Source organism: Lacrimispora sphenoides, from assembly GCF_900105215.1.
GTDB classification, from domain to species: Bacteria; Bacillota; Clostridia; order Lachnospirales; family Lachnospiraceae; genus Lacrimispora; species Lacrimispora sphenoides_A.
In genome coordinates, this window is record NZ_FOIP01000001.1 from 288,357 (window position 1) to 403,699 (window position 115,343).

The window sequence follows — 115,343 nt, forward strand, 5'->3', positions numbered from 1 at the left end:
CTACAAACTGCCAGTAGCTGCTTATCTTAAGCAGGTTCATACCGTTATTAAGAACACCGATGATCAGCACACCGATCACGGTTCCGCCCATTGTACCGATACCGCCGTTAAAGCTTGTACCACCAAGTACGGAAGCTGCGATTGCATCTCGCTCAAAGCCTTCTCCTACGGATGGCTGACCGGAATACAGCCTTGCTGCCAGAACCACGCCGGCTAAGGCTGCCATCACACCACTGATGATGAATACCCTTACCTGGATCCATTTGGTATCAACACCTGCGTATTTGGCTGCTTCCTTGTTTCCGCCGGTGGCATAGACATGACGTCCAAAGGAGGTACGGTTCATGATGAAATAAAGAATTACAAATGCAACGATTACAAATACAACCGGAATGGGAATTCCAAGGAAGCTTCCTACACCCATGTTGTTGAATGTTTCGTTATTGGACTGTGCGGGCTGACCGCCTGTTAATATGTAGCTGACACCTCGTACGATGATCTGCATGGATAAGGTTACGATAAATGGTGGCAGAGTTGTGTGCGAAATAACATATCCATTGAAAAGACCGATGACCGCACCAAATAACAGTGGAATCAGAAAGCAAAGGATAACCGGCAGTCCCGCATTTCCACAGCGTACGGCAATAACACCGGCAGCCGCTACAACGGAGCCTACGGATAAGTCAATACCGCCGCAAATCAGAACGCATGTGATACCGAATGCAATAAAACCATTGACGCAGACCTGGCGCAATACGCTGAGCAGGTTATTTTTAACAAGAAAGGTATCGGTTGTAATCGATAAAATAATACACAGGAATACCAACGCGATCATGGATGCCATATTGCGCTTCAGCCAGATCATCAAAGGATTGGTGTTCCAGAGGCTTGGTGCTTGTATCTCAGATGTCTCTGATTGATTCTTCTTGCTTAACATGTTGTATGTTCTCCTCCCACTGCAAATGACATGATCGTTTCCTGTGTAGTTTCCGTCTCCTGCTGGTCTAAGATTCCGGCCAGATGTCCTTCCCTCATGATGGCAACCCGGCTGGAGTTATTGATGATCTCAGGAAGCTCCGAAGAGATCATGATAATAGAAACTCCTTCACTGGCCAGGCTGTGCATCAGCTTATATATCTCCGCCTTTGCGCCTACGTCGATCCCTCGGGTCGGTTCGTCCAGTATGAGTACCTTCGGCTTAGCTGCCAGCCATTTGGATATGACGATCTTCTGCTGGTTGCCGCCGGAAAGCTCTCCTGCCGTCTGTTCAACGGAGGCCATCTTAATAGAAAGCTTCTGTTTGAACTCATCTACAATATTCGATTCCTTTTTCTTGTCCACTCGTAACTGATGTATAAAATCAGAAAGCACCTGGAATGTCAGATTGGTTGCAATGCTATGGCTAAGGAAAAGCCCCTGCTCCTTACGCTCTTCCGGCACCAGTGCGATGCCTGCGTTCATTGCATCCTTGGGTTTACTGATGGTAAGTTTTTTCCCTTCCAGCCAGATCTCTCCTGACTGAATGCTGTCAATGCCGAATAACGCCAGTGCCAGTTCGGTACGCCCCGCCCCTACTAATCCTGAAAATCCAAGTATTTCCCCTTTTCTCAATGTAAAACTGATATCAAATACCTTATGGGTTGTTAAATGTTTCACTTCCATGATGACGTCCCCGCCGATGACACGTTTGTTTCCATACATGTTGTTAAATTCACGGCCTACCATCATACTTATCAATTCATTTTCTGTTGTTTCTTTTGTATCTCTGGTTCCTATAAACTTACCGTCACGGAGTACCGTTACCGAATCGCAGACCTTAAAGGTCTCTTCCATACGATGGGAGATGTAGATCATCGCAACTCCGGCTTTTCTTAAACGGTCGATCTGTGCAAACAGATTGTCTGTCTCGCTTTTTGACAAAGATGCTGTGGGTTCGTCCAGAATCAGGATTTTTGCCCCCTCATTCACCGCTCTTGCAATTTCTATCATCTGCTGCTGTGCTACGGATAACCCCCGAATCAGCATACCAGCATCCAGATCCAGTCCCAGCGCATCAAGAGCTTTCTGCGCCTCATGCTTCATTTTCCGGTAATCCACCAACTTCAAATGGTTTTTGGGTTCCCGGCCAAGAAAAATATTTTCTGCAATCGTCATCTCAGGAATGTTGGTGATTTCCTGATGAATAAAACTGACACCATACTTGCGGGCATCGTCTACGGTCTTTATGGAAGCTTCCTTCCCGTCCATGTAGATGGTGCCCGAATCAGCACTGAAAATTCCGCCAAGGATCTTCATTAAGGTGGATTTTCCTGCTCCATTCTCTCCCATAAGAGCCCGGACTTCTCCGGGCTTTATGGAAATACTGACTCCGTCAAGTACAACATTGCGACCAAACGCTTTGGTTATATCTTTCATTTCAAAAACATATTCATTTGACATGTTTTTAACACTCCTGTTCTGCATTCTTCGCTACGGGTCAACACTTTACGGATTACTGATCTACGTTCTCCTTTGTAATGATAGACATCGGTACAACTACCTTCTCTTCAATGGTCTGTCCGGACAGAAGACGATAAGCGGTTTCGATACAGGTTGTACCGATTCCTGCTGGATCCTGTGCTGCAGATGCTACCATTTCACCGGTACGGATAAAGCCTTTTCCTTCATCTGAACCGTCCACGGAAACAACCTTGGTAGCGTCTAAGCGGCCTGCTTCCTTAAGGGCTGCGATGGCACCGCGTGCTGTCGGGTCATTGATGGTGAATACTCCGTCGATTACTGGGTTTGCGTTGATAAAGTCTACCATGATCGGCTGAGAATAATCGGACTTTGGTTTCTCAACGTCTTTGGTCTGGATGATTTCAATGTCTGGATACTTCTTTAATTCTTCTTCAAAACCGAACTGACGATCATAGCAAACTTCTGTGGTACTATATGTAATTTCTACTACTTTTCCTTTACCGCCTAAAGATTCTGCCAGAGCCTGTGCACACAGTTTTCCAGCTTCTTTATTATCAGATACAACCGTACACTGAACCAGTTCCGGATTCTTTACTGAGGTATTGAATGCAATGACAGGTATGTCAGCTTCCTTGCATGCTTCCAGAGTAGCACGTACTCCTTCTGAGTTGATCGCGGAAATACAGATGACGTCACAGCCCTGGTTGATCATATCCATTACGTCATTCATCTGCTTATTCTGATCACCGCCGGCATCCTGGATGATCAATTCATCCTTCGTTCCGCTAAGAGCTGCCTGCATGGCATCTTTAATCTGGATAAAGAACACATTGGTTAAATCCGGTGCAGAAACTCCGATCTTAATCGGCTCTCTGGTATCCTCTGTTTTTGCTGCGGTTGTTTCAGTACCGGAGCTGGCTACTGTGGTTTCCTTTACATCGGTTTCCTTTGCAGTGGAACCGCAAGCGCTTAATGACAAGGCCATCATGGCTGATAATACAATTGCAGTAACTTTTCTCATAATAATCCACCTCTCAACATTTTTTCCTTCTTTTGTAGCATACTTTGATTTGTTTTTGTTTTTATACCCTAGTTTTTGTTACAAATGTTTAAACCATTGTATGATATCATTCTCTATTGCGTTCCCGGGTTTGCATTTTTGTCTGCTGTCATACAATATTGCTACTAAATAATACATTTTTTATCGAAATTTGTCAATAGTATTTTTAAAATTATGCAAAACTAACAAAGGTCTGTCATACACTTTCCCACTCAGATTGTATTACACCTCTTCCATTTTCTGGTATTTCTGCCCTGCTGACAGGATTCGGTTTAAATTTTCCTTCCCGTATCTTCTGGATTATTTCGCTCTGGTTCTAATCAATTTCAGAAGTTCAAATTAAAAAAGATCTGCATTTTACCCAGCTGATAAAATGCAGATCCGTTCTAATTGCCGTATTGGTTTTGCTCAAAATGTTTGCCGTTATTCCTGCGGCAGCTATATAAATTAATACTCTGGTATGCTCCCACTTTTATGGTTGTCTTGTTTCCGAACGCTGCCTAAGCAGGATACCCGCAGCAAGCAATGCTGCCCCCAGCACCACTAGAACCCCAGAAACCGGTGTACTGCTATCCCCGGTTTTAGGCAGGGAAGAAGCATCTACAGGCTCTGGTACCAGATCGGACACGGGTACCGGCTTTACTTCCAAGATGGTAGTGGAATCGGGGGAAGAATCTGTTGTTTTGGCGGGTACTTCCGTACTGCCTCCGTTGCTGCTTCCACCGCTGTTTCCTCCGCCGCTGCTGCCTCCGCCGCTGTTTCCTCCGCCGCTTTCCCCACTACCGTTGTTCCCTCCGCCGTCAGAATATGTATTTTGGAATGAGATTTCATCAACCTGGATCCCTACTTTTTGGTACGTCACTGCCGCCGTTAAGGCATCGTTCCCTTTGACTGTAACCTCTGCAGTCACTGAGTAAACCGTGTTGTCATAGCTTATTCCGCTTATTCCTCCATTGACCTCTGATACTATATAGGTATAGGTGCCTGCAGCACTATAAGTAATGGCAGGAAACGCAAAATTGCCATCGGCATCATTAGTAACCGTCTGAGCATACGTTCCGCCGTCCGTTGTTTCATTCAGTGTAAAGCTGAATTCCCCGGCCTCAAGCGCCCGGCCCGTTAATCTCTTTGTACCTGTGACATCCGCGCTGGCATATTCCGGCACCGGTCCGTGAGTTTCCTCCCATTGTGCATACAGATCTTTCTTTTCAGCCGTTATCTCAAAGAGATCACCGGGCTGATACCACAGGGAGCTTTCCGTCACATCTGCCGTATCAGTCCATTCCAGAAATGTCTTTCCCTCAGGCACCGTCCAATCTTCTACGGCAGTTAAAGCTTTTACGGGAACTGACTCACCCAGCGTATACCCGCCATACTCTTTTGTTGCTCCGCTGCTGTCATTCTTATGGTAAGTCAATCCATATGTAACCACTCCAGCCTCGCCCCAGACTGCATATACCGTCTGCTCCATGGAATCAACGATATCTCCCGCTTCATAGACCACGTCATCTGCTGACGGATCGGTATCCCAGCCAAGCAGAATCATACCTGCCGACGGAGGAGTCATATTGGCATCAGAAAGTGCAAGCACATTTCCCCCTACATCACTGATAAGCCAGTAATTTTTTGTTTCTGAACCTATGTAGTAACTTTCTCCCAGTACAAAACCTTCTTCTGTAAGGCCTTCCCAATTACCTTCACCTGAATCAAATTTCACCCAGGCTATTTCAACCGCACCGGCATCTTTGCTTCCCGCTTCCCGAAGCTTCCCACGCTCATCGAACGTAATCGGGGATGCAGCAGCTTCCCCATCCGCATTGGTTCCGCTTCCTGCCACGTGCCTGGGCACGATCATCAGCGTATTGATACAGGTCTCATATTCTGAGCCTTCCACCCCCGCATTCCGCTCATTTCCATATTCGTTAAGCTGCGGATCGTTTGCGCCGAATATATCCTTCACCTTTAAGTTTACATTCTGTTTAACGCTGTAATCCGCCCCCACATTGCCGCCGTTATCGGTGACTCTGTTTGCGGTAATCTGGGTGTTTTTCTTCGTCGAAGCAGCGGAATCATTAACAAATAAATTATTTCTCAGTGTCCAGAGGGGCCGAAGAGTTGACAAGGATCCCAAATGAAAAGAAGAATGTTCGCCTAGGTCGTTTCCTCCTGACCCGCGTTCATGGATGTTTCCATAAAAAGTATTGCTTTCCAGTTCCACGTTTACTGAACTGCAGGCCTGGATCGCACCTCCGTAATAGACGCCATCCACATGTTGGCCCGCGTTCTTATAAAAAGTGCAGTTCCTTACGGTCAGAGAACAGTTTCCATCTGGTACAGTTTTTTCAAAGTGAATCGCTCCCGCATCATCCCTTGCTATATTTTCCTCAAATGTCGAATCTTCAATGATCCATGTATTTGAATAGGAGGTTCCTGTATAATAGGAAAGCGCACCGCCATCTGCGGTACTCACCACAGTTGTAGCTTTGTTTCCTTTAAAATAGCATTGACTGATTGTTAAATAGCTTTGGTTCGTATTGTAATACGATATGGCACCGCCGCGGCCTCCTGTTGTAGCAGAAATATTGCCATTTTCCGCTGCATTTTCCTCAAAATAACTGTTGCTGATATTCATCACAATGTTTATCCGTCCATCAGCGCCGATCGCTCCGCCATTATAGCCGGGCCAAGTCCCCCGATTGCCCACAAAGCTGCAATTGGTGATGTTGTAAGTCGTGTTGGAGGCGCCAAGGATTGCTCCGCCGAACGCTGCGACATTATCCTTAAAAAGAGAGCCTTCGATGGCCACGCTATTTCCTTCGCCTGATATTGCATTTGACGTACCATTTAAAAACTGTGAATCCTTTATAACAACCCTCTGGCTTCCTAACGATACGGCACTGCTTGAAAGCCCATCAAATGTTACTTGTTCAATCGTTACCTGTCCGGAACCTGCATTCACTTTTATCCCACCGGTGCCTGTCCCCAAAGTCATATTCTTAAGTGTATATTCTCCTGCATTGCCTGAAGCAAAGGTAAAGTGCGTATATCCTCCTGGCAATTCGATGCCCCCGCCGTCAATTACAATGCTCCTCCCGTTGGCAAGAGCCGGCAGGGTTACCGTTCCTGTCATGGAAAAATCAGCAGACAGCTCTATCGTCATGTCATCCGACGTACCGTTAATCACTCCAGGAAGTTGTGCTCCTCCAGTGACCGTGACCGAGCTGCTAAACGCCGTCAGACTGGGGAAGAATGTCCAGTAGACCGCCCCGGAGGCTTCATCAGTAAGGAAATCGCATCGCCAGCCGGCAGGCATGAGCGAGCGATCCACCTCATATTCCCAACGGGGCTTTTGTATTTCCAAAGCAGCTGAATATCCGCTGCTCTTTAACGCTGCCTGATACTCTTCCTCATAAGCATCGATTAACGCCTGTACCTCCTCCAAAGTCTCCGGTTGCGGATCAAATACAAAATACAGATCTTCTTCCATTCCGTTGGAGGTCTCGTCCGTAAAATCTTCAATTCCGCTATCCTTTCCGGAAGGTGAAGCAATGCTGCTTGTGGCCAAAGCCGGTACGTCCTCCAGTGAATCCTCAGACACAATGTCCGGATCCCCAGGTACTGCGTCATGTTCCTCTACCATATCCTCAGGTACGGGACTTTCGGCAAAAGTTTTTACAGGCATTAAGCTGAATGTCATGCACAGTAATAACAGCAGGCTCAGTTTTCTTAAAATCTTTCGTTTTCTAATCAAATTCCTTCCTCCTCTCCCAATTCTTTTTTTTGTACCTGTTTTCTCAAATCAGTTTCTTACCAATGCCCCCTGTTTCAGTAAAGCAACTGCAACTATGAATAATTTCAATATTAAATTAAACTATACTTTATAAGTTTAATTATAAATTCTCCTAATGTAGCCAGACCTTTAAATGTAGTAAATGCCCCTGTAGATGTATGGAATGGTTTTGATGCGATACCAGATCTACATAAAAAGAGCAGCAGAACGATCTTATTCCATTCGTTCTGCTGCTCTTTTTCTACCTCTTACCGCTTAATGATAACATTCAAATCCGTATTGATCAGGGAGATATGTCTCTTTGCATAAAGCTCTGACACCTCTTCGTCCCGCGCTTTTAAGGCTTCCACTATATTATGATGGGCTCTTATGGCATTCTGTGCATTTTGCGGTACCTGGAAAGTCTTTAACCGGAAATCCCGGATGCACTCATCAATCTTTCTGCTCATAAAAATCAGCATCTTATTTTTGCTGGCTTCCACGATCTGCCGGTGCAGCTTCTCATCATATTTTGCCATTCCGGCAATGTCCTCTTCCTCTACTGCGCGGATAAACCGGAAATGGATCCGTTCAATCTGCTCAAGCTCCGCATCAGAGGCCCGCTTCGCTACGATCCTTGCACATAAGGGCTCCACGGCACTTCGGACCTCAATATAATCCTTTAATTCCACTTCATTTTTAAGGAACCATTCTGCCAGTTCTTCCTGCCCCAGCTCTTTTTTACTGACCAGAAATGCTCCTCGTCCAGGTTTGATCTCCACCAGGCCACGGGCCTCTAGAATACGGAAAGCTTCTCTGACTGTACCACGACCCACCGTCAGCTTCTCACACCATTCTTTTTCCGTAGGCAATTTTTGCCCGACTTCTATTCCGTCTGCTGCAGCAAATTCCTTCATACTGTTCACCACCTGCTGCACGATCGGAATTCTAGAAACCTCTTCCATTTATTCACACTCCCTCTTCTTCATATTCATCTTTCGTCTAAATATTCCATGATGTCATACAATCATTGTAACACATTTGAAGAAAACTGCAAACATAAACATGATTTTTCTACTTTTTTCATACCCATCAGACAATCCAGTTGTTTTTCCGCTGCATAAAAAAAGGCCAAAGCAGTGACTTTAAAAGTCTGCTGCTTCGGCCTGAAAAAAGGATTACCGGAACGTAACCTTCCACGTTTTGATCTCATAAGGATGAATTGCAAAAGAAGCCGTTCTGTCCTTAAAGGTTACTTCTGCCTCCTCTTCTTCCAGCATGTTGCATTCCATGATCCTCTGAATGTCCATGCCAAAGGTCATATTCCCGACGGTTCGTCTGTTGTTTGTCTCGTAAAAGCGAAGGATGAGTTCATTCCCCTTTTGTGACTGCTTCACAACCTCAATGACAACGTTATCGGCATCCGCTTTTACCAGAGAAAATGCTCCGGGCAGCTGTCCTCCATCTTTCTCTTTTACAAGAGCTGTCATTGGATTGTTCATGGTATAAGCCTTTTGTATTGTTTTTGCCGTTTTCCAGCCGCCCTTGTGGGGATAGATGGAAAATACAAAGCTATGGTGTTCCTTATCTGCATCCGGGTTTGGATAGGTTGCCGATTTTAACATGGAGATTCCGATCTCACCATCATGGACGTGACAGCCGTACTTGCAGTCATTGATCATGCTGACTCCATAATCATCCTCTGAAACATCGATCCACTTATGCATGCATACCTCGAATTTTGCATAATCCCACATGGTATTATAATGGGTTTTTCTTTTTACATTTCCGTACTGAATCTCAAAAGTAGCTTCGTCCGTATGGATATCGACCGGGAGAATTGACTTTAAGAAGATATGGTTTTCCTTCCAGTCGATCTCATTGCGAATGATGATTTCCGGGCTGTTGTATAATAAGGAGATGTACTGTTCAATGACGGAGTCCAGATATCTTCTCTTTACACAAATTGTAGCGCGGACCGGGCCGTTTTCCACAAGTTCCATGCTGCTTACGTCAGTAATTTCCCAGGACTTTTCTACATAATAGTTGTTTACATCCCAGGCATCATAGTTGTGAGGTCTGTCTTCATAGGTCATGAGCACGTTGGCATGCCTGTTTTCTTTTAACACTTCCCGTTCATTCTGCTTATCATAAATCGAAGAAATCTGTCCGTTTTCATGGAAGGTCACGCAGATAAACTCATTCTCCAGATGCCTCTCATCTGCTCTTAAGCCGGTATCACAGCTTCCTTCCCGCAGTTCAAAGGTCTTATAGCCCTTAGAAGGAACCTGGGAAGCACAAAACAGCCATGAACCATCTCCTGCTTTCTGTGCAGGAAACAGGATCTCTCCATCCATTACCGCTAAGCTTTCCATGTACTCAGGAGCTTGGAAGGATACGGCTCCCTCCCCCTCAAAGCTGTTAGGATTAAATACAACCAGATTATCCTTATGGGCAGACACACCCTCTAAAACATTGGAAAGAGCATGATCCACCAGGTCTCTTCCAGCTTTCCCTATTGTTTCGTATTCCTTTTTGGAATCCTCATATACCTCTTTAATGGAAGATCCCGGAAGGATATCATGGAACTGGTTTCTTAAAATCACTTCCCATGCATCCTCTATGGTCTCCCTGGGATAAGGATTCTGATTTAATACTCCATCTAACATGGAGTAAAATTCTGCATTCTCAAATAAAAATTCTGATTTCCGGTTGAACTTTTTATTTCTTGCCATAGAGGTATAGGTTCCCCTATGGTATTCCAAGTATAATTCTCCGACCCAGGAAGGCAGATATTTCTTTCCTCTTACTTCTTTATCCAGCTTTTCAAAAAATGCCTTAGACGTACTCATCACAGTCCTTGGACAGCCCGGTATGCCCGTTTCAAGTCTCCGCTGGTTTTCCAGCATATCTTTGGTAGGGCCGCCGCCGCCATCTCCGTAGCCAAAGGACATTAAGACCTCATCATTTAGATATTTCTGGCTGTATCTGGCCCAGGCTCCTTTTACCTGTGAAGGATTTATGTATGCGTTATAGGTGGTGAAATGCTCGGTTTCTGTCCCGCCTTCTTCAGCTGCCTTATTATAGTCACGGCTTGGGCTGAAGTGGGTTAAAATTCTTGTTCCGTCAATTCCTTCCCATTCAAAGGTGTCATAGGGCATTTTATTGAATTCATTCCAGCTGATTTTTGTAGTCATAAAATATTTGATGCCGCATTTTTTCATGATCTGAGGCAGGGCGGCAGAATATCCGAACACATCGGGAAGCCATAGAATCTCATTGTCCTTCCCGAATTCTTCCCTGAAAAATTCTTTGCCATGAAGGAACTGGCGCACAAGGGATTCCCCGGAGGAAAGATTGCAGTCTGCTTCCACAAACATGCCGCCTTCTGTCTCCCATCTACCTTCTGCAACACGTTTTTGTATCTCTTCATAAACCTCAGGAGCATGCTTCTTAACATATTTATATAGCTGGGGCTGGCTTGACATGAAGATGTATTCCGGATACTGTTTCATCAGCTCCAGCACCGTGGAGAAGCTTCTTACCGCCTTATCCTCCGTGACCGCAAGGGTCCATAACCAGGCTACGTCAATGTGGGTATGGCCCACGCAGTAAACCGTTTCTTTGCTGTTTCCGCTATATTTATCATAGAATTCTTCCTTCATGTATTGCCGGGCTTTTTTAAGGCTTTCATAATATTCTTCCGAATATTCCTTTCTTAAGTCCAGAAGATTTAAGGATTCATTCACTGCATGAATGATGGAGAGATAGGCACTGTCACTGTCAGGAAGAAGCCTGGCGACCTGATAGGGAACGGAAATATCATAATAATACTGCTCTGTTTCCCTGTCTAACACCTTTATCCTGGAATCCATGACAAGCTTAAAATTCTGATCCCCGGTAAATGCGGATAAAACGATTCGAAACGTCTCACCTGGCTCTGCCTTTTCCGTCAGCAGTACCTCCCTGTGATTGACGTCAAGCCCCTGCCGCCTGTCACCATTGACGTAAATGGAAAACTGGGGATTGGTGGCATCCCACAGCCCTTCTCTTCCGGTTTTTAACTCATACACCACCCATTGATCCTTAAAATTCTCAGGAATGGTAATGACTGTTTCAAACCAGAAATATTCCCTGTGGCCACCCCACAGTTCTGCACTAGTAAGTTCCTCCCAGTCATCGGTACGAAGGTCCTGGACATTTAAAAAGCGTTCTCCGGATTTTAACATCCGGTAACTGGTGACAGGAACTTCTTTCACATAGATAAGTTCCTTAAGATCTTCCACCAATTTTCCAATCCGTTCTTTGATCAGTATCATTGTAATCTCCTCCTTATGCATCAGCCTTTGGCTGCGCCGGCCATATTAAAGCCCTTTGACATATAATTTTGTGACAAAATATAAAGTAATATAGAAGGAATGGCATAGATGGCCGAGTAAGCTGCCAACTGTCCATATATTATCATACCATGCTGTCCGAAAAATTGATATAGAGTTACAGATGCCGGTAATTTATTTAGGGTCTGCAACAGGATATATGGTATAAAAAAATTGCCCCAGCTCCCTGAAAAAGTAAAGATGAAAACCACGCAAATTCCCGGAAACATTAAGGGAGCGATGATTTTTTGAATGCTAGCCAATGTGGACGCACCATCTACCCAGGCCGCCTCCTCCAGTTCTATTGGGACATTGTCCATAAAATTTTTCATGAGCCAGATCCCATAAGGCATAGAGGTTGCCGTTAAAAATAAAATGAGACCCAAAGTCTTGTCATAGAGTCCAATGGTCAGGAACATCTTATACACCGGGACCATGACTGCCGTTATGGGAAGGGAGGTCATAAATAAAATCGTATATAAGAATAAACTTTTATAACGAAGTTCATATCTTGACAAGGGATAAGCTGCCAAGCCTGCAAATAACACCACCAGGACCGACTGTCCAAAGGAAATGAGCAGTCCGTTGGCAAATGCCCTCTGATTGGTCTGACTGGACAGGATCACCTTGTAATTATCAAGAGTCCACTGGGTGGGTACCTTCACCGCCTGAGAAGCGTTGCCGTCAAAGGAAGCCAGCACGATCCAAAGCAGTGGAAGGACAAATATAACCGCTAATAGGGTCAGCACCCCATAGGGCACCGTTTTTCTTAATTTCCAATACATGAAGCACCTCCTCTAGTCCTTTCTCATGACTCTCGTATAAAAAACACTGAGCACAATCCCGATCACAAGCAGAATCATGGAAATAGCCGTGCCGTATCCCAGCTGCTGGGAAATAAACGCCTGCCGGTACATAAAGATGGGAAGGGTCAGGGTTTTGGTTCCAGGTCCCCCGCCTGTCATCATGTAGATCAGCCCGAATACACCCAGGGTCGATAAAGTATTCAGCATGGTATTTGTGGCTATGGTGTTCTTGATGCAGGGAAGGATGATCCTGATCATGGTTTGAAAAGGGCCTGCCCCATCTACCTTTGCCGCTTCCTCAATATCCACCGGTACCCCATCTAACGCTGACTGAAAGTTCATCATGGAAAATGCAGTCCCATGCCATATGTTTGCTAAAATGACCGTTGCCATGGGTATGGCGAACAGGAATTCCACAGTGGGAAGATGGAAAAAAGAAAAGATCTGGTTTAAGGTACCTTCATCTCCGAAAAAGGTGCTGCAGCATAAAGCCACAACCACCTCCGGCATGATCCAGCCTGCCAGGAAAACAGGACCTACGATCCCCCGGAATATCCTGTTTCTGTTTCTCATGTTAAGGGCAATGAGAAAACCCAGTACCTGCTGCCCGATCAGGCTTCCAAGGAGAAAAACAAGGGTGTTGACGATGCTGATGCGTACGGTGCGGTCCTTAAACATGCTGACATAATTGGACAGGCCGATAAATTTGAGCTGTTTTGCATTCTCCCCTGATAAAGCCAGGTTTGTAAAGGAATAATAAACGGTCAATAAAATCGGCATCACAAAAAATACAAGTAAAAGGACCATAGAGGGCAGAATTAATACTGATTTTCTTGCTTCCGCAAACAGCCGGCTGCTTTTTTTATTCATGGTTTCCTCTTTTCTGCCCTGTTTCTTAGGGCATATAGGTATCCCTGTAAGGGGTTTCCTCTTTTCTGCCCTGTTTCTTAGGGCATATAGGTATCCCTGTAAGGGGTTTCCTCCGTTTGGATAAAAACAGGGAGAGCCAGGTGCTTTGCTATTGCACGTTAGCCCTCCCCTTCAAATCCTGAACGTTTATTTTGTCACGGTATTATCTGCGCCAACGCTGTTCGTCACGTCTGATTGATACTGCGCCATTGCATCCTCCGGACTCGTACCTGAAACAACCGATTCTACCATGGTCTGTATATGGGTGGTAACCGTTGAATACTGGCTGTTTCTTGGCCTGTAGAAAGCTCCGGATAAAAAGCCGGTGCACTTTTCCATAAAGGGCTGGGAAGCGTATGTAGGATCTGCTGCAATATCAGTTCTGGTTGCAATATTTCCCTGGGCAATGATGGTATCCAGATAAATATCATAGCTCATGCAGTGCTTGATAAAATCTATTGCCGCGTCCTTTTGATCGGAAAGCTGTGGTATGGATAATGCCCAGCCGCCTGACATGGTGATGCTACCCGGTTTCTGCCCCTCAGAGGTGGGCATGGCTGCGATGCCAAGCTTATCCTTATATTCCGGCCATGGAGCTGATCCTGTTTCCTTATAATTTCCTGTCATCCAGTATCCGTCTAAGGAAATGGCAAGCTTGCCACCAGGTAAATATTCTCTGGAAGCAATGTTTCCTGCTTCTCCGTTTAATACCTTGGAAAGGGATGGCCCGTATCCTTCCTTATATATGGTGTTGATAAAACTCAGGGATTTTAAAATATTTTCGCTGGATGCGATCCATTTATCATTTTCATCTAAAAGCTGCTCACCTGTCCCGTAAAGAAGCATCTCATAGGTCTGCATGGAGGTTGCTTCTCCGCTCGCTACTCCTGAATTGCACCAGAAGGGCACCACATCCGGGCATTTCTCCTTGATGACCTTGCAGGTATCCAGGATATCCTGCCAGGTTTTTGGCTGCCACTCCGTATCTAAGCCGGCTGCCTTAAATATGTCTTTGTTATACCACAATCCGCGGGTATCGGTACAGTAAGGGATTCCGTACACGCTTCCGTCACTGTATGTAACTCCCTCCACCAGCGGCCCGTAGAAGGTCCCGTCATTCCATTCCTTATAATCCTTTAAGTAGGCAGAAAGATCGGTGAGATAACCGGCTGCCACGTCCGAGGGAAGCTGGAACGTATCTTCGCAGACTATGTCCGGAGCCGTATCCGCTGATTGAAGTGCCAGCGCCACCTTTGCAAAATAATCTCCTTCTGAAGCAGTAATGGGGGCAATGTCAAGTTCAATGGAATCCTTTTTATCATATGTCTCATACGCATGCTCAAACCAGTTCTTCAGGGCATCGCTTCCACCATCCCGGAAGGTGATGGAAATTTTCGTCTTTCCGCCTGTGCTCTGGGTTTCTGCTGTTTTTCCGGTTTCCCCGGAAGCTGCTTCTGTCTTTCCTCCGGCTGTTGTCTCCGTCTTTGCCCCGGAGCCCTGGCATGCTGCCAGGGAAAGAATCATGGTTGATGCAAGCACCGCTGCTGCAACTTTCTTCATTTTCTTCATAAAACCCTCCCATCTCTTATTCGTCTCCCAGACTTCCTGGGAAGAAACATATATTTGTATGGTACCTTTATCTACGCGGGCAGCGAACCGGATAAATCTGCCTGCATGCTAATTCGGCGACTGCCGCGTTAACTATAAGTAACCCGTGAAGCGTGTTTCTTATAGTGGTTAAGAGAATGATAGCATAAGAAAGTTTTACAGAGTATTCCAAAATTTTAGAAAAGGGGTATAATTTTAACCTCATCAAGTAAGACCCCACCACTTATGCCTTTCCGGCATTGAAGTGGTGGGGTCTTATTGTGTCAGAAGGGGTTCAAGCCCCTTCTGACAAGCTGCTATAGCATCTATGAGGTTATGAGCAAGCAGCGAAACGATCCGACTGACTCTTACCGCCTACCTTTCTAAAATGGCACTCCTGATGTCACCCTGAAGCCTTTTGGAAACCTCCTCCGGTGTCATGGTCTTGTCTCCGAGAAAAGCCGTTAGATTCCCCGCAATTCCATCTGAAATGATAAACCATGTGGTGTAGGCATTTTTTAAGATGCTCTGGTTTCTCTCCCGTTCTACGAATTCATCCGGAAGACCTCTTACCAGTCCGGGATTTACCGTTACATCCGTTCTAACGGAAAGGCAGTAGGTGTTTTCATAATAGCTCTTAACCACCTCCCTGGATGTAAGGTAATCCAGCAGTTTTATGGATTCTTCCATATCCGCCGTTACCGTGATCCCGATGTTGTCTCCCTGCAGCAGATACGTCTGCTTCTGGATATAAGGGATTTCCGCGATTTTATACTCGCACTTCTTATCCGAATTCTCCAATATGGACATGGAGCTTAGCTCTGCAATGGCGATCTTTACATATCCCTTGGAAAACGCCTTCATTAGCTCCTTCTGATTCCAGTTGATCACATCCTGATCTATGATCCCCTCATCCCTCATATTGCCAAGCATTTCATACAGTTTCATGCAGTTTTCCGTATCCAGGCTTCTTAAGGTTCCTCCGGCAGAATAGATCATCTGCAGAAAACTGGAGGCGATATCCTCTTTATTCTTCATGGCAAAACCGAAATTATAGGTGCCAAGGGTACTGGTTTCCCTGCACAGCTTAAGAAGCTCTTCCATCGTATCCGGTATGGTGGCATTATGCTTCCTCAAATGATCCTCATTATAAAATACCACATAGGGGTTGCTGGTAAAGGGAATGGAATAGCAGATGCCGTTTACCACCGTGCTGCTGTATGCATTCTTTAAATACAGGGAGGCTCTCTCCACTGTCATGTAATCGGACAAATCCCTAAGAATTCCCATGGACTCAAGGGCAGGCGTCATAACGTTCTCACAGATGATCAGATCAGGGAGGTTATTCTGATCCTTATCAATGCACAGCTGCTTTTGAAAGCCGGACTGAGAGACATACTGAATCCTGACCTCCGGATTCCCCGGCAGTTTAGAATATTCATCTACAAGCCTTTTTAAATAATCACCGCTTTCATCCTCCTCGCTGACAGCCATGACCACAAGCTGGTCCCTTTTCTCCTCCACAGCTGCCACCTCATTGGATTCTCTGTAATATTTTAAAATTACGCTGATCAATAAAAAGGAAACCAGCAGCCATAAACAGATTAAAAGTTTTTGTACGGTCCTGTTCATATCCTAGAATACCTTTCTATAGTCTGAGGGAGACACTCCCATAATGGAACGAAATACCTTATTAAAATACTTCGTATCCTTATACCCCACCATTTCAGCTACCTCATGGATCTTATAATTGCCTGTTGCAAGCAGTTTTTTTGCAATGCTGACACGGAATTCTCCTAAAAAAGTACAAAAGTTGATCCCCATTTCCCTGGTGAACAGCTTGCTTAAATATTCCGGTGTGATCCCCACCAGATCAGCCGCATCCGAAAGTGAAACATCCTTATCATAATTCTGCCTTATGAATTCGATCACATTTAAGATCATGCCATTGCCGGTTAAAGCATCCTTTTCCCTGTCATCTGCAAGCATGTCAATCACTTTCCAGTAATTGTTCAAAAAGATTTCCCTGATTCCGGTTTTCATCATATCGTTTAACAGGTATTGGTAGAGGGCCTCAATGTCTTTGTTTTTCATCAGGTCCCTTGCGGTATTTAAGGCAGCCATAACAAAACGGACGGTATGATTTTTGATCACCTTAGGCTCTTCCCTGCTTTGAATGACCATCTCCTCAAATTTCCTGGCGTTTCTTCTGATTCCCTCCTTGTTTCCATTTCTTATGTCTCTTTTCACTCCGCGCTCCAAATATTCCGGATATTCCACCCTTTCAAAGGGCAGATTTTTAACCAGCTCCCTGTCAATGATGCACTGGTCCTGAAATACAAAGGTATAGGAAAGATATTCCTGCATCTGCTTTAAAGTATCTTTAAGACTGGAAAGACTTCCAAGTTCCCCATAGCTGATGAGAAATTCCCCCTTCTCCTTCAGCTCCTTCAGTATCTGGGTTTTAAATATAGTCTTTAAATACTTAACGTTCTGGCCGTCTGATATCATGACAAGGATCTGTTTTTCATAGGGAAGCTTAAAGATGAAAAAGCCGGTCAGACAGATTGCGTCAAGGCTGTCTTTAAGGACTTCCGACATCTGGTTCGTTGTATCTTCCAGAATGCTTTCCGACTGGATCAGAAACATGGAAATGACCTGGTCCTTTTGCTTTCGTATCTTTTCAGCAAATTGCTTTTGAACCATTTCCTCATCGCTTCCGTCTCCAGTCAATAAAGAAAACAACAGCTGCTCCGCGGAAACCTGCTCCACCTTGTTCTTTGATAACTTTTTCTCCACGGTCCCAAGGACCTCAATGATGTCCTCCACATCAAGAGGTTTCAGCAAATATTCGGCTACGGATAACTGTATGGCGCGCTGGGCATATTCAAACTCTGAATACCCGGTCAGAAGGACTGCCGCCGTCATAATCCCCGCTTCCCTGATCTTGTGAATCATGGCCAGTCCATCCATTTTTGGCATGTTGATATCCGTTATAACCACATCCGGATGCAAAGATAATACTTTTTCAAGCCCTGCCTCTCCATCGCTCTCCCCTGCGACCACTTCATGTGACGTATACTTTTCAATGATTTTTATGATCCCGTTCCTGGTGTTTGGTTCGTCTTCCACAATTACCACTCTCATGCAAGTATCGTTCCCCCTGTCTATTCTTCAAACAAAATCTCAGCCGTTATTTGGGTTCCTCTGTCATTTGATTCAATAAAGAAATGCCCTTCTTCTCCATAATAGTATTTGATCCTCATAATCACATTCCGTACCCCGATGCTTCCCTCTATGGTGCCGCTTGAATAATCATAGTGATTCAGTTCCCTGACCAGATCCCCATCCATGCCTTTTCCATTGTCCTCCACTTTTACCACCAGATGCTTATCTCCCTTTTTTCTGATGGATACTGTAAGCATATCCTGTCCGGTATCGCCTGGAAATCCATGGATAATGGCATTCTCAATGAGAGGCTGGAACAGCAGCTTGTGCATCTTTAAATCCAGGACCTCCTCATCCACATCCATAATACAGTGAAAGGAAAAGGAAAACCTTTGCTGCTGGAGAAAGATATACTGCTTTAAATACTCAAGCTCACTTCTCACACTTACCACACCATTGCTTTTATGTACGCTGTAACGCAGGATTGATCCAAGATTTTTCAGCATTTTACTGATTAGAAACTGTTCATTTTCTATGGCCATCCAGTTGATGGCATCCAGGGTATTGTAAAGAAAATGAGGGTTGATCTGGGCCTCCAAAGCTTTTAATTCCGCATTTTTCTCACGGAGAAGGGCTTCCTTTTCTATCTTTCCGGACTGGTCAATCTTCTGTACCATGTGATTGAAGTGCCTTGCAATCTTTCCAAACTCATCCCGCCAGGTGTGCTCGATCTGTACCGTATAATCCCCCTTATAGGCTCTGTCCATGGCAGAGGTAATCTTTTCAACACAGACCTGTAAGGAACCTGCAAACTGGATCATAATAAGAATGCTGGTAATGATAATCAATATCGTAAGCAGAATGATCACCTCAAAGATATATTTAAAATCCTTTAAAGGCACTCTGTAATCCCGGAGGCTGACCAGGACAAACTGGTTTTTTAACACAGGCTTTGTGTAAATGCTGTAATATCCATTGTTCATGATCTGATGGGTTTCCGCCGCCTGCCTGATCTTAAGTTCCGGCTGGGAAAACAGCTCCTCTCTGGAGTCTTCCCATTCTTCGAAGATGCCTGTCCCTATTAAATCCGCCCTGGTACTGGAAAGGATGCTTCCATTGGCATCACAAAGAAAGGATACATTGTATTCGCTTTCGTTTTCCTGGGAATAGGTTTCCCGGATATTGGTTTCGTCAAGGCAGATGAGAATGCTTCCAACCGTTCCTTGTCTGTAATTATTAATATCCGCAATCCGGTGTCCCAGATAGATGATATTTCTTTTTGTCCCGTTAGCCTCCTCCCGGTTTATGACATTGGAATAAACGGTCTGGGTGTTATGAAAGGTCTCATCGGTCACAGCCAGCCAGCTTTTATCCTTTTCCGGAAAGCAATAGCTGTCCATGGTGCTGTTGGTAATGGAATCATACAGGATGCATTCCTTTTTCTGTGTCACCACCGCAATCCCCAATATTTCCGGATGAAGATAGGAGATATTTTCCAGATCTTCTTCCAGCTGCTTCTTTAACAGATAGTAATTCCTGGAATCCCATACATTCAGCTTTTCCAGCTTTAGGGCATATTCATTTTCCGTATAAATAGACATGATGATGCTGTCATATTCGGAAAAGAAATCTTCCAGCCCTTTCTGGGATAATTTCATATTGCTTTCCACCAGAATATCCATCTGTTTTTTTATGGTGTTGGCAGCAATGATACAGGTTATGATTTCAATTACCATGACAGGGACGATTGAGACAAAAAGCAGGATGATCAATGTCTTTTTGGCAATCCCCCATCCTCTGTATCTGTTTACCAAATATTTGATCAAGTCATGTTCCCCCTTTGTTAAAATCTTCCAAATCTCTTCTTTTTTGTATTATAACATAATTTATAAATAAGGATAATATTTTCAATCAGTCCGGCAAAAAAAGAAGGCCTCAGCAAAAATGCCGAAGCCTTCTATCTTTTTAGTCTTTAAAGCATGTCAGGTTAATGCCAGGGCAGTTACGGATTTAAACCGATGCCCTTCTTCTTCAATTTCATTGATCAGAACCTTAACCCCAAATGCCTCTTCCATATGTTCTTTCGATACCACTTCATCCACTTTGCCAAATATACTTTTTCCGCTGCGGTTCAAAATCAATGCCTTATCGGATATCTTTAGCGCATGTGCCGGGTAGTGGGTATTAAAAATACAGGATATGTTCTTTTCATCCGCAAGGCGGCGGATTGTATCCAGAATAATCAGCTGGTTTCTAAAATCCAGATTGCTCTCCGGCTCGTCCAGCACCAGTATCCGGGGTTTTGCAGTCAGGGCACGGGCTATTAAAACCATCTGAAGCTCTCCGCCGCTGATCCGGCTCACCAGCTTCCCTCTTAAATAATCAATTCCAACACTCCGGATCGCCTCATCGGCAATTTCCACATCCGCCTTTTTCGGACGGCTGAAATTTCCGATATGGGCACTGCGTCCCAGTAAGACCATCTCCTCTACCGTATAGGAAAAAAGGGACGCTTTCGCCTGGGGAACATAGGCAATTGTCTGCCAGACATCTTTTACAGACATTTCTGCCAGACATGTTCCATCCAGATAGCTTCCGCCTGATTTCCATTTCAGCAGTCCCATCATATTGCGAAGCAGCGTGGTTTTGCCTACACCGTTTGGTCCCAGGATTGCCAGTACTTCTCCATCCTGAAGCCGGAATGTGATTTCTTTTAAAATTTCTTCCCCTGCCTTATATCCAAAGCAGCCTTTCTTTACTTCAAAAATCACAGCCATCCTCCTCCTGTCTTTCTCAGCAATAGAATAAATACCGGGGCTCCGATCACTGCCGTCAGAATCGACAGGGGAATTTCAGCCGTCGTTGCAGCCCTGGCAGTCGTATCCATAACCAGCATAAATACTGCGCCCAGACTGATGCTGGCTGGAATGACCCGTTCGTTATTGCTTCCAAATAACATCCGGACCCCATGGGGAATTAAAAGCCCCACCCACTCGATCCGTCCGCACATGGAGGCGCAGGAGGCCGTAATCAATGCTGCTGCCAGAATAATGATAATGCGAAGCTTTCTTAAGTCAATTCCCATGGACCTTGCTTCATCCTCAGACATTGACAGGATATTCAACCGCCAGCGAAGCAGATAAATTGTCAGAATCCCCCCGCAGATCAAGGGACCTCCGATAGCCAGACTCTTGTAGGTAATTCCGGCCATACTTCCTAACAGCCAGTAGGTGATGGTTGGCAGCTGAGATTCCGGATCAGCCACATATTTAACCAGGGATACCAGGGAAGTAAAAAGAGAGGAAACCGCGATTCCTGCCAGAATGATCATAAACGTGGAAGACTGACCTTTAACCTTGCTGATGGAATAAGTAAGCATAATCGCAATCAGGCCAAATACCAGGGCCACCAGCTGAACCCATAAAAGACTGTCAGAAAATAAAAGGGCCAGTGCCGCACCAAAACATGCTCCCTGTGCCACCCCCAGAGTATCCGGAGTCGCCAGCGCATTGGAAAATAAGGGCTGAAAAGCCGCTCCCGAGACAGCCAGCCCTGCTCCGCAAAGAACTGCCAGTATGATTCTTGGCAGCCGGATATTGAATACGACACTGTATGCCTGGGGTTCGATGGCATCTTTTCCGGAAACCGCATAGGTATATAACAGTTTACAGATGTCAGCCAGATTAAAAGAATAGCGTCCGATGCCCAGACAGATCAGGGCCGTTAATACCGGAGCCAGGATCAGTAAGATCCTGGTTCCGGTTCCGTATCGTTTCATCAACATGTTTATACTCCGTCTGCTGCTTCACGGGGAGGATTAAACATGCCTTCCATCTCTTCATCCGTAAGCTCTACATGATAATATTTCAGATAAAAGTCTTTAATTGTCTGGTTCAAATCAAGATCAGCAAAAACTTCCGGGTGATTTTTCTGGGCCATCCAATAAAGGCAAAGAGAAGAATCGGAAGACGGCGGGAACCAGCGGTACATCCCCAGAGGGAATTTATAAACTTTATGTTCCCGTACGGCCTTAACCGGACTCCAGTCAAATCCTTCAATACTGCTGTCATAAAAATCCTGAGGCAGGTATGGACTGAAGTTTGTTACATAGATAATATCCGGATCCCACTCATAGATCTGTTCCATGGTCAGATCCACACCTGATCCGGGAATATCTTTTGATACGCTGATGGCTCCGGTTGCATCGCACCAGTACTGACCGAAGAACTGGTTGCCGGAGGTCTGGAATACCCCGTCTTTATAATGATAAATAATCATTACTTTCGGTTTATCTTCCTCTTTTACATCCTTTAAACGTTTTTCAATATCAGCGGCCACTTCACGTCCGTAATCAGTAATACCGGCTACCTTATCCGGCTCATCAAATATTTCTCCCAACAGTTCGACCCATTGATTCACTGTTTCCACCGTATCAAACCCGGCAATGGAAGTGCTGAAGCCAACCACCGGTATACCTGTCTTTAACAGCACTTCCCTTTCTTTTGCATTGTTGGCGTTGCAAAAGATCACATCAGGCTTCAATTTAATGAGTTCTTCCACATTAACCTCACCGCCCTGTATAAAGGAAGTATCCACATCCTTTAATTCAGGAGCCACTTTCATCAACAAAGAATGTTCTGCCGCACTTTTAGAAGCTGGATGCATGCCCACCAGTTTTGCGCCTGAACCCTGATACAATACATAAACCGACGGCAGCGGCCATAAGGACGCAATCGCCACACGCTCAATATTAACCGGAATGACCACCTCATTACCGCCCTGGTCAATGATCGTCTTGGTCTCGCCGGCTGCCGGTGCGGGTTCTTCCTCTTTCCCGGCCTCGGGTTTGTCTTCCGCTGATGCCGCTTCTCCGGCTGCTGAGGCCGGAGTCTCCGTGGAAGCTGACTTAGCCGTACAGCCGGATAATACAGCCAGGCACAGAGCCATGCTCAATACACGCGTTACTGTTTTTTTCATCTTTTCATTTCTCCCTTCTTCGTATCATTGAAAGCTAAATAAGCTTCCACTCAATCGTTTTCCCATGAGCTGAGGTGCATGGTCCCAGCATACTTTGCTGGAAACCGCTACATGAGGCAGCTCAATGAATCGCACACTTTCTTTTTCCCGGATCAGCTGCCGGATCAGCGGATCAGCTATAATGGTATGATATCTTCCACTGTTCACCAGTTTTCTGATATCACTCTCACTATTTAAGGAAAGGCTGGCCTGCCGGTACACTCCTTGTGTTCCTCCGAATAAAACCGCCGGCTGAATATCCCTTATTCCCATCTCTTCCTGAAGATGAAACGCCATCGACCGGATCAGAACCTCTTCACCGATCATCAGAATCTGACTCGTTTCATTTGCTGCCGTTTCCAATACCCTCTCCTGCTTATCTTTCATTGTTTCTTTCAGCATTACCGCCAAACGGTCCGCCGCCGGCTCCCCGGCCGGAACCCCTGTCACGTAAGGAATTTGATATCGTTTTTTCATGTATTCTGCCAGGCCAAGACCGCTCTTTGACACCACCAGGTTTACACCGGCAGACGGTGCCTGGCAAACCTTATGGAAATCAGATATCATAGAGAAATCCGCCTGAATGGTAAAGCCCCGTTTCTCCAGTTCGCCAATCAAGTCAACTGCATTGCTGTTGTTGGAGAAATCAAGGGGTGTCAGTCCCAGAATATTGATACTGTCCCCTGACGGGCTGACCTCCTGCGGTGACGGAAAGAACTTTTTTGCAAAAGCTATGTAAGCGTCTGAGATCCCTTTATCGTAGTAATGTAAACCGGTTGTTGCCAGTCCGATAGAAGGAATTCCAGTACGCTCTTCCAGTTCTGCCGCTATTCCCTCCAGATCCGTTCCAATAACCATGGGAACCGGACTTCCAAGAAAGCAAAGAAAGTTTGGCTTCAGATCATTTGCGGCGTTTTCTATCTTTTGTATAAATTTTTCATCATTGCCTAGGATCGCATCCATTTCCCTGAGTCCTGAACAGTACACCAGGCTGCGGGAATCATACCATCTGGGTTCATCATAACCGGTATAATTCCCCGTGCAGCCGGAAGCATCATGAATTACCAGCAGTCCGCCCAGCGCAAACAGGGCAGAGCATACACCGGAATAATCAGGAGCAAAGGGAGGCAGTTGTATCGAAAGTTTATGCATCATATCACCAACCCATAATTTTTTATCAGCGTTTCTAAATCTTCTTCCACCTGGACCGCATGGACGATTCCCTGCATCAGCTTGATGATACCGTCAAATCCAAAGTTCCCTTCATTGTTTACCAGACCATACACATGGCGGGAACGGGTAACATATGCGGCTTCAAAGCCAATGGCAATGCCATCCTCCGGAAATACTCCGATCTTTGAAGGAATATCATAGCCGACCGGATTTATAATCTGAATTTCCGGCATATGTTCATGGATCCAATCCGCATGTTTCTTTTCTGCTCCCCCAACGGTCCGGGCAAAAATTCCAGCCACATGGAATCCTGCCTCAATGAATGCCCTGGCTGCCGCAAAAGGAAAAATCACAGCCGTATCATCGATAAAGACCGGTTTGTTCCGGGCTGCCTCTCTTGCCTCCATGACTGCCTGCCTTGCCTTCCTCTGGTATGGCTCCAGATCAAACCGGACATTCTCTTTGTCCGCCAGCTTTTCCATCAGCCGTTCGTAAGTATTTAATATATCTTCCTCCCGGTAGTTAGTATAAGCTAACTCAAAGTCAATATTCAGCCGTTCTTTCATATCCATGGCCGCCTTCACTCCCGGCGGGGCTGTCACCAGATTCCATTGGGCAGCCGCCATCTGCTGGTATGCTTCAAAGGTTTCAAACTGTGCAATATGATTGACCTGATGGATTCCCATCGCCTGCAAAAATGCAAACAATTCAGATTCCGGCCGGATCTGCACCGGATTCCCAATGAGATTGACCTGCCGCATCTTTCCTTCTGATGGTTCCAAGAGACCGTACATCTTCCGGCGGATATTGACCGGAGGAGGATTGTCCGTATCCAGGGTGATCGGGTTCATATGGCAGAAAGTAAACCGAACATCTTCATGCTGTTCCCGCAAAACAGCCAGTATGGACTCATGGTCTGTTCCCAGCAGGTCATCCAGGCAGCTGACAAAAATCATCAGAACCTTCGGTTTTTTCTCCAGTGTCTCCAGAAGTTCTGCCACAGCTTCTGGAATTAAATCCTCATATCCTCCCGATACAATATCGCTTTCATCAATGTATAAATAGGAGAGCCGGTCTTTTAAGCCATGACCGATAGCTCCAAGCGCCCCATGCCTCCCACAGGCAAAGGGACAAACAAACAGCTGGTAACTTTCCGGAACCAGCATGGCCAGACGGACCACCCCCCACCCGCCGTGGGCAGGCGATGTATAATGAAGCGTACTGCAATCAGTTTTCATGACCGCACACCTCCAGAATCGATTTGGCTAATGTACGGTATTCTCCTGCCATGTCACTGTCCGGAAATGCTTCCACAACAGTTTTCTTCTGATGCTCTGCCTCCTGTACAATTCCGTCACGAGGCAGAATCCGCACGATCTTCCCGCCGCTTTCCTCTGCAAATTCAAATACCAGTTCCTGTTCTTTTTCAATATTTCTTGAGTTTAAAATGATACCGGAATACCGGGCATATCCCCGCTTTGAAAATTGTCCAACAGCACTGACTATATTAGCGGCAGCATAAAGGGACATCTTCTCACCCGAAGTAACAACAAATACATGTTCCGCATAACCGCCCCGAATGGGCATGGCAAAGCCTCCGCATACCACGTCACCAAGAACATCATAAAGTATGATATCCGGCTTGTAGATCTCATAAGCATTTAATGCTTCCAACCGTTCAAAAGCGGTAATAATGCCGCGCCCCGCGCAGCCAATTCCAGGAGTCGGTCCTCCGGCTTCTACGCATAATACCCCGTTGTAACCAGGAAATACAATATCTGAAAGCTCCACATGATCCGACTTTTCTTTAATTGCATCCAAAACTGTCTTTACCGGTTTTCCCAATGTCAGATTCTGAGTGGAATCTGCTTTTGGATCACAGCCGATCTGCATCACCCGATATCCCATGTCAGACAAGGCTGCTGTCAGGTTTGAGGTAGTTGTACTTTTGCCAATTCCTCCCTTCCCATATACTGCAATCTTTAACATATTTGACTCTCCTTAATTCGCTTTTAGTTAGTTATAGCTAACTCCTGCATACTAACATGAAGCCGCCTTGGAGTCAAGATGACACTGGGAAAACTGTCTCAAATGAGATACATCCCTGATTACAATCTTCTGTTCCGTATACTCGATTGCCTGGGAAAGGCGGAAGTTGTCCAGTTCCCGGTACAAGGTTGCACGGCTGATCCCCAGACTGGAGCATAATCCGGTCTTTCCCGTGCGCAGGGAAACCACCCCATTGCTGTTGGCATGACTCACTAAATAATCAGCCAGCCGGGCTTTGGCAGAGGTTGTATTAAGCATTTCGACTTTCTTCTGCAGAAATAGTATCTTTTTATTAAATATTGTCATGATATGAAGCATCAGCTCCGGATCCCTCTTTAACACCTTTAAAAGTTCACTTTTCTTTATGTACAATACGGTAGTGGGACACATGCACTGCAGTGTGTTGGGCATCTCGGCATGAGTAAAAACCGTGCAGATCCCAAAACAATCTTTCGGGTAAATCTGTCTCAAGGTTAATTCTTTTCCATCCGGGGTGACCGAAGAGACGGTAATCTCGCCGGTTACTACAATACCGATGGATTTTTCTCCCTGATAACGGTTGCTGACCAGGCTGCCTTTTTTTAAATTGCACGTTCCATACTCCATCCCCCCCACATTCATTCCCTGGAATAATTCTGTGGTTTTTAAAAATTCCAGGTCTTTTTTCCGTTGTGTCACGTAAGAATCCTCCTTCTTCCTATATCTGCTATACGATGGAAATATAATAATTATACAAGGAGACAGGAAAAATGAAAAGTGAAATAATTCTCATTAGCAGAGGAGCGCCGCCCAATACAAAAAGAAGGCTTCGGTAATAACGCCGAAGCCTTCTTTGTCTGCAAAGCCATTGATTCTTGTCTTTTCAGTTTCCGGGGTCATTTCATTTTCCGCTTGGAATCTAATTCAAGCCCATGTTCCGTCTTTTTTTCATGATATGATCTTCAATATCATTGGCTACCTGTACCGGGTCATCACCTAACGCCACTTTTCCGCCGGTCAGGCTCTCTACATCTTCTGTGAGCAGCTTTACAAGCTTTGGTGCGCCAGTGATAAAGGGAGTGGGAGAAAGATGGGTATAGGCTCCGTATGCTATGGCAAATAAGCCATCTATGGTTGCCTTCTGTTCCATCCACTCCGGTGCTGTCACTGCAATAGGAAGGTCAGAAATGTCGGCATCCAGATGGTCGGCCAGGGCCGTTACAAGCATGGAAATCCTTCCTGTATCCGTGCAGGTTCCAAAGCTTAACACAGGAGGAATTCCCAATGCCCTGCACACTCCCTGCAGTTCTTCTCCTGCCTGATCGATGGCGTCTAAATTGCACATTCCTGCAACCTCTAATCCATGGTTTCCGCAGCCTCCTGCAACTACAAGGATGTCTTTTTTAATCAGTTCTTTTGTTAAATTTACCGTATTCCAATCCTGAGGCCCGTTTCTCAATGTGGAACAGTTTGCCAGGGCAACAATTCCTTTTAGCTGGCCTTTTGCGATGACATCCACCAGATTATTTAAATCATTCCCGATTGCATTTAACACTGCTTCCGTGGAAAATCCGGCAATGGCTTTTTGCTTGTATTTTGGTACCATGGGCTTGATCTTTTCATGCCTTTTCTTAAAGTTCTCAATGGCAACGTTAATGCACGTCTCCGCCATTTCCTCCGCCTTGCCCGGATAATATGGCATCTTATGCTCTGTGCCGGGAACACCGATAATTGTGCTGACACTTACCAGCGCTACCTGATACTTTTCCGCATATTGATCGATGGCAGGAGGAGAACAGTTTTCTTCCATTACAAATGCATCCACCGTTCCTGTCGCTAAAAACGGTTCAATGGATAACCAGTTACCCATAAGGCCCACGAACACATCATCCATTTCAAACCGTTGCAGCAATTCCTGTCCGGTCTCAATGGAGCCTACGATGTGAATTCCCTTTGCTCCGGCCTGCTTTGCCATATCCTGATACTTCTGCATCCTTGCCATCTGTAAAGCGGCAACCCCAATCCAGGGCTGATGTCCATTAAATGCAATATTTACGTAGTCAGGGTCCATAATTCCCAAATCCACATCCACTTCATGAGGCATCGGAGTTCCAAATAATATATCCTGGGTCATTTCAAGACCAATCTGCGCAGTGTAAATCGTGGAAAGACCCAAGCGCAGAGCTTTTGTTGCCAGGGAAACGTAATCGCCATCTACGTTGGTAAGGCAGCTTGCAATGCTGTTCTGTACTTCGTGTTCAACGCCTGATGGGTAAATGTGTAAGTCTTCCCAGATCTTTTTTCGTTTTTTCGGTGAAAAGACTTCCACCATAACACTTTTCTCGTCAGGGCTTATTTTCATCTCCTTGTCAAGAAATTCTGCCAGGCAGACAGCCATCTGGTTCACATCCTGGTTTGTATTGATCCCGGTTTTTTCACACATCCATTTTAATTTGTTAACGTCCGCAATCTGAAAAACGGTATTGCCTTTTCCTGTTTCTTTTAAAGTCCGAAAGGCCTCGTAAGCATGATGGGCATAGGTGGCAGCTCCCATAATGTTTCGCATAAGAAGATTTCTCATGGCCATGGCATCAGCCCCAATTCCGCAAACACCTTTTTCCGGTCCTTTTTCTTCATTGATTCTGCAAGGTCCATTGGTACATAATTGACAGCTTAGTCCCTGCAGGCAAAATTTGCATCGTATCTTTTCCTGCTCGTCCCATCTGGAAAATACGCTTGATAATCCATCATCCCTTATTCTGACCAGCATCTCTTCCACGGAGTCATGATAGCTTACCCGACCTTCTGTTTTTTCTAAAACCGTCTCTGGCATAATTACCTCCATTAAAATATTATTCAGTCAGTAGTATGTCAAATTTTAGTAACCATATTCTTTTGCTATAGAATAAAACATTCCGATCTGTGTATCTTCACCCTCCCAGAGTCACATCCTGCCTGGAATACCATTCAATCGCATCGTATACGTGTTGAGGCGTAAAATCCGGCCAGTAATCATCAATTACATACATATCTGAGTAAACAGACTGTACCGGCAAGAAACCGGACAGCCTTCTGCGGCCTCCCCACCGGATTACCAGATCGATCCTGGAAACATCGGCGGTTTTTAATTTAGGGCCTATGGCTCCGTCATGAAGTCCCAGATCCCACTCCCAGCTGTAGTTGACCAGAAAGTTGATCTTCATTCCTCCATTGCCGAACTGGTGCCTGTTTGTATATGGCTTCAGCTCCTCCGGAAACATGGCTGACGTTGTTTTTCCCAGAACCAAAAGCTCGGCATCTTCCTTTGACAATTCCTCCACAGCTTTTACGCATGCCTTTGAAAAGGCTTCCCTCTGGATTGAGGGACGCTTTGTGTTGTCCACGGTAAAGCCGTAAAAGGTCATTTCGTTAATCCCTAGTTTTCTGCAAAGATGGTAAAGGACCATTCCAGGGGATATCCCATTGTCATACCCTGCCTCTTTTCCCATTCCTTTTCCAAGGGCCCAGCGGCGGTTGCCGTCTGGTATGATCCCGATGTGCTTTGGAATTCTCATATACGTTCCTCCATTTTTCCTGCTATATTTGAATTATATAGAAAGTATAGCCAATTTTTTCTCTTCCATAATTCTCCTTAAGTAAATCTTCACAGACAGGAAACCAATACTATCTTCACTTAAGGAGGCGGACAAGGCTTGCAGTTAACTTAACAAGCGGTGAGCAACTGATCACGACCAATAAAAACAGACGGTATGCCCCTATTTCCTGGGCATACCGTCCATCTTCATATTTGACTTCTATAGAAAATTATATTCCGTTAGTATCTTCTCCCGTCCCGTAGTCATATCCATAAAGTATTCATAATAACTGATTCCCAGGAAGGAACCGGAAATATTAATGATATTGTCAAAACCACGGCCCTTTAACGCCATGGATGCATTATAGCTTCTCTGGCTGGTTCTGCAGTGTAAGTATACCGGCCTGTCATGAGGAATTTCCGATACACGCTGCCTGAGTTCACCTAAGGGGATATTCACGGCTCCAATGAGATGTCCCATCTCAAACTCATCACGGCCTCTCACATCGATGATGCATGCTTTGTTCCCCACCAGTTCCCGCACTTCACTTACATGAACCTGTTTAGAGACACCGTGCAGGACATTGAGTGCCACCAGCGCAGCCAGATTAACCACATCCCTCGCTGTGCCGAACACTGGCGAGTAGCAGAGTTCCAGCTCTTTTAAGTCCTCAAGTGTTCCGTTCATTGCAATAAGGGTTGCGATAACGTCGATCCGTTTGTCTACATTTCCCTTGCCGATGGCCTGGGCTCCCAGGACCCTTCCTGTGGGTACCTCGAATACAAGCTTAAAGTGCATGGGAAAACTGCCGGGCATCAGGCCTACCTTATCCATGGCCATGGTGTAGACAGAATCACATGGTATATTATTTGCTTTTGCGGTTCTCTCATTTAAACCTGTGGCAGCAGCATTCAACTCGAACAGTCTGACAGCACAGGAACCAATGACTCCGTTATTCCTGGTGGACATGCCATACATGGCATCAGCGGCTGCCCTTGCCTGGCGCAGAGCCGGACCAGCCAGAGGGAGCCTGGTTGGTTTGTGGGTCAGACGCTGGTAGACCTCGATGGCATCACCCACTGCATAGATATGCGGGTCACTGGTGCGGTAATCCGGTGTGACCTTGATTGCACCGGTCTCACCGATTTCCAGGCCTGCCTGCTTTGCAAGCTCTGTCTCCGGCAGTACACCAATGGAGAGCACCACTGCATCGCAAGGCAGCTCCCTGCCTGAGTTTAAGATTACCGTATCCTCTGTGATAGCCTTAACACCGTCACCCACAGCCAGTTCCACGCCCTGATCATAGAGCTCTTTTTGCAGAATCTGGCTCATATCGTAATCAAAAGGTGCCATGATCTGGCTGGCTGCCTCTGCCACAGCTACCTGCTTTCCTGCAGATTTCAGATTTTCTGCCACCTCAAGGCCGATAAAGCCGCCTCCGATTACAACCACACTGCGTATTTCTTCTCTGGCAACATATTGATCCAGATCTGCAATATCATTCACATTGCGCACTGTGAATACATGAGGGAGAGACACTCCCACGATTGACTTAGGCCGGATAGGATATGATCCTGGCGAAAGCACCAGCTCATCATATGATTCTTCATATTCCCGGCCGGATACACTGTCTTTAATACGTATTTTCCTGAGGGTGCGGTCAATGCCGCACACCTCACTGTTAACACGCACCTCGATATCATAGGAACTCTCAAAACCCTCCGGAGTCATCAGCACCAGATAATCCTTATCTTCTACGGTCCTGCTTAAATAATAGGGAAGTGAGCAGTTGGAAAAGGATACATGCTCTCCCCGTTCAAATATGGTTATGGACGCATCTGCATCCAGACGCCTGATTCTGGCTGCGGCGGAAGCACCGCCGGCAACACCCCCCACAATAAGAACACGTTTACCCATGATCACACATCCTTTGTTTTATTTTCTTATGAATTTCCCTTTGCTGAAGCCGGCTTCTTTTCCAGGTTCAGCGACTTGTCATTATATACTGTCATATCTATATTATTGGTTAGTTTTGCAGCTACTAAACCGGTCACCATACCATCGCTGACATTCAGGGCAGTCCTGGCCATGTCGATGACAGGCTCAATTCCTACCAGCAGACCTGCGAGACCAACCGGGAGTCCAAGTGCGGATAACACGGTGATACCTGCAAAGGTTGCGCCACCGCCTACACCGGCGATACCAATGGAAGCAAACGTGATGACGACTACCATCAGAATAAAGAAAGATGGGGTAATTTGCTGGCCCACAGCAGGAGCCACCATGACTACCAGCATGGCAGGATAAATAGCCGCGCAGCCGTTCTGTCCGATGGAAGTACTGAGGGAACCTGCCAAGTTGGAAACTCCGTTATCCACACCCATCTCATCTGTTAAGGTCCTGATGGTCAGCGGCAGGGTTCCTGCACTGGTACGGGAGGTAAATGCAAATACAAGGGTTGTCATGGCCTTCTTAAAATATGTAAGAGGGCTGACTCCCACGGCAGCCAGTATCAGTCCGTGAATGATGAACATGATAAATATAGCTGTATAGGAAGCAAGAACAAAGGTTACAAGCCGCAGGATACTGGTATAGTCACTTCCTGCAATGGTCTTGGTCATCAATGAAAAGATGCCGAATGGCGTCAGCATAATAATCATCATGACCACTTCCACCACCAAGGTATTCAGCGAATTCATTAGTTTCCCGAAAAACTCTGCCTGTTCCGGGGCATAGGTCCGTACCCCGATCACTCCGATTCCCAGGAATGCTGCAAAGAGCACAACGGAAAGAGTTGCATTGCTACCCTGTCCGGTCAGGGCATAGATCGGGTTGGATGGAATGATATCGATAATGGTATCTTCTATGGAAAGGCCCTCCTTAGCCTTCTCTTCCAGCTGGGAAGTCTTCTTACTCTCAGCCTCGCCAATCTCCAGTCCCTCTGCGCTGACGCCAAATGCCTTAGCTGTAACACCGCCTACCACTGCTGAAATTGCTGCCGTTGACAGGAGAATTACCAGTACAAGAGCTGTAATCTTGCCAAGGTTCTTGCCTGACTTCTGGTTTATGATAGCACACACGATGGATACAAAAATCAACGGGATGACCATCATCTTTAAAAGCTTGGTATATGCAGTACCCACCAGGCTGATCCAGCGCAGACTCTCAGAAACCGCTGCATCATCTGCCACTGTCTTTAAGATCGCACCAAATATAATACCACCGAACAGACCGGCTACTACACGTACATTAAAAGATTTGCCTTTTTTCTGTAATACAAACAGAACACCCAGATAGATTAAAAAACAGATTACACTTATATAAACAGCCATTTATTCCCCCACCTTTTCTTTAATGTTTTTAATAATGCTCTCAACAGCAGTAACAACATTCTTTGTATCAGTAGCCAGGTTAATCCGGATAAATCCGTGTGCCATGAGGCTGAACCATTCCCCAACGTCGCAGGCAAGACGGCACTTGTTTTGGATAAAGCCGGCAGTCTCTTCCCCTGTGAGATAGCCTCTTAAATCAATCCAGGACAGATATGTTCCTTCAAGAGGCGTAACCACGATCTCTGGAAGCTCTCTTAAAAACTCTTGTTTCATATAATTGTAATTGTGAATAATCAGTGCCTTCACATTCTCCAGCCATTCTTCCCCTCCCCGGAAAGCGGCCTCCACTCCTGCCACACCCATGAGGTTGACTTCCGGTGAACCAATGCTTTTGATGTATGCATCATAGGTTTCCATCAACGGTTTGTCAAATATGATTACATGGGAGTGAATCAATCCGGCTAAGTTAAATGTCTTGGAACCTGCATTTAAGGTAATCAGAATATCCTTATATTTACCGTCTCCGACCAGGGCGGAGGATACGAACTTCTTCCCCTCATAGGTAAAATCCTGATGAATCTCATCAGAAACCACCAGCACCCCATGTCTGCGGCAAATATCGAACATGGTATCCAGCTCCTCCTCTGACCATACCCGGCTTACAGGGTTATGGGGGGAACACAGGATGAACATCTCTACCTTGTTGTCCATGATTTCCTTCTCAAACTTTTCAAAATCCAGGGTATAATAACCGTTGTTGTTATCAAGCTCACAGGTTACAAGCTTTCTTCCAGTGTTCAGTATGGCATCATAAAATGGGTAATATACAGGAGGGCAGATAATAACGGACGCTTCCTCTTTGGTATATGCCCTTACAGCCGCATATAAGGATCCCACCACCCCGGTAGCAAACCTTATATTTTCCCTGGCAAGTTCTACATTATGATGCTTCTTCTGCCATGCAAAGAAAGAATTAAAAAACGCTTCCTCCACTGTGCCATAGCCAAACACGCCGTGCTCCACGCGCTTCACCAGAGCCTCCCTTACTGCTGCAGGCGACTGGATCTCCATATCAGCAACCCAGAGGGGAAGCAGGTCCGCATCACCAAAAATTTCTTGAAGTGAGTCCCACTTTAATGTACCTGTTCCCCGTCGTTCCACACAATTTTCCCTACAGAACTTCTCAATGTCCATGAAAATACCATCCTTTTCGTAGTATAAGCAAGTTTTTGCAAAATATAGTTCACTAACTGAACTATATTATAAAATACTTAGTATATATTGTCAATATATTTTTAATACATTTTTAATAATTAGGGCAGTTTTCACATAAATTATTCACTTTTTATTTTTATGGTTTATTCACTTAACAATATTTCCTGCTTTGTTTGAAATAATATATTGAAGCCCTATACTATATATGGTACTATAACATGTACAAACATCATCAATTGGAACAGGAGCATTTATATGAGTCATATTTCAGATATAAACAGCGCATATCAAAAGTTGAATGCACGGGCAGATACCTTGTATGAATTTATCATCTTATATCACAATTACATCTATGCCCATCATACATATGAGAATGAAAACTTTAACATGATGGAGATACACACCCTTACCTACATTGACGACTCCCCCGGGATTACCGCCACTGAGCTGTCAAAGATATGGCACAAAAGCAAAAGTGCCATTTCCCAGGTCATCAAGAAGCTGGTTGACTCCGGATATATAGAAAAACGCTACAAAGAGAATAATGAAAAATCCGTATGCTTATACGTGACAGAAAAGGGGCAGAGACTTTCCTCGGTTCACAAAGCTTACGATGTAGCAGACATCACACAGACCACCTCCTATCTGATCGAACAGTGCGGTGAGTCAGACTTAGACGCCTTTTACCGGATTATTGAGAAGTATAATGAACTTCTGAAATCTGATTTGGAATCATAGGCATATCAACTGTCAATTATATAAGAACATCAAAAAAGCTGCAAGATCTATACCGAATGGTCAGATTAAGCAGCTTTTCTAATATGTTGCACTCTTTTTAGTATTTTAAACATCAAAAGGGGCCGTGTACGAAACTGCCGGTACCACGACCCCCTTTGACTATCCTATATAGTTGTTTTCCTTAATTGTTAAGTGCTGCCTGTGCTGCTGCCAGTTTAGCAATCGGCACACGGAATGGAGAACAGGATACATAATCCAGACCAATCTTATGGCAGAACTCTACGGAAGAAGGATCTCCGCCGTGCTCGCCGCAGATACCAATATGCATCTCCGGACGAACGCCCTTGCCTAACTTGATTGCTGTTTCCATAAGCTTGCCTACACCGGTCTGATCCAGTTTTGCAAATGGGTCATTCTCGAAGATCTTGGTGTCATAGTAAGCATTTAAGAACTTGCCTGCATCGTCACGGGAGAAGCCATAGGTCATCTGAGTTAAGTCATTGGTTCCGAAGCAGAAGAATTCAGCATCTTTGGCAATGTCATCAGCGGTCAGGCATGCTCTTGGGATCTCGATCATGGTACCTACTTCATATTTTAAGCTGCTACCTGCTGCAGCGATCTCTGCGTCAGCAGTTTCAACTACGATCTTCTTAACAAACTTTAATTCCTTCTCATCACAGATTAGCGGAATCATGATTTCCGGGCAAACGTTCCAGTCAGAATGTGCCTTCTGAACGTTGATGGCTGCACGGATCACTGCCTTTGTCTGCATCTTTGCGATCTCAGGATAGGTAACTGTCAGACGGCATCCACGATGTCCCATCATTGGGTTGAACTCGTGTAAGGAATCAATGATGCTCTTGATCTGAGCAACAGTCTTGCCCTGTGTATCAGCCAGTTTCTTAATGTCGTCTTCCTCTGTTGGAACGAACTCATGCAGAGGCGGATCTAAGAAACGGATGGTAACAGGATTACCTTCCAATGCTTCGTAAAGCTTTTCAAAGTCATCCTGCTGTACAGGAAGGATCTTTTCAAGAGCTGCTTCTCTTTCCCCAACGGTATCGGAGCAGATCATCTCGCGGAATGCGTCGATTCTGTCTCCTTCAAAGAACATATGCTCGGTACGGCAAAGGCCGATTCCTTCTGCGCCCAGTTCTCTTGCTTTTCTTGCATCAGCTGGTGTATCAGCATTGGTTCTTACTTTCAGCCTTCTGTACTTGTCTGCCCATGCCATGATTCTTCCGAATTCACCGATAATGGCTGCATCTACTGTCGGAATGATTCCGTCATAGATCTTTCCGGTAGATCCATCAAGGGATAAGAAGTCTCCTTCATGATATTCCTTGCCTGACAGGACGAATTTCTTGTTCTCTTCATCCATAATGATTTCGGAACAGCCGGATACACAGCATGTACCCATTCCACGTGCAACAACTGCTGCATGAGAAGTCATACCACCGCGTACGGTTAAGATACCCTGAGCGGCCTTCATTCCTTCAATATCCTCCGGAGAGGTCTCAAGACGAACCAGAACAACCTTCTCGCCTCTTTCATGCCATGCTTTTGCTTCGTCAGCTGTAAATACGATCTTACCGCATGCAGCTCCTGGAGATGCTGCCAGAGCCTTTCCAATCGGTTCTGTCTTCTTTAATGCATCTGTATCAAACTGAGGATGGAGTAAGGTATCCAAGTTTCTTGGATCGATCATCTTAACTGCCTTTTCCTCTGTAATCATGCCTTCATCAACCAGATCGCAAGCAATCTTTAAAGCAGCCTTAGCTGTTCTCTTGCCGTTACGGGTCTGAAGCATGTAAAGGGTTCTATCTTCAATGGTAAATTCCATATCCTGCATATCTCTGTAGTGATCTTCCAGCTTATTGCAGATTCCTACGAACTGCTCATAGGCTTCCGGCATAACTTCCTTTAACTGGTCAATCTTCTGCGGTGTACGGATACCGGCAACTACGTCCTCACCCTGTGCGTTCATTAAGAACTCACCCATAAGGTGCCGTTCACCGGTTGCTGGGTCACGGGTAAATGCAACACCGGTACCGGAGGTCTCGCCCATGTTTCCGAACGCCATCATCTGAACGTTAACAGCAGTACCCCAGGAATATGGGATATCGTTGTCGCGGCGGTAAACGTTTGCTCTCGGGTTGTTCCATGAACGGAAAACAGCCTTGATCGCTTCCATCAGCTGTACCTTTGGATCTGCCGGGAAATCAGCACCGATTTTTTCCTTATACTCAGCCTTGAACTGTCTTGCAAGTTCCTTTAAATCCTCAGCTGTTAAATCTACGTCCTCTGTGATTCCTTTTTCTTCCTTCATCTTATCGATGAGCTCTTCAAAGAACTTTTTGCCCACTTCCATAACGACGTCGGAGAACATCTGGATAAATCTGCGGTAACAGTCCCATGCCCAACGGGGATTACCGGATTTTGCTGCCAGAACTTCCACTACTTCATCATTCAAACCAAGGTTTAAGATGGTGTCCATCATACCTGGCATGGATGCTCTTGCACCGGAACGAACAGAAACCAGAAGAGGATTTTCCTTATCGCCGAACTTCTTTCCGGTGATCTCTTCCATCTTAGTGATGTGTTCCATGATCTGGTCCATGATCTCATCGTTAATCTTCTCGCCGTCATCATAATACTGAGTACAAGCCTCTGTTGTTATGGTAAATCCCTGGGGAACCGGAAGGCCTAAGTTTGTCATCTCTGCCAAGTTGGCGCCTTTTCCTCCTAACAGGTTTTTCATGCTTGTATTACCTTCGGTAAACATATAAACCCATTTTCTTGCCATAAGTAAATTTCCTCCTCAAATTGTGTTGGTTGTCCAGCTTTTCTGCCGGATACATTTGCAAAAAAGCCCTGCAAATATTATAGCATAATTCAAACGCTAGTAAAGGGGGTTTCTTTAATTATTCCCAAAAATTAGCTCTTTTTTCGATACAATTACCATGAAAGTACTTCCATATTCAGTCATTTTCCGATATGCGATTTTAGTTCGCATATGCGAATTTTATACCTGGAAATCCATGTTTTACCCCCAAAATTTCACAAAACAATTTCAAGAATTTTCAGTCAAAACAGGCTTTTTTTCTTTCAGCAATACCAGGCAGATCCCCAGCGTCAAAAATTCTGCCGCCGGCATGACGGACCAGATCCCGTTCACCCCAAATGCTATTGGAAGAAGAAATACAAGAACGCTGCTCAAGACAAGTCCCCGCATCAGGCAGATGAACAATGCCTTTCCCGGCCTTAATACCGACTGGAACCAGGTGCTGAACAAAATATTAAATCCCATGGGAAGAAATGACAGGAAGTATATCCTGACAGCAGAAACCGACATGGCTAAAATCTCATCTGCAGGCTTTACAAAGGCCTCTGTTACCATAACCGGGAAAAGCACACCCACTCCCACAAACAGCGCACCGGCAACGCATACGGCCAGTTCTCCCATGCGGCGTGTTTCCTTTAACCTCTCCATTTTTCCTGCCCCGTAATTCATGGCTAGAATGGGTTGGGATGCCTGTGAGATACCATTATTAATAGAAGCAACGATTAAAGCACTGTTGGATATGATGCCGTACACCACCACTCCAAGATCGCCAACGTAAGCCAAAAGCTGGCGGTTAAATAAAAACATGACGATTCCGCTGCACGTTTCTAATAAGAAGCTGGAAAGGCCGTTTACCACGATTTCCCCTGCTTTTCTCCATTTGAAGCCAAGGACAATTCTTAAGGAACTTCCCTTGGAAAATAAATGGGTAAGCAGGATGCCAAGGGTCAGGCAGGAGCCGATCACAGTGGCCGCCGCCGCTCCTGCCATTCCCATCTTCATAGGAAAGATGAAAACATAATCCAGGATCACATTGGTGACACCGCCGGAGATCACGGCAATCATGGCCATTTTAGGAGCTCTGTCATTTCTGACAAAGGCCTGCAGGAAAGAAGAAAGCAGGAATACGGGCGCCCCCCATACCAGTATCCTTCCGTATTCCCTGACATAAAGGTCCATGGTTTCGTTTCTCCCCAGAAACTTTGTCACAGGATCAAACAACAGTTGCCCAGCCGCCACATAGAACACACCGGCAGCTGCCGCCATGCAGAATGCAGCCGTAAAATATTCCCTGGCCCCATGCTCATCTCCTTTTCCCTTGGAAATAGACAAAAGCACGCCTCCGCCTACGCCAAACAGCATGCCGGTTCCGAAAAACAGACTGTATAAGGGCAGAAGAAGGTTTAAGGCAGCAATGCCGATGGCTCCTACTCCCCGTCCGATCATCAGAGTGTCCGCCAATATATATATAGAAGTAACCAGAGTGGCACTGATGGATGGCATCAGATACCTTAAAAATAACTTCTTCACCGGTTCTTCCAGTAAATTTGTCTTTTTCATAAAAATCCTCCTTTTCAATTCTTTAAACATTCTATCATTTTTCTTTTAAATAACAAGTAAAATCAGAGAATATCCGTCCATAGTAAAAGGTTTAGGAATATATTCCATAAAATGCTCGATTGTTTTTTGATTTTTTCTGTAAAATAACACCAAATGAGATTGTTTCCAGAACGAAAATGTGATACATTAGTGGTATCTCTGAAAATTAATCAATAACAGGAGGAAAAACAAGATTATGAAAAAGAGAGCATTAGCATTAGCAATGGCAGTCATGATGACTGCAGCATTAAGTGGATGTGGATCTTCCAATCAAGGCGGCGCTACCACAGCTGCACCGGAAACCACAACAGCTGCTGAAAAAGCGGCAGAGACAACAGCCGCAGCTTCAGAAAAATCTGACAACGGGTATGAGCTTGCATTGGTTACAGACCTAGGAACCATTGATGATAAGTCCTTTAACCAGGGCGCTTGGGAAGGCATGAAGAAGTATGCGGAGGAAAACAATATTTCCTACAAGTACTACCAGCCCCAGGAAGGTACCACTGATTCCTATCTTGAGACCATCGGCCTTGCCATCGAAGGCGGCGCCAAGTTAGTTGTTTGCCCCGGATTCTTATTTGAAGAGCCTGTATTCCTTGCCCAGGATCAGCACAAAGATGTTCATTTCATCCTTCTGGATGGCGAACCTCACAATGGTGATTATTCAGAATTCAGAACAGAGGCTAATGTAATGCCGATCCTCTTCCAGGAAGACGAGCCTGGATTCTTAGCAGGCTATGCAGCAGTGAAAGACGGCTATACAAAGCTTGGCTTCTTAGGCGGTATGGCAGTTCCTGCAGTTATCCGTTACGGCTACGGATTTGCAGAAGGTGCTGACGTTGCAGCTAAGGAAATGGGAATCGACAACATAGAAATCATGTACAACTACACAGGAGCATTTGCCGCTACACCGGAAGCTCAGTCCATGGCTGCTTCCTGGTACCAGAACGGAACCGAAGTGATCTTTGGATGCGGAGGCGCAGTTGGTAACTCCGTTATGGCTGCTGCTGAAGAAAAAGGCACAAAGGTTATCGGCGTTGACGTTGACCAGAGCTATGAATCCAATACTGTTATTACCTCAGCAATGAAAGAACTGTCCGTTTCCGTTTACGATGGAGTAAAGGCATTCTATGACAATTCTTTCCCAGGCGGAAAAACCAGCATCTTCTCAGCAAAGAACAATGGAATCGGACTTCCAATGGAAACTTCCAAATTCACCAAGTTCACACAGAAGGATTATGATGCAATCTTTACTCAGTTAAAAGAAGGTAAGATCGAACTTGTACAGCCTTCCCAGGATAACAACAATCCTACGGTTGACTTAAAGCTTGAAAAGACAAAAATTAACTTTGTAGAATAACCTGCAAAGGAAGCGCCCTTCGGGCATATCTTTAAGCCCAGATAGCGCGGGCTAGAAAGAGGAATACCTTCCAGGCATACCTATATGCCCAGAAAGCATGGGCGGGAAAGAGGAAAGGAGATGCCGTTTGATTCACCAGTCAGAACAGACCTGGTCTCTTACGGCATCTCTTTTTTATTTCTCATAAAACAGAAAAATACCAAGGTGTATTTTATTAACCAGGTCCCATAGATAGGTACCGAATTAAGGGGGATTTTATGGACTACATTATTGAGATGCTTCACATCACGAAAGAATTTCCTGGTATCATCGCCAATGATGACATCACTCTGCAATTAAAGAAAGGCGAGATACTTGCTCTGCTTGGTGAGAACGGCGCGGGAAAATCCACGCTCATGAGTGTCCTATTCGGCCTGTACCAGCCGGAAAAAGGCGTCATTAAGGTCAGAGGCAATGAAGAAAAGATAACAGGGCCGCTGGATGCCAATGTTCTGGGTATTGGCATGGTTCATCAGCATTTTAAGCTGGTAGAGAATTTTACCGTACTTCAGAATATTGTTCTGGGCATTGAAACGACGAAACGCGGGTTTTTAAAGATGGATGATGCCCGCAAAAAGGTTATGGATTTAAGCGAGAAATACAAATTATTCGTGGACCCGGATGCGATCATATCGGACATTACCGTTGGCATGCAGCAAAGGGTCGAGATTTTAAAAATGCTTTATCGTGACAATGAAATCATGATTTTTGACGAACCCACCGCGGTTCTTACTCCTCAGGAAATTGAGGAACTGATGCAGATCATGAAAGATCTGGTAAAGGAAGGAAAGTCCATCCTATTTATCACCCACAAGCTCAATGAAATCAAGGCGGTTGCGGACCGCTGTTCTGTCCTGCGCCGCGGTAAATATATTGGAACGGTAGAGGTAGCAGAAACAACACCTGAAGAAATGTCAGAGATGATGGTTGGCCGAAAGGTAAATCTGACCGTTGACAAAAATCCTTCCAAGCCCGGAGATGTTGTGCTGGAAGTAAAGGATCTTTCGGTGGAGGCCAAAAGAGAGGGCCAGACAAAAAAGATGGTCCATGATGTCTCTTTCAAGGTAAAAAGAGGTGAGATCGTCTGTATCGCCGGCATTGACGGCAACGGCCAGACAGAGCTTATCCATGCCATTACCGGCATTTCCGATATGAGCACCGGTACCGTTACCATCAATGGGGAAGACGTGACGAAAAAGAGCATCCGTTACAAAAATACCCATGGTTTGTCCCACATACCGGAGGACCGGCACAAACACGGCCTTGTCCTGGATTATAACCTGGCCTACAACCTGGTTCTTCAGCAGTATTTTGAGAAGGACTTCCAAAGCAATACTTTCTTAAAAAATGACAAGATCTATGAATATGCGGAAAAGCTGATCCAGGATTATGATATAAGAAGCAGTGAAGGCTCCTTTACCACAGCCCGCAGCATGTCCGGCGGAAACCAGCAAAAGGCTATTGTAGCAAGAGAGATCTCTAAGGCTCCCGATATCCTTCTGGCTGTTCAGCCCACCCGTGGCTTAGACGTAGGAGCCATTGAATACATTCACCGCCAGTTGATAAAGCAAAGAGATGCGGGTGCCGCCATTCTCTTAGTATCCCTGGAATTAGACGAAGTCATGAATTTAAGCGACCGGATTCTGGTCATGTTTGAAGGCGGAATCGTAGCCGACCTAAACCCTAAGAACGTTACGGTTCAGGAATTGGGTCTTTATATGGCAGGCGCAAAGAAAGAAGGTGGCAAATCATGAAACCGAAACAAATAAAGGATCATACAGGAATTCTTTCTTCCATTTTTGCCATTGTGCTTGGATTGATCGTAGGCCTGATCATTCTGTTCCTCTGCAATCCGAAGCAGGCTCTTCCCGGATTTGCAACGATTTTATCAGGAGCATTTACCCATGGAGCAAAGGGTGTTGGACAGGTATTTTATTATGCAACTCCCATTATCCTCACCGGTCTTTCTGTGGGGTTTGCCTTTAAGACAGGGCTTTTCAACATCGGAACTCCCGGCCAGTTTATCATGGGAGGGTTTGGTGCTGTCTATGTGGGAATCCTTTGGACATCCTTAGGGCCGGCTCACTGGATCGTCGCCCTTCTTGCCAGCGTCATCTTAGGCGCTGTGTGGGGCCTTGTACCAGGACTTCTAAAGGCCTATTTTAACGTTAACGAAGTAATTGCTTCTATTATGATGAACTACATCGGCATGTATCTGGTTAACTGGATCGTGAAAAGTTATAAGCCCTTATTTAATAACCTGAGAAATGAATCCCGGAATGTGGCAGCAACAGCCAACATTCCAAAGATGGGACTTGATAAGATATTCCCAGGTTCCAGTGTTAACGGCGGTATCCTCATTGCAATCCTTACGGTGATTGTGATCTGGCTCCTTCTTAACAAGACAACCTTCGGCTATGAATTAAAGGCTGTGGGCTTTAACCGGGATGCCAGCAAATACGCGGGTATCAATGAAAAAAAGAGCATTATTTTATCTATGGTAATCGCAGGAGCCATTGCAGGACTTGCAGGCGGGCTCTTGTATCTGGCAGGTACCGGAAAGCACATTGAAATCAAAGATGTGCTGGCATCGGAAGGCTTTACCGGCATTTCCGTTGCATTGCTGGGCTTAAGCAACCCCATCGGAGTACTCTTCTCCGGCATCTTTATCGCATACTTAACGGCCGGGGGATTTTACTTGCAGCTGTTTGAATTTTCAACGGAAATCATTGATATTATCGTTGCAGTTATTATTTATTTCAGCGCCTTTGCTCTTATGGTAAAGATCATTCTTTCTAAAATTCACAGGCAGAAAGGCGAAAAAGCAGAAGCAGCTAAGGAAGGAGGAACGAAATCATGAGCGTAATTTATTTTATTTTTCAGCAGACCATGTATTTCATGATTCCTCTCATGATCGTAGCTTTGGGAGCCATGTTCTCTGAGCGAAGCGGAATCATCAACATTGCTTTGGAAGGAATCATGACCATGGGAGCCTTTACAGGAATCCTGTTTATTCATTTTACAGGCGGCTCCATGAACGGGCAGCTTCAGCTCATTATTGCGGTGTTAATCTCCATGGCAACGGGTATGGTATTTTCCCTGTTCCACGCCTACGCTTCCATTAACATGAAGTCCAATCAGGTAATCAGCGGTACGGCATTAAACATGTTCGCCCCCGCATTTGCCATCTTCGTGGCCCGTGTTATTCAGGGAGTACAGCAGGTTCAGTTTAGCAACACCTTCCGAATTTCATCCGTTCCGTTATTGGGTAAGATTCCGTTTTTCGGTCCTCTCCTGTTCCAGAACGCTTATATCACCACTTATATAGGCATTGCAATCTTTTTGCTTTCAACCATTGTTCTTTATAAAACCCGGTTTGGTTTAAGGCTCCGGTCCTGCGGAGAGCATCCCCAGGCAGCCGATTCCGCCGGTATTAATGTATACCGGATGCAGTATGCAGGCGTAATGATCTCCGGCGCCCTTGGCGGACTTGGAGGACTGGTCTTTGTAGTTCCCACCTCCACCAACTTTAACGCAGACGTAGCCGGTTACGGTTTCCTGGCTCTGGCTGTATTGATCTTCGGCCAGTGGAAGCCGGTCAATATCATGTTTGCCTCCCTTTTCTTCGGACTCATGAAGGCTATCGCATCAGCCTATTCCGGAATTCCATTCCTAAGTGCAATGGGCATTCCAAGTTACTTCTATAAGATGGTGCCTTATATTATTACCTTGATTGTGCTGATCTTCACTTCCAGAAACTCTCAAGCTCCTAAGGCAGAGGGTATTCCTTATGATAAGGGGCAGAGGTAGAGATTAAAGATAGAGGTAAGAGACAGAGATAAAAGATAGAAATAAGAGACAGATAAAAAAAGAAGGAGAAAGAGGCATTTGCCTCTTTCTCCTTCTTTTTTATTTTATGAACTGATGCCTGCTAAATAAACAGGACCATGTTTAGAAACGGAACTTATCCTCAAAGTAGCTCTTCAGCTCTGCAATAGGAACTCTTACCTGCTCCATGGTATCACGGTCACGGACGGTTACGGCGAAATCTTCTTCTGAATCAAAATCATAAGTAACGCAGAATGGAGTACCGATCTCATCCTGTCTTCTATAACGCTTTCCGATGTTGCCTCTGTCGTCGAATTCACAGTTATAATATTTGCAAAGCTCTTCATATACCTTTTCTGCGCCTTCATTCAGCTTCTTGGAAAGAGGCAGAACGCCGATCTTAACAGGTGCAATGGCAGGGTGGAAATGAAGCACTGTACGTACATCTCCTTCTGCGATCTCCTCTTCATCGTATGCAGCACAAAGGAATGCAAGGGTCACACGGTCAGCTCCTAAAGACGGCTCTACTACATAGGGAATATACCGCTCTTTCTTTTCGTCGTCAAAATATGTCATATCCTGTCCGGACGTATTCTGGTGCTGGTTTAAGTCGTAATCGGTTCTGTCTGCAATTCCCCACAACTCGCCCCATCCGAATGGGAACAGGAATTCAATATCAGAGGTTGCCTTACTGTAGAAAGAAAGTTCTTCTTTCTCATGATCCCTGACACGCATCTCGTCTTCTTTGATTCCCAGGGTCTGCAGCCAGTTGATGCAGAATTCTTTCCAGTATGCAAACCATTCAAGATCTGTATCCGGCTCACAGAAAAACTCCAGCTCCATTTGCTCAAATTCTCTGGTACGGAAAGTGAAGTTTCCTGGAGTGATCTCGTTACGGAAGGATTTACCTACCTGTCCGATACCGAATGGTATCTTCTTACGGGAGGTTCTCTGTACGTTTTTGAAGTTTACGAAAATACCCTGTGCTGTCTCTGGTCTTAAGTATACGGTATTTTTGGCATCTTCTGTTACTCCCTGGAAGGTTTTGAACATCAGGTTAAACTGACGGATATCTGTGAAATCATGCTTGCCGCAGCTTGGGCAGCAGATGTTTTTCTCATCAATATAGCTTTTCATCTCTTCCTGGGACCAGGCATCAACAGAGCTTTCGATGGTGATATTATTCTCAGCCATGTAATCTTCTATCAGTTTATCTGCACGGAAACGCTCCTTACATGCCTTGCAGTCCATCAGCGGGTCGGAAAAGCCGCCTAAATGTCCGGAAGCAACCCAGGTCTGGGAGTTCATCAGGATGGCACAGTCTACGCCTACGTTGTATGGGCTTTCCTGAATAAATTTCTGCCACCATGCTTTTTTTACATTGTTCTTCAGTTCTACGCCTAAGTTGCCGTAATCCCAGGTATTTGCAAGGCCGCCGTAAATTTCGGAGCCAGGATATACAAATCCTCTTGATTTTGCAAGTCCCACAATCTTTTCCATTGTCTTTTCCATGATCTTAACCTCTCTTATTTAAAAATGATGTAATTTTTCCCTTTTGCTGTCTGTACGGTATAGCGATCTTTTATAACTGCATTCTTAGAAACAAATAAAAGCCTTCCCTGGGTTTGTATTGTCACCGGGCTGGGTGTCTCCACAACGATGGCAAAGCTATCCCCTTTGTTGGACAAAGCTTTTTTTTCTGCTGGTTTTCCATCAGAGGCTTTTACAAATGCCACTCCTTCTGACTCGCTCTGTCGCAGTACTTCGGACAAACGGGTCACAGTGATGGAATCCACCTGGTTTTCTTTGTCCTCATACTGTGAGGCAAAGCCTGCTAAGTCACTTCCTGATGCATAGTGGAAAACCATCTTGGCATTTCCGTTTTCCATTGTGCAGGAATCCAGGGTTACCGCTCCCTGACCATGGGTCTCGTTATATCCGGAAACAGCTTCTTCCAGATAGGCTTTCAATTCTTCTGCATGATAATATTCCTGTTCCGCATAGGTTTCCACTGTGGCGGTCTGAAGGGTTCCTTCTTCCGTTACATAAATTCTGCTGCTCTCCGCATTCAAGGTGCCGCCGCCGCTCCTGCCTAAGCAGCCTGTCAGCATTCCGGCGGCTAGAATGGCAGCCAGAAAGGCTTTCTTTTTTTTCATCCATTTCCCTCCTGCATTGAATTCGTTGTTACGCGGATTCGGGTGCTTATTAAACTGAAGTGTTGGTGTGAATTGGTGTGTGTTGATAGAGCAAGACCGTGAACGCAGTGCAGCCTGTGGAGCTGCGGTGCAGCCCGTGGAGCTGCGGTGCAGCCTGTGAAGCTGCGGTGCAGCCTGTGGAGCTGCGGTGCAGCCTGTGGAGCTGCGGTGCAGCCTGTGGAGCTGCGGTGCAGCCTGTGGAGCTGCGGTGCAGCCTGTGGAGCTGCGGTGCAGCCTGTGGAGCTGCGGTGCAGCCTGTGGAGCTGCGGTGCAGCCTGTGGAGCTGCGGTGCAGCCCGTAAGTCCGCAGTGCAGCCCGTGAAGCCGCAGGCTTCACGGGCTCACGGGCGTTCGCCCTATGAATCAGGGCACAAGAAAATTTTCTTATGTGCAAGCACAACGAAAATTTTCTCGTGCCCTGATTCGCACTGCTCATAGCATTCCTGAACATTATACCAAACCCCACCTGTCATTTCAATACTTTCCAGCCAGTCATGGTGTGTAAAATCTCCAGGGAATGAAATTCCCTGTCCACATAGCGCTTTTTATTGATCTCCACACAGCGGACAAATTCCTCCAGTACCGGATCTGTCAAAGTAAAGGTGTATAGGTGCTCTGCCGGTGAGGCGATCACATATTCCCATGCATAGCTTGCCGAATCACTGACAGGGCAGGGAGGGGCCTCTGTATATTCTCCGTTTAACACCATTGCTTTCAGTTCAAAAATCCTTTGTACCAGCTCATTTTTCAGAGCTGGTTTTAAAAGCGCCCGTATGGACTGGTATAGTAGCTTTAAAAGACCTGTTCCGTCCATATTCTCCCTGGCGTAATAATCAGCCAGTTCCAGAAAATAGGATCCATAGCAGGTTCCTTCTACATCCAGGGACAATGCTTCAAAATAATTGGTGATCTCCGTAGACCGAAGAGTATAGGAATCCCTGCCCTCATATAGGGAAAACTGCCCGAAGGCAAAGGGGCGGCTAACCCCCATGAATGGACTCCCCGGTCTTCTGGCCCCTCTGGCAAATGCGGTGATCTTTCCTCTTTCCCTGGTGAGTATCACAAGGCGCTTATCCATTTCTCCAACCGGGGACACTTTTATTACCATCCCCGTCATGGTTTCAACTTCCCTCAATTCCTACCACCACTTTTAAATGTCTTTTTCATTATATCCATAATTCTTCATATACAGCTCGCTGTCACGCCATTCTTTCCGGACCTTGACCCATAGCTGTAAATTTACTTTTGTATCCATCAGAGCTTCTATTTCCCTGCGGGCAGAGCTTCCGATCTTTTTCAGCATGGAACCGCCTTTTCCAATGACGATCCCCTTGTGGGATTCCCGTTCGCAGATAATTTCGGCTTCAATATCCATGATGCCGTTATCCCGCTCCTTCATCTTCTCAATTGTAACCGCGATCCCGTGGGGAATCTCATCATTTAAAAGACGAAGGGCTTTTTCCCTGATAAGCTCTGCTGAAATCTGACGCATGGGCTGGTCTGTTACCGTATCCTCATCGTAATACTGAGGCCCCTTTGGAAGATATTTATAGATGAGTTCTAGCATCAGGTCTGTATTTTTGTCCTTTAGAGCGGAAACTGGCACGATCTCGGCAAACTGGCAGACATCTTTATAAGCGCTTATGAAGGTTAAGATATCCTCCTGGTTTTTCACTGTGTCAATTTTATTAATGACAAGGATCACAGGAGTTTTTACCTGGCTTAACTGCTCTGCAATATGCTGCTCCCCGGCCCCGATGTAGGTAGTCGGTTCTACCAGCCAGAGCACCACATCCACTTCCTTTAAGGTGCGCTCCGCTACGCTTACCATATATTCACCCAGCTTGTTTTTTGCCTTATGAATTCCGGGGGTATCAAGGAAGATGATCTGTCCTCTCTCATCCGTATACACGGTCTGGATCCGGTTTCTGGTTGTCTGGGGCTTATCGGAAGTTATAGCGATCTTCTGGCCGATGAGATGGTTCATCAGGGTGGACTTTCCAACATTGGGACGTCCGATCAGGGTAACAAAGCCTGATTTATAGTTGTTTTCCATATAGGGGTTTCCTTTCCTCTTTCGTGTCCACGTTTTTTGGACATTAAGGTATGCCTGTAAGGCTTTGTATTATGAGTGGAACAGGTTCTTGGTTTCTCCAAACAGATCCTTATCCGCTTCTATTTTTTCTTCATTTCCAATGACGCAGAGACTTCCTGTATTTAAAACGGCGTTTACAAGAGATGCCAGATTGCGGATATCTTCCTGAGTGGCGTTTAATACTTCTTCCCGTTCTTTTTCCATCATTTCCCGGTCAACTCCGGATAAATAGGCGGAAAGGCCGCGGTTTCCTCTGGTAGACGGAGGGTACGGCACATCCATGTCACTGATGGTACCGATGACATACTTTGTCATATCACGGTCCGTTGCCTGAAAGCTCTCTAAATAATCCACGACTCCGTCATAGATCTGATTTGTTTCTCTTACGTTTGGATCCCGGTAGGAGGTAAAGTACCCTTCTCCTGAACGGCCAAATCCGCTCATGCAGCCATAGGCTCCTCCTTTGACTCTTAAATTGATCCACAGGTAATCATAGCTTAAAATGACTTTCAATATTTTAAGAGCACCGGTATATTCCTGGCCGCTGCCCGCAAAGGTTCCGCATCTGGCCACATAATTGACCTGGGAAGCCGTGCTGAAGCCTTCGTTTCTGTTTCCAGGTGAAAAAGTAAAGGGATAGCGGGTTCCTTCTCCTTCAGGCAGTAAGTCTGTGAGCTTTTTAAGAGCCTCGGGAAGTAACTTATATCCTTCTTCATCTGCCGTATAGCTGACCAGCATGTTTTGGGAAGTGAAGAGCTTTTCCATGACCGCTTTTAAGCGGGCAATGATCTCCTTCTTGCGGGTAGGATATTCCTTTTCCAGATTCTCTAAAAATTCATAGTATCCGATTCCGCCGGTTAAATCATTAAATGAAGAGGTGGCGGAATAGTAAGAAGTAGCCCTGGCCACAGCTGCCGAATGGCAGGAACCTTCCAGCTTCATTCTGGCTCTTGACCTGGTTTCACTGATGACTTCGCCTACCCGCTTTTCATCATCTAAAATAGAACGGGTCAGGATCTCGCCAAGAATAGAGAAGCCAAAGTCCAGCTTCTCATAAAGCACTCTGCCACTTGCCATAAAAAAGCCTTTAAATTCTCCGTTATTTTTTAAGTCTGGATAAGAGGATACGCTAAAGCTTACACCGCCGCTGTTTAAATGGATCTCACTGGTTAAGTCCCCATAGGTGAAGTTTTCTGTATTTACATAGCCAAGCAGGGATTTTAAAAATCCAACGTATGGCAGATCCTCGACAGGAACTGCGGAAGTATCGAACAGAACCTTTAAATACCCGATTCCGGAGGTAAGCATCTCATGATGGATCACCTTAACGCCATGAGCTGATTTTTCTTCCCAAATGATTTCCTCTGCTTCCTTGCTTATATCTTCTCTCGTAAGCATGGGAATCATCTCCAGCATCTCCTGGGGAGATGGGGTTTCCTGGTATTCTTTTAAAGCACGGGTCTGTTCTGCCAGTTCCCGAAGCTCTTCTTCTGAAAGGGAGGCTTTGTATGCGGCCAGCTTCTTCGCTTCCTTCTCATCCTCCATTGCCGTTAAGTTCTTTTTGGGGCTTACGGTTAAGATGGCCTCAAAAGGATTGTCCAGAAGGTATTCTCTGATGAGCAGTTCAAAATATCCGTCATCTACCACCTTTTTCAGATAATCAAAGGTATCCTGGTATTCTAAGTGCATCATCGGATCTCCGTCATAGAGCCAGCTGTCCATGCATTGAAGCCCATACATCAGGCCCTTTGGCGCTGAACCGTAATCCGCTTCCCGGTAACGGAATTCGTAATAGTTCATTCCTGCTTTCAGACTCTTCCTGTTGATGCCTTCATCTGCAAGCTTTCTTAAAGTACCTTTTACAACGGCGAGAAATTCTCCTCTCTGCTCCTTGTTTGCATTTTTTGCAATGATGGTAAAATAGGGCTGTAAAATGCCGCTGTCGTACCCGCCTAAAATGTCCTGGCCGATCCCGGCATCAATTAAAGCCTGCTTTAAGGGTGCACCCGGCGCATCCAAAAGGGTGTATTCCAGAATCTGGAATGCAATATAAAGCCTGGGATCTAAGTCTGTTCCCACGGCTGTACTGATGGAAAGATAAGTGGCATTTTCTTCAGACTCTCCTTCGGTAATGGAATAGAACGTCTCTCCCTCTACCGGATTTAAGAATGGTTTTTGTCTAGGAATACTGGAATCGATTGATATTTCGTCGTATTGGCTTAGGTATTCTTTATCAAGCCATACGAGTTTTTCTTCCATGTTCATATCTCCATACAGGTAAATATAACTGTTGGAGGGATGATAATATCTCTTATGAAAGGCTAGAAAATCTTCATAGGTCAGATCCGGAATAAAGGCAGGATCTCCGCCTGATTCCTGACCGTAGCAGTTATCCGGGAAAAGAGTTTTTCTGGTATAGCGGTCCAGAACTTCTTCCGGAGAAGAAAATGCTCCCTTCATTTCGTTATATACTACTCCATTGTAAATCAGAGCAGATTCCGGGCTTTCCAGTTCATAATGCCAGCCTTCTTGCATGAAGATCTTTGGTTCCCTGTAAATATTGGGATGTAGTACGGCATCCAGGTACACGTTCATCAAATTCTGGAAATCCTTTTCATTGCAGCTGGCTACCGGGTATACCGTTTTATCTGGGTAGGTCATTGCATTTAGGAAGGTGTTAAGGGAACCCTTTACCAGTTCGACAAACGGATCTTTCACCGGAAATTTGTCTGATCCGCAGAGCACGCTGTGCTCCAGAATGTGGGCAACACCGGTGCTGTCTGACGGAGGGGTACGGAATCCGATGGAAAATACTTTGTTCTCATCATCACAGGATACGAGGAACAGCCTGGCTCCGCTTTTTTTATGGCGGAGTACACATCCGGATGCATTGATCTCTTTTAATTCCTTTTCTTCTACAACCTCATAGGCTGCAAGGTTTTTAAACTGATTCATTCTGTGTTTTTTTCCTCCTGCATGTTCTTATTATACGTGAGTCCGCAGTGCAGCAAGCGAATCTGGAAGATTCGCTTGCCCACGGGCATTCGCTCTATGAAATAGGCCATGAGAAGATTTATTTATGTGCAAGCACATAAGTTAATCTTCTCATGGCCTATTTCGCACTGCTCATTGCATTCGTGTAATTACATATTGCCCACTAATTTGTCTTTTAATATGGCTGCGCACTCTCTAACGCAAAAGTGTACGAAAAGAATGGGGTCAGATCCGCAGGATATGCCATAGATATCCGGTATTCCCCATTTTTTCCCAATCTGCAGCGCCCGAAATACATGGAAATCACTGGTGAGTACTCCAATTTTAATGGGCTTATCCGGCACCTCTTCAAAGGTTCCTGGCTCCATGAAAATCGGTTGATCCAGACGGCGGGCTTTCCTCTCCACCTGGTCTGCTTCAATGGCCACACGGCTGTATGCAATATTCTCAACCGTGCTGGTGGAGCGTGTCTCTAAGATCAGCTGTTCCTCTCTTACTCCGTTAAAGACCAGATAATCCCGCATGGCAGCAGCTTCACTGACAGGTTCGTCATCACCTTGGCCGCCGGACAGCACCAGAATCGTAGATGGATTTTCATCTAAGTACTCCATGGCTTTATCCAGCCGTTTTTTTAGGGAATTACTGATTCCTGTTTCTTTTACCCTGGCTCCTAATACTATGACATAGTCCAGGTTGGAAGTATCCCGGGCAGCAACTCCCGTAAATACCAGGATTTCCACCACCAGAAATATCAGAATTCCGGTACAGCACATGGTAATCACCGAAACCGGAATCCATAAGGGAACCTTATCCTTATGTTTTACATAGGCTTCCCATCCTATCGGCAGCAATATGCATATGGCAGCAAATACAAGCCATATAAAAGAAAGAGATGTTGTCAGACCTGAATAAAGAATGATCACAACATAATAAATAATGCAGGAAACGGCCATCAGCCAAAAAATTAACGCCATATGCCAGCCTCCATTCTAAACTTTTTAAAACCAGGTAAATTCTGGGCATAATTCCTTTATAGCATACCACAATATGGGGATTTCTACAACTGTCACTGAAATTATAGCGAAATCAGATATGGATGTACCATATGAATTTATGAGAATCCTGTAAAAGGCGGCCGGCGAAAGAAAAACAGTACCTGTCTTCTTCTGCCAGCCGCCTTTATCTCTCACAAACGGTGTTTTATTCCATATTACCCGGGAATCTTGGAATTCCGTCAAATCCAACCTTTAAATCATCATCCGTTGGAATATAGTCTGTCATCACTCCGTCATGGAATTTTTCATATGCCATCATATCAAAATATCCTGTACCTGTAAGGCCAAAGAGGATCGTCTTTTCTTCACCTGTCTCTTTGCATTTCAAAGCCTCATCGATTGCCGCTTTAATCGCATGACTGCTTTCCGGCGCCGGAAGGATTCCTTCTACTCTTGCAAACTGTTCTGCCGCCTCAAACACTGCTGTCTGCTCTACAGAACGCGCTTCCATGTATCCGTCATGATAAAGCTGTGACAAGGTGGAACTCATCCCATGATACCGCAGGCCTCCTGCATGGTTTGCTGATGGAATAAACCCACTTCCCAGAGTATACATTTTTGCCAGCGGACAAACCATTCCGGTATCACAAAAATCATAAGCAAAAACACCTCGTGTCAGGCTTGGGCAGGATGCGGGTTCTACTGCAATAAACCGGTAATCTGCTTCGCCCCTGAGTTTTTCACCCATAAACGGAGAGATCAGTCCTCCCAGATTGGAGCCGCCGCCTGCACATCCGATAATGATATCAGGCTTGATTCCGTATTTATCCATTGCAATCTTGGCTTCCATTCCGATCACCGACTGATGCAGCAGCACCTGATTCAAGACGCTTCCCAGCACATATCGATACCCCTCTGTGTGCGTTGCCACTTCCACTGCCTCAGAAATGGCACAACCCAGACTTCCTGTGGTTCCGGGATGCTCAGCCAGGATCTTCCTCCCTACCTCTGTTTCTTCAGACGGAGATGGGGTCACGCTTGCTCCATACGTGCGCATTACTTCTCTGCGGAAGGGCTTTTGTTCGTAGGAACACTTAACCATATAGACCTTGCAGTCCAAATCCAGGTAAGAGCATGCCATGGAAAGAGCCGTCCCCCACTGCCCTGCCCCGGTCTCAGTGGTCACTCCCTTTAACCCCTGCTCTTTTGCGTAATAAGCCTGAGCAATAGCAGAATTCAGCTTATGGCTTCCGCTTGTATTATTGCCTTCAAATTTGTAATAAATTTTAGCCGGAGTCTTTAGCTTCTCTTCCAGGCAGTATGCTCTTACCAATGGGGCCGGACGGTACATTTTATAAAAGTCAAGTATTTTTTGCGGAATTTCTATAAAACGATTATCATTATCCAGCTCTTGTTTTACCAGCTCCTTGCAAAATACAGTTCCAAGTTCCTCTTCTGACATTGGCTGTAAGGTTCCAGGATTTAAAAGGGGAGCCGGCTTATTCTTCATGTCGGCACGCACGTTGTACCACTCTTTGGGCATCTCGCTTTCTTCCAGATAAATTTTGTAGGGAATCTTGTTTTCACTCATATAAAAATCTCCTTTCCTCTTTCCTGCCCATGGTCTTTGGGCATAAAGGTATACCCGTAGGGTGTTTCCTCTTTCCTGCCCATGGTCTTTGGGCATACTTCCTTCCGGGATAAGTAGATTTTTAAAATAAAAAATACTCTTATCCCTCACAATAAATTATTGCAGGGACAAGAGTATGAATCGTCATAACTCCTGCGGTGCCACCCGGCTTGATGCATCTGGTGCATCCTCTCACGCATACTGACATATGCTGACTTTCTTAACGGAGTTTACTCTCCGGCTCACCTACTTACCATTCAGTTCGCCCTCAGAAGCCCATTCCCAACTGCCTTTCCCTGCCGCAATCCCACCGCCTGCAGCTCTCTGTGTGGTAAGTACAATGGTACTTGCTCTTCCTCATAGGTTTAAAAAAACTCTAACACGGGAAGTGTTAATTGTCAATAATTTTTACTTTAGTTTTACCCGGATTAAGACACTTTATTACCAGCCTCCAGTTCATAAGCCGCTTTTTCATCTCTCCCCTATAGAAAGGACTGAAATGTTTCAAAGAAATCATCGGTCCATGGAATATTCACGTAATCTTCATTGATGTTTCTCTTAAACAGGCTGGGGTACTTTTTAATTAACTCTTTTTTGTCCCTGTCCAATTTAAAAAGGTGCTTTTGCAGCACGTACAGCAATTCTTTGGTATCCCTTGTCTGCAGAGCGAGTATGATCTCCTCATGCTGGGCAACTATCTCTTTTACGTTTTGCGTTTCCCGGCAGCTAAGCAGCCGTATCCTCCTGAAATGGCCTCCAACATTATTGATAGTCTGAAAACTGAAAAGTCGGTCTGTTACCCGGTAAAATATTTTATGGAACTCATCATCCATATGCAAAAACTTCCTTACATCCCCATTGCCCATCTCGGCAAAGGCTTTCTGTTCCATCAGGTTGTTCTGTAATTCTACTAAGTCCGTAGGAGTATGGCATGCCATAAACAGCTTCATAACCTCCTCTTCTACGGCAAGCCTTAGAAAACGTTCCTGTTCCACTCTATCTAAATCTATCTTGGACACCCTTGTTCCTCTCTGAGGGAGAAGGGTCACCAGATCTTCCTGTTCAAGCCTGATGAGCGCATCTCTGACCGGAGTTCGCCCAATGTTTAACAAATCACAAATATCCCTGATACTTAAGTTAATTCCCGGCCTTAAATGAAGATCCAGGATTTTCTCACGGAGAAGCTGATACGCATTGTTATCTGTGCTTTCTCCCTGACGGGAAGCCTCCTCCTGGCCACTGGCGGAAGCTATGGTTCCTTTATATAATTCCAACATTGAACCTCCTTTTATTATTGACCATATTTTTTCTATAATCGCCATTTTCCAACAATAAAATAATCATATTTCATTTTATAGGATAGAGGAGAAAAAATCAATAGAACAAACACCCGTCTTAATTAATAAACACATTTCAAACAGGCAGGGAGAATAGGGTAACCCACTCATTATTTTAGAAAAATGAATGGCTCCCACCTCTCCTGCCCCGTCAAGGCCTCTGGACCTGGGTAACAGATTCCATACCGGTCTTTTTAACATTTTACTGCGGGTATAAATCCCCGGCGTGTTTTCTTCGATCCAGTGGAAAATTTCATGGAACAGGACTACCTCTTCCAGTACTTCAGCCCGTATTATCTCCGATATATCATTTTCTCTTATAAAATCTTTTATTGCATTTAAGGTACTATCATTTAACATGACAGTACCTTCTTCCGGCTCAAATATTCCCATATATAAAAATGGTCTTCTCAGTTCTTCTGTTGTCCGTTTTATGGATAATCCCATTGCACCGGCAAGAGAGACACCGGAAATATTTCCATAGAGTTCCTTAAACTCTGATGCACATTTTTCTGCCGCTGCCATGGAATAAAACAGAATTTCCTTTTCTTCCTCTTCTGACAGTTCACAGGAAGCCGGGTGATTTTTCAGCACCCGGCTATACCATGTTCCATCTTCAGCAGCAGCAATTTTTTCTATCAGTTCCTGCATATGCTCCATCTCTTACAGCTCGTTGCGGGCCAGGACCAGGATGATTTCTGCATCTTCCTTTATATCAATAAGCTCAACCCCGGCCAAACCGGATACCTGTTCCAGGGCCGGAATTCCGGAATAATCGATCACCCTGGATTCTGCCGCAATATAGCAATCCGGATTGATCCTGACTTCACTTGAAAAGTTACTGGCCTTATCCCAAGCCAGTTTTAAATCCTCACGGAGCCTGGATTTCGTTGTTACCAGTACCGTACCATTGGATCTTTGCACTTTCACAAAGCCTTTTTTATCTATCATTCTCACGGGAGTCTTCCCGTCTTTTTCTGCAGTTACTACAAAGATAGAACCATTGCTTCCAGCCATCTTCATCTTTGACTGTTCCAGGCCAATGGATTCTGCTGCGATTTGAAGTGCTTCTTCCTCATCACAATTCTTCATTAAGTCTGTGGTCTTAACTTCCGTAGAACCCATGGCAATTGCCGTAACCTTCTGGGCCTGCTCATCAATTTCCACATAGACTTCAATGCTGTCTTCCACTGCACCGCTGTTCATGGCCAAAGCTTTTGCTTCTTTCTTTAGGGCTGCTATATCTTCCGCAGTGGGATTGGGAATGGTCCGCTCTACCATTTCTCTTACCATGGCCAGTGCCACACCGATAGAAGAAATAACCTCGGCATTTACCGGTATCTGGTATTTAAAATTCATTTCATTGGCCGTAAAGGTCAACAGTGTTCCGGCACCGCCTCCGGCACCAACTAACACGATCTGTTCTCTTTCAATTTTATATTTATCGATCAGGTCCTCAATGACTGGTTTGATTTTATCACAAGCCTTCTGAAGAACTGCTCTTGCCGTATCTTCAATGGACAAGCCTACTTCATCAGCCAGAAGCTGCATGGCTTTGCAGCTGGATTCGTAATTGCCCATTGCGTAATCCCCATCTTCCAGAATTCCAAGTACATTGGCGGCGCAGGTGTTTGTGATGGTTACGCTTTCGCCGTTCTTTAAGCGGATCGCCACATAGTCACTGGGGTCATTTTCACGAGGCTTGATGTAATATAATTCTGCCCCTTCAAACAGCTCCGGCTCTGTGAAACACGCATATCCCATATTGGCAATATGGGCGGAACGGGGACCCACATCAACGATGGCACCCTTTTTTGCACGGATCATACTTCCGCCGGCAACACCCAGCACCCGGACATCCAAGCTGTTTACATAGGTTCTGTGTCCTCCGATAATGGAATAATCCACTGCCGGACGGCCGTTTTTGATCACCCCGATGTTGGTAGAGGTTCCGCCAACCTCAAAATAAATACCGTTGGAAGCCCGCAGATACATAAGTGCCCCGATCACGCTGGCTGCAGGTCCTGAGAGCATGGTAAGGATAGGACGCTTTTTCATTTCATTGATTTCCATGACTCCGCCGTCACCGCGCATGATCATAAGGGGAACCGTTACCTTTGCGGCACGTACACTTCGCTCTGTGGAATTGGCAGTGTCCAGCATTTTCGGCAGAATCGATGCATTGAGGCAGGCGGTGCGGGTACGGGTTGTCAGTCCATAGAGCTTTGTAATATCAGAAGCCACGGTACAGGGGATTCCCTGGCCTTCCGCAATCTCTGCAACCATGCGCTCTTCTTTCATATTATCCACGCCAAATGCCTTGCTGGCTACGATCACCTTATCTCCCTGATCTGCCATCTTATTGATCACAGAAGATACGTTATCCGGTGTCATATCCTTGGTTTTCATAAAACTATGGTCAATATTGATCCACTTTCCGGTGCCTAAATCAATATCCTTGATTTTTGTCTGGCGTTTTGTAAAGAATGCCTCCAGACCGCCGCCGCTCATTCCGATCACTCCGACTTTGGCCACATCTCCTTCTAACAAAGCATTGGTCGCCTGAGTGGTGCTGTGAGCAATAAAAATTACCTCTTCCGGTTTAATATCATTCTCAGAAAGACATTTTTTAAATGCTTCCACAACACCTGTTGCCACTCCGTTTTCGTCGTGGTGGGTTGTCATTACCGACCCTTTACCTACAATTTCGTTTGTGCTGTTGTCTATCGCTACGGCCTTTGTATGGGTTCCGCCCACATCAATGCCAATTCTTATTGCTCTGTTGCTCATTCGTTGTCCTCCATCTAAAACGGACAAGGGCATACAGACCTTACGTATGCCCTTGTCTGTGAAACTTTTTCATCTACCAAAACAAAGAATTAAACCATTCTTCCTATCGTAAAGTAAATAAGAATTTCAATGGCAATAAGGCTTGCCCAGGCCCACGGCAGGTTGGTCTTTATGTACTGTTTCGGTTCTACCTTTGCATAGCTTAAGCCCCACATGGTCCAGGACTGAGTAGGACACGCACTTGCTACGATAGCAACCGGAGGGATTAAGAAAATAGCATACAGGAAATGGGGATTAAATGCTCCCGTTGCATTTAAAATGGAATACAGGGCAATACCGGAACCCCAGATCATTAACGGTCCGCGGAACAGTGCCAGAGGCGCCAGGATACAGAATGCAGCCAGAACTACAATCTCGGATTTTGGAACAACATCCCCAAGCAAAGTCTGGAGATAAGGAACAACCTTGGTAGCAGCTCCCTGGAAAATATTTACGCTGTAAAGCATACCGATCAGAAGTCCGCTGTCTGCAACGCCATCATATAGCGTCTTCTGGGTCTTATCCACTGCAGTTTTGTAAGTTCTTAAATTCCGTGTAAATAAAAGACCTACAAAGCTTCCTAACAGGAAGGCGGGAACTGGCTGCCATTTAAAAATACCTACCATTGCAATGGGTACAAAGGGTACGATAAAGCAGTACCAGCCAAGAGGTTTTTCCTCGTAGCTATCCTGGACACCGGCCTCCCAGGCCCGTCTTCTTCCCCTTTTACTGCTTTTAAAATGATGGTACACGACAAATGCAATCATAATGACCATGTGAATGGCAGTTGCCATCAGGGCAAAACGAATGTAGTTGTCATTATAGGAAGCCACTTCTTCACCGAATACCTTCTCAAACTGGCTTACATAAGCAATATTTAAGTACATTCCGCCTGCAACAGACAGCATATAGGCGCCTAAAGCCGCTCTTTTTTCCACTCCCATGGAAAACAGAATGGGAAGTACGATCATACCGATAGCCATAACGGAACCTACACCAAAAACGCTGGTAAAAAGCAGATTACAGGTAATGCATAGTAATAATGTAGTTACCAGGGGCCTGTCACCCGCAAATTCTACAGTCTTTTTAATGATATAGCCGGCAATTCCCGTATCGACCAGAATGCGTCCAAACCATGCACCAAAGATAATGATTGCTATGGTCTTTCCATAATCATCTAACGGCTTTTGGAATACATCGCTTACCACCTCATTGATCGGCACACGTCCAATTATACACCACAAAACGGCTGTAGCGATAAATCCGATCAGAAGATTTCCGCCTTTCATGCAGTACACTACCAGCCCCACAAAGACCAGCAGCAGCAATATGCCAGTAATAATGTCAAGCATCGTTTCTCTCTCCTTTTTAATTGTAATTTTTTGCAGCTTCATACCTGTTTCCGGATTTGTTTCTTCGCGTCGCAACTAAAATTTCATCTGATATATCAGTTTCAAGATATAATATATCACATAAAAATTAGAGATACTATATGCATTATTAATAAAAAATTTATATTTTTTTATTAATAATACACATTTAAAGAGCAGTCAGCAAACAAAAAGAAAAGAGCCGGCAGGATAGACAGCACAAAGCCCGATGGAACTTAATCCAATCGGGCCTTGTACGTATTTATGACACTCCTCTGTACTGATACTGGTGGGATATAATCTCGTATGATTTTTGATTTTCCATGCATCTCATCTACTTTTCATCCATATCGGAAAAGCGCTGCTTTACATAGTCAAGGCTTTCCACATAGGCCTTATCCCCTTCCAGGTGTTCGATAATCATGGGCATATCCGGATCAGCCGCCTGCGCAAGGCAAGCGTACTTTTCCAGGTTTAACCCGCCATGTCCGCAGGCTGTTTCACTAAATTGCAGAGTGAATTCCTGTTTCAGAGCCACATCCTTTAAGTGACAGCTTTTAATATAAGGCCCCAGCTTCACAAAGCACTCTTCCATAAAATCCTCATTGTTAAAATACCGTTCCAATGTGGTGATCCAGTTAAATACATCCATATGCACGGCAAAATGCTCCCTGTCCACAACTTTGATCAGGCGGAGGTATTCATCCGGGCCCATCGGAACCATCCAGGGCATAGGCTCAATGGTGTAATAGGTATGCTCCGGCTTCACCTCGTCTATGATTTCCTGAATGCTTTTCACCACAAGGTCCCAGGTTTCTTCCGTCAAATTTTCCTTATAAGGCCCGTCCCAGCGTTCCCCTCTGGAGCCGGATACATTGACGCAGCACCTGGCGCCAATCCGGTCCGCCAGCCTAAGCTGTTCCTTACACCGGATAAGAGCTGCTTCTCTTACATCCTTATCCGGAGAAATGGGATTGCACCAGGCACCCACTTCCGCAATTACGAGGCCGCTCTCTCTTGCAGCTTCCACATATTCTTGTATCAGCGCTTCCCCGCGGCTGTAATCCACCGGAAAGTTTACACAGCCGCAGCCCAGTTCTTTTAGCTTCCGGGCCCATTCCCCAGGGTTTTTATGTTCAAGAGAGCTGGAAAGTCCCAATTTCATATGCGTTTTCCTCCCGTTACTTATCGCTCTCCAAAAGTTCCACAATACATTTTAAATCTTTATAAGCATTCATATAGGTATATCTTCCGCTGGCGTCCCCGTATTCTCCTTTTTGTTCCAAAGTCATGCCAAAATCCTCGCAGCGTTTTACCGCTTCCTGCATTTTCATTCCCTTGATATGAAAGGCTACGTGGTGGATTCCCTCCCCCATTTCATTTAACGCATTTCTCCATGTAGAGGGCGCTTCATTGGGCTGGATCAGTTCAAGCTGCAAGCCTGGACCTACGTCAAAAAATGCTAAGAGACTATTGGCCTCCGGCGCAGGCTGGCCCATAAATTCCGTCTGTGTAATCTCATATTCTCCGCACAGGGTAGCTTCCGGTTCCTCCACTCCTAAAAACTGAGCCCATTTCTTTTTAGCTTCGTTAATGTCCTTTACTATAAAACCTACCTGGCAAACCAGTTCTGTTCCTACAACTCCGTTCATGATTACTTCCTCTTTTCCGCCTATTTTCTATGGGCAAGACTCACTCCGCGTTTACAGGGTGTAAGTGCATGCCCGCATGGCGTACCTTTCTTTTTTCTTTTTTCTTTAATATTAATTTGCCCCCATAGTAAGAGGCAGCGGCCTTTCACAGGACGTTTTCATCTCATAAATCTTCTTCGTTTCCGCCGACTCCATCATCCCCGTAATAGCCTCAACCACATGACAGGCCATTTCTACGTTTCCCCTGGGGCTGCGGCCTTCCACTACCGCACATGCCAAATCAAATACCCCGCTGCCCCTGGAATAATCTCCGATATGGGGATACAGCTCCGGAACCTCCACGCTGACTCCCTTCTTTTCCCTGGTATGAATGCTGTCGTCGTACAGCGGGTCAAGGGTTCGCTCCTTCCGGTATATCCTGGGTTTCCCTCCGGACATATTAGGGTCCGGAACCTCTAAGGTACCTTCCGTCCCGTAAATCTCCATGTTAGGAAGGTTGGAATGCCAGATGTCAAAGCTTAAGTTCAGGCTTACAATCACCCCTGACGAAAGTCTCGCAATTCCCGAATAGTGAGTAGGCGTTTCTACGGAAAGCTGCCCCCCTGCATGTGAGCCTGCGTAAATAGTTCTTTCTGAAAAGCCTGTGGCACCAAAGGCGCTGATAGATTCTATGGGTCCCAAAAGGGCGGCAAGAGCGGTAAAGTAATAGGGCCCCATATCATAGAGAGGTCCTGCTCCCTTTCTGTAAAAATTCTCCGGCGCAGGGTGCCAGGTTTCCACCCCTATGGAAGTCATGTTAGCAGTTGCATAAAGCGGTGTTCCAATCCACCCGTCGTCCAAAAGCTTTCTGCAGGTCTGTAAGGAAGAACCTAAAAAAGTATCGGGTGCACTGCCGATTAAGAGGTTTTTCTCTTTGGCAAGGGCCATGACCTCTTTTGCTTCTTCCACCGTAAGGGCAAAGGGTTTTTCGCAATATACGTGCTTGCCCGCCTCCAGGATCTTCCTGTTTAACTCACCATGTAATCCGGGCGGCGTCAGATTGACGATTAACTCCACTTCTTCCATAGCCAGCAATTCTTCCGGTGAACAGCCTGAATCTATCCCATATTTTTCTGCGTGAGCCTTTGCAAGTCCGACGTTTACGTCTGCACAGGCCGCCAGGTGAAGGCTTGTATAAAACCGTTTCATATCCCGGATGTAGGTGTTGCTGATCACACCGCAGCCCAGGATCCCCACATTTACATTTCTCATATAGCTTAGGCTATCCTCCTTTTCCTATGGAGCCTAATAAGGCATCGGCTCCCCTTTGTAATTGATAAACGGAACATCCATATCCGGAACCATCGTTTTCTTTTCCAAAATGTCTAAAATGCTTACCGCTGGCAGAGAGGGCGGGATCTGGGCATTTTCCTTTCCCATCACCGTATTCATACGGCCTGGATGAACCATATATATCCGTATGTGCTTGTCTGCCTTTTCCTCTGCTAAGTAATTACGGATTTTCTGGGTATACATGTTTAACGCGTGCTTGGAAACGGAATAGGCCAGATAGTTGTAGCCATGGGGGCTTAAATGCCCTGCTTCCGAGCTGATGTTCATAATACAGGCATCCCCGGAAGCGTAAATCAGGCCGATCAAGTATTTGAGCACAAGGGCCTGGCCTGTTACGTTCACCTCCAGGGTTTCCCGAAACCTTCCTATGTCCAAATCCTCTATGGCGTCCCCCGGCATCTTCATTTTCTCAAACAGCACTCCGGCATTGTTTACCAGAAAATCAATGTATCCGTATTGTAGCCTGACCGCCTGTGCCGCCCTTTTGATCTCCTCCTCGTCCGTAACATCCATGGAAAGGACGAAAAGCCTGTCTCCGTACTGCTCTTTTAAGCGGAGCAAATTCCCGCTGCCGTCTCCCTTAAGGCCCTTGCGGCAGGCGGCAATCATGGTATGCCCACGTAAAAGTCCTTCCTTCACCAGCTCATAGCCAAGTCCCCGGCTGGCCCCTGTGATAAATCCAATCATAGCAACCTCCTAATAGTCAGATTCTCCGAAGCGGAACACCTTAAAAAGCACCAGAATAATCCCAAGGGCGATCAGCAGCAGAATCCAGGCCATGGCCGAGGCGTAGCCCATCTTAAAATAGGAAAATGCATTCTGATATAAGTACAGGGAGTAAAACATCGTCGAGTTGTCCGGCCCTCCATTGGTCATGATGTAAGGTTCCGCAAACCACTGGAATACGTTAATTATCAGCGTCACCACATTATAAAGGATGGTGGAGCGCAAAAGCGGTATGGTGACAAATAATGTCTGGCTGAAAAATCCGGCACCGTCTAAGGAGGCTGATTCATAAAGGCTTACAGGAATGTCCTGAAGACCGGCTAAGTAAATGATAATTGCATTTCCGCAGGTCCATATCATCATGATAATCAGTGCAGGCTTGGACCAGAAAATACTGGAGAGCCAGCCCGGCCCACGGATTCCGATATAGCCTAAGAGCCGGTTGATAATTCCCGTTTCCGGCTGCATAACCCAGATCCACAGCAGGGAAGCTACAACGGTCGGTACCAGGGTAGGAATAAAAAACACCACCCGGAAGGGGCCCGTAACTTTTAATTCTTTATGATTCATTATTATGGAAATTCCTACCGCAGTAATGGTGGTAATGGGAACTCCAAACAGCACCATATAAAAAGTATTGCTTAAGGCCTTTAAAAATGTATTGTCCTGAAACATGGTCTTGTAGTTGTTAAGCCCGATAAAAACCGGAGCTTTTATTACCTGGTACTCACACAGGGAATAATATAAGGAGGAACAAATGGGAAATAAGGTAAAAGCCAAAAATCCCACCAGCCACGGAGAAATAAACAGCAGTCCGTAAATCAGTTCTCTTTTTCTAATTGTCATCTTTTTCACATTCACCCCTCCTTACCCTTTGATTCCGGACATTGCGATGCCCTGGATAAAGTACTTCTGCATGACGAAAAACAAAATAAGCACAGGCAGAACCATAACGGTACCCAAAGCTAACAGCACACTCCAGTTGGGGTCTAAATTAGACTTCAACATGGACGCAGCTAAGGACAGTGTATAGAGCTGGTCCCTTCCCAAGAATACCAGCGGACCTAAAAAATCATTCCAGGACCGGATAAACGCAAAAATCGCAACAGTCGTCAGAACCGGCTTTGCAACCGGAATTACCAGCCTCCAGAAAATTGTAAGCTCTCCTGCTCCGTCAATGCGGGCAGCTTCGGAAATATCCTGGGGAATTCCGGTAAAAAACTGGCGCAGCAGGAAGATGAAAAAAGGATTTCCGAAAAAGCAGGTGACGGTTAGAGGCAGAAAGGTTCCAACCCACCTCATTTTGGTAAACATGAGAAACAAGGGAACCAGCGTAACCTGTGAAGGCAGGATCATCGTTACCAGCACCAGGATAAACACCTTGTCCCTGCCGGGCCAGCGCAGCCTGGAAAAGCCGTAGGCTGTTAAAGAGCAGGAAATCAGTGACCCGACAATATTAAAGAACACGATAACCATTGTATTTTTGAAATACAAAAGAAATGGAATGGATCGGAACATGTTTATAAAGTTGTCCGGTGTGAAACGGTCCGGCAGCCACTTAAAAGGCACCCGGAATAATTCGCTCTGGGCTTTAAAAGCGCCCATGAATAAATAAAAAACAGGCAGGACAAACAACACACCTAAAACAATCAGGAATGCATATAGAAAAACCACTTCCAGACTGGGCAGGGCCTGCTTTGTCTTTCCTTTCGCTCTTGCCATATTACTTCTCCTTTCCTTATTCCTGCCCATGTACTTTGGGCAGAAAGGAATACCAGCATTTGGGGCAGAGTGGCGGCAGGCTTTAAGCGCTGCGGCCGCCAATGCCTGCTAAAGCCACCGATCCCTTACTGGCTGTTGTCAAGCTGCGCCTGGTATTTCTCCTGCAGCTTTCCTAATTCTCCTTCAATGTCCTGGATATTTCCGTAAATAACTCCTTCCCGGAAGGTAATAAGCACCTGGGAGAGCTCTGCGGAAACGGCGCACATGGCAGGAATTCCGTTTTTCGGCGAATTGGCTATTTTTCTTTCCAGAGCGTACATTTCATCCCCGTTTTTCGTTAAGCTAATGTTGTCAAATTCCTTGTCGCTGGTTGGAATGCTTCTCCACTGTGCAAAGTTATCTTCGTTTACGGCTCCTGACATGCAGAATTTAATAAATAAGGTGGCAAGCTCCGGATTCTTAGAGCCTTTGGGAATTGCAAATACATTGGTTCCGAATGGGGTGCTGTCCGCCCGTCCGCCTTCCGGCACCGGCACGCTGCAGACACGGAATTTAATATCAGGTGCATAAACCCGAAGGGCGTTGGAGAACCAGTTTCCGGTAATGGTCATGGCAACCTTTCCCGTCATAAAGGCGTGGTCAGGGGAGAACATTCCTCCAAGGCCGGAGGTAAAGGACGAGATCCGCTCCGGGTCGTATTTTTCCCCATAAGCCTGAAGCCATTCCATGCTGGCAACCATCTCCGGAGAGGTTAAGTTTAGACGGTTGGTTTCCGCATCATATACATTGGCCCCAAAGAAGAAAGGCAGAGTGAATGCGTCGCTCTTTAAATCCAGCCACGGGATTAAGCCAAACCTCTGATAGCTCCCATCCTCATTCTGTATGGTCATAGCCTCCGCCCAGGCATCTAACTCATCTAAAGTCCTGGGAGGATTATCCACATCAAGCCCTGCTTCCGCAGCAATATCCGGATTGTAATAAAGCAATATGACATTGGTATCCTGAGGAATTAAGTAAGGTTCATTTTTATAATAAATAATATCCTTACAGCCCTCAAAAAAGCTGTCTACGTCCAGGCCAACCTGGTTTAAATAAGTTTCCAGCATCTCAAAGCTTCCATTGGCCGCATAGGAATAAGCGGATACCGCCCTGTCACAGACAATCAGATCAGGAGCCTGGCCTCCGGCAATGGCGGATAACAGCTTTCCATTATCAATTCCCGCCCCTTCCGGCACAAACTGCACATTGCATTTGATTCCCTTGTCAGCATAAAGCTCGTTAAATGCATCTACCCGGCTCTGGTCCCAGACCTTAGAATCTCCGGTAAACCCGGACCAGTATTGAAACTCTCCGGTCAAATCCGTATCCTCTACTTCAATCCCCAACTCCTTCAGCCTGTCCGCAGAGGTTTTAACGGACTCCTGAGCTTTCTTTACATCTTCGCTTAAGTTTTGGCTTTCCTGGGCCTGGGCCGTCTGGGCCCCTCCTGCCTGTGTGCCTCCGGTCGATGAGCTGCCGCACCCTGCGAGTGCTCCTGCTGCCGTTACAAAGGCCAGCAAGCCTGCTGTTAATCTTCTTCTCATACCTTTCTCCTTTCCATCATTAATAAACTTAAATCAATGCTTTACCCCATACTTTTTACGGCTCGTATTTTACCTGTACAAAGGTTCCTAATTTCTCCCTGCTGTCAAATACCGTATAATTGCCTCCCTCGTATTCCCCGTAGTGGCGGACCGGCATACCGTTTTCTTCAAAATAATTTACCGCAGCCCCCCGGTCTTCCGTCATAAAAGCAATGTGATGAACACCGTCCCCGTTCTTTTCCAGAAAATCCTTCCACGAACTGGGTTCCTCGTCCGGCTCTGTGATTTCAAGCACTATCTGCCCCAGATCAAACACCGCAAGCCTAGCCCTGGTTTTGGTCGGCTTTCCCTGAAACTTCGTATGTGCCTCCGATTCCTCCGGCACACAAAATGGCGTCGGTTTTAGAACTCCAAACAGCTTTGCATACTCTTCCACTGTCTTGTCCAAATCCTTTACCACAAGCGCTACCTGGCATATGGTCTTCCCATCGATCACTCCCATTTTAACTCCTTTCTGCAGTTGGTCTTTTTCCTTTTTGGTATATTCAATATAACATTCTGGCTCCTGCATTTCTAACTATATATTGCTACTCATATATTAGTTATTGCTCACTTTTATGGGGAATTGCATTTTACAAATATATATATAGTATATTTTATTATATAAATCGCTATACTTTTATGCAATTTTCCTATATTTTAAAAGCAATTTTTGAACTATAATTAAAAAATATAGTAAGTATTATACAAACCCTGACAGAAGGAGCAGCCCTTTATGATTAAACCGGATTTATCAGAGCCTATGCAATTTATGCACGACATGTCCATCAATGTGTCTTACGGACATTTTTACTCCGTTTTCCCCACTCACTGGCACAACTTTATGGAGATTTTAGCACCTTTATCCGATGACATGTCCATTACCCTGGACAATGAAGTCTTTATGTTAAAAGCGAACCAGTTTGTCCTAATCCCTCCCCGCAACCTTCATTCTCTGACCAAAAACAGTCTAAGCCCCTGCCTGGTCGTCCAGTTTTCCGACTTGTTTTTACCTCAACTGCAGGATTTCATCCACCATAAGCAGCTTTTGTTCTGTCAGCCCATTCTGGAGGTAAGCGGCAGCGCTTCTTTTACGGAAAACCCTATAGATATTTTGTTAAAAATAAAAAAGCTCTACTACAGCAGCATTTCCTTTAAAGAAATGCGCATGTATGAAGAGCTTCTACATTTTTTTATTGTTATTGGAGAACACAACTGTCAGATCGAACACAAGCTTTCCGCCCAGAAAACACCGCAGCAAAAGGCTTATGATAAAAAGTTCGATCTGGTGACGGAATATATCGGGCAGCACTATATGGAGCCAGTCAGCTTAGAGGACTTAGCTGCCTTTGCAGGCTTCAGCAAATACCATTTTTCCAGAATCTTTAAGGCCCACTACCAGACCTCCCTGCCGGAGTATATCACTTCCGTCCGTATTTCCAAGGCCAAAGAGCTGTTGGAAAATCCGGACTTATCCATTATGGACGTTGCCCTCCAGTCTGGATTTTTAAGCTTATCATCCTTTAACCGGACCTTTAAGCAGAGAAACAACTGCACTCCTTCCGAGTTTCGGAAAATGTTCGACTATTTTCCGGCCTGATCAGGCCTTGCAGCGCAAAATATCGTATTCCTGCGGTACGTCCCCTTCAAACTCTAAGTACAGCACCTGCTTGGAATGAGGGGCGCTTTCCTGGGAATTTCCTTCTTCATCATAAATGGCTTTTACAAGGACTTCCAAGTTCCTGCCATCGGGCTTCATCACCTCAATGGTGTCTCCTACGGAAAACTTGTTCTTCTGCGTGGTACGGGCAAATCCTCTCTCATCCACTGCCTCAATGGTTCCCAGATACGTATAGTTTTTTACATAAGTATTGTTGTCATAGATCTGGGTGGTGGAATCAGGTTTGCTAAAATAAAAGCCGGTGGTAAATTCCCGGTAGGTGCATTTGCCGATTTCGGAGCGGTACCACTCCATATTGGTCCGGTAGATTTCAGGGTCCTTGTTATAATCATCAATGGCCTTTCGGTAGGTTCTGGCCACAGTGGCTACATAAAGGGCGGTTTTCATGCGGCCCTCGATCTTAAAGCTGTCAATCCCCGCATCCATCATCTCCGGAATATGTTCGATCATGCATAAATCTTTGGAATTGAAGAAATAGGTTCCCCGCTCATTTTCATAGACTGGCATGTATTCCCCGGGCCGTTGTTCCTCAACAATGGAATACTTCCAGCGGCATGGATGGGTACAGGCTCCCTGATTGGCATCTCTTCCTGTCATAAAATTGCTTAAAAGACAGCGCCCGGAATAGGAAATGCACATCGCCCCATGAATGAAGCTTTCAATCTCCATGTCTTCCGGAATCTGGCTGCGTATTTCTTTAATCTCTGCCAAAGAAAGCTCCCTGGCGGAAACGACCCGTTTGGCTCCAAGCTGGTGCCAGAACAGATAGGTCCCGTAATTGGTATTGTTTGCCTGAGTGCTGATATGAATTTCCAGATCCGGCATGATACGCTTTGCAATAGCAAATACTCCCGGATCGGAGATAATCAAGGCATCAAGGCCTGTTTCCTTTAATTCTTTAAAATATTCCTCAACTCCGGTCAGGTCATCATTATGGGCCAGAATGTTGGCCGTGACATAGACCTTTACCCCTCTTTCGTGGGCAAAGACAATTCCTTCCCGGATCTCTTCCATTGTAAAATTCTTTGCCTTGGCGCGGAGGCCAAAGGCTTCTCCCCCGATGTAGACGGCGTCTGCGCCGTAAACTACCGCAGTTTTAAGTACTTCCAGGCTGCCTGCCGGAATCAAAAGTTCGGTCTTTCTCATGAAAATCCTTTCTTATGTCCATATTTAAAGAAGTCCGACTCGCCTTACGGCTCATCGAACGTCTAATTTGCTAAGTGTCTTATAGGGTCAAGCGGATATTCGCAATTCGGTTAAATTCAGGCCGCCATTTGCCGCCATTTGCTTCCTTCATTAAGTAAATCAGATCAGTATGCTGACGGTAATCCCGTCCCCGATTGGTACAATGGTCGTTGTAAGCCGCTCAGAATGCTTAAGCTCATATAAGTATTCCCGCATCCGCCCGTGAATGGTCCGGTTCCGGCGCTCCACCGCATAGCGGGATTCTATGATATCCCCATCCTGAAGGACATTATCGGAAATCAGCATCCCTCCTGGGGCCATAAGCTCTAAAATCCTTGGCAGCCACAAAAGATACTGCCCCTTGGCCGCATCCATGAAAACAAGGTCAAAGGGGCGGTCAAGCCCCTTTAATATCTCCTGCGCATCTCCCTCTAGCAAGGTGATCCGCTCTGTTTCTCCGGCCTCTATAAAATTTTCTTTGGCCTCTGGAATCCTTTTTTCATATTTTTCTATGGTGGTGATATGGCAGTCAGGCGGCATAGCCTCGGCCATTAAAAGAGTAGAGTATCCCACCGCCGTCCCAACCTCCAGTATGGCCTTTGGCCTCATGGCGGCAGTCATTGTCTGTAGAAAAGCGGCAGTTTCTTCCCTGATGATCGGAACACCTTCCTGCCTCGCCTTTTTCCCTATCTTTGTAAGGAGCGGGCTTCTATCTTTTTCCAGAGACTTTATATAATCCGTTATCCTGTCGTTTACAATCATTTTTTTACTTCCTTTTCCTCTGTATTCTCATTCATTATCTGAAGGATTTCCTTTGAGGTCATGGAAGTGTTAAAGGTATAGTCTCCCGGTTTTACCTTATAATCAAAAAACTCCGCCTGTATGATAAAGGAATATTCATTGGATATCAAACCACTGTCCTTTAAAATCTTTGCCGCCTGGGATACGGAAGTTCCTTTGTTAATGGTTATCTCCTTGTCACGTCCCGGCTCTGCTTCCATTGCAGAGGCATAGAATATCTCATGGCCGAACTCGTATCCTCTTGTAACTCCCTCATAAAGGAGAAGGATCACCAGGGCAAGGATAATAAGCCTGCTTGAAATCGCAATGACTGCTCCAGTTATTTTATTAATCTCTTTCGTCGCACGGCTCATATCCTGCTTCCTTTCATTGATTTCGCCCGCATTGCAGGGCATAAAGGGATACCCGCAGGGTGTTCATCTTATTGCACGCTTTACAGGGCATAAAGGGATACCCTGTTCTATACTTCCATAATGATTGGCAGAATCATAGGATTCCGTTTCATCCGCTTCCATAAAAAGTCGCTTAAGCTATCCCGTATCACATTCTTAATCTTACCCCAGTCATTGACATGGCGGTCCAGGCAGTCAGCAACAGCGTCATTGACAATGTTCCTTGCCTCCTCCATTAAATCCTCAGACTCACGTACATAAACAAATCCTCTGGATACAATATCCGGACCTGCCAAAAGTTGATTGGAATATTTCTCCAGGGTCAGAACCACCACGATAATTCCGTTCTGTGCAAGGTTCTGCCTGTCTCTTAAAACGATATTCCCTACATCTCCGACGCCAAGACCATCTACCAGGATTCCTCCTGCCTGCACATGGTCCACGATCTTCCAGGATTCCTGTCCCAGCTCCACCACATCGCCGGAAGACATGATAATCACATTCTCCTTAGGGGTTCCCATCGCCTGAACCAGATTCTTCTGGGCCATGATATGACGGTATTCACCGTGAACCGGGATGGCGTATTTGGGACGGACCAGGGCATACATCAACTTGATTTCCTCCTGGCATGCATGTCCAGATACATGAGTGTCATCGCTGATAACCTCTGCTCCCTTCATGGAAAGCTCGTTAACGACCTTGGAAACAGCCTTTTCATTGCCAGGAATCGGATGAGAGCTTAAAATTATCACATCGGTTGGCTTAATGGAAATCTTTTTATGGGTGCTGCTTGCCATACGGGAAAGTGCTGCCATGGATTCTCCCTGGCTTCCGGTGGTGATGAGCACAGTTTGCTCATCGGGATAATTTTTTAACTGGTCAATTTCAATGAGGGTTCCATCCGGAATATTGATATAGCCAAGCTCACTGGCTGTGCCGATCACATTGACCATGCTGCGGCCCTCTACCACTACCTTGCGGCCATACTTGGCTGCGGAATTGATGACCTGCTGTACCCGGTCAACGTTTGAAGCAAAGGTGGCTACAAGGATTCGGTTATTCTTATGGTCTGCAAAAATGTTGTCAAAGGTCTTTCCCACGGTCTTTTCCGAAGGAGTGAATCCCGGCCTGATGGCATTGGTACTGTCACACATCAGGGCAAGTACGCCCTTTTTTCCCAGCTCGGCAAAACGCTCTAAATCAGCCGGTTCCCCGAATACGGGAGTGTAGTCAATCTTAAAATCGCCTGTATGCAGAATCACGCCGGCCGGAGAAAAAATGGCAAGGGCGGAGGCATCGGCGATGCTGTGGTTGGTCTTGATAAATTCGATACGGAAACAGCCTAAATTAACGGACTGCCCGTGCTTGATCACCTTTCTCTTGGTGTTTTTTAATAAATTATGTTCTTTCAGCTTGTTCTCGATCAGGGCAATGGTAAGCTTTGTTCCGTATACCGGCACATTGATATCCCTTAAAATGTAGGGAAGAGCGCCGATATGGTCCTCGTGGCCATGGGTGATAACAAATCCCTTTACTTTATCAATGTTCTGTTTTAAGTAAGAGACATCCGGTATCACCAGATCGATTCCTAACATATCATCGGTTGGGAATGCAAGTCCGCAGTCCACAATGATGATGCTGTCTTCACATTCAAAAGCAGTGATATTCATACCGATCTGCTCCATTCCGCCTAAAGGAATGATTTTAACTTTCGCGTTACTGTCTTGTTTTTTCAATATTTTACCTCCATCTTATGATTTTCCGTCCTGTTCTTCTTCCATTGCTTCCCGGCATTTCCTGCAATACCCGTGCAGCTTCACTTCATGATCGGTCACAAGAAAACCTGTCCTGTCAAGAAGGGCCTGCTCCAGCGTATCCAGTAAATCGCCTTGGAAGGAAAATACGTTTCCGCATCGGTTGCAAATCGCGTGGTGGTGGTGATGTCTGGACTCACGATCCAAGCCCCCCAATTCATAGCGGGCGAATCCATCGTCAAAACTGACCTTGTCAATCACAGATAGATCCACAAGTACCTGCACGGTCCTGTAAATCGTGGCAAGCCCAATCTCCGGGCACTCCTGCCTGGCCAGATCATAGATCTCTTCCGCAGTCAGATGCTGCCCGGGGCGCTCTGCCATGAGTTCCAGTACCAGCATGCGCTGGTTGGTCACCTTGAGTCCTTTCTCTCGAAGCATATTTTTAAATATTTCCTGTTTCATTAACAGTCCCTCAATTACTCACCATCATTTTTGTGTGAAAGATGCTTTTCTTTCAAATTTGGATATCCACATCTGCTCCGTCAAGCAGTTCGGAAAATATCTTAAATAAATAATCTATTTCGTTATCATCCTCTACAAACTCATACAAAGCCTGGCTGTCTTCCTGCTTTGACAAATCCTTTAAGATGTAACATTCCCCTTCGTCATCGTCATCTGCCGCATCAGTTACCAGCAGATAATTCATCCCATTAATTCTGGTTTCCTCCAGAACGTAAAACTCTACGTGTTCCCCTGAATCCGTTGTCAGGGTAATCTTCTTCTCATCACTGTTCATTTCCTGTCTCCTGCTTTAAGCTGTCCAGATAGCCCTGCAGGATCAGCCCTGCCGCCACCTTATCAATGACTGCCTTGCGGTGTTCTCGTCTTACACCGCTTTCCTGTAATATTCTCTCCGATGCAACGGTCGTAAGCCGTTCATCCCATAGAATGACGGTAAGTCCAGTCCGCCTCTCCAGCATCTCTTTAAACTGTTCCGTTTTCTCGGCCCGTTCACCGGCCGTATTATTCATATTTTTCGGATAGCCAAGGACTATGGCTTCAATCTCATATTCCCGAATCAGTTCCTCAATCCGGGCACAGGTCTTTCTCAGTTTATTCTCGTCTTCTCTCGTAATTGTCTCCACTCCCTGGGCGGTTATACCAAGTAAGTCAGAAACTGCAACTCCTACAGTCTTAGAACCGTAATCAAGCCCCATAATCCTCATATTTTCCTCCAAGGTTGCTCTTTTTCCAATCTTTATGCAGCAAAAGAAAGCTGGTCCAAAGCCAACCGTATAAAAACAAACTGTCAGACTCCGCCTACTTCCACTTCATCTGACAGCTAGACTTATGATTATCCACAGCCTTATTTCAACTTCGTATCAATATATACTCCCATAAGTTCTTCCAGAATCTCATCCCGCTCAACTTTCATGATAAGACTTCTAGCGTTCTTATGGCTGGTAATATAAGTAGGATCTCCTGACATAATATAGCCCACGATCTGGTTAATAGGATTATAGCCCTTCTCATTAAGAGCAATATAAACCTGTTCCAGCACCTGGCTTACATTCAGTTTATTTTCCTGCACTGCCTTGAAAAATTGCGTATTATGAATATCGCCCATGTTTCTCACGTCCTTTAACTGTTCTACTATATTCTAAACCAAAAGTTTGGATTCGGCAAGCCAAAAATAAATTTTGTCTCTCAATACTTTAAAAATGCCACCTCATCGTTCATAAGTTCCATCAGAGTTCCCTCTATCACCATGCCCTTTAAGCCTTCTTCAAAGGGTACTGCGGCCTTCACATATTCTCTGGTGTGGCCGATCATATAATGAACGTCATTCCACCAGAATTCCTCTTCCATAAGCACCTCGACCCTGGATCCTAACCATGACTTCCGATACTCTAAGGACATTTCCTTTTCCAGGCAAAGGAGGTCATTGCTGCGCTCCGCCTTTATGGATTCCGGTACCTGGTCCGGCATCACTGCCGCCCTGGTGCCGTTTCTTTTGGAATATTTAAAAACATGCATCTCATAGAACTGAACATTTTTCAAATATTCTTTTGTCACCTGGAAATCTTCGGAGCGTTCTCCCGGGAATCCTACGATCACATCTGTGGTAATGGCAGGATTTTCAAATACCTTCCGCAAAATCTGACAGCGGTTTAAATAGTCCTCAGTAGTATAATGGCGGTTCATCCGCTTTAAGGTATTATCACATCCGCTTTGAAGGGATAAGTGGAAATGGGGGCATATTTTATGAAGTCCTGCAAGTTCTGACGCAAACTCCTCAGTCACGATCCTGGGCTCTAAGGAACCTAGACGGATCCGCTTTAATCCTTCCACATCGTGAATGCTTTTAATCAGATCCAGAAGAGTAAGCCGTTCTTCCTCAGGAAAATCCTTTCCATAGGAGCTTAAGTGAATTCCTGTTAGTACAATCTCCTGATAACCGGAAGTGGTCAGACGTTTTACTTCTTCCACCACCTCATCGGGCTTCCGGCTTCTCACTCGTCCCCTGGTATATGGTATGATGCAGTAGCTGCAAAACTGGTTGCAGCCATCCTGGACCTTGATAAATGCTCTGGTATGGTCTGAAATCTTATCAATGGACAGATTCTCGTACTCCATCGTGTCATTGATATCAATAACCGTTTCCACCGCTTCATCAGGCGCAGCGGTCTGACCGAAGGCTATTTCTTCTTCCGGCTTCTTCTTTTGGGCAAAGTAGTCTTCCAGAATAGAAACCAGCTCGGTTTTTTTATTGTTGCCAACGACCAGATCCACCGCTTCATCCTTTTTAAGTTCTTCTCCCGCTGCCTGGACGTAGCATCCTGCTGCCACGACCACTGCCTCCGGATTCATCTTCTTTGCCCTGTGAAGCATCTGCCTGGATTTACGGTCCGCGATATTCGTTACGGAGCATGTATTAATGATATAAACATCTGCCCCTTCCGCAAAAGGAACGATCTCATATCCGGCGTTTTCAAGAAGCTGCTGCATGGCTTCTGTTTCATAGGAATTAACCTTGCATCCTAGATTATGCAGGGCTGCCTTTTTCATCTTGTTTTCTCCTATCTAAATAATCCTTTTATTTTCAGTATTTTCATGTAAAATTACCATTGACTTTTGTACAATATATCAGTAGTATTGAAGTGATTAAGGGTCGGTTCCAGAGCGGTCCCTCATTAAATAAAAGAGCTCACTCAAGGAGGTTTTTCACATGAAAACAGTTCGTATATCTTTAAATTCCATCGATAAAGTAAAATCTTTTGTAAATGATTTAACAAAGTTTGATACTGATTTTGATCTTGTTTCCGGCAGATACGTAATTGACGCAAAGTCTATTATGGGCATCTTCAGCCTGGATCTTTCCAAACCCATTGATTTAAATATCCACTCTGAAAATAATGCTGATGAAATCTTAAACGTTTTATCTCCATACATTGTAGATTAAGAATCAGCCGTTCGATCAGCCGTCAGGTGAATCGGACTTCTTTAATGTCTTTCGGGGCCCGGCCTTTTCCAAAAGGAGCCGGACCCCGATTTTATTTTTTTAACACCAAACCTTTTCCACCGTGCTTATGGCCGTTTCAACCAGTTCGCCGATCTTTTCCTCTAACTTTTCCTCTGACCGTTCGATCATCTTCAAACTCGGTTTTGTCACCGGATGCTTTGCCACAAAAATGGTACAGCAGTCCTCAAAGGGAAGCACGGAAGTCTCATAGGTACCGATCTTTTCCGATACATCCACAATTTCCTGCTTGTCAAAGCCAATGACAGGACGGAATACCGGCATAGTGGTGGCAGCATCCGTAGCAGCCAGAGACTGCATGGTCTGGGAAGCCACCTGTCCGATGCTCTCTCCTGTTATGAGTGCCATGGATCCACTCTCCTCTGCCAGACGCTCCGCAATTTTCATCATATAACGTCTCATGATGATGGTAAGCTCCTCATGAGGGCATTTGTCATAAATGTACAGCTGGATGTCCGTAAAATTCACAATATGAAGGCGAATCGGCCCGGAATATTTAGAAACCAGCTTAGCTAAATCGATTACCTTCTGTTTGGCACGCTCACTGGTATATGGCGGAGCATGGAAGTAGACAGCATCGATCTTAACCCCGCGCTTTGCGATCATATACCCTGCCACCGGGCTGTCAATACCACCGGATAAAAGAAGCATGGCTTTTCCATTGGTTCCCACCGGCATGCCGCCAGGACCTGGAATGACATGGGAGTAGATATTGATCTTATTGCGGACTTCCACATGAAGCATCACATCCGGCTTATGGACATCTACCTTTGTCTCGGGAAACGCGTTAAGAATCAATTCTCCCAAATCCCGGTTGATCTGTTCAGAATTTACCGGATATTTCTTATTTCCTCTGCGGGCATTGACCTTAAAGGTGAAATTCTTATCCTCGTAGAATTCATCTACATAAGACTGCACCTGTTTCTTTAAATCCTCGTATCCATTGTCATCCACCTGAACCATAGGGCAGATGGCGGCAATGCCGAAGATACATTTAAACGCTTCTATGACCTCATCAAAATCATATTCTGACTCTGCATTTACATAAATACGTCCTGATTCCTTGGAAACTATAAAATCGCCATCCACCCTCTTTAAGGAGTGGCGGATCTGAGTCACCAGGGCATCCTCGAACAGATAACGGTTCTTTCCTTTAACCCCGATTTCTGCATATTTAATTAAAAATGATTGATATTGCATCTGTTATCCTTCCTCTTTCCTGCCCGTGATTTTGGGGCATAAAGGTATACCCGAAGGGTATTTTTTTCTGTAATCTCAGCCTCTCTGATACCGCCTTAAAACAGGCAAAAGCTCCTTAAGTACATCAATGCAGTAATCTACTTCCTCTTTGTTATTATAAACCCCGAAGCTGAACCGCAGCGTGGAATCCAAAAGCTCAGGTTTAACACCGATTCCCTTTAATGTTCCGCTGACAGCCGGATGGTTTGAAGAGCAGGCAGACCCGGAGGACACGTAAATGTCCTTATCTTCCAGAGCATGCAAAAGCACTTCGCTTCGGACTCCTAAAAAGCTTGCGCTGACGATCTGAGGCGCTGACAAATCGCCGGGCAGGCTGTTTACCGTAACGCCGTCGATCTCCGAAAGCCTGCCTATCATATAATCTTTAAGAGCGATCATGGACTGCATCTTCTCTCCATGATCCGTGTACATCATTTTAGCCGCCACTCCCATGCCTGCAATTCCAGGAACATTTTCCGTACCGGAACGCATACCTCTCTGCTGGCCGCCTCCATAAATCAAAGGCCTTATTTTCACCCTCTGGTCAATGTATAAAAATCCAACGCCTTTTGGTCCATGTATCTTATGGGCGCTGACAGATAAAAGATCAATCCCCTGGCGCTTTGGACGGATGACAAACTTTCCGTAAGCCTGAATGGCATCCACATGAAACAGGATGGACGGATTCTTCTTTTTTATGATCTTTGAAATGGCTTCGATGGGTTCCACCGCACCGATTTCATTATTTACATACATGATGGAAACCAGAATGGTTTCCGGACGGATTGCCGCCTCCAGCTCTTCCAGACGGATATGTCCATGGGCATCTACAGGAAGGTAAGTCACCGAAAAGCCCTGTTCCTCTAAAAATGCCAGAGGATTATATACTGAGGCATGTTCTATGCCGGTGCTGATGATGTGGTTTCCCTCCCTTTTATTGGCCATAGCAGTCTCAATCAGGGCCATATTGTTGGATTCTGAACCGCCGGAGGTGAAAACGATCTCCTTTGGAGCAACTTTTAAGGTCCCGGCTATGATCTCCGCTGCTTCCTTAATATACTGTTCCGCTTCCATTCCCCTTTTATGCTTGGCGGAAGGATTCCCGTAGTCCTCCGTCATGATTTTTACAACAATATCTCTTACCGGTTCCAACACTCTGGTCGTCGCCGAATTATCAAAATAAGCTTCCATATATGGCTCGTTCCTTTCCTCTTCCCTGTCCATGCTTTTTGGAAAGTGCCCACCCCCTGTCAGTCTTCCAGCTGGAAGGCCAGTACAGATACAATGGCAAGGCCGGCGGTTTCCGTCCTCAGGATCCGTTTCCCAAGGGTAATCAGTTTTGCTCCGAAATTCTTTGCAAGCTCCATTTCAGAATCCTCAAAGCCTCCCTCCGGTCCGATAAATATCCCCGCGCTCATTCCCGGCTTAATGGCTGACAGAATATCCTTCGTCTCCGCCATATCCTTTGCGTGTTCAAACGGGATGACCGTTATATCAAGATCCTTTGCAAAGGTAAGGGCCTCCTGAAAGGTCATGACACCGGTGACCTCCGGTATGATAAGCCGCTTAGACTGCTTGGCTGCGCTTTCTGATACCGCCATCCAGCGGCGAAGCTTTGATTCTTCTTTCTTTTTATCCAACCGCACCACAGCCCGTTTGGTCTGTACCGGAATGATCTGGTATACGCCAAGTTCCACAGCCTTCTGGATAATTAACTCCATTTTATCACCCTTTGGCAGTCCCTGAAACAGGTAGAGCCTGGCGGGAAGCTCAGCGCCTCCCTCATCTACAGACAGGATTTTGGCCGTAACTTCCAGAGAAGCCGCTTCCAGAATCTCACACAGATAATCTTTGTCTATGCCATTGCTGATTAAAACCTGTTCTCCGGCACCCATCCGCAGGACATTCTTAATATGATTCACATCCGGTCCCGTGATCCGGATTGTCTCTGCTCCGATTTGATCCGGATTAACAAAAAAGTGATACATCCTTTTCCCCGTTCCTCTTCCTATTTCTTCCTGACTGTTATAGAAACCCATTCGCCCTGATAAGTGGTTTCCACAAGCTCAAAGGCTTCATTTTCCTCAAATGCTTTCTTCACAGCCTCTTCCTTCATGTTAATGATACCGGAAGTAATGAAAATAGCGTCTTTTTTCATGTGGACTGAAATTTCCTTCTGAAGAAGGATGATGATGTCTGCCAGAATATTAGCTACCACTACATCGTATTTTTCAAAGCCTGCTTTCTCCTGTACCGCCCTGTCATCAATAATATTGCCCTGTAATACTAAAAACTTGTCCATAGGGATATCATTGGCTTCCATATTTTCCTTAACAGCAATAATGGCATTTTCATCAAGGTCTGTTCCAAATACTTCTTTGGCACCCAGCTTTAAGGCAGTGATTCCCAGAATGCCGCTTCCGGTTCCCACGTCAAGGAGGGTTGTCTCCGGAGTAATATATTTTTGCAGCTGACGGATACAAAGCTGGGTCGTCTCATGCTGTCCGGTTCCAAAGGCAGTTCCCGGATCGATCTCGATCAAAAGCTTGTCCTTGTGCTCCTCCGGGATCTCCTCCCAGGTAGGTTTGATCAGGATATCATCCACGGTAAACGGCTTAAAATACTGTTTCCAGTTATTAATCCAGTCCTTATCCTCGGTCTCACCGGACGCAATGGTGCATTCCCCTAAATCCGTGAACATGGAAAGTTCCAAAAGCCCTTCTTCCACACGTTTTAACATGCCTTCGATGTCAGAATCCGGCTCCAGATAGAAGCTGACCTTTGCAACGCCCTCATCGGGCGGAAGCTCCGGCAGAATGTCGATAAACATTCCTTTTGTCTCCGCCTCCGTAAGAGGGATGTTATCTTCTATTTCAATACCTTCTATTCCGATTTCATCAAACATGCTGCTGACCAAATCCACGGCTTCTGTCGTGGTGGTCAGTGTAAATTTTCTCCATTTCATAGCAATTCCCTATCCTTTTATAATTTTGATAAACAGACACAAAAGCACCACTAAAACCACCGGGCGCACAATCTTTAATCCATTTTTTACTACAAGGCCCGATCCGATATAATGGCCTGCTATGCAGAAAAGTCCTGATGCCAGTCCTAAGGGGATCAAAACCTTTCCATTTATTAAAAAAGTCGCCAATGCTGCAATATTGGAGGACAGGTTAATCACTTTCGTAGTGCCTGATGCGCTCCTGACATCCATTTTGGCAAATCCGGTTAAAATCAGCAGTAAAAAGGTTCCCGTACCTGGTCCGTAAAAGCCGTCATAGCATCCGATGACCAGTGCTGCACATATGCTGATCAAAAGCATCTTTTTTTCAGGCAGGCTGCTGATCTCCTCCTGATCTCCCAGGTTTTTATTCTTAAGAACATAAAAGGCAACAACCGGAAGCACCGCCAGCATCATGCCCTTTAATAGCCGCTCACTGGCAAGCATGGATAAGTGCGCTCCGATCACAGAACCAACCACAGCAAAAAGTGCGGCAAGCAGAGACAGCTTTACTTTAATATAGCCGCCCTTTGCGTATCTTGCCGTAGAAATCACAGTTCCCATGGTGGAACCCAGTTTATTGGTACCAATGGCCAAATGAGGAGGTACCCCTGCTGCCAGATATGCCGGGAGGGATATAAGTCCTCCGCCCCCTGCAATAGAATCCACAAAACCCGCAAGAAAAACAAGAGGGCACACGATCAAATATTGGTACATAGGCTGTTTCCTTTCCTTGGCATCCGGGAACCGGACTTTCTCATTATAGTATATGAACGTTTTGCTCTCAGTTTTAAATCACAAGATATCATAACATACAATGAAATCGCTTGCAAGCGTCTAACATGTACGAAATTTGAAGGGTTATTTCGTAATTTATAAAAAAAAAATTTTTTTTAAAAAAGATGCAATAAAAACTGATGCTGTTGCATTAACTAATTGAACGGATGAAAATAACTTTTGTTTCGTTCCGATCGCAAGGGCAAAAAAATATCAAGTAAACGAAATTCCTTGATGCATTACACCCCATCACACCCGCCTGAGCGATTGGAATTGGAACAGGAACTATTTTCACAAATTACAAAGCAAAAATTTTTGTAATGAAAACAGGGGACGCACCTCATGGCCGATGCATTTCAGCCGTGTGGTGCGTCCTTTGTTTTTTATGTGAAAAACTTTCTCAGTTCTCCATAATGAGAAAAAGGTACAGCAGAAAACTTCCGCCATACCTCTTAAAAACCATTCAATCAAGTTTACTGAATCCAGGCGCCGTCAGCGCCCACCTTATATCCGTCAGGGGTGGTCGTATTGGTAAGCAGCCTTCCCTTATAACCATCGGACATGGTATTAAAGTAATAAGCCTTTCCATCTACAATCTGCCAGCCTATCCTCATTGTACCCAAAGTACCGTCATCCACCGGATTTAAGTAATATCGGAGGCCTCCCTCATCTGTATACCAGCCGGTCAGCATATGGCCTTCCCGGTTAAACCGGTACCATCTGCCATCGATATACTTCCAGCAGTTAGAGGGCCAGCTTCCGTCACTGTACTGAAACCACCAGCCGGAAGGGCTGTAACGCCAGCCTCTCTGATAACTGTAGACCCCCGGACCATCATCATCATCGTCATCGTCGTCATCCCAGCAGTCATAGGATACACTTCCTTCAATCGGCCCTTTGTTTTTTGTACCCGTGCCGTTCCATCCTGGAAAATCCCGGACAGACTGCCCGTCTGCGGCCATGACTGCCGCGGGAAATAAAGCTGCTATCCATATAACAACGGCTGTCAGGGCCAGTTTTTTTGCAAACCTTCCCATACGTTCCCCTCCATTTAAAACCATGTACCTTCCGGAATCCTTATTTAAAGATTCCCTTCTTTTTATGTTTGTCACCTTCTACTGTGCCGTTCATGGCTTCGTCAAACTTACGAAGCGCCTCTTTTTGAACTTCTGTCATACGCTCCGGCACTGAAACCACCAAAGTGACAAAATGGTCGCCCCGAATGGCCCGGTTGCGCAGGGAAGGAACACCCTTTCCTTTTAAGCGCACCTTGGTATCCGTCTGGGTACCTGGCTTCACTTCGTATTCCACTTCTCCATCCACGGTCTTGATCCGGATGTTTCCGCCTAAGGCAGCATTTGCAAAGGAAACCGGTACCGTTGAGAAAATGCTGGTATCCTGGCGTTTGAAAATCGGATGGTTGGAAACCACTGCCTCTACCAGCAGATCGCCTCTCTCACCGCCATTGGTTCCGGGTTCACCTGCACCTGCAAGACGAACGGACTGTCCGTTGTCAATTCCTGCCGGAATGGTGACTTTAAATTTCTTTCTTTTTGTAATGTATCCGCCGCCATAGCAATCCGGGCATTTATCCTTAACGATTTTCCCGCTGCCTCCGCAGTCCGGACACGTCTGAACATTCTGTATCTGTCCGAAGAAGGATTGCTGGGTATACATGATCTTTCCTTTTCCATTACATTTAGTACATGTAACAGGTGAGGTTCCCGCTTTTGCGCCGCTTCCGTGACAAGAGGAACACTCTTCCTTGAAATTGATCTCAATCTCCTTCTCGCAGCCAAAAATCGCATCCTCAAAGGTGATGCGGATGCTGGTTCTGACATTGGCTCCCCTAGATGGCCCATTGTAACGGGCGCTGCTACGTCCTCCGCCAAAGATATCTCCGAATATATCTCCGAATATATCTCCCATGTCCGCTCCGCTAAAATCAAAGCCGCCAAAGCCGCCTGCTCCCCCGCTTCCGTCAAAGGCAGCAGAACCGAACTGGTCATACTGACGTCTCTTATCAGGATCGCTAAGGACACTGTAGGCCTCGGAAGCCTGCTTAAACTTCTCAGCAGCCGCAGTATCTCCGGGATTTGTGTCAGGATGGTATTTCTTAGCTAATGCCCTGTAAGCCTTCTTAATCGCTGCATCATCCGCATCTTTTGGAATGCCCAGGGTTTCATAATAATCTTTCTTACTCTCTGCCATCTTAGGTCTACCTTTCATAGATTAAGAAAATTCGATTTACCTTTGGCTCACCGAACGGCTAAGTTCCCAAATACCCATCAGGGTAACTGAAAGCCTTTGTTTTCTCTCGTCTTTGCTGAGGAACTCTTGCCTGAAGAAATTCGGAAAAAGTGCTGTATCGCTACAACACTTTTCCAAAAGTCCTGTCTGTTGACCAGACTAGTTTACACCTCTTTGTAATCGCCGTCAACTACATCGCTGTCCTGATAGGTTGCATTATCTGCTCCCATGTCAGGTCCTGCGCCCTGTGCTCCGCCCTGAGCCTGCTCATATACTTTTGCAAATAAAGCCTGAGCACTGTTCATCAGTCTTTCTCTGCCTGCCTTGATATCTTCAATCTGAGCATCTGTCATATCATCGATTGGAGCTCTGTTAACTGCTTCTTTTAATGCATTTAAGTCCGCTTCCACAGTTGCCTTATCGTTTGCATCGATCTTGTCTCCTACTTCCTGCAGAGCCTTCTCTGTCTGGAATACCATGGAGTCTGCATCGTTTCTTGCGTCAATGCCTTCCTTACGTTTCTTATCCTGAGCCTCATATTCAGCAGCTTCCTTAACTGCCTTATCAATATCAGAATCAGACATGTTGGAGCCGGAAGTAATGGTAATATGCTGTTCCTTGCCTGTTCCTAAGTCCTTAGCGGAAACATTTACGATACCGTTTGCATCAATATCAAAGGTAACTTCGATCTGAGGAACGCCTCTTCTTGCAGGTGGAATTCCATCCAGACGGAACTGGCCTAAGGTCTTATTATCTCTTGCAAACTGTCTCTCACCCTGTACCACGTGGATATCAACCGCTGTCTGGTTGTCTGCCGCTGTGGAGAAGATCTGGCTCTTCTTTGTGGGGATCGTTGTATTTCTTTCAATCAGTCTGGTAGCAACACCGCCCATGGTCTCAATGGATAAGGAAAGGGGAGTTACGTCCAGAAGCAGGATATCGCCTGCGCCTGCATCACCTGCAAGCTTACCGCCCTGGATGCTGGCGCCGATGGCAACACATTCATCCGGGTTTAAGGACTTGGAAGGCTCCTTGCCTGTCAGCTGTTTTACTTTTTCCTGTGCAGACAGCATACGGGTAGATCCGCCTACTAACAATACTTTTCCTAATTCTGCTGCAGTAATGCCCGCATCTCTTAATGCATTCTGTACCGGAACCGCAGTGCGCTCGATGAGATCTAATGTCAGCTCATCAAATTTTGCTCTGGTCAGGTTCATATCCAGATGCTTTGGACCTTCTGAAGTAGCAGTAATAAAAGGCAGGTTGATATTGGTGGTCGTTGCGGAGGATAATTCCTTCTTAGCCTTCTCAGCAGCTTCTCTTAATCTCTGCATAGCCATCTTATCACCGGATAAGTCTACGCCCTCTGCCTTTTTAAATTCATCTACCATCCACTGGGTGACACGGTTATCAAAATCATCGCCGCCCAGACGGGTATCGCCGTTGGTGGAAAGAACTTCGATGACACCGTCGCCGATTTCAATGATGGAAACGTCGAAGGTACCGCCGCCTAAGTCATATACCATGATCTTCTGCTCTTTTTCATTATCAAGACCATAAGCCAGAGCTGCTGCTGTCGGCTCGTTGATAATACGCTTTACGTCAAGACCTGCAATCTTACCAGCATCCTTGGTTGCCTGACGCTGTGCATCGTTAAAATATGCCGGTACGGTAATAACCGCTTCGGTTACTTTTTCTCCTAAATAAGCCTCTGCGTCTGCTTTTAATTTCTGAAGGATCATAGCAGAAATTTCCTGAGGACTGTAATTTTTTCCGTCAATCGCTACCTTGTAGTCTGTACCAATATGTCTTTTGATGGAAGAGATAGTACGGTCAGAGTTTGTTACTGCCTGACGCTTAGCAGGCTCGCCGACTAGCCTCTCTCCGTTCTTTGTAAATGCAACAACGGATGGTGTGGTTCTTACGCCTTCGCTGTTTGGAATAACAACTGGTTTACCGCCTTCCATAACGGCCACGCAGCTATTTGTTGTACCTAAGTCAATACCAATGATCTTGCCCATAGTTTTTTCCTCCTAATTAATAAACAAATATAAATGATTTTCCGCCCATGCAATCGGGCGTAAAGGTATACCTGGAATGTATTATCTGCTTCCTGATGCTATATTACTAATTAGCCACCTGCACCATGGAATGCCTTACCACGCTGTCACGGTAAGTGTAACCCTTCTGAAGCTCCTGGGAGATTATATTTTCACCCAGTGACTCATCTTCAATATGCATTACTGCATTATGGAAATTGGGATCAAAAGGCATTCCAACCGCTTCAATGGGTTTTACGCCGGCTTCTTCCAGCGTTTTCATAAGCTGTTTATATATCTTTTCCATTCCATCTGCAAAAGGAGCGTTTCTTTCCTCCTCAGATATGGCTGCAAGGCCTCTTTCAAAATTATCAACTACCGGAAGGATCCGTTCAACGATATCCTTTGCTCCGATTTCAAACATGGCTGACTTTTCTTTTTCTGTTCTCTTGCGGTAATTATCAAATTCAGCCATGGACCTCTGAAGGCGGTCTGTCAGATCCTCTATTTTTTCATCCCTTGGGTCTTTCTTCTCTTTCTTTTTTCCGAAAAGGCCCTTTTTCCCGGATTCTTCTTTGGAACCCTCTTCAGCCATTTCTTCTTCCGGAACATGTTCCTGGGTTCCATCGTCCCCGCAGGCTTCTACACCTTCTATTTCTTTTTCAGCGAAAACGGCATCCTCTGTATGAACAGTCTCATCTGCCAGATTCTCATCTGTTTTCACATCTTCCATGCTCAATGCTCTACCCTTTACCTTTCATCTTTTTTCAAAATGGTATCCAGCTGCGTCATGAGATTACGCAATGTGCTGAGAACCTTTTCATAATCCATCCGTTTCGGACCAATGATTCCAATGGTACCTCTTAAGCCTTCGCCCAGTTCATAGTTGGCGGTTACAATGCTGCAATCCTTCATTGCCTTAACAGGTGCCTCATCGCCGATGTATACCTGGATTCCGGATCCGCTCTCCGAGCTGTTCATATCATCAATCAGCCCCTGCAAAAGATCCTTCTGTTCCAGCGTACCGATAAGCTTACTGGCCCTTTCTCCGTCACTTAACTCCGGATACTTGAAAATGTTCGTGGCCCCGCTGGTATAAATCTGAAGGTCATCATCATCACCCCGGATAGCGGTAGCCACCTCGCTTAGAACCCGGTCCACCACATCACAGTGGGGTCCCGCCTGAACCTTCATCCTGCTGATCACTTCAAGATTGATCTCCTCTATGGTCAGCCCGTTAAGGGCATTGTTAAGAAGAATGTTAAGATTCAGAAGTCCTTCGTCATCTAATTCCGTATGAATGGGAATCATGGTATTCTTAATGATATTTCCCTCCACCACGATAACTACAAGAAGCTTTTCTTCATCAACCTTGGAGAGCTGGATAAACTTCAGTTTGTTCCGGTGGAATTGGGGCGCGCTGATCATTGCAGCGTAATTGGTGTTCTGGGCAAGAAGCTTTGCCATCTGTTTCAACAAGAGTTCTACCCGGTCCACCCGCTTTAACATCATATCCTTGATCTCAGTGACTTCCTCTTCTTTTTCCTGCATGATCTGGTCCACATAAAAGCGGTATCCTCTGTCTGAAGGAATCCTTCCGGCGGAGGTGTGAGGCTGCATGATATATCCCAGCTCCTCCAGATCAGACATCTCATTCCGGATGGTAGCAGAACTTAAGTTCAAATCCGTATACTTTGATATGGTACGGGAACCTACCGGTTCTCCGGTTTCCAGATAAGTTTTGATGATGGCTTTTAATATAGTTACTTTCCGCTCATCTAGCTGATCTCTGCCACTCAAACTGCCCCACTTCCTTTCTGAGTCTTTTTGTTAGCACTCAACGTTTGGGAGTGCTAACATCTTCTTTTCATAATATATTCTTTTTTTCTACTTTTGTCAATACATTCCTAAAAACTTTTTGATGAAGTTTTTATGTCCTGTTTGTACATTTTTCCTCATATCTAAATGAAATATTACAAAGCTGTTGACATTATTTTCTTGACATTTAACACTTTTGTAATATAATGGTAATTATGACACCATAACAACACAATTGCGAGGTAAGGTTGAAGGAAAGATGTCTTACAACCTTGAGCTTGTGAATCAACTGGATATGCCTGCATATCCGATTGATCCATTTGGAGGTAAATTATGAATAGTTTTTCAGGGAAAAAGAGGATCACCGGATTCCTGACACTTCTTTGTATCCTGCTGTTGTCTACAACTGCACTGGCAGCCGAGACTACAGGAAATGACCAAACCGTGAATCAAGTACAGTCCGAAAACTCTGGAACGGATCACCAAACCATACAAACCAGCACGGAAAATCAGACGACATCAGCCAGTACTGAGGAAATCGGACCTGGCATTAAGAAAAAAGAAACCGAACCTGTAAAGCCGGAAGAACCGGCAAAACCGGTTTATCAAAAGGGAGAATCCCTGGGACTCTTCTCCGCCACTGCTTATTGTCCTGGCGAAAGCACCGGCAAACAGAGCCGTACCTATTCCGGTACGATACCGCAGCCGCAGCATACCATATCCGCAGATATCACACTTCTTCCGCTTGGAACAAAGGTCATGATCGACGACATCGTCTATACCGTTGAGGATATCGGAAGCGGCGTAAAGGGAAATAAAATCGATATTTTCTTTGCAAGCCGCAGAGAAGCGCTGGATTTTGGAAGACAGACAAAAGAATTATTTGCAGTCATTGAACAGTAGGAAATGCCCATATGACGCCGCAGAACAGTGAATTACTTCACTGCTTCTGCGGTTTTTTTCGTCTTAACCTTGACAAAATTGGAAAAATGTGTAAAATGTTTACTTGTACCTCATTTATTACAAATCTGTTACATATAATTATAAATATATTAAAACTTGTTACAGATTGTAAAAAAGAAAGGAAGTATTTGTAATATGAGTAAAACAAACCGAATTCACTGGTTCCTCGGAACCTTACTAATGATGACATTTTTCCTAATAAGTGCATGGAACGTTTTGGCGGCCCAGACAGCAGGTATTATTGACAATGCTGATGAGAACAACGTCAGGGGCTGGGCCCTAAACAGCTCTGATCCAAGTTCTGCGGCAGAAGTAAAGATTGTCATTACCAATCAGTCTAACGGACAGGTCGTAGCAGAACTTACCACCACCGCCTCCAAGTACCGGGAAGATCTTGTATCCAACGGAACCGGAAATTATGGCTTTGAAATGCCGGTTCCCTGGAGTTCCTACGGAGACGGCACCTATTTGGTCGAGGCCTATACAGGAGGCCAGAAGCTTTCCGGCACCAGAGTACATGGGGTAGGTGCTGCCGCTGCCGCAAGTCTTCAAAACAGCACCTCCAATCTTCGTTCCCTGGGAGTTTTTAAAACCACGGCCTACTGCTCTTGCCGCAAATGCTCCGGAGGCTGGGGAGGACGTACCAGCACTGGAACCATTGCAACCGCAAACCATACCATCTCTGTTGATCCAAGGGTCATTCCTTACGGCAGCCGCATTATGATAAACGGAGTTGTCTATACAGCAGAGGATTGCGGAGGCGGAGTCAAAGGGAACCACATTGATATATTCTTCAATACTCATGGTGAAACCCGTGCTTATGGCACCAGGAGTGCAGAAATCTATCTCGTTCAGTAATACAAATCCCAGCAGGAAAGCCCGGTGAAGATTTTCTTTTCTCCGGGCTTTTTATCATATTAATTTTATAGGGCCAATGGTCCATTTCCGTATTTTACGTTCTTACGGCAATCTCTTTTATCATGCGCATCAGTTCTAAAGCGCTTCGGAACGCTACATAATTTCTGGATGTCAGTCTGCCGGCCACTATTCCCTGCAAACTCGCGTTTTGGCGATGTTCTATTTTGACAATCAATGTTTCTTTTGCATGAACCGCACGGGTACTTAGGGTCAAACTATCCTGCAGCTGAATTTTTGCCTTTACTGGTATTTTGTTTTTTCCCTTAGTTCTGTGTGCATATTCTTCTGACATTTTTTTATTAAGAAACCTTGGATTAGTGGTAGGCTGGGGAGTTCCAACCCAGTCGCATATTTCATCAAGTTTCAGCATTAAATCACCTATATCGGAAAACCACACAGGTCCGTCTATATAGCAGTTAAGAATTTCACCATATAAATTTCCCTCCTTTTTTCCATGAAAACAGATGAGCATCGTACTGACCCGGTCTGTTACAGTCATGCTGCGGCAGATGTTCTGCATTTCTTCGCTTTTTATCATAGGTTTATTATCCCCTTTTTCAATCGTGCTTTGTCAGGTTTTCTTTATAGAAAGGGAAAGCAAAGGATATGCACACTTTCCCTTTCCAGCAAACGAAAGCTGCTGCTTTTCATCGTATCCTTACTGCAGCCAGGCTCCATCTCCCCCAACGGCATATCCATCAGGCGTCATCTCACTGATGTACATGGATCCCAGTGGCCGTTCTTCATTGCTCTTATAGATCCATTTCTCCGTTGCCGCATCATACCGATAGGTTTCCATGCTGTTCTGCTCTGTAAAGTAATACCACTTTCCTCCGATATTCCTCCAGCCCTTTGCCATCATTCCTGTCTCAGAGTCTAAATAATACCAGCGGTTGTCTTCCTTATCATGATGCCAGCCTGTCTTCATCTTTCCAAGCCAGCCATCTGATTCTGTATTGCAGTAATACCAGTCAAGCTTCTCATCCCGGAACCAGCCGTAATCCATGATTCCGCTGGCATTGAAATGATACCAGCCGTTTTTGTTCACGTCTCCGTTTGCATAATCCAGCTTCGCCCACATTCCTGTCAGACGGATTCCTCCGTTTAGCACAAAGGCCCACTGGCTTCCCTTTCCTGATAGCTCTTCCCAGTTTCCATTGGTGCCCACGATGTAGCTCTTGCTCCTGCTTGGGTTATAGGGGTTGGCCTTGATTCCGCTTCCGGTTCCTCCTCCGCCTTTGCTTCCTCCCTTGCTTCCGGAGCTCTGGATCTCATCATAGTGGTCATAACGGTCATCCAGTACTTTATCTAACGGCTTTGTCACTTCTTTAAGCTTTTCCAGCGCTTCAAGCAGTTCATCAAGGGTCGCCTTTGGAGAAGTACGGTCCAGTACCTCCAGGGCCTCTTCGATTGCTTCCTTAAGCTTCTCTGTCTCCTTTAATGTCAGGAAATAGTCATCGCTCTTATCAATCGCGTTCTTTATGGCATCCTCCAGCTCTTTCCTGGCATCATTTACTTCCTTCTGATTGTTCTCGTAGTATGCATAAACATAGGTCTTCCGGCTGATCTCCCGGTCCGGATCGAACTCACTTAAGCGGTCCTCACGATAACTCCAGCCTACATAGCTGTACTCTACGCCTTCATCACTAACGAAAATATCTGCCGGTTCTTCCACCTGACCATACTCATAGGAGTAATACCAGTCGCTGGGAGCTTCTCCCTTTCTTACCTTGAAGTAATACTGGTACCTTGGAAGGGCTGTCTGGTTTAAGAAGTAGAGCCGGTATGCTTTGGAATACACCATCACATACCTCATTCCTGCCTGGGCCGTAAAGGTAAACAGTCCTCCGGTCTCTTCCGGATCATCTGACATTTCCACAAGCTCCGCCTGGATCGTCCCGTCAATCGGGTCCGTAAAGATCCGGTACAGCTGGTAGTCCATCATGTCCACATCATCCTTGCCTAACTGGATATAGGTAGTAAACTCCGCATCCGATGGCGTGGCCATGGCCGTCTTTCTTCCATTGACATACCGTTCAATGTCTACATTCAGTCCCCAGGCCGCCTTAAACGCTTGGCTGTGGTCGCTGTCATACTCAGGCGATGCCTTTACTGCATTGGATTCCGTGGCCTTTGCCGCATTCTTTGTATATACCACCTTATAGGTCACATCTGCATGGTTCTGATCCATCAGCACCCGGTCTGCATCGGTCGTCAGCGCTTCCTCCAGATCCGGTATCTCTCCCGGATCAAGGGCGATCTCATTTTCGCTTCCTCCCCGGACCTCATCAACCACCGTTGCATTGCTCGGACTGGCTGTTGGACGGGAATAATAAGCCGTAAACACAAGATTGGTATCCGGCATATCAAAGCCAAGCTCTCTCTCATACAGCTTTCCGGTAAGCCCTGGCACCGATCCTATGGTGATCTTCCAGTACAGAAACGTTTCTCCTGCTCCGTTAACCGCATCTGCTGTAATTACCACACGGTCTCCCTTATGGGCTTCCTCATATCTGGCTGCATCAATCGTTTCCTGATCAACACTTACCACCCGGCCTTCTAAAGTCTCCACGATGTAGTTGGGGATCTCCAATGCTCCGCCAGGATCTGTAGTGATCACCGATCCGTCCAGCTTCCGGCTTTCTGCCGTGATTCCGGTCTCTCCCTTTGGCCTGGCTACCACGATGTGCTCTTCGTTGTAATTCAGCCCGGAAAAAGTCACGCTTCCCGGACTTCCTGTCACGGTCTGCCAGCCGTCACTTCCGGTTTCTGTGGTAACGATGACCGTTCCATCCTTACTTAAGACCGCATAATCCGACTTCTTATCGGCAGGCTTGATTACAAGCACCGTCTTTCCTTCGTGGTTCTCATCGTAAAGGATCTGGTAGTTGGTCTCCACCACCGGGGTCAGTACCTCCACCGGGTCACTGATGTTTCCTGCTGTATCTCCGATCTGGTTCCCCACGATTGCATGCACATTTCCTGCTGCCTCATACACAAGGTACCTGGCTCCCGGATAAAGTCCGTCAAAATATACCCGGCCTGCGATGTTTCCTGTCTGCACTCCCACGATGTTTCCGCTTAAATCTGTAATAATGTACTGATATCCGGCTGTGGTATGGTAAACAGTAATCTTTCCTTTTCCTTCCCCGTTAAGTCCGGTGGAGGCATCAGGAACTGCCACATCCGTTCCGAATACGGCCGGATCCTGATAGAAACGTATGGTATAGGTATGTCCATTCCTTAATACATCGCTTGATTCCACTTCCAAGTCCCCGTCATACCAGTTATCCACCAGATAGTTGATCTCCGGCACATAGCCCGGTATCTGGCCTGCGATGTCTCCCCAGGTCCTGTCATACTGGATATGGAGGGAGGTAATACTTCCGTCTGCCAGAGAACCGTGTTCTCCTGCCGCGAACTGGATATCGATCCATTTCTCCGGGTCCTCTTCAAACAGTGCCGTAACAGTGGCATCTCCGGTAAAACGGTGATCTTCTGCCAGAAGCTGCTCTCCGTCATTCAATGCCCCGTTTCCATCCTGGTCTATAAACCACCCGGCAAACCGGTAATACTGGTCCGCCTGCGTCAGAGGAACCAGGCGTTTTTCCTTTACCACACTCCAGGTATAACTATCGGTCTGCCCTGCTGCAGAGCCGTCATTTCCAAGAACTGAAGTACTATATACCCCGCTTCCCAAAGTTTGCTCTACTACGTCAGGGGACACACCGCTTCCATGGGAGATGGAACCGTGAGTTCCAGTCTGGTAGGTGATCTGATACCATTCTGACGGAACACGGTCATACCGATAGCTGACGGTCAGGTCATCGCTTGGCATGATCCCTGTATAATCATGGCCGGCATCAAAGCTTCCGCTTAAATCCGGTACCGCCGCCGCACTTTCATAGCTATAACCGTACAATTCCCGGTATTCTGTGCTGACCGTAGTATCCGCTGTTTTCTGCTGGACCTCCGGAATAACGATATTTCTCAAGTTATTATCAGCCGAATCATTATCCAGATAATTAACCGTGAACCGATAGCCTTCTCCTGTTGCTTCATATACATATGTAATTTCTACCGGCTGGTTCGGCATGGTGCCCGTAAAACCGCCGTTGCTTCCAAAGCTTCCCTGGGCTGCACTGACCAGATTCCCATCCGTATCATCCGCAGTATCTCCAACTGTTATGCTCCCTGATAAGTACTGGTATCCGTATATATCCAGCGGACTTGCGCTTATGGCATCCTCCGGGTAATACGGCGTCACACCCGGCGCATGGATCACAGTTCCGTTCTCCGTCACATAGCGCACCGTCAGATCCGATCTGGCCGCCGGATTATTCCGGTCTACCTTGTATGCGTATTTCACAGCCGCATCCTGTCCCGGCATCCTTCCTAAAAATTCCCCGGTCGATCCGTTAAAGTTTCCGATAGGCTCTGGTACCAGCCCTTCATAGTTATATTCAGCGGGGCTGGTCAGAGAATCCAAAAGACTCCACAAATATCCATGGATGTTCTTTTTCTGGGACTGGATCACCGATTCTACGGAATAGGTATTTGATGTGGTCGTCGATTGGAACACGATGGAGCCGTTCTGATTGGTGTAATCCACCGTATAATCAAACTTCACTCCCGGATCCGACTCCCATACGGCATAGTAAGTAATCGGGCTTTCCGGATACACAGCCGGCAGGGAGGTAATGTATTCCGGGCTGGTCTGACTGTTCACTTTACTCCAGCCCTTAAACACGTATCCGTACCTGCTTACACTGGGAAGCAGGGCGTTTACGCTGTTCCCGGCCGTTCCGACCAGTGTCTGCGGCTGAGGCGTCCCTCCGTTGACTACAAAGGCAATGGAGGCATCGATCCGTGTATATTCATAGGTAACTACCACATCCTGTCCAGGCATGGTTCCGGTTAATTTTCCAAAATCGACCCCTTCTGTTTCCACCGCAGTTAAGGTGCCGCCGGTCCCCTGGTCAATGGCTATTCCGGTAAAGTCATACCCGGAAATAGCCGATGGCGGTGGAATCACCACCCCATCGCCTGATGCAAAGGACAGGCTCGGGGTATCCGGTGCACCGGTCACAGTTCCTCCCGTGGTTGAATCCCGGTAAACAAAGCTTACGGTATATCCATTGCGTTTTAGTACTGTATTCTTTGAATTATCTAAGGCAGAGGATCCCACCGTTGCAAAGATCCCTGTCCCATTTCCACTGTCTGCATCCGCCAAGAAATTGTCCGCAAACGGGCAGGTGGTAATATTTGAGGAATAAGCAGCCGAGGGAACGGCTATAACGACTTCCTGTCCTGTAGCTGTTGACTCTCCAACAGAAGCTTCCGGAACCTGCTGGGAAGTTACACCGATCCGGGAGGCACCAAGATCTCCCTCTACGGTAATATGCTTCCCATCAGCCAGATAGACATTTGCTTTTTTGCCATCTGTATTTACATTATCCTTTATGGTAACTTCATCTAGAACCTGAAACTCTCCTGTGCTATCAAAATAGATAGCTCCCCGTAAGGCGGATTGATTTAACGTAATTTCTGCACCATCTAAGACAAGATTTGCACTGCCGGTAATATGTGCAGCGCTTCCGACAGCTGATTCAGAGATGTTGCTGACCACAATATTCTTTTCCAGAACAGAATCCTTATTTAATTGAATGGTACCCCGATCAGCCGAAATCAATGGATAATTATGGCCAGGAATCTCCTCTCCGCTTAAATGGATCCCATCAAACCGTAGAATAGAACCGGTACCTGTCTCTTTCATTTTAAACAGTGGTCCATTACAGCTTTCAGTTCTTCTTAATATAACAGGTGTAGTTATACGATTTCGTTGATAGTCCACATCTGCTGTCTTAATTGTAATATCAGGGCTACCCCCGTTTTCACCAATATCAATGGTTTGATTTACTGGGTCATAATCCTGTATATAGATATAACCTTTCTTACTTCCGATAGCCTGTTTTGCTCTTTCTATGGTCTTAAAAGGATTATTATATTCACCTGTTCCCGATCCGTCATTTCCATGAAGGGAAGAAACATAATAAGTTTGTTCCTGTGCTTTAAATGCTACCTTCCTTACCACTTTCTGATATGGACCTAAGTCAAGTTTCCAGGAATAAGACATTTTTGTGTCCATTCCTTCTATCCAATGGACTGTGCCATCTTCATTTGCCTTATGATTAGTATTTGTAGGTTCATCAAATAAATTGGCATAATACTTAGCATTTCTGCTGCTGCTCACGGTATTATAAAATACCATATATTCACTGCCGGCCCATCTGGTATCCACAGTGGTTACTCCAAGCTCTCTTCCCACTTCACTATCACCATTGGTAACAACATCAAAGGTTTGCTTTGTAGCTTCATTTACCATATGGAATCCCTGATCATCCAAATAAAGAGTCGATGCATCGGCCGGGTCAGATGGTCCTCCGGAATATCCAATCCCGTCTCCAACCATAATATCCGCACCAGTTGCCAGGTACATAGTTTTATGCAGATTTTCGTTATTATACATGATGTACTCTACCATGGTCCACTTTCGATCAGCACTGGGATATACCTTCATCTGCATTTCTACATTATAATTACGGTCAGTTATTTTTTGCACACCACCATTATTTTCAATAACCAAAGGATATGCAATGGTATTGCTCTCATTAGCGGATCGGATTACTGTTTTAAAACCAGAATAGTCCCATGTAACAGGAACGGCATCATGAGGGTGTAATTGGATGCCTGCGGTATTGTTGTTTTGATATTTTCCGGGATCCAGATTGATATATGGATGTTCTGCCCCAATCAGGTCAGGATCAAGGATTCCCTGAATATTAAACCCGTACCACTGTTCATAGCTTCCGCCTTTATTTGGATCGTTCCTGCCCCAATAATAAGCTGAGTTTAAACCTCCTCCATTATTTTTCATATTTGTATCCGGATTTAACTCAGGGGAATCTGCAAAAGCTGTAATCCCGGACATGGAAAACGTATTCAGTATCATCGTAACAGCCAGCACTTTTGCTGCAATCCGTTTCATCCTTTGTTTGAACTTCAATTGCTTCCCTCCTCACTATAATTTTTTAATTAAAACGACTTTTTACATTCTTTTAAGTGTCACTAAAATATATTTCTAAGAAAGGGAGAGTGCCAGATAATCCAAACACTTTCCCCTCCTATGAAGAATGATTTCAATTTAACTATGGGGTTTCAGGTGTCCATTTCCCGCTGTCATCTACATAATATCCATCCGGGGTTACTTCATCCCGGTATAGGGAACCAAGCGGACGTCCTGACTGACCAGCGTACGCCCATTTTCCGGTTGTTTTATCCAGATACCATGTCTGCTGGCTGTTTTCCGGTGTCAGGTAATACCATACGCCGTCTATTTTCTGCCAGCCGGTGAGCATCGCGCCGTTAAACAGATTTAAGTAGTACCATCTTCCATCCTTATCATCAAGATGCCAGCCTGTCTTAAGGCGTCCGAACCAACCATCGTGAACAGTGGATAAGAAATACCATTTCCCTTCTTCATCTAAAAACCATCCGCTGTCCATTACCCCTTCCTGGTCAAAGTGGTATGTATAGATCAGAGTTGTACCATTATAGGAATATCTGATATTTGCCCACTGGTCATTTAATTTTGTTCCGCTGCTTAAAATGAAGGACCAGCCATTGGCTGCCGGATTAAAATTCTCCCAGTGACCGTCAACATCATTTGTATAAGTCTTATAACTTCCAAAACGGTAAGCACCCGGTCCCACGCTGCTGCTGGAACTGCTCATTCCGGAACTGCTTCCGCCTCCGGATCCGCTTCCACCTCCGGAGCCACTTCCGCCTCCAGATCCGCTTCCACCTCCGGAACCACTTCCGCCTCCGGAACCATTATCTCCTCCAGAACCATTGTCTCCTCCGGAACCATTGTCTCCTCCAGAGCCATTGCCATTTGTAATTCCATCAACAATATCTTTTAATGTCTGATAAGCCTGATCCAGCTCCTCAATCGTGGGACGGGGCAGAGTATCACGCACTACAATCGCATCATGGATCGCATCGGTCAATATATTTCTGTCTTCTTCACTTACCGAACCATTGTTTTTCAAAGCATTCGCCGTATTAATTTCATCCTCCAGCCGGTTCTTTGCCTCCTGCCACAAGGAATCATCCTCCTGTTCATACACTGCGTACAGTTGGAGATCTTTGTTAACCGGAGTCGTTATATCATAAAAACCTGCGGTGTCCAACGGCTGTTTTTTAAATCCTGCAAATTCATATACGATACCGGTAACCGGATCCGTGTAATCTTCCAAGCATTCAAGATCCATATATCCGTCTGCATCTTCTAACATACTTCCGGCTCTTGCTTTAAGACTTGCCACCGAACCTCTTATCGTATCGGTAACGGTAACCTTATATGATTTGGAATAAGTTAAGATAAACGTGTCTCCTACATTTGCGTCAAATAGGAACGTACCGGTAAAACCGGCACCCGGATCATTCAGATCAGGTTCCACAGGTATAATCTCCGTACAAACCGGATCGCTATCCGCATTTTCAACCTTCCACAACTGGTAGTCCATATTCCCCAGAAGGCTGGTATCCAGGGTACCATAAACCTGAATATCAGGTGTGTGATTCCCATCGGATGGCAGGGCTTTATTAATGCCATCCACCTTTCTTGACAATGATATGCCTAAAACCCAGGGGATCTTTAATGCTTCACTATCCACTGCAGCAGCATCTCTTACTGCATTGGACTCCGTAGCAGTCGGCACACTTCTCCGGTCAAATTTAACCGTATATTCCACTTTATGCGCTGGTGTTGATGTCAGCAAAGCCGGATCGGAAGAATTGTCAATCAGGTCGAGCTTTAATGCTTCCAACAGATCCGTTTGCATATTGAGAGCAAACGTTCCATTTTTAGGGGAATAATCTACCGTTGCATTGGATGAGGTCGCCGTGGCTGGTACGGACTCATACCGTGCCTGAAGAACTACGTTGCCGGCCGGCATGATGACCCATGGATTCTGCTGCTCAGCCTGAGATGCAGTAAGAGACATAGACCCAATCAGGCTATCCCACCGCTTAAAACTGTACCCGGCTATATCAGGGGCTTTAATCCTTATCTTATCCCCTTCCCGGACATTAATCTGGGTTGCTCCTTCTTCAATTTCCAAGGGTACGTTATTTCTGGTAACCTCCGCTACATAGCCTCCGTTTGTGATATACAGAGTATAGGTCTGATTTTGCACCTGAGAGGATTCTTCCAGGAAAATGGGATTCCCCAGCAATATCTTTTCAGACGGAGACTCTGTTTCTCCCAAATGCTTTGCAACTACCGTATATTCCCGGCCGGATTCCAGACCTGGGAATTCTGCAAAAGCCGGATTACCTGCGGCTTCTAACCATCCGTCTGCTGATCCTTCCTGTGAAACGGCATTTCCATCACCATTAAGCAGTGCATACAGCGTATCCGCCGCCGTCGGACTGATCCTGATTTTCTTCCTGCCCTCATTTCCATCATTTGCTATGGAATAGTTGTTACCAAGAGTGGCAATGCCTTCCCTTGCCGGCTGGCTTATCAGGGAACCATCCACATGACTGGTCAGCGGTTCCCCTGCTACAGGTGCTGCAGTCAATGAAAGTTCATACACATAATAATAGGTACAGGGATTGAGTCCTGTAAATTTCCCGCTCTGCAACTGAGAGCCTGTCATGGTGGATATGACGATACCGTCTGCAGCCGTAACTGCATACTTTCTCTCTTCGTTCGCACCATTGATTCTGATCTGTCCGGTTCCATCTGCTGATACAGAACCATCTGCATCCGGAATGCATAAAATCCCGTCATCTCCTGCAATTGGCGTGAACCTGGCCGTATAGCTGTGATTGGAAAGAATCTGCAGATCATTTTGTACCTGGTTTCCATTCTCATCATACCAGCCTGCAAACATATAATTGGTATCTGGCTGAGGTGAGGGAAGCGCCAGATCCGTCCATATCGTTCCCTTTGCTACATGAGCCGAAGTGCCTCCTGAAACAATACTTCCATGGCTTCCGGATACAAAATTTAAATCAAACCACTCATTGGGGTCCTCTTCAAAATTGGCATATAGCTTTAAGTTCCCGGTTATCTCTACATCTCCAGTAAGTTTTGCTCCGGTTTTTCCTGTTCCGTTTGTATTTGCTTTATACCAGCCGTCAAATAAATAATGAGTTGCCGGTGACGGGGTGATGCCCTGAGTCAATTCATCGATTGTATAGGTATCCAGTCTGTAAGACTTGGGAGAGGAATCTCCCGACAGATTTCCGTTCGAGCCATTATAAAAATCAATGCGGGCCCAGTAAGCAGGATCCGTCAAATCCTCGTTATAGGTTATGGTAACAGAACCTCCGATAATATCCGTATTAAAGGTCAGCTTTTCGCTTGACTGATCCAGAACGTAGTTGGAGAAATTACCGTTCCACGTGATATTCGGCGGATAAGAATATCCTGGTTTTCTTTCTATATCCAGCTCTACAGGGTCCGCCGGGGATACGGACAAATTCTGCTGTTGTTCAAGAATGTTGTTATGATTATCCACCGTATTTACGATAATATGGGTCGTATAGGTCGGATCAATCTGATATTTATAGGTGATTACCACCATTTGATTGGGCATCTTTCCAGCATAATTTTTATCTGAATCAAAGCTGCAGCCAGCCGAAGCCGCTGAATAGATTCCTCTGTTTACTAAATCATCTGTATCTCCATATCCGGCCTTCAGTTCTGCACCGGTAAGCTCATATGCCGTTATGGCAGCAGGTGCAACAGAGAAGGCTGTTTCTGCAGAGTAAGCATACGCATCTGGTGTCTTGATAGCAACGCCGCTTCCATCTACGTATTCTATCCGCAGAGTAAATTTCTTGCTGGTATCCGGTTCATAACGGTAGCCAACCGTAAGATCATCGTTAGGCATGTATCCCCGGATCGCGTTGGTGGAAGTATTGACAGAAGCAGCCTCTTCCAATGTCCCAGCCCCGCTCGCATCATCAAACCTTCTGATCTTATTATTTTTTATCAGCACAGATTTAAGCTTATACCCCGGTATATTCCTTTTATAGGTAGCTGAAACCGGCGTATTGGCAGTCACCGGATTCGTCCAGGTTCCGTCATCAAAGAACCGGATCACCTGGCTATCGCTGTCTGACGGCCATGCCGATAGGCTGGTACCGTCAGTTATGCTGTCTCTTGCCGAATTTAAATCACGGTAATGCATGACTGTGAAATCAAATTGGCTGCTGCTGTTACCATTCCACACCGCCTTATAGGTTTCTGGTGATTCATAGGGAAAAGCATAAGGTAGATTGAGAACCTTATTTCCATCTTTGTTATACCAACCGTCAAATGTGTAGCCCGGCCATACAACCTGAAATTCCGGAAGCTTGGGCCTTGGCCCGGAGCCTTTGTCCTCTGTCCCAATACCAGCAAAATCCGCAGATGAACTTAAGGCATATCCTGCCTGTCCCGTGGCATAGGAAATGTTATTTGCATATCTTGGCACATTCGCATATGTGGAATGCTGCAGATTCGGCCCCTTCTGCGGATCAAATTGAATGACAGAAGGATCGCCGTAACTCAGCGGTGCTGCAAATGCGGGCGGTGCCGCCATGGTAATAACCATGGCGGCTGCCAGTATCATTGCAGTCTGTGCTTTCCATTTCTTTATGTTTTTCATTGTTTTCTCCTTACTGCAGCCAGGCTCCATCTCCCCCAACGGCATATCCATCAGGCGTCATCTCACTGATGTACATGGATCCCAGTGGCCGTTCTTCATTGCTCTTATAGATCCATTTCTCCGTTGCCGCATCATACCGATAGGTTTCCATGCTGTTCTGCTCTGTAAAGTAATACCACTTTCCTCCGATATTCCTCCAGCCCTTTGCCATCATTCCTGTCTCAGAGTCTAAATAATACCAGCGGTTGTCTTCCTTATCATGATGCCAGCCTGTCTTCATCTTTCCAAGCCAGCCATCTGATTCTGTATTGCAGTAATACCAGTCAAGCTTCTCATCCCGGAACCAGCCGTAATCCATGATTCCGCTGGCATTGAAATGATACCAGCCGTTTTTGTTCACGTCTCCGTTTGCATAATCCAGCTTCGCCCACATTCCTGTCAGACGGATTCCTCCGTTTAGCACAAAGGCCCACTGGCTTCCCTTTCCTGATAGCTCTTCCCAGTTTCCATTGGTGCCCACGATGTAGCTCTTGCTCCTGCTTGGGTTATAGGGGTTGGCCTTGATTCCGCTTCCGGTTCCTCCTCCGCCTTTGCTTCCTCCCTTGCTTCCGGAGCTCTGGATCTCATCATAGTGGTCATAACGGTCATCCAGTACTTTATCTAACGGCTTTGTCACTTCTTTAAGCTTTTCCAGCGCTTCAAGCAGTTCATCAAGGGTCGCCTTTGGAGAAGTACGGTCCAGTACCTCCAGGGCCTCTTCGATTGCTTCCTTAAGCTTCTCTGTCTCCTTTAATGTCAGGAAATAGTCATCGCTCTTATCAATCGCGTTCTTTATGGCATCCTCCAGCTCTTTCCTGGCATCATTTACTTCCTTCTGATTGTTCTCGTAGTATGCATAAACATAGGTCTTCCGGCTGATCTCCCGGTCCGGATCGAACTCACTTAAGCGGTCCTCACGATAACTCCAGCCTACATAGCTGTACTCTACGCCTTCATCACTAACGAAAATATCTGCCGGTTCTTCCACCTGACCATACTCATAGGAGTAATACCAGTCGCTGGGAGCTTCTCCCTTTCTTACCTTGAAGTAATACTGGTACCTTGGAAGGGCTGTCTGGTTTAAGAAGTAGAGCCGGTATGCTTTGGAATACACCATCACATACCTCATTCCTGCCTGGGCCGTAAAGGTAAACAGTCCTCCGGTCTCTTCCGGATCATCTGACATTTCCACAAGCTCCGCCTGGATCGTCCCGTCAATCGGGTCCGTAAAGATCCGGTACAGCTGGTAGTCCATCATGTCCACATCATCCTTGCCTAACTGGATATAGGTAGTAAACTCCGCATCCGATGGCGTGGCCATGGCCGTCTTTCTTCCATTGACATACCGTTCAATGTCTACATTCAGTCCCCAGGCCGCCTTAAACGCTTGGCTGTGGTCGCTGTCATACTCAGGCGATGCCTTTACTGCATTGGATTCCGTGGCCTTTGCCGCATTCTTTGTATATACCACCTTATAGGTCACATCTGCATGGTTCTGATCCATCAGCACCCGGTCTGCATCGGTCGTCAGCGCTTCCTCCAGATCCGGTATCTCTCCCGGATCAAGGGCGATCTCATTTTCGCTTCCTCCCCGGACCTCATCAACCACCGTTGCATTGCTCGGACTGGCTGTTGGACGGGAATAATAAGCCGTAAACACAAGATTGGTATCCGGCATATCAAAGCCAAGCTCTCTCTCATACAGCTTTCCGGTAAGCCCTGGCACCGATCCTATGGTGATCTTCCAGTACAGAAACGTTTCTCCTGCTCCGTTAACCGCATCTGCTGTAATTACCACACGGTCTCCCTTATGGGCTTCCTCATATCTGGCTGCATCAATCGTTTCCTGATCAACACTTACCACCCGGCCTTCTAAAGTCTCCACGATGTAGTTGGGGATCTCCAATGCTCCGCCAGGATCTGTAGTGATCACCGATCCGTCCGGCTTCCGGCTTTCTGCCGTGATTCCGGTCTCTCCCTTTGGCCTGGCTACCACGATGTGCTCTTCGTTGTAATTCAGCCCGGAAAAAGTCACGCTTCCCGGACTTCCTGTCACGGTCTGCCAGCCGTCACTTCCGGTTTCTGTGGTAACGATGACCGTTCCATCCTTACTTAAGACCGCATAATCCGACTTCTTATCGGCAGGCTTGATTACAAGCACCGTCTTTCCTTCGTGGTTCTCATCGTAAAGGATCTGGTAGTTGGTCTCCACCACCGGGGTCAGTACCTCCACCGGGTCACTGATGTTTCCTGCTGTTTCTCCGATCTGGTTCCCCACGATTGCATGCACATTTCCTGCTGCTTCATACACAAGGTATCTGGCTCCCGGATAAAGTCCGTCAAAATATACCCGGCCTGCGATATTTCCTGTCTGCACTCCCACGATGTTTCCTTCCAGGTCGGTAATGATGTACTGGTAGCCTGCTGTGGTATGGTAAACAGTAATCTTTCCTTTTCCTTCCCCGTTAAGTCCGGTGGAAGCATCAGGAGCTGCCACATCCGTTCCGAATACGGCCGGATCCTGATAGAAACGTATGGTATAGATATGTCCATTCCTTAATACATCGCTTGATTCCACTTCCAAGTCCCCGTCATACCAGTTATCCACCAGATAGTTGATCTCCGGCACATAGCCCGGTATCTGGCCTGCGATGCCTCCCCAGGTCCTGTCATACTGGATATGGAGGGAGGTAATACTTCCGTCTGCCAGAGAACCGTGTTCTCCTGCCGCGAACTGGATGTCGATCCATTTCTCCGGGTCCTCTTCAAACAGTGCCGTAACAGTGGCATCTCCGGTAAAACGGTGATCTTCTGCCAGAAGCTGCTCTCCGTCATTCAATGCCCCGTTTCCATCCTGGTCTATAAACCACCCGGCAAACCGGTAATACTGGTCCGCCTGCGTCAGAGGAACCAGGCGTTTTTCCTTTACCACACTCCAGGTATAACTATCGGTCTGCCCTGCTGCAGAACCGTCGTTTTTCAGTATGGACGCCTCATAGCCCCCGGTTCCGCTCCCCTGTTCCTGTACATCAGAAGAAACTCCGCTACCATGGGAGATGGCGCCATTGATGCCTGATTTGTATGTAATCCGGGCCCACTGGGACGGGACACGGTCATACCGGTAGTTGACGGTTAAGTCATCACTTGGCATAGTCCCCGTATAATTACGACTTCCATCAAAGCTTCCGCTGGAAGACGGTACCGCCGCAGCACTTGCATAGCTATAACCGTATAAATCACGGTACTCCGCGCTGACCTCTGTATCCGCTGTTTTATGCTGGATCTCTGGATTCATGATATTTCTTAATCCGCTGTCGCTGGTATCATTATCTAAGAAGTTTACGGCAAATGCATAACCTTCCCCTGTTGCTTCATATACATATGTAATTTCTACCGGCTGGTTCGGCATGGTGCCCGTAAAACCGCCGTTGCTTCCAAAGCTTCCCTGGGCTGCACTGACCAGATTCCCATCCGTATCATCCGCAGTATCTCCAACTGTTATGCTCCCTGATAAGTACTGGTATCCGTATATATCCAGCGGACTTGCGCTTATGGCATCCTCCGGGTAATACGGCGTCACACCCGGCGCATGGATCACAGTTCCGTTCTCCGTCACATAGCGCACCGTCAGATCCGATCTGGCCGCCGGATTATTCCGGTCTACCTTGTATGCGTATTTCACAGCCGCATCCTGTCCCGGCATCCTTCCTAAAAATTCCCCGGTCGATCCGTTAAAGTTTCCGATAGGCTCTGGTACCAGCCCTTCATAGTTATATTCAGCGGGGCTGGTCAGAGAATCCAAAAGACTCCACAAATATCCATGGATGTTCTTTTTCTGGGACTGGATCACCGATTCTACGGAATAGGTATTTGATGTGGTCGTCGATTGGAACACGATGGAGCCGTTCTGATTGGTGTAATCCACCGTATAATCAAACTTCACTCCCGGATCCGACTCCCATACGGCATAGTAAGTAATCGGGCTTTCCGGATACACAGCCGGCAGAGAGGTAATGTATTCCGGACTCCCCTGACTGTTCACTTTACTCCAGCCCTTAAACACGTATCCGTACCTGCTTACACTGGGAAGCAGGGCGTTTACGCTGTTCCCGGCCGTTCCGACCAGTGTCTGCGGCTGAGGCGTCCCTCCGTTGACTACAAAGGCAATGGAGGCATCGATGCGGGTGTATTCATAGGTAACTACTACATCCTGTCCAGGCATGGTTCCGGTTAACTTTCCAAAATCGGTCCCTTCTGTTTCCACCGCAGTTAAGGTACTGCCGGTCCCCTGGTCAATGGAGATACCAGTCAGCTCATACCCGGTTATGCCCGCTGGCGGTGAAATCACCACCCCATCTCCCGATGCAAAGGACAGGCTGGGAGTATCAGGTGCACCGGTCACAGTTCCTCCTGTGGCAGTATCCCGGTACGCAAAGCTTACGGTATATCCGTTACGCTTTAAAACCGTGTTCTTTGAATTGTTTAAAGCAGAAGAACCAATCGCGGTATAAATCCCCGTTCCGTTTCCTGTGTCTTTATCTGCAAAAAAGTTGTCTGCAAATGGGCAAGAAGTAATGCTTCCGGAATAATCAGCCGAAGGTACAGCTATAACAACTTCCTGTCCCGCGGCTGTTGAATCTCCGACCGAGGCATCCGGTATCTGCTGTGCAGTCACGCCGATCTGGGATGCATCCAGATCTCCATTTACAGTAATACGTTTTCCCTGCGTAAGGTAAGCATTGTTTTTTTCTCCGGAGGAGTTCACATTATCCTGTATGGTTACCAGATTTTTCACAGAAAAGCTTCCGTTACTGTCAAAGTAAACAGTTCCCTTTCCATTAGAAACGTTATCCTTCACCGTTCCATAATTCATTGACAGATTTGCTGATCCCGTTATCTCAACCGCGCTTCCCGATCCAGTTGAGGTTCCATTGCAATTTTTCACAACCGCTCCGCTATTGATCTCAACCGTTCCGGTAGCTGCGGATATGAGTGGAGAGGATGTTTCCACACCATTTCCGTCAAGGATGATGTCTGTAAATTTTAATGTTCCGCTTGAGACATTAAAAACAGAGCCGGTATAGGAATCTGCCCGTTTTAAGGTCTTAATATAATCCGAATTTTCATTTGTCGGATTACCTGCATGATCAAAATCTGTACTTGCTATCGTAATATCCTTTGAAGAAGACCCGGATATTGCTATTGGGGCCGTTATATCCCGATAATCCATCACATAGATGTATCCCTTTTTATTTCCAATCTTATTTAAAGCATATTCAATGGTTTTATATGGACTGGTGTATGTCCCTTCTGCCGAACTGCTGTCACTCCCATATAAATCTGATACATAATAGGAGGTGGAGCGAATGGCAAAGGCAACTCTTTTATGGACTGTTTCATAGGGATGAAGCTTAAAGGACCAGGAATATGCGATTCCTGAGTCACTAACACCGGTCGTATCAGATGCAGTGGATTCTTTAAAAAGATTTGCCTGATAAGAACTGTATGTTCCAAGCCATCTTGTGGTCGTCGCAGTGACCCCCAGGCTATCATCACGCGTGATGCAGTCAAACACGGTTTTATCAGTTCTATTAACCATATGGAACCCACGTTCTGTTTTATAGCAGGTTGCCCCATCGTCACCATTGATCATGGTATCCGCACCGGTTCCTAAATAAAAAGTCCTTCCTCCCTGACCTCCCTGTCCGTTTTTGTCATAAACATAATAATCAACAAAAACATATTTATTGTCCGGACTTGGAGAAACAGCGATTTTTAGTTCAACTCCCATATTGCTGATATATTCAACCGCGCCATTTGTTGGGCCATTGGCCTTATAAATGTAATTGGTATTGCTGTTTCCTACCGTAGGCGCACTGGGTGAACTCTCATTCTGAGCCATTCCCAGCCAGGTCGCGTATCCGCGCCAGGACCAGGTTGTCTGGATCCCACTGGTGGAGTAACCGGTCTGCCCTGCATTTAAACCACATAGATCAAACCGGTAAGTCGAACCTCCATAGCTCCCTTCGTTTGCTCCCTGGGCATTGATCCATTTGTAAGCAGTTGCTTCACTGGCTCCGTCCCCAAGGTTTTCATCTGTCAGTTCCGACGAGGCATATGCCATCATACTCATTCCCGGCAATAACTGGCCCCCTATGATACAAACCGACAGAACCATCGCAAAAAAGCGTTTCCATAATTGATACCATCTTTTTGATATTCCTGCTTTTTTACTTTTTATAGTCATATCCGTTATCTCCTCTGATTAGAAATTAAGCCTTTCCTCCGGAGGCAGTTCATCTGTGGAAGGCTCTGTATCATAACCTGCAATCAGACCTCCTTCATATGGATTCTCTTTGTTGTCTTTATCATAATGATAGAAACCGATTCCATCAGCTGCGGATCTCCATCTGGGCTTTTCATCATCTCCCACCCAAGCTGCAAATCTGTCGTTTATAATAAGGAGATATCCTCCCTCTTTATCCTTTACTGCCTTTTTATCACCTTTTATAATCTTTCCGTTAATATCTACCACCTGGTAATACGTCTCATCGTTCTTCCGAACCTCTACCACACCATAGCCATATTCTTCATCTGCCTCCAGCCTAAGACCGTTGATGTAGTATTTGCTGTCTTTTTTCTGAAGCTGGTTCCGGTTCCCATATGCCTTTCCGTTTCCGGAAAATCCAAATGTAAAGACCCCATCCTCCAGCTCTACCTTGATCTCCTTTCCAATCTGCATGGAGCCGTCATTTAATTCGTCCGGCGCAAACAGATACAGATCGGATTTTTCAATTCCATACAATGAGCCATCTATAAAATCCTCTGAACTCCAGTCGTCCACATCGTACTGGGCCACAAACTCCGATTTTCCGTCAAACAATACAAAGCCCGTCTTCATCCTTCCGATACCGTCAAAGGCATAATTTTTTCCGCTGATGTTACGGATCCGGTTCCGGTAGACTTCTCCTTTTTCATCCGTGTGCCACCAGCTGCATTCCTGATCAAAATAATCCGTTTCATCCAGATTTTCTGACGGGTACATCCAGAACCACATGTTTTTCAGAAGCTTGCCTCCATCATATGCGGAATAAAATCTCGCAGATGTGGAGCTGGTAGGATTACTTTTATCCGCATTGCTGATGGTTGCCACTTTACCCCACCATGGATTCATAATTCCATTTTCATCAAATCCATAGGCATTCCCGTCGATATTCTTCTGCTTTAAATTCTCTCCTTTGCTGCTAACCTTTTTGGAGCTTTCATCAAAGTAGATCCACATTTTTTCATAATCCGAATAATAGCGGTCGGTCATGTTGCTAAGCAGTTCAGAACCACCGGTCCCATATCCGATTTCACCATAATCCAGCCATTTTTCTGTAAACAGAACCCCATCTTCTCCGGAATAGTAGACCCCTTCTACAAACGGATCATCCGAATCATTGATGGAATTTCCATTATCATCAAACCAACCGGTTAACATAAGTCCATCTTCATTAAACAGATAGGTATTTCCATTAATCTTCTTTTTGAAACTGTTGCCCTTTCTTTGATACGCCTTGCCATCAGTTCCGAAATAGTACCAGCCTTCTTCAAAATTGCCTTCCGGGTCTTTGGATTCATCAATCCAGATCCAGGTGTTTTGAACCATCTTTCCATCTTCATCCACGAAATAACCGGTGTTTCCCAGATGGAACATACAATTCTTAAGAATCGTTCCTTCCGATGATAAGTAATACCAACTGTCCTTAGATTTTTTCCAAACATTTGTCATCGGCTGATCATCCGAGCCAAGGTATGACCATTCGCCATTCTCAATCTTCCAGCCTTCGGCAGCATAGACATCTTCATGAAAAGATGACGTTAAAAAGCCCACCGAAAGTGCAAAGATCATTAGCACACATAATCTCTTTTTCATTCCTCATCATTACCTTCCTTTCTCTTAAGCTACAATTCATGGAGTTATTCCCGTCATAGGGAAAATTGGCACTCAACATGTATACCTTTTTGCAAAATACAACAGAATTCCTCTTTTGTTGTTTAAAAAAAAGAAAAACCGGGTTTGATATAACGCTCCGGTTTTTCTTACCTAAATAAAAACACTTTAAAAGGCCGGTTTTACAAAAATTATGCAAACCAGCTTATTTGTTGTACCTGAATTTCAAAAAAGGGAGATTTTGAAGAAAAATAGTGGATTTTATTTCCTTTATGTAGTAGAATATTTTAAGATACTAGAATGCTTTTACAACAAAAGAGGAATTCTGTCGTCAATTTCAACCAGCAATTTCAGACTTTCCAGCTGCCTTATATGGTTATAGCCACTTTCTATCGTATAAATACGTGTCGTATTTACGCTGCTATGTCCCAATATATCAGCAAGTCTGGACAAATCCTTCTCTGAATCATAGTAAGATCTGGCAAATAAATGTCGTAAATTATGGGGATAAATTTTTTCCTGTACAACGCCCGCTTCTACGCCCAATGCTTTCATTTCTCTCCAGATATTACTTCTGTCCAATGCAGCTCCATTCCTTGTTATAAAAATCATACCGCTTTCTATATGCCTTTTTTGTGCATACAATATTAACATCTGAGATAACTGTCTTGTAAGGAACACAGTTCTCACTTTCCCCTTACAATCCACTTCCGCCCGTCCTTTGACTGCGGCTTCTACCGTAATATAAGGTAACTCCGATACCCTGATTCCGGTTGAACAGATCGTCTGCAGCAATAAAGCCAATCTTAATTTACCTTTTTCCAAAGCAGTTTTTACCAATCTCCTATACTCATCCTTTGACAGCTCCTTGTTTTCTGAACAAAAAGTATTGCGGCTGATTTTAAGAAATTTCACTTTACAATCCTCCCAATTGCAATAATTAAAAAAACCATTAAGCGCAGCAAGAGCCCCATTAACTGTCACAGGAGCCATTTTTTCGCGCATAACACCCTTCCACATAATCACAATTTCTTTATTAGCAGATCTTCCATCGAGATAGCGCATGAATAAGCTTAGATTATATCGGTAACTCCGAATTGTTTCTTTGCTTTTTTCACAACCGTGCAACCACGCACAATATTCATCGATCAGCGTATCTGTAACGATTCTCGCTTTACACTTACAGGCTTTATTCATATTGTCCTCCTATTATGCAGTACCATATATTCAAATACGAATCGTTCCCAATTCAGGGATAAAATATTCTACATTCGCGGAAAGTTAAAATAAAAAAACAGAAATCCTCTTGAGAATAAACAAGAAGATTTCTGTCTGGCATTGAAAAGAAAAACTATCAACTTTCCGTGCTGTCATTTTTTTAACGAAGCTTCTTCGAACTAAATGATTCTTGTTATCGTATAATAATGTCAGACATAAAACCCAAAATTTCTCTTCTTATCTTCTCTATTATTCTACTTAAACGTAAATCAAACTAGTTGTATCATGTAATTAATATAAGGTTAATTGTATCAAATAATGTTAAAATTTACCATTTTCCATTTTAGCTTACGGATTATGCTTATTTTAAAAACCGGCTCATAACATAATTACTGATGTCGATCCCTCTGGAAGTCAGACGATAATAGCCATCTTTATACTCCATAAGCCCTTCCTCTTCCATTGCATCCAGCACCATACCGTAAACGCTCCGGATGTTGTGGCCAAAGTTGCTGACAAACCCGTGGGCCGAGACACCTTTCATGAGACGCAGCCCCAGAAACATGTATTCTTCCATCTTTTCCTCTATGGTCAGCTGCTCAAACTCCTGCCTCAATACTCTCTGAAATGCTTCATCCTGGTCCAGACGGGCGCTGCAATACTCATCGAGTGCAGGAGTATTGTGAAAACGGCATCCATTCAAATAAGAGGCGGCCCCCAGACCTAAGCCCAGATACTCAACTCCTGTCCAATAACCGATGTTATGCCTGCATTCGTATCCGTTTTTGGTATAATTGGATATTTCATACCTTTCATATCCTTGTTCGTTTAGAAATTCCTGGGTCAGGTAATACATTTCGCGCTCTGTATCCTCATCCGGCAAATCCGGCAGGGACATAAGACTATGGCATTTTTCCATGTTTCCGTGCTCTCCATACCGCTCAAAATAAGGTGTCCCCTTTTCCACGATCAGACTATATGCAGATATATGCTCCGGCTTCAGCATTGTCACCTTTTTTAAGGTATTCTTCCACGATTCCAATGTCTGCCCTGGAATTGCTGAAATCAAATCCACATTTACGTTGTCAAATCCGGCCATACGGACTCTTTGATAGCTTTTCAGGAATTCATCGTAAGTATGAATTCTACCTAAATAGCGCAGCTCTTTGTCGTCTGCAGACTGAAGCCCCATACTGATCCGGTTTACCCCTGCTTCTCTGTAACAGGAAAGGGCCTCGGCCGTTACCGTACCAGGGTTTACCTCCATCGTGATCTCTGTACCAGGAAGAATCTCAAACGCTTCTCTGAGAGCATGAAGTACTGCAGCCATGTCTCCTATACTTAATATAGAAGGAGTGCCTCCCCCTATGAATACACTGATCACCTGGTATTCTTTGACTTTGGCACTCTGGCATTTGATCTCTTCTATTAACTTTTCTGTATATTCCCGCTGCGTCTGCTGGTTACCGGGAAAAGAAAGGAAATCGCAGTAAGCGCATTTACGCGCGCAGAACGGGATATGCACATAAATCTCAAGATTCTTTTTATTCATCATCTAATTTCAGTACGCTCATAAATGCCTTTTGCGGTATCTCTACATTACCGACCTGGCGCATACGTTTTTTACCTTCCTTCTGCTTTTCAAGAAGTTTCTTCTTACGGGAAATATCGCCGCCATAACATTTGGCCAAAACGTCCTTTCTCATGGCTTTTACTGTCTCGCGGGCAATGATCTTGCCGCCGATAGCCGCCTGGATGGGGATCTCAAAAAGCTGTCTGGGGATCTCATCCTTAAGCTTCTCGCACATTCTCCGTCCCCTGTCATAGGCAGATAACGCATGGACGATAAAGGAAAGGGCATCCACTTCTTCCTTGTTTACCAGAATGTCCAGCTTCACAAGTTCTGACCTCTGGTAGCCCTTTAATTCATAATCAAAAGACGCATAACCCTTGGAGCGGGATTTTAAGGCATCAAAGAAATCGTAAATGATCTCGTTTAAAGGAAGCTCATATCTTAAAAGTGCCCTGGTAGCTTCCATGTATTCCATGCCCAGATACACGCCCCGCCTTTCCTGGCACAGGGTCATGATGGCGCCTACAAATTCCGTGGTCACCATGATCTCAGCGCTGACAATTGGTTCTTCCATATATTCAATTTCCGTTGGATCAGGCAGGTTGGAAGGGTTAGTCAGCTCCAACTTCTCACCGTTCTTTTTATAAACATGATAAACAACGCCGGGTGCCGTTGTTACCAGATCCAGATTATATTCCCGTTCCAGGCGCTCTTGAATGACCTCAAGATGAAGGAGACCTAAAAATCCGCATCGGAAACCAAAGCCAAGGGCAAGAGAAGTCTCCGGCTCAAAGAACAGGGAAGCATCATTAAGCTGAAGCTTTTCCAAAGCGTCCCGCAGATCATTATAACGGGCTCCATCCGCAGGATACAGGCCGCAGTAAACCATGGAAGTTACTTTCTTATAGCCTGAAAGAGGTTCCTTACAAGGCCGGTCCGCATTGGTAATGGTATCACCCACAGCGGTTTCTTTTACATTCTTTATGCTGGCTGTCAGATACCCTACCATACCGGCGCTTAGCGACTCGCACGGAAGGAACTGGCCTGCGCCGAAATAGCCGACCTCCACCACCTCTTCTATTGCTCCGGTAGCCATCATGCGCACCCTGTCGCCTTTTTTTACCGTTCCCTCCTTAATACGGAAGAAAACGATGACGCCTTTATAGGAATCATAAAGAGAGTCGAAAATCAGGGCCTGGAGGGGAGCTTCAGGGTCTCCCTTTGGAGCCGGGATCTTTTCAACAATTGCATCCAGGACTGCTTCTACATTTTGCCCTGTTTTTGCAGAAATTCTGGGAGCATCATGGGCTTCAATCCCGATGACATCTTCGATCTCCATCATCACACGCTCCGGTTCCGCGCTTGGAAGATCGATTTTATTTAATACCGGAAATACGTCAAGATTGTGATCCAGTGCCATATAGACATTCGCCAGTGTCTGCGCCTCGATTCCCTGGGAAGCATCCACAACCAGGATGGCTCCGTCACAGGCTGCAAGGCTTCGGGAAACCTCATAGTTAAAGTCCACGTGACCTGGAGTGTCAATCATGTTAAAAATGTATTCTTCGCCATTCCCGGCCTTGTAAACGGTCCGGACTGCCTGGGCTTTAATGGTAATTCCCCGCTCCCGTTCCAAATCCATATTATCAAGCACCTGGGATTGCATTTCCCTGCTGGTGAGCAAACCTGTCTTCTCTATGATCCTGTCTGCAAGGGTTGACTTTCCATGATCAATATGAGCGATAATACAAAAGTTGCGTATCTTATTCTGCTGGGCAGCTGCCATATAGTTAATTCCTCTTTTCTGATGTTTCTGGTGTTTTCCGGCCAGGCCCATCCCTAAGGGCACAATCCGCCAGATTACTATGATATCTTTAAAAATATACCATTAAAATTACCGATTGTCCACTGTGAAAGCGTTGAATTTCCTTGTAATTCCGTTGAAATAGCAAGGATGATAGCTTGGTTTGCTATCCTTGGCAAAAATAGTAGTATCATAGTGTTACTAAAATGACATCACTTTCACTTGCAAATACAGTAACTATGTATTAGAATAATATTAAAGAAACAACCGCCCCAATACAAGGGGTTGGCCAAATACTCAGAATAGAAACTCCACCCTTTTCACTCGCCAAAGTTTACAAGGGTGGTTTTTCTATGCCCATTTCTGGGACTTTATAGAAAAACGCTACTTACAATTATAAAAAATAAAGGTAAGCAATGCTAAAATGAATGTACCAAAAGCCATAAGGTCTTTAGATTCGTACTTCATCCGCACCACCTCCCATCTATGTAATAATGGAAGGCCAACACCCTTGCAGTGACACGATTGTTTCATGCCATTATGGTAACATATCCCATTTCAATCTGCAAATACTTTCCTGGCAACAAATTGATGGATACCTATATTCTGCTATATCTTTAATAAACTATACAGAAAAAAGGTTACTAAATAAGTGGGGCAGCAGAAAAATTGTCGTATCAATTTTTTTTATTTCATAATAAAGCAGAGAATACCTGGCATCTAAGCGGGTTCCCTGCTTTAATGTATTTATATATACAATTATTTAATTACCTTGCAACACCATATCCAAAATTTCTGACAGAGGTTCCATGGCGTTTAACGCTTCCTGGTATGTATTGGTTTGGGCACCTACTTCAATCAGGGCTGACCTGGCTCTCAAGTGCAGGTTATACCGAAGTCCTTTTAAGTATATTTTCCGGGTCAGATTTGGAAAATAGGCTGCAGCGTCAAGCTGCATCTGTAAGCTGAAAGCAAGATTCTGCGTTCGATAAGGATTGGGAAGATACTCAATAGGCCCTTTTGGTGTCTGGCTGACCCCATTAAAAAACATAATGGGTGCAGTGGGTTTCCCGTTGACCTGGTTCACCATATGCAGATTCTCATTTACCCCATCCCGGTGAACATCCAGTATCACCTCTATCGAAGGGTTCTTCTGGAGGATTTCTGTAATGCCATCCAGGGCATAAGTATATGCTTTGTTTCTATCAAGCTTTCCGTTTTGCAAATCGTAAACCGAAGTATCATGAAGCACATTGTAGCCCTTTTTGGTCAAAAGCTCTGTAAGATAGTTTCCGATTCCC

General features: G+C 45.6%; 83 protein-coding genes (2 of these 83 cut by a window edge). 10 read left to right on the forward strand and 73 right to left on the reverse strand.

Features of this window, described 5'->3' with window-relative positions:
- From BMW45_RS01295 to BMW45_RS01410, 24 genes are all read right to left on the reverse strand, one after another.
- Window positions 1–937: the 5' portion of an ABC transporter permease gene (locus BMW45_RS01295; protein WP_242882854.1), read on the reverse strand. The gene continues 71 nt to the left of window position 1, outside the view; only the first 937 of its 1,008 coding nucleotides appear in the window; the start codon lies at window positions 935–937; its stop codon lies off the left edge, out of view.
- The gene (locus BMW45_RS01300) at window positions 931–2,439 is read right to left on the reverse strand and encodes a sugar ABC transporter ATP-binding protein (RefSeq protein WP_092240207.1); all 1,509 of its coding nucleotides are present in this window, start codon (window positions 2,437–2,439) and stop codon (window positions 931–933) included. The genes BMW45_RS01295 and BMW45_RS01300 overlap by 7 nt, the downstream gene beginning before the upstream one ends.
- 52 nt (window positions 2,440–2,491) lie before the next feature.
- Entirely contained in the window at window positions 2,492–3,481 is a 990-nt protein-coding gene (locus BMW45_RS01305; protein ID WP_092240208.1) for a sugar ABC transporter substrate-binding protein, read from the reverse strand.
- Window positions 3,482–3,992: 511 nt separating this feature from the next.
- Window positions 3,993–7,271, reverse strand: a complete 3,279-nt coding sequence (locus tag BMW45_RS01310) for a Spy0128 family protein (RefSeq protein ID WP_092240209.1) — start codon at window positions 7,269–7,271, stop codon at window positions 3,993–3,995.
- A 287-nt stretch (window positions 7,272–7,558) separates the two neighbouring features.
- A complete protein-coding gene (locus BMW45_RS01315) occupies window positions 7,559–8,254 on the reverse strand; it encodes a FadR/GntR family transcriptional regulator (RefSeq protein ID WP_092240210.1) in 696 nt (231 codons plus the stop codon).
- A 213-nt stretch (window positions 8,255–8,467) separates the two neighbouring features.
- Complete coding sequence (locus tag BMW45_RS01320; RefSeq protein ID WP_092240211.1) at window positions 8,468–11,608, reverse strand: alpha-mannosidase; 3,141 nt, start codon at window positions 11,606–11,608, stop codon at window positions 8,468–8,470.
- A gap of 20 nt (window positions 11,609–11,628) precedes the next feature.
- A complete protein-coding gene (locus BMW45_RS01325) occupies window positions 11,629–12,450 on the reverse strand; it encodes a carbohydrate ABC transporter permease (protein WP_092240212.1) in 822 nt (273 codons plus the stop codon).
- A gap of 12 nt (window positions 12,451–12,462) precedes the next feature.
- Window positions 12,463–13,341 (reverse strand): carbohydrate ABC transporter permease, encoded by an 879-nt coding sequence (locus BMW45_RS01330; RefSeq protein ID WP_092240213.1) that lies wholly within the window; start codon window positions 13,339–13,341, stop codon window positions 12,463–12,465.
- 186 nt (window positions 13,342–13,527) lie between these two features.
- A complete protein-coding gene (locus BMW45_RS01335) occupies window positions 13,528–14,949 on the reverse strand; it encodes an extracellular solute-binding protein (RefSeq protein ID WP_092240214.1) in 1,422 nt (473 codons plus the stop codon).
- A gap of 393 nt (window positions 14,950–15,342) precedes the next feature.
- On the reverse strand, window positions 15,343–16,599 hold the full coding sequence (locus BMW45_RS01340) for an ABC transporter substrate-binding protein (protein ID WP_092240215.1): 1,257 nt from the start codon (window positions 16,597–16,599) through the stop codon (window positions 15,343–15,345).
- A 3-nt stretch (window positions 16,600–16,602) separates the two neighbouring features.
- Complete coding sequence (locus BMW45_RS01345) at window positions 16,603–18,114, reverse strand: response regulator transcription factor (protein WP_092240216.1); 1,512 nt, start codon at window positions 18,112–18,114, stop codon at window positions 16,603–16,605.
- A 20-nt stretch (window positions 18,115–18,134) separates the two neighbouring features.
- A complete protein-coding gene (locus BMW45_RS01350) occupies window positions 18,135–19,961 on the reverse strand; it encodes a sensor histidine kinase (RefSeq protein ID WP_092240217.1) in 1,827 nt (608 codons plus the stop codon).
- 156 nt (window positions 19,962–20,117) lie between these two features.
- A complete protein-coding gene (locus BMW45_RS01355; protein ID WP_465220279.1) occupies window positions 20,118–20,912 on the reverse strand; it encodes an ABC transporter ATP-binding protein in 795 nt (264 codons plus the stop codon).
- On the reverse strand, window positions 20,903–21,919 hold the full coding sequence (locus tag BMW45_RS01360; protein ID WP_092240218.1) for a FecCD family ABC transporter permease: 1,017 nt from the start codon (window positions 21,917–21,919) through the stop codon (window positions 20,903–20,905). Before BMW45_RS01360 ends, BMW45_RS01355 begins: the two co-directional genes overlap by 10 nt.
- Window positions 21,920–21,921: 2 nt before the next feature.
- A complete protein-coding gene (locus tag BMW45_RS01365; RefSeq protein WP_092240219.1) occupies window positions 21,922–23,112 on the reverse strand; it encodes an ABC transporter substrate-binding protein in 1,191 nt (396 codons plus the stop codon).
- A gap of 24 nt (window positions 23,113–23,136) precedes the next feature.
- Window positions 23,137–24,306 carry a nitrogenase component 1 gene (locus tag BMW45_RS01370; protein WP_092240220.1) on the reverse strand — a complete coding sequence of 390 codons (1,170 nt, stop codon included), beginning with the start codon at window positions 24,304–24,306 and terminating at the stop codon, window positions 23,137–23,139.
- Window positions 24,303–25,562 (reverse strand): nitrogenase component 1, encoded by a 1,260-nt coding sequence (locus tag BMW45_RS01375; RefSeq protein ID WP_092240221.1) that lies wholly within the window; start codon window positions 25,560–25,562, stop codon window positions 24,303–24,305. The genes BMW45_RS01370 and BMW45_RS01375 overlap by 4 nt, the downstream gene beginning before the upstream one ends.
- Window positions 25,552–26,313, reverse strand: coding sequence for a nucleotide-binding protein (locus tag BMW45_RS01380; RefSeq protein ID WP_092240222.1), 762 nt, complete (start codon window positions 26,311–26,313; stop codon window positions 25,552–25,554). The genes BMW45_RS01375 and BMW45_RS01380 overlap by 11 nt, the downstream gene beginning before the upstream one ends.
- A 51-nt stretch (window positions 26,314–26,364) precedes the next feature.
- Window positions 26,365–27,051: a Crp/Fnr family transcriptional regulator gene (locus tag BMW45_RS01385; protein ID WP_092240223.1), complete on the reverse strand. Its 687-nt coding sequence runs from the start codon at window positions 27,049–27,051 to the stop codon at window positions 26,365–26,367.
- A 220-nt stretch (window positions 27,052–27,271) separates the two neighbouring features.
- Window positions 27,272–29,185, reverse strand: a complete 1,914-nt coding sequence (gene cooS / locus BMW45_RS01390) for an anaerobic carbon-monoxide dehydrogenase catalytic subunit (protein ID WP_166433258.1) — start codon at window positions 29,183–29,185, stop codon at window positions 27,272–27,274.
- 97 nt (window positions 29,186–29,282) lie between these two features.
- Window positions 29,283–29,906, reverse strand: coding sequence for an undecaprenyl diphosphate synthase family protein (locus tag BMW45_RS01395; RefSeq protein ID WP_025231599.1), 624 nt, complete (start codon window positions 29,904–29,906; stop codon window positions 29,283–29,285).
- Window positions 29,907–30,146: 240 nt separating this feature from the next.
- Window positions 30,147–31,844: an FAD-dependent oxidoreductase gene (locus tag BMW45_RS01400; protein ID WP_092240225.1), complete on the reverse strand. Its 1,698-nt coding sequence runs from the start codon at window positions 31,842–31,844 to the stop codon at window positions 30,147–30,149.
- Between the two features lie 26 nt (window positions 31,845–31,870).
- Window positions 31,871–33,259, reverse strand: coding sequence for a cation:dicarboxylate symporter family transporter (locus BMW45_RS01405; RefSeq protein ID WP_092240226.1), 1,389 nt, complete (start codon window positions 33,257–33,259; stop codon window positions 31,871–31,873).
- Complete coding sequence (locus BMW45_RS01410; RefSeq protein ID WP_092240227.1) at window positions 33,260–34,453, reverse strand: MalY/PatB family protein; 1,194 nt, start codon at window positions 34,451–34,453, stop codon at window positions 33,260–33,262.
- 276 nt (window positions 34,454–34,729) lie between these two features.
- Between BMW45_RS01410 and BMW45_RS01415 the strand changes: the two genes are divergently transcribed.
- Complete coding sequence (locus BMW45_RS01415) at window positions 34,730–35,212, forward strand: MarR family winged helix-turn-helix transcriptional regulator (protein ID WP_092240228.1); 483 nt, start codon at window positions 34,730–34,732, stop codon at window positions 35,210–35,212.
- Between the two features lie 181 nt (window positions 35,213–35,393).
- On the opposite strand, the gene ppdK is transcribed toward BMW45_RS01415, so the two are convergent.
- Complete coding sequence (gene ppdK, locus BMW45_RS01420) at window positions 35,394–38,018, reverse strand: pyruvate, phosphate dikinase (protein ID WP_092240229.1); 2,625 nt, start codon at window positions 38,016–38,018, stop codon at window positions 35,394–35,396.
- 267 nt (window positions 38,019–38,285) lie between these two features.
- Complete coding sequence (locus BMW45_RS01425; RefSeq protein WP_092240230.1) at window positions 38,286–39,617, reverse strand: MATE family efflux transporter; 1,332 nt, start codon at window positions 39,615–39,617, stop codon at window positions 38,286–38,288.
- 235 nt (window positions 39,618–39,852) lie between these two features.
- On the opposite strand from BMW45_RS01425, the gene BMW45_RS01430 reads away from it, so the two are divergent.
- The 4 genes from BMW45_RS01430 (at window position 39,853) to BMW45_RS01445 (ending at window position 44,865) form a co-directional block, all read left to right on the forward strand.
- Window positions 39,853–41,016, forward strand: coding sequence for a BMP family lipoprotein (locus tag BMW45_RS01430; RefSeq protein WP_092240231.1), 1,164 nt, complete (start codon window positions 39,853–39,855; stop codon window positions 41,014–41,016).
- 257 nt (window positions 41,017–41,273) lie between these two features.
- Window positions 41,274–42,809 (forward strand): ABC transporter ATP-binding protein, encoded by a 1,536-nt coding sequence (locus BMW45_RS01435; protein ID WP_092240232.1) that lies wholly within the window; start codon window positions 41,274–41,276, stop codon window positions 42,807–42,809.
- Window positions 42,806–43,915, forward strand: a complete 1,110-nt coding sequence (locus BMW45_RS01440) for an ABC transporter permease (protein ID WP_092240233.1) — start codon at window positions 42,806–42,808, stop codon at window positions 43,913–43,915. Before BMW45_RS01435 ends, BMW45_RS01440 begins: the two co-directional genes overlap by 4 nt.
- On the forward strand, window positions 43,912–44,865 hold the full coding sequence (locus BMW45_RS01445) for an ABC transporter permease (protein ID WP_025231589.1): 954 nt from the start codon (window positions 43,912–43,914) through the stop codon (window positions 44,863–44,865). Before BMW45_RS01440 ends, BMW45_RS01445 begins: the two co-directional genes overlap by 4 nt.
- 141 nt (window positions 44,866–45,006) lie before the next feature.
- Here the strand turns inward: BMW45_RS01445 and BMW45_RS01450 are convergent, their stop codons facing one another.
- Both BMW45_RS01450 and BMW45_RS01455 read right to left on the reverse strand, forming a co-directional pair.
- The gene (locus BMW45_RS01450; RefSeq protein ID WP_092240234.1) at window positions 45,007–46,395 is read right to left on the reverse strand and encodes a glycine--tRNA ligase; all 1,389 of its coding nucleotides are present in this window, start codon (window positions 46,393–46,395) and stop codon (window positions 45,007–45,009) included.
- Between the two features lie 14 nt (window positions 46,396–46,409).
- Window positions 46,410–47,039: a hypothetical protein gene (locus BMW45_RS01455; RefSeq protein WP_092240235.1), complete on the reverse strand. Its 630-nt coding sequence runs from the start codon at window positions 47,037–47,039 to the stop codon at window positions 46,410–46,412.
- A gap of 98 nt (window positions 47,040–47,137) precedes the next feature.
- On the opposite strand from BMW45_RS01455, the gene BMW45_RS27380 reads away from it, so the two are divergent.
- The gene (locus tag BMW45_RS27380) at window positions 47,138–47,515 is read left to right on the forward strand and encodes a hypothetical protein (RefSeq protein WP_143057000.1); all 378 of its coding nucleotides are present in this window, start codon (window positions 47,138–47,140) and stop codon (window positions 47,513–47,515) included.
- Window positions 47,516–47,546: 31 nt separating this feature from the next.
- Here the strand turns inward: BMW45_RS27380 and recO are convergent, their stop codons facing one another.
- From recO to BMW45_RS01545, 17 genes are all read right to left on the reverse strand, one after another.
- On the reverse strand, window positions 47,547–48,212 hold the full coding sequence (recO, locus tag BMW45_RS01465) for a DNA repair protein RecO (protein WP_092240237.1): 666 nt from the start codon (window positions 48,210–48,212) through the stop codon (window positions 47,547–47,549).
- A 15-nt stretch (window positions 48,213–48,227) separates the two neighbouring features.
- Window positions 48,228–49,133, reverse strand: a complete 906-nt coding sequence (gene era, locus BMW45_RS01470; protein ID WP_092240238.1) for a GTPase Era — start codon at window positions 49,131–49,133, stop codon at window positions 48,228–48,230.
- A gap of 69 nt (window positions 49,134–49,202) precedes the next feature.
- Entirely contained in the window at window positions 49,203–52,127 is a 2,925-nt protein-coding gene (locus BMW45_RS01475) for an insulinase family protein (protein ID WP_092240239.1), read from the reverse strand.
- A gap of 188 nt (window positions 52,128–52,315) precedes the next feature.
- Window positions 52,316–53,140 carry a YdcF family protein gene (locus BMW45_RS01480; RefSeq protein ID WP_092240240.1) on the reverse strand — a complete coding sequence of 275 codons (825 nt, stop codon included), beginning with the start codon at window positions 53,138–53,140 and terminating at the stop codon, window positions 52,316–52,318.
- Window positions 53,141–53,366: 226 nt separating this feature from the next.
- Window positions 53,367–54,752 carry a TrpB-like pyridoxal phosphate-dependent enzyme gene (locus tag BMW45_RS01485; RefSeq protein WP_092240241.1) on the reverse strand — a complete coding sequence of 462 codons (1,386 nt, stop codon included), beginning with the start codon at window positions 54,750–54,752 and terminating at the stop codon, window positions 53,367–53,369.
- A gap of 521 nt (window positions 54,753–55,273) precedes the next feature.
- A complete protein-coding gene (locus BMW45_RS01490) occupies window positions 55,274–56,068 on the reverse strand; it encodes a GntR family transcriptional regulator (RefSeq protein WP_166433259.1) in 795 nt (264 codons plus the stop codon).
- Between the two features lie 75 nt (window positions 56,069–56,143).
- Window positions 56,144–56,779 (reverse strand): hypothetical protein, encoded by a 636-nt coding sequence (locus tag BMW45_RS01495; protein WP_092240243.1) that lies wholly within the window; start codon window positions 56,777–56,779, stop codon window positions 56,144–56,146.
- Between the two features lie 12 nt (window positions 56,780–56,791).
- Complete coding sequence (locus BMW45_RS01500; RefSeq protein WP_025231579.1) at window positions 56,792–58,918, reverse strand: hydantoinase/oxoprolinase family protein; 2,127 nt, start codon at window positions 58,916–58,918, stop codon at window positions 56,792–56,794.
- Between the two features lie 89 nt (window positions 58,919–59,007).
- A complete protein-coding gene (locus BMW45_RS01505) occupies window positions 59,008–60,309 on the reverse strand; it encodes a citrate transporter (protein ID WP_092240244.1) in 1,302 nt (433 codons plus the stop codon).
- A gap of 352 nt (window positions 60,310–60,661) precedes the next feature.
- Window positions 60,662–61,492 (reverse strand): sugar phosphate isomerase/epimerase family protein, encoded by an 831-nt coding sequence (locus tag BMW45_RS01510; protein ID WP_092240245.1) that lies wholly within the window; start codon window positions 61,490–61,492, stop codon window positions 60,662–60,664.
- Window positions 61,493–61,508: 16 nt separating this feature from the next.
- Window positions 61,509–61,979, reverse strand: a complete 471-nt coding sequence (locus tag BMW45_RS01515; protein WP_092240246.1) for a VOC family protein — start codon at window positions 61,977–61,979, stop codon at window positions 61,509–61,511.
- Window positions 61,980–62,090: 111 nt separating this feature from the next.
- Entirely contained in the window at window positions 62,091–63,230 is a 1,140-nt protein-coding gene (locus BMW45_RS01520; protein WP_092240247.1) for a Gfo/Idh/MocA family protein, read from the reverse strand.
- 33 nt (window positions 63,231–63,263) lie between these two features.
- Window positions 63,264–63,998, reverse strand: coding sequence for an SDR family NAD(P)-dependent oxidoreductase (locus BMW45_RS01525; RefSeq protein ID WP_092240248.1), 735 nt, complete (start codon window positions 63,996–63,998; stop codon window positions 63,264–63,266).
- A 9-nt stretch (window positions 63,999–64,007) separates the two neighbouring features.
- Window positions 64,008–64,883 (reverse strand): carbohydrate ABC transporter permease, encoded by an 876-nt coding sequence (locus BMW45_RS01530; protein WP_166433380.1) that lies wholly within the window; start codon window positions 64,881–64,883, stop codon window positions 64,008–64,010.
- 21 nt (window positions 64,884–64,904) lie between these two features.
- Window positions 64,905–65,759 (reverse strand): carbohydrate ABC transporter permease, encoded by an 855-nt coding sequence (locus BMW45_RS01535; RefSeq protein ID WP_092240250.1) that lies wholly within the window; start codon window positions 65,757–65,759, stop codon window positions 64,905–64,907.
- Window positions 65,760–65,884: 125 nt separating this feature from the next.
- Entirely contained in the window at window positions 65,885–67,342 is a 1,458-nt protein-coding gene (locus tag BMW45_RS01540) for an extracellular solute-binding protein (protein WP_092240251.1), read from the reverse strand.
- A 55-nt stretch (window positions 67,343–67,397) separates the two neighbouring features.
- Window positions 67,398–67,844 (reverse strand): VOC family protein, encoded by a 447-nt coding sequence (locus BMW45_RS01545; RefSeq protein ID WP_092246074.1) that lies wholly within the window; start codon window positions 67,842–67,844, stop codon window positions 67,398–67,400.
- 273 nt (window positions 67,845–68,117) lie between these two features.
- Here BMW45_RS01545 and BMW45_RS01550 point away from each other — a divergent pair, with 273 nt between their 5' ends.
- Entirely contained in the window at window positions 68,118–68,981 is an 864-nt protein-coding gene (locus BMW45_RS01550; protein WP_092240252.1) for an AraC family transcriptional regulator, read from the forward strand.
- On the opposite strand, the gene BMW45_RS01555 is transcribed toward BMW45_RS01550, so the two are convergent.
- The 9 genes from BMW45_RS01555 to mtaB all read right to left on the reverse strand — a co-directional run bounded on the left by BMW45_RS01555 (window position 68,982) and on the right by mtaB (window position 76,266).
- Window positions 68,982–70,208, reverse strand: a complete 1,227-nt coding sequence (locus BMW45_RS01555; protein ID WP_092240253.1) for a peptidase U32 family protein — start codon at window positions 70,206–70,208, stop codon at window positions 68,982–68,984.
- A gap of 159 nt (window positions 70,209–70,367) precedes the next feature.
- Complete coding sequence (locus tag BMW45_RS01560) at window positions 70,368–71,009, reverse strand: O-methyltransferase (RefSeq protein WP_092240254.1); 642 nt, start codon at window positions 71,007–71,009, stop codon at window positions 70,368–70,370.
- A complete protein-coding gene (locus BMW45_RS01565) occupies window positions 71,006–71,401 on the reverse strand; it encodes an endolytic transglycosylase MltG (RefSeq protein ID WP_092240255.1) in 396 nt (131 codons plus the stop codon). Before BMW45_RS01565 ends, BMW45_RS01560 begins: the two co-directional genes overlap by 4 nt.
- Before the next feature lie 107 nt (window positions 71,402–71,508).
- Window positions 71,509–73,176, reverse strand: a complete 1,668-nt coding sequence (locus BMW45_RS01570) for a ribonuclease J (RefSeq protein ID WP_092240256.1) — start codon at window positions 73,174–73,176, stop codon at window positions 71,509–71,511.
- A 15-nt stretch (window positions 73,177–73,191) separates the two neighbouring features.
- A complete protein-coding gene (locus tag BMW45_RS01575) occupies window positions 73,192–73,659 on the reverse strand; it encodes a Fur family transcriptional regulator (RefSeq protein WP_092240257.1) in 468 nt (155 codons plus the stop codon).
- 52 nt (window positions 73,660–73,711) lie between these two features.
- Entirely contained in the window at window positions 73,712–73,993 is a 282-nt protein-coding gene (locus BMW45_RS01580; RefSeq protein WP_054790629.1) for a DUF1292 domain-containing protein, read from the reverse strand.
- Window positions 73,983–74,423, reverse strand: a complete 441-nt coding sequence (gene ruvX, locus BMW45_RS01585) for a Holliday junction resolvase RuvX (protein WP_092240258.1) — start codon at window positions 74,421–74,423, stop codon at window positions 73,983–73,985. Before ruvX ends, BMW45_RS01580 begins: the two co-directional genes overlap by 11 nt.
- A 140-nt stretch (window positions 74,424–74,563) precedes the next feature.
- Window positions 74,564–74,824, reverse strand: coding sequence for an IreB family regulatory phosphoprotein (locus BMW45_RS01590; RefSeq protein WP_025231561.1), 261 nt, complete (start codon window positions 74,822–74,824; stop codon window positions 74,564–74,566).
- Between the two features lie 80 nt (window positions 74,825–74,904).
- Window positions 74,905–76,266, reverse strand: coding sequence for a tRNA (N(6)-L-threonylcarbamoyladenosine(37)-C(2))-methylthiotransferase MtaB (gene mtaB / locus BMW45_RS01595; RefSeq protein ID WP_092240259.1), 1,362 nt, complete (start codon window positions 76,264–76,266; stop codon window positions 74,905–74,907).
- 160 nt (window positions 76,267–76,426) lie between these two features.
- On the opposite strand from mtaB, the gene BMW45_RS01600 reads away from it, so the two are divergent.
- Complete coding sequence (locus BMW45_RS01600; protein ID WP_013271604.1) at window positions 76,427–76,660, forward strand: HPr family phosphocarrier protein; 234 nt, start codon at window positions 76,427–76,429, stop codon at window positions 76,658–76,660.
- A 99-nt stretch (window positions 76,661–76,759) separates the two neighbouring features.
- On the opposite strand, the gene thiI is transcribed toward BMW45_RS01600, so the two are convergent.
- The 10 genes from thiI to hrcA all read right to left on the reverse strand — a co-directional run bounded on the left by thiI (window position 76,760) and on the right by hrcA (window position 87,847).
- Window positions 76,760–77,938, reverse strand: a complete 1,179-nt coding sequence (gene thiI, locus BMW45_RS01605; protein WP_092240260.1) for a tRNA uracil 4-sulfurtransferase ThiI — start codon at window positions 77,936–77,938, stop codon at window positions 76,760–76,762.
- A gap of 75 nt (window positions 77,939–78,013) precedes the next feature.
- Complete coding sequence (locus tag BMW45_RS01610; RefSeq protein ID WP_092246077.1) at window positions 78,014–79,168, reverse strand: cysteine desulfurase family protein; 1,155 nt, start codon at window positions 79,166–79,168, stop codon at window positions 78,014–78,016.
- Between the two features lie 59 nt (window positions 79,169–79,227).
- Complete coding sequence (locus BMW45_RS01615; RefSeq protein ID WP_092246080.1) at window positions 79,228–79,965, reverse strand: RsmE family RNA methyltransferase; 738 nt, start codon at window positions 79,963–79,965, stop codon at window positions 79,228–79,230.
- Window positions 79,966–79,985: 20 nt separating this feature from the next.
- The gene (gene prmA, locus BMW45_RS01620; RefSeq protein WP_092240261.1) at window positions 79,986–80,942 is read right to left on the reverse strand and encodes a 50S ribosomal protein L11 methyltransferase; all 957 of its coding nucleotides are present in this window, start codon (window positions 80,940–80,942) and stop codon (window positions 79,986–79,988) included.
- A gap of 9 nt (window positions 80,943–80,951) precedes the next feature.
- Complete coding sequence (locus BMW45_RS01625) at window positions 80,952–81,698, reverse strand: sulfite exporter TauE/SafE family protein (protein WP_092240262.1); 747 nt, start codon at window positions 81,696–81,698, stop codon at window positions 80,952–80,954.
- A 533-nt stretch (window positions 81,699–82,231) separates the two neighbouring features.
- Window positions 82,232–82,795, reverse strand: coding sequence for a glucan-binding protein (locus BMW45_RS01630; RefSeq protein ID WP_092240263.1), 564 nt, complete (start codon window positions 82,793–82,795; stop codon window positions 82,232–82,234).
- Between the two features lie 40 nt (window positions 82,796–82,835).
- Window positions 82,836–83,969: a molecular chaperone DnaJ gene (gene dnaJ / locus BMW45_RS01635; protein WP_092240264.1), complete on the reverse strand. Its 1,134-nt coding sequence runs from the start codon at window positions 83,967–83,969 to the stop codon at window positions 82,836–82,838.
- 203 nt (window positions 83,970–84,172) lie between these two features.
- Window positions 84,173–86,029 carry a molecular chaperone DnaK gene (gene dnaK / locus BMW45_RS01640; RefSeq protein WP_092240265.1) on the reverse strand — a complete coding sequence of 619 codons (1,857 nt, stop codon included), beginning with the start codon at window positions 86,027–86,029 and terminating at the stop codon, window positions 84,173–84,175.
- 106 nt (window positions 86,030–86,135) lie between these two features.
- Window positions 86,136–86,780: a nucleotide exchange factor GrpE gene (grpE, locus tag BMW45_RS01645; RefSeq protein WP_092240266.1), complete on the reverse strand. Its 645-nt coding sequence runs from the start codon at window positions 86,778–86,780 to the stop codon at window positions 86,136–86,138.
- A gap of 17 nt (window positions 86,781–86,797) precedes the next feature.
- Entirely contained in the window at window positions 86,798–87,847 is a 1,050-nt protein-coding gene (gene hrcA, locus BMW45_RS01650; RefSeq protein WP_092240267.1) for a heat-inducible transcriptional repressor HrcA, read from the reverse strand.
- A 351-nt stretch (window positions 87,848–88,198) separates the two neighbouring features.
- Here hrcA and BMW45_RS01655 point away from each other — a divergent pair, with 351 nt between their 5' ends.
- Window positions 88,199–88,768: a 3D domain-containing protein gene (locus tag BMW45_RS01655; RefSeq protein WP_092240268.1), complete on the forward strand. Its 570-nt coding sequence runs from the start codon at window positions 88,199–88,201 to the stop codon at window positions 88,766–88,768.
- Window positions 88,769–88,963: 195 nt separating this feature from the next.
- Entirely contained in the window at window positions 88,964–89,686 is a 723-nt protein-coding gene (locus BMW45_RS01665; protein ID WP_092240270.1) for a 3D domain-containing protein, read from the forward strand.
- 94 nt (window positions 89,687–89,780) lie between these two features.
- Here the strand turns inward: BMW45_RS01665 and BMW45_RS01670 are convergent, their stop codons facing one another.
- The 9 genes from BMW45_RS01670 to BMW45_RS01710 all read right to left on the reverse strand — a co-directional run.
- Entirely contained in the window at window positions 89,781–90,284 is a 504-nt protein-coding gene (locus BMW45_RS01670) for a hypothetical protein (protein ID WP_025231547.1), read from the reverse strand.
- Between the two features lie 120 nt (window positions 90,285–90,404).
- Window positions 90,405–96,812 (reverse strand): hypothetical protein, encoded by a 6,408-nt coding sequence (locus BMW45_RS01675; RefSeq protein WP_242882855.1) that lies wholly within the window; start codon window positions 96,810–96,812, stop codon window positions 90,405–90,407.
- A 142-nt stretch (window positions 96,813–96,954) separates the two neighbouring features.
- Complete coding sequence (locus tag BMW45_RS01680) at window positions 96,955–101,472, reverse strand: InlB B-repeat-containing protein (RefSeq protein WP_092240272.1); 4,518 nt, start codon at window positions 101,470–101,472, stop codon at window positions 96,955–96,957.
- A gap of 10 nt (window positions 101,473–101,482) precedes the next feature.
- Window positions 101,483–107,758, reverse strand: coding sequence for a hypothetical protein (locus BMW45_RS01685; RefSeq protein WP_330390645.1), 6,276 nt, complete (start codon window positions 107,756–107,758; stop codon window positions 101,483–101,485).
- A gap of 18 nt (window positions 107,759–107,776) precedes the next feature.
- Window positions 107,777–109,429: a cell surface protein gene (locus tag BMW45_RS01690; protein ID WP_092240273.1), complete on the reverse strand. Its 1,653-nt coding sequence runs from the start codon at window positions 109,427–109,429 to the stop codon at window positions 107,777–107,779.
- 324 nt (window positions 109,430–109,753) lie between these two features.
- Window positions 109,754–110,644, reverse strand: coding sequence for a tyrosine-type recombinase/integrase (locus BMW45_RS01695; protein WP_092240274.1), 891 nt, complete (start codon window positions 110,642–110,644; stop codon window positions 109,754–109,756).
- Between the two features lie 382 nt (window positions 110,645–111,026).
- Complete coding sequence (gene hemW / locus BMW45_RS01700) at window positions 111,027–112,220, reverse strand: radical SAM family heme chaperone HemW (RefSeq protein ID WP_092240275.1); 1,194 nt, start codon at window positions 112,218–112,220, stop codon at window positions 111,027–111,029.
- Window positions 112,210–114,024 (reverse strand): translation elongation factor 4, encoded by a 1,815-nt coding sequence (lepA, locus tag BMW45_RS01705; RefSeq protein ID WP_092246086.1) that lies wholly within the window; start codon window positions 114,022–114,024, stop codon window positions 112,210–112,212. Before lepA ends, hemW begins: the two co-directional genes overlap by 11 nt.
- A 781-nt stretch (window positions 114,025–114,805) precedes the next feature.
- Window positions 114,806–115,343 carry the final stretch of a stage II sporulation protein P gene (locus BMW45_RS01710; RefSeq protein ID WP_092240276.1) on the reverse strand. 875 nt of this gene lie beyond the right edge of the window, so 538 of the gene's 1,413 nt are visible here — the last part of the coding sequence; its start codon lies off the right edge, out of view — the gene reads right to left on this strand; its stop codon occupies window positions 114,806–114,808.

Excerpts from the sequence above, each read along its gene's own strand:
- BMW45_RS01490 (WP_166433259.1), bottom strand. The coding sequence starts at position 56,068 with ATGTTGGAATTATATAAAGGAACCATAGCTTCCGCCAGTGGCCAGGAG.
- BMW45_RS01380 (WP_092240222.1), bottom strand. The coding sequence starts at position 26,313 with ATGTTAAAGATTGCAGTATATGGGAAGGGAGGAATTGGCAAAAGTACA.
- BMW45_RS01315 (WP_092240210.1), bottom strand. The coding sequence starts at position 8,254 with ATGGAAGAGGTTTCTAGAATTCCGATCGTGCAGCAGGTGGTGAACAGT.
- BMW45_RS01555 (WP_092240253.1), bottom strand. The coding sequence starts at position 70,208 with ATGAGAAAGACCGAACTTTTGATTCCGGCAGGCAGCCTGGAAGTACTT.
- BMW45_RS01345 (WP_092240216.1), bottom strand. The coding sequence starts at position 18,114 with ATGAGAGTGGTAATTGTGGAAGACGAACCAAACACCAGGAACGGGATC.
- mtaB (WP_092240259.1), bottom strand. The coding sequence starts at position 76,266 with ATGAAAAAGGCAGCCCTGCATAATCTAGGATGCAAGGTTAATTCCTAT.
- BMW45_RS01455 (WP_092240235.1), bottom strand. The coding sequence starts at position 47,039 with ATGAAAAAAAAGAAAGCCTTTCTGGCTGCCATTCTAGCCGCCGGAATG.
- BMW45_RS01435 (WP_092240232.1), top strand. The coding sequence starts at position 41,274 with ATGGACTACATTATTGAGATGCTTCACATCACGAAAGAATTTCCTGGT.
- BMW45_RS01530 (WP_166433380.1), bottom strand. The coding sequence starts at position 64,883 with ATGACAATTAGAAAAAGAGAACTGATTTACGGACTGCTGTTTATTTCT.
- BMW45_RS01565 (WP_092240255.1), bottom strand. The coding sequence starts at position 71,401 with ATGAGCCGTGCGACGAAAGAGATTAATAAAATAACTGGAGCAGTCATT.
- BMW45_RS01405 (WP_092240226.1), bottom strand. The coding sequence starts at position 33,259 with ATGGCTGTTTATATAAGTGTAATCTGTTTTTTAATCTATCTGGGTGTT.
- BMW45_RS01670 (WP_025231547.1), bottom strand. The coding sequence starts at position 90,284 with ATGATAAAAAGCGAAGAAATGCAGAACATCTGCCGCAGCATGACTGTA.
- BMW45_RS01590 (WP_025231561.1), bottom strand. The coding sequence starts at position 74,824 with ATGGGCGATATTCATAATACGCAATTTTTCAAGGCAGTGCAGGAAAAT.
- BMW45_RS01305 (WP_092240208.1), bottom strand. The coding sequence starts at position 3,481 with ATGAGAAAAGTTACTGCAATTGTATTATCAGCCATGATGGCCTTGTCA.
- dnaJ (WP_092240264.1), bottom strand. The coding sequence starts at position 83,969 with ATGGCAGAGAGTAAGAAAGATTATTATGAAACCCTGGGCATTCCAAAA.
- grpE (WP_092240266.1), bottom strand. The coding sequence starts at position 86,780 with ATGGAAGATGTGAAAACAGATGAGAATCTGGCAGATGAGACTGTTCAT.
- ruvX (WP_092240258.1), bottom strand. The coding sequence starts at position 74,423 with ATGAGGATTATGGGGCTTGATTACGGTTCTAAGACTGTAGGAGTTGCA.
- BMW45_RS01515 (WP_092240246.1), bottom strand. The coding sequence starts at position 61,979 with ATGAACGGAGTTGTAGGAACAGAACTGGTTTGCCAGGTAGGTTTTATA.
- BMW45_RS01395 (WP_025231599.1), bottom strand. The coding sequence starts at position 29,906 with ATGAGAATTCCAAAGCACATCGGGATCATACCAGACGGCAACCGCCGC.
- BMW45_RS01550 (WP_092240252.1), top strand. The coding sequence starts at position 68,118 with ATGATTAAACCGGATTTATCAGAGCCTATGCAATTTATGCACGACATG.
- BMW45_RS01360 (WP_092240218.1), bottom strand. The coding sequence starts at position 21,919 with ATGTTGATGAAACGATACGGAACCGGAACCAGGATCTTACTGATCCTG.
- BMW45_RS01340 (WP_092240215.1), bottom strand. The coding sequence starts at position 16,599 with ATGAACAGGACCGTACAAAAACTTTTAATCTGTTTATGGCTGCTGGTT.
- BMW45_RS01440 (WP_092240233.1), top strand. The coding sequence starts at position 42,806 with ATGAAACCGAAACAAATAAAGGATCATACAGGAATTCTTTCTTCCATT.
- cooS (WP_166433258.1), bottom strand. The coding sequence starts at position 29,185 with ATGCCAGAGACGGTTTTAGAAAAAACAGAAGGTCGGGTAAGCTATCAT.
- BMW45_RS01665 (WP_092240270.1), top strand. The coding sequence starts at position 88,964 with ATGAGTAAAACAAACCGAATTCACTGGTTCCTCGGAACCTTACTAATG.
- BMW45_RS01540 (WP_092240251.1), bottom strand. The coding sequence starts at position 67,342 with ATGAGAAGAAGATTAACAGCAGGCTTGCTGGCCTTTGTAACGGCAGCA.
- BMW45_RS01575 (WP_092240257.1), bottom strand. The coding sequence starts at position 73,659 with ATGAAACAGGAAATATTTAAAAATATGCTTCGAGAGAAAGGACTCAAG.
- BMW45_RS01535 (WP_092240250.1), bottom strand. The coding sequence starts at position 65,759 with ATGGCAAGAGCGAAAGGAAAGACAAAGCAGGCCCTGCCCAGTCTGGAA.
- BMW45_RS01680 (WP_092240272.1), bottom strand. The coding sequence starts at position 101,472 with ATGAAAAACATAAAGAAATGGAAAGCACAGACTGCAATGATACTGGCA.
- BMW45_RS01610 (WP_092246077.1), bottom strand. The coding sequence starts at position 79,168 with ATGGAAGCTTATTTTGATAATTCGGCGACGACCAGAGTGTTGGAACCG.
- dnaK (WP_092240265.1), bottom strand. The coding sequence starts at position 86,029 with ATGGGCAAGATCATTGGTATTGACTTAGGTACAACAAATAGCTGCGTG.
- BMW45_RS01475 (WP_092240239.1), bottom strand. The coding sequence starts at position 52,127 with ATGAATCAGTTTAAAAACCTTGCAGCCTATGAGGTTGTAGAAGAAAAG.
- BMW45_RS01695 (WP_092240274.1), bottom strand. The coding sequence starts at position 110,644 with ATGAATAAAGCCTGTAAGTGTAAAGCGAGAATCGTTACAGATACGCTG.
- BMW45_RS01415 (WP_092240228.1), top strand. The coding sequence starts at position 34,730 with ATGAGTCATATTTCAGATATAAACAGCGCATATCAAAAGTTGAATGCA.
- BMW45_RS01600 (WP_013271604.1), top strand. The coding sequence starts at position 76,427 with ATGAAAACAGTTCGTATATCTTTAAATTCCATCGATAAAGTAAAATCT.
- BMW45_RS01370 (WP_092240220.1), bottom strand. The coding sequence starts at position 24,306 with ATGATGCATAAACTTTCGATACAACTGCCTCCCTTTGCTCCTGATTAT.
- BMW45_RS01655 (WP_092240268.1), top strand. The coding sequence starts at position 88,199 with ATGAATAGTTTTTCAGGGAAAAAGAGGATCACCGGATTCCTGACACTT.
- BMW45_RS01365 (WP_092240219.1), bottom strand. The coding sequence starts at position 23,112 with ATGAAAAAAACAGTAACGCGTGTATTGAGCATGGCTCTGTGCCTGGCT.
- BMW45_RS01510 (WP_092240245.1), bottom strand. The coding sequence starts at position 61,492 with ATGAAATTGGGACTTTCCAGCTCTCTTGAACATAAAAACCCTGGGGAA.
- BMW45_RS01495 (WP_092240243.1), bottom strand. The coding sequence starts at position 56,779 with ATGCAGGAACTGATAGAAAAAATTGCTGCTGCTGAAGATGGAACATGG.
- BMW45_RS01450 (WP_092240234.1), bottom strand. The coding sequence starts at position 46,395 with ATGGAAAAGACAATGGAAAAGATTGTGGGACTTGCAAAATCAAGAGGA.
- BMW45_RS01335 (WP_092240214.1), bottom strand. The coding sequence starts at position 14,949 with ATGAAGAAAATGAAGAAAGTTGCAGCAGCGGTGCTTGCATCAACCATG.
- BMW45_RS01410 (WP_092240227.1), bottom strand. The coding sequence starts at position 34,453 with ATGGACATTGAGAAGTTCTGTAGGGAAAATTGTGTGGAACGACGGGGA.
- BMW45_RS01325 (WP_092240212.1), bottom strand. The coding sequence starts at position 12,450 with ATGTATTGGAAATTAAGAAAAACGGTGCCCTATGGGGTGCTGACCCTA.
- BMW45_RS01485 (WP_092240241.1), bottom strand. The coding sequence starts at position 54,752 with ATGAGTGAAAACAAGATTCCCTACAAAATTTATCTGGAAGAAAGCGAG.
- BMW45_RS01615 (WP_092246080.1), bottom strand. The coding sequence starts at position 79,965 with ATGTATCACTTTTTTGTTAATCCGGATCAAATCGGAGCAGAGACAATC.
- BMW45_RS01480 (WP_092240240.1), bottom strand. The coding sequence starts at position 53,140 with ATGGCGTTAATTTTTTGGCTGATGGCCGTTTCCTGCATTATTTATTAT.
- BMW45_RS01525 (WP_092240248.1), bottom strand. The coding sequence starts at position 63,998 with ATGATTGGATTTATCACAGGGGCCAGCCGGGGACTTGGCTATGAGCTG.
- BMW45_RS01520 (WP_092240247.1), bottom strand. The coding sequence starts at position 63,230 with ATGAGAAATGTAAATGTGGGGATCCTGGGCTGCGGTGTGATCAGCAAC.
- BMW45_RS01375 (WP_092240221.1), bottom strand. The coding sequence starts at position 25,562 with ATGAAAACTGATTGCAGTACGCTTCATTATACATCGCCTGCCCACGGC.
- BMW45_RS01355 (WP_465220279.1), bottom strand. The coding sequence starts at position 20,912 with ATGGCTGTGATTTTTGAAGTAAAGAAAGGCTGCTTTGGATATAAGGCA.
- BMW45_RS01330 (WP_092240213.1), bottom strand. The coding sequence starts at position 13,341 with ATGAATAAAAAAAGCAGCCGGCTGTTTGCGGAAGCAAGAAAATCAGTA.
- BMW45_RS01505 (WP_092240244.1), bottom strand. The coding sequence starts at position 60,309 with ATGCTTGACATTATTACTGGCATATTGCTGCTGCTGGTCTTTGTGGGG.
- BMW45_RS01320 (WP_092240211.1), bottom strand. The coding sequence starts at position 11,608 with ATGATACTGATCAAAGAACGGATTGGAAAATTGGTGGAAGATCTTAAG.
- BMW45_RS01400 (WP_092240225.1), bottom strand. The coding sequence starts at position 31,844 with ATGGGTAAACGTGTTCTTATTGTGGGGGGTGTTGCCGGCGGTGCTTCC.
- BMW45_RS01690 (WP_092240273.1), bottom strand. The coding sequence starts at position 109,429 with ATGAAAAAGAGATTATGTGTGCTAATGATCTTTGCACTTTCGGTGGGC.
- era (WP_092240238.1), bottom strand. The coding sequence starts at position 49,133 with ATGGAAAACAACTATAAATCAGGCTTTGTTACCCTGATCGGACGTCCC.
- BMW45_RS01545 (WP_092246074.1), bottom strand. The coding sequence starts at position 67,844 with ATGGGAGTGATCGATGGGAAGACCATATGCCAGGTAGCGCTTGTGGTA.
- BMW45_RS01430 (WP_092240231.1), top strand. The coding sequence starts at position 39,853 with ATGAAAAAGAGAGCATTAGCATTAGCAATGGCAGTCATGATGACTGCA.
- BMW45_RS01445 (WP_025231589.1), top strand. The coding sequence starts at position 43,912 with ATGAGCGTAATTTATTTTATTTTTCAGCAGACCATGTATTTCATGATT.
- BMW45_RS01560 (WP_092240254.1), bottom strand. The coding sequence starts at position 71,009 with ATGATTGTAAACGACAGGATAACGGATTATATAAAGTCTCTGGAAAAA.
- BMW45_RS01625 (WP_092240262.1), bottom strand. The coding sequence starts at position 81,698 with ATGTACCAATATTTGATCGTGTGCCCTCTTGTTTTTCTTGCGGGTTTT.
- BMW45_RS01580 (WP_054790629.1), bottom strand. The coding sequence starts at position 73,993 with ATGAACAGTGATGAGAAGAAGATTACCCTGACAACGGATTCAGGGGAA.
- thiI (WP_092240260.1), bottom strand. The coding sequence starts at position 77,938 with ATGCAATATCAATCATTTTTAATTAAATATGCAGAAATCGGGGTTAAA.
- BMW45_RS01630 (WP_092240263.1), bottom strand. The coding sequence starts at position 82,795 with ATGGGAAGGTTTGCAAAAAAACTGGCCCTGACAGCCGTTGTTATATGG.
- BMW45_RS01685 (WP_330390645.1), bottom strand. The coding sequence starts at position 107,758 with ATGACTATAAAAAGTAAAAAAGCAGGAATATCAAAAAGATGGTATCAA.
- prmA (WP_092240261.1), bottom strand. The coding sequence starts at position 80,942 with ATGAAATGGAGAAAATTTACACTGACCACCACGACAGAAGCCGTGGAT.
- BMW45_RS01425 (WP_092240230.1), bottom strand. The coding sequence starts at position 39,617 with ATGAAAAAGACAAATTTACTGGAAGAACCGGTGAAGAAGTTATTTTTA.
- lepA (WP_092246086.1), bottom strand. The coding sequence starts at position 114,024 with ATGGCAGCTGCCCAGCAGAATAAGATACGCAACTTTTGTATTATCGCT.
- hemW (WP_092240275.1), bottom strand. The coding sequence starts at position 112,220 with ATGATGAATAAAAAGAATCTTGAGATTTATGTGCATATCCCGTTCTGC.
- ppdK (WP_092240229.1), bottom strand. The coding sequence starts at position 38,018 with ATGGCAAGAAAATGGGTTTATATGTTTACCGAAGGTAATACAAGCATG.
- BMW45_RS01300 (WP_092240207.1), bottom strand. The coding sequence starts at position 2,439 with ATGTCAAATGAATATGTTTTTGAAATGAAAGATATAACCAAAGCGTTT.
- BMW45_RS01500 (WP_025231579.1), bottom strand. The coding sequence starts at position 58,918 with ATGAGCAACAGAGCAATAAGAATTGGCATTGATGTGGGCGGAACCCAT.